The 92,527-nt window shown below is 71.6% G+C and carries 81 protein-coding genes and 1 pseudogene (1 of these 82 running past the window's edge); 32 read left to right on the forward strand and 50 right to left on the reverse strand.

From position 1 onward, the window contains the following. Positions 1-288 carry the 3' portion of a hypothetical protein gene (locus tag ACFVHK_RS15605; RefSeq protein WP_129235081.1) on the forward strand. It extends 240 nt beyond the left edge of the window, so only the last 288 of its 528 coding nucleotides appear in the window; its start codon lies beyond the left edge, outside the window; the stop codon is at positions 286-288. Positions 289-351: 63 nt separating this feature from the next. Here the strand turns inward: ACFVHK_RS15605 and ACFVHK_RS15610 are convergent, their stop codons facing one another. Next, on the reverse strand, positions 352-990 hold the full coding sequence (locus tag ACFVHK_RS15610; RefSeq protein WP_376929626.1) for a GNAT family N-acetyltransferase: 639 nt from the start codon (positions 988-990) through the stop codon (positions 352-354). Beyond that, entirely contained in the window at positions 987-2,831 is a 1,845-nt protein-coding gene (locus ACFVHK_RS15615; RefSeq protein WP_376929627.1) for a helicase HerA-like domain-containing protein, read from the reverse strand. The genes ACFVHK_RS15610 and ACFVHK_RS15615 overlap by 4 nt, the downstream gene beginning before the upstream one ends. A gap of 49 nt (positions 2,832-2,880) precedes the next feature. Between ACFVHK_RS15615 and ACFVHK_RS15620 the strand changes: the two genes are divergently transcribed. Then, positions 2,881-3,732 carry an aminoglycoside phosphotransferase family protein gene (locus ACFVHK_RS15620; protein WP_376929628.1) on the forward strand — a complete coding sequence of 284 codons (852 nt, stop codon included), beginning with the start codon at positions 2,881-2,883 and terminating at the stop codon, positions 3,730-3,732. Between the two features lie 81 nt (positions 3,733-3,813). Here ACFVHK_RS15620 and ACFVHK_RS15625 read toward each other — a convergent pair whose 3' ends face one another. Both ACFVHK_RS15625 and ACFVHK_RS15630 read right to left on the reverse strand, forming a co-directional pair. Further along, positions 3,814-5,124, reverse strand: a complete 1,311-nt coding sequence (locus ACFVHK_RS15625) for a dihydrolipoamide acetyltransferase family protein (RefSeq protein ID WP_376929629.1) — start codon at positions 5,122-5,124, stop codon at positions 3,814-3,816. After that, positions 5,121-7,307, reverse strand: a complete 2,187-nt coding sequence (locus ACFVHK_RS15630) for an alpha-ketoacid dehydrogenase subunit alpha/beta (RefSeq protein WP_376929630.1) — start codon at positions 7,305-7,307, stop codon at positions 5,121-5,123. Before ACFVHK_RS15630 ends, ACFVHK_RS15625 begins: the two co-directional genes overlap by 4 nt. A 169-nt stretch (positions 7,308-7,476) precedes the next feature. Between ACFVHK_RS15630 and ACFVHK_RS15635 the strand changes: the two genes are divergently transcribed. Both ACFVHK_RS15635 and ACFVHK_RS15640 read left to right on the forward strand, forming a co-directional pair. Further along, the gene (locus ACFVHK_RS15635) at positions 7,477-8,001 is read left to right on the forward strand and encodes a VOC family protein (RefSeq protein ID WP_376929631.1); all 525 of its coding nucleotides are present in this window, start codon (positions 7,477-7,479) and stop codon (positions 7,999-8,001) included. Continuing rightward, positions 7,998-8,678, forward strand: a complete 681-nt coding sequence (locus tag ACFVHK_RS15640) for a GntR family transcriptional regulator (RefSeq protein ID WP_129233085.1) — start codon at positions 7,998-8,000, stop codon at positions 8,676-8,678. The genes ACFVHK_RS15635 and ACFVHK_RS15640 overlap by 4 nt, the downstream gene beginning before the upstream one ends. A 17-nt stretch (positions 8,679-8,695) precedes the next feature. Here the strand turns inward: ACFVHK_RS15640 and ACFVHK_RS15645 are convergent, their stop codons facing one another. Beyond that, positions 8,696-9,439, reverse strand: coding sequence for a cupin domain-containing protein (locus tag ACFVHK_RS15645; protein WP_376929632.1), 744 nt, complete (start codon positions 9,437-9,439; stop codon positions 8,696-8,698). Between the two features lie 210 nt (positions 9,440-9,649). On the opposite strand from ACFVHK_RS15645, the gene ACFVHK_RS15650 reads away from it, so the two are divergent. Next, positions 9,650-10,516 carry an NAD(P)-dependent oxidoreductase gene (locus tag ACFVHK_RS15650; RefSeq protein ID WP_129233087.1) on the forward strand — a complete coding sequence of 289 codons (867 nt, stop codon included), beginning with the start codon at positions 9,650-9,652 and terminating at the stop codon, positions 10,514-10,516. 49 nt (positions 10,517-10,565) lie between these two features. Here ACFVHK_RS15650 and ACFVHK_RS15655 read toward each other — a convergent pair whose 3' ends face one another. Then, entirely contained in the window at positions 10,566-11,951 is a 1,386-nt protein-coding gene (locus tag ACFVHK_RS15655) for a M24 family metallopeptidase (RefSeq protein ID WP_129233088.1), read from the reverse strand. Positions 11,952-12,145: 194 nt separating this feature from the next. On the opposite strand from ACFVHK_RS15655, the gene ACFVHK_RS15660 reads away from it, so the two are divergent. Continuing rightward, a complete protein-coding gene (locus ACFVHK_RS15660) occupies positions 12,146-12,838 on the forward strand; it encodes a helix-turn-helix domain-containing protein (RefSeq protein WP_376929633.1) in 693 nt (230 codons plus the stop codon). 2 nt (positions 12,839-12,840) lie between these two features. On the opposite strand, the gene ACFVHK_RS15665 is transcribed toward ACFVHK_RS15660, so the two are convergent. From ACFVHK_RS15665 to ACFVHK_RS15695, 7 genes are all read right to left on the reverse strand, one after another. Next, positions 12,841-15,351: an ATP-binding cassette domain-containing protein gene (locus tag ACFVHK_RS15665; protein WP_376929634.1), complete on the reverse strand. Its 2,511-nt coding sequence runs from the start codon at positions 15,349-15,351 to the stop codon at positions 12,841-12,843. Positions 15,352-15,353: 2 nt separating this feature from the next. Next, positions 15,354-16,538: a substrate-binding domain-containing protein gene (locus ACFVHK_RS15670; RefSeq protein ID WP_242492148.1), complete on the reverse strand. Its 1,185-nt coding sequence runs from the start codon at positions 16,536-16,538 to the stop codon at positions 15,354-15,356. 19 nt (positions 16,539-16,557) lie between these two features. Further along, positions 16,558-17,616, reverse strand: coding sequence for an ABC transporter permease (locus ACFVHK_RS15675; RefSeq protein ID WP_165307197.1), 1,059 nt, complete (start codon positions 17,614-17,616; stop codon positions 16,558-16,560). Further along, complete coding sequence (locus ACFVHK_RS15680) at positions 17,613-19,004, reverse strand: amidohydrolase family protein (protein ID WP_376929635.1); 1,392 nt, start codon at positions 19,002-19,004, stop codon at positions 17,613-17,615. The genes ACFVHK_RS15675 and ACFVHK_RS15680 overlap by 4 nt, the downstream gene beginning before the upstream one ends. 150 nt (positions 19,005-19,154) lie before the next feature. Further along, on the reverse strand, positions 19,155-20,585 hold the full coding sequence (locus ACFVHK_RS15685) for an amidohydrolase family protein (protein WP_376929636.1): 1,431 nt from the start codon (positions 20,583-20,585) through the stop codon (positions 19,155-19,157). 2 nt (positions 20,586-20,587) lie between these two features. Beyond that, positions 20,588-21,643, reverse strand: coding sequence for a zinc-dependent alcohol dehydrogenase (locus ACFVHK_RS15690; RefSeq protein WP_376929637.1), 1,056 nt, complete (start codon positions 21,641-21,643; stop codon positions 20,588-20,590). Continuing rightward, positions 21,643-21,954 carry a Dabb family protein gene (locus ACFVHK_RS15695; protein ID WP_129233096.1) on the reverse strand — a complete coding sequence of 104 codons (312 nt, stop codon included), beginning with the start codon at positions 21,952-21,954 and terminating at the stop codon, positions 21,643-21,645. Before ACFVHK_RS15695 ends, ACFVHK_RS15690 begins: the two co-directional genes overlap by 1 nt. Positions 21,955-22,164: 210 nt before the next feature. On the opposite strand from ACFVHK_RS15695, the gene ACFVHK_RS15700 reads away from it, so the two are divergent. Continuing rightward, positions 22,165-23,196 carry a ketopantoate reductase family protein gene (locus tag ACFVHK_RS15700; protein ID WP_376929638.1) on the forward strand — a complete coding sequence of 344 codons (1,032 nt, stop codon included), beginning with the start codon at positions 22,165-22,167 and terminating at the stop codon, positions 23,194-23,196. Continuing rightward, entirely contained in the window at positions 23,193-24,227 is a 1,035-nt protein-coding gene (locus tag ACFVHK_RS15705) for a ketopantoate reductase family protein (protein ID WP_376929639.1), read from the forward strand. The genes ACFVHK_RS15700 and ACFVHK_RS15705 overlap by 4 nt, the downstream gene beginning before the upstream one ends. A 46-nt stretch (positions 24,228-24,273) precedes the next feature. Here ACFVHK_RS15705 and ACFVHK_RS15710 read toward each other — a convergent pair whose 3' ends face one another. From ACFVHK_RS15710 to ACFVHK_RS15725, 4 genes are all read right to left on the reverse strand, one after another. After that, positions 24,274-25,719, reverse strand: coding sequence for an amidohydrolase family protein (locus tag ACFVHK_RS15710; protein WP_376929640.1), 1,446 nt, complete (start codon positions 25,717-25,719; stop codon positions 24,274-24,276). A 41-nt stretch (positions 25,720-25,760) separates the two neighbouring features. Next, entirely contained in the window at positions 25,761-26,468 is a 708-nt protein-coding gene (locus ACFVHK_RS15715) for an SDR family NAD(P)-dependent oxidoreductase (RefSeq protein WP_129233100.1), read from the reverse strand. After that, a complete protein-coding gene (locus ACFVHK_RS15720; RefSeq protein ID WP_376929641.1) occupies positions 26,465-27,361 on the reverse strand; it encodes a cupin domain-containing protein in 897 nt (298 codons plus the stop codon). The genes ACFVHK_RS15715 and ACFVHK_RS15720 overlap by 4 nt, the downstream gene beginning before the upstream one ends. Positions 27,362-27,504: 143 nt before the next feature. Further along, the gene (locus ACFVHK_RS15725) at positions 27,505-27,930 is read right to left on the reverse strand and encodes a rhodanese-like domain-containing protein (RefSeq protein ID WP_376929642.1); all 426 of its coding nucleotides are present in this window, start codon (positions 27,928-27,930) and stop codon (positions 27,505-27,507) included. A gap of 44 nt (positions 27,931-27,974) precedes the next feature. Between ACFVHK_RS15725 and trxA the strand changes: the two genes are divergently transcribed. Genes trxA through ACFVHK_RS15745 form a run of 4 tightly spaced genes read left to right on the forward strand, consistent with a single transcriptional unit; the run spans position 27,975 to position 30,148 of the window. Then, positions 27,975-28,355, forward strand: coding sequence for a thioredoxin (gene trxA / locus ACFVHK_RS15730; protein ID WP_129235775.1), 381 nt, complete (start codon positions 27,975-27,977; stop codon positions 28,353-28,355). Continuing rightward, positions 28,352-28,627 carry a YgaP family membrane protein gene (locus ACFVHK_RS15735; RefSeq protein ID WP_129235774.1) on the forward strand — a complete coding sequence of 92 codons (276 nt, stop codon included), beginning with the start codon at positions 28,352-28,354 and terminating at the stop codon, positions 28,625-28,627. Before trxA ends, ACFVHK_RS15735 begins: the two co-directional genes overlap by 4 nt. Before the next feature lie 40 nt (positions 28,628-28,667). Then, a complete protein-coding gene (locus ACFVHK_RS15740; RefSeq protein ID WP_376929643.1) occupies positions 28,668-29,546 on the forward strand; it encodes an endonuclease/exonuclease/phosphatase family protein in 879 nt (292 codons plus the stop codon). After that, on the forward strand, positions 29,546-30,148 hold the full coding sequence (locus ACFVHK_RS15745) for a hypothetical protein (RefSeq protein ID WP_376929644.1): 603 nt from the start codon (positions 29,546-29,548) through the stop codon (positions 30,146-30,148). Before ACFVHK_RS15740 ends, ACFVHK_RS15745 begins: the two co-directional genes overlap by 1 nt. Before the next feature lie 49 nt (positions 30,149-30,197). Here the strand turns inward: ACFVHK_RS15745 and menC are convergent, their stop codons facing one another. The 10 genes and pseudogenes from menC to ACFVHK_RS15790 all read right to left on the reverse strand — a co-directional run bounded on the left by menC (position 30,198) and on the right by ACFVHK_RS15790 (position 42,552). After that, entirely contained in the window at positions 30,198-31,481 is a 1,284-nt protein-coding gene (gene menC, locus ACFVHK_RS15750; protein WP_376929645.1) for an o-succinylbenzoate synthase, read from the reverse strand. An 82-nt stretch (positions 31,482-31,563) separates the two neighbouring features. Continuing rightward, positions 31,564-32,823, reverse strand: a complete 1,260-nt coding sequence (locus ACFVHK_RS16990) for a D-arabinono-1,4-lactone oxidase (protein ID WP_449224253.1) — start codon at positions 32,821-32,823, stop codon at positions 31,564-31,566. A 138-nt stretch (positions 32,824-32,961) separates the two neighbouring features. After that, positions 32,962-33,933 (reverse strand): annotated as a pseudogene (locus tag ACFVHK_RS16995) (LacI family DNA-binding transcriptional regulator); the annotation flags it as partial. Positions 33,934-34,009: 76 nt separating this feature from the next. Next, positions 34,010-35,398: a glycoside hydrolase family 5 protein gene (locus tag ACFVHK_RS15760; RefSeq protein WP_376929647.1), complete on the reverse strand. Its 1,389-nt coding sequence runs from the start codon at positions 35,396-35,398 to the stop codon at positions 34,010-34,012. Beyond that, positions 35,395-36,906, reverse strand: coding sequence for an arabinosylfuranosidase ArfA (gene arfA, locus ACFVHK_RS15765; RefSeq protein WP_376929648.1), 1,512 nt, complete (start codon positions 36,904-36,906; stop codon positions 35,395-35,397). Before arfA ends, ACFVHK_RS15760 begins: the two co-directional genes overlap by 4 nt. A gap of 62 nt (positions 36,907-36,968) precedes the next feature. Continuing rightward, complete coding sequence (locus ACFVHK_RS15770) at positions 36,969-37,850, reverse strand: carbohydrate ABC transporter permease (protein ID WP_376929649.1); 882 nt, start codon at positions 37,848-37,850, stop codon at positions 36,969-36,971. Further along, positions 37,847-38,794 carry a carbohydrate ABC transporter permease gene (locus tag ACFVHK_RS15775; RefSeq protein WP_376929650.1) on the reverse strand — a complete coding sequence of 316 codons (948 nt, stop codon included), beginning with the start codon at positions 38,792-38,794 and terminating at the stop codon, positions 37,847-37,849. The genes ACFVHK_RS15770 and ACFVHK_RS15775 overlap by 4 nt, the downstream gene beginning before the upstream one ends. 78 nt (positions 38,795-38,872) lie before the next feature. Further along, on the reverse strand, positions 38,873-40,216 hold the full coding sequence (locus tag ACFVHK_RS15780; RefSeq protein ID WP_376929651.1) for an ABC transporter substrate-binding protein: 1,344 nt from the start codon (positions 40,214-40,216) through the stop codon (positions 38,873-38,875). 296 nt (positions 40,217-40,512) lie between these two features. Then, entirely contained in the window at positions 40,513-41,544 is a 1,032-nt protein-coding gene (locus ACFVHK_RS15785) for a LacI family DNA-binding transcriptional regulator (RefSeq protein ID WP_376929652.1), read from the reverse strand. A gap of 156 nt (positions 41,545-41,700) precedes the next feature. Continuing rightward, entirely contained in the window at positions 41,701-42,552 is an 852-nt protein-coding gene (locus ACFVHK_RS15790) for an SMP-30/gluconolactonase/LRE family protein (RefSeq protein WP_376929653.1), read from the reverse strand. 87 nt (positions 42,553-42,639) lie between these two features. On the opposite strand from ACFVHK_RS15790, the gene ACFVHK_RS15795 reads away from it, so the two are divergent. The 4 genes from ACFVHK_RS15795 (at position 42,640) to ACFVHK_RS15810 (ending at position 48,336) form a co-directional block, all read left to right on the forward strand. Then, entirely contained in the window at positions 42,640-43,857 is a 1,218-nt protein-coding gene (locus ACFVHK_RS15795; RefSeq protein ID WP_376929654.1) for a fumarylacetoacetate hydrolase family protein, read from the forward strand. A 91-nt stretch (positions 43,858-43,948) separates the two neighbouring features. Continuing rightward, a complete protein-coding gene (locus ACFVHK_RS15800) occupies positions 43,949-45,661 on the forward strand; it encodes an IlvD/Edd family dehydratase (RefSeq protein ID WP_376929655.1) in 1,713 nt (570 codons plus the stop codon). 93 nt (positions 45,662-45,754) lie between these two features. Next, positions 45,755-47,065: an endo-1,4-beta-xylanase gene (locus tag ACFVHK_RS15805; RefSeq protein WP_376929656.1), complete on the forward strand. Its 1,311-nt coding sequence runs from the start codon at positions 45,755-45,757 to the stop codon at positions 47,063-47,065. 161 nt (positions 47,066-47,226) lie between these two features. Beyond that, positions 47,227-48,336, forward strand: a complete 1,110-nt coding sequence (locus ACFVHK_RS15810) for a LacI family DNA-binding transcriptional regulator (RefSeq protein ID WP_376929657.1) — start codon at positions 47,227-47,229, stop codon at positions 48,334-48,336. Here the strand turns inward: ACFVHK_RS15810 and ACFVHK_RS15815 are convergent. From ACFVHK_RS15815 to aceB, 10 genes are all read right to left on the reverse strand, one after another. Continuing rightward, positions 48,297-49,118, reverse strand: a complete 822-nt coding sequence (locus ACFVHK_RS15815) for a hypothetical protein (RefSeq protein ID WP_376929658.1) — start codon at positions 49,116-49,118, stop codon at positions 48,297-48,299. The two genes, ACFVHK_RS15810 and ACFVHK_RS15815, sit on opposite strands and share 40 nt — an antisense overlap. A 179-nt stretch (positions 49,119-49,297) precedes the next feature. Then, complete coding sequence (locus ACFVHK_RS15820; protein ID WP_376929659.1) at positions 49,298-50,575, reverse strand: saccharopine dehydrogenase family protein; 1,278 nt, start codon at positions 50,573-50,575, stop codon at positions 49,298-49,300. Between the two features lie 235 nt (positions 50,576-50,810). Continuing rightward, positions 50,811-51,773, reverse strand: a complete 963-nt coding sequence (locus tag ACFVHK_RS15825; protein ID WP_376929660.1) for a hypothetical protein — start codon at positions 51,771-51,773, stop codon at positions 50,811-50,813. A 278-nt stretch (positions 51,774-52,051) separates the two neighbouring features. Then, positions 52,052-52,957, reverse strand: a complete 906-nt coding sequence (gene pucL, locus ACFVHK_RS15830) for a factor-independent urate hydroxylase (protein WP_376929661.1) — start codon at positions 52,955-52,957, stop codon at positions 52,052-52,054. Between the two features lie 2 nt (positions 52,958-52,959). Continuing rightward, positions 52,960-53,322: a hydroxyisourate hydrolase gene (gene uraH / locus ACFVHK_RS15835; protein WP_376929662.1), complete on the reverse strand. Its 363-nt coding sequence runs from the start codon at positions 53,320-53,322 to the stop codon at positions 52,960-52,962. Beyond that, entirely contained in the window at positions 53,319-53,813 is a 495-nt protein-coding gene (gene uraD, locus ACFVHK_RS15840) for a 2-oxo-4-hydroxy-4-carboxy-5-ureidoimidazoline decarboxylase (RefSeq protein ID WP_376929663.1), read from the reverse strand. Before uraD ends, uraH begins: the two co-directional genes overlap by 4 nt. Continuing rightward, positions 53,803-55,212, reverse strand: coding sequence for an allantoinase AllB (gene allB / locus ACFVHK_RS15845; protein ID WP_376929664.1), 1,410 nt, complete (start codon positions 55,210-55,212; stop codon positions 53,803-53,805). Before allB ends, uraD begins: the two co-directional genes overlap by 11 nt. A gap of 8 nt (positions 55,213-55,220) precedes the next feature. Further along, positions 55,221-56,051, reverse strand: coding sequence for a bifunctional allantoicase/(S)-ureidoglycine aminohydrolase (locus tag ACFVHK_RS15850; protein ID WP_376929665.1), 831 nt, complete (start codon positions 56,049-56,051; stop codon positions 55,221-55,223). Beyond that, the gene (locus ACFVHK_RS15855) at positions 56,048-57,340 is read right to left on the reverse strand and encodes a DUF6986 family protein (RefSeq protein WP_376929666.1); all 1,293 of its coding nucleotides are present in this window, start codon (positions 57,338-57,340) and stop codon (positions 56,048-56,050) included. Before ACFVHK_RS15855 ends, ACFVHK_RS15850 begins: the two co-directional genes overlap by 4 nt. 3 nt (positions 57,341-57,343) lie before the next feature. Next, positions 57,344-58,942, reverse strand: coding sequence for a malate synthase A (aceB, locus tag ACFVHK_RS15860; RefSeq protein ID WP_376929667.1), 1,599 nt, complete (start codon positions 58,940-58,942; stop codon positions 57,344-57,346). A 159-nt stretch (positions 58,943-59,101) separates the two neighbouring features. Here aceB and ACFVHK_RS15865 point away from each other — a divergent pair, with 159 nt between their 5' ends. From ACFVHK_RS15865 to xdhC, 3 genes are read left to right on the forward strand one after another with little or no spacing between them, the layout of a single operon-like run. After that, positions 59,102-60,586, forward strand: coding sequence for a xanthine dehydrogenase small subunit (locus ACFVHK_RS15865; protein WP_376929668.1), 1,485 nt, complete (start codon positions 59,102-59,104; stop codon positions 60,584-60,586). After that, complete coding sequence (gene xdhB / locus ACFVHK_RS15870) at positions 60,583-63,051, forward strand: xanthine dehydrogenase molybdopterin binding subunit (protein WP_376929669.1); 2,469 nt, start codon at positions 60,583-60,585, stop codon at positions 63,049-63,051. The genes ACFVHK_RS15865 and xdhB overlap by 4 nt, the downstream gene beginning before the upstream one ends. 13 nt (positions 63,052-63,064) lie before the next feature. Further along, positions 63,065-63,898, forward strand: a complete 834-nt coding sequence (gene xdhC, locus ACFVHK_RS15875; RefSeq protein WP_376929670.1) for a xanthine dehydrogenase accessory protein XdhC — start codon at positions 63,065-63,067, stop codon at positions 63,896-63,898. 188 nt (positions 63,899-64,086) lie between these two features. Here the strand turns inward: xdhC and ACFVHK_RS15880 are convergent, their stop codons facing one another. The 4 genes from ACFVHK_RS15880 to ACFVHK_RS15895 form a co-directional block, all read right to left on the reverse strand. Next, complete coding sequence (locus ACFVHK_RS15880; RefSeq protein WP_376929671.1) at positions 64,087-64,929, reverse strand: phosphatase PAP2 family protein; 843 nt, start codon at positions 64,927-64,929, stop codon at positions 64,087-64,089. 157 nt (positions 64,930-65,086) lie between these two features. Then, the gene (locus tag ACFVHK_RS15885) at positions 65,087-66,358 is read right to left on the reverse strand and encodes a multidrug effflux MFS transporter (protein ID WP_376929672.1); all 1,272 of its coding nucleotides are present in this window, start codon (positions 66,356-66,358) and stop codon (positions 65,087-65,089) included. A gap of 226 nt (positions 66,359-66,584) precedes the next feature. Next, a complete protein-coding gene (locus ACFVHK_RS15890; protein WP_376929673.1) occupies positions 66,585-67,775 on the reverse strand; it encodes an ROK family transcriptional regulator in 1,191 nt (396 codons plus the stop codon). Continuing rightward, entirely contained in the window at positions 67,772-67,963 is a 192-nt protein-coding gene (locus ACFVHK_RS15895) for a hypothetical protein (protein WP_165307508.1), read from the reverse strand. Before ACFVHK_RS15895 ends, ACFVHK_RS15890 begins: the two co-directional genes overlap by 4 nt. Here ACFVHK_RS15895 and ACFVHK_RS15900 point away from each other — a divergent pair. The 6 genes from ACFVHK_RS15900 (at position 67,920) to ACFVHK_RS15925 (ending at position 74,432) form a co-directional block, all read left to right on the forward strand. After that, the gene (locus ACFVHK_RS15900; RefSeq protein WP_376929674.1) at positions 67,920-69,212 is read left to right on the forward strand and encodes an ABC transporter substrate-binding protein; all 1,293 of its coding nucleotides are present in this window, start codon (positions 67,920-67,922) and stop codon (positions 69,210-69,212) included. The two genes, ACFVHK_RS15895 and ACFVHK_RS15900, sit on opposite strands and share 44 nt — an antisense overlap. Positions 69,213-69,219: 7 nt before the next feature. Then, positions 69,220-70,251 carry a carbohydrate ABC transporter permease gene (locus tag ACFVHK_RS15905; protein WP_129234466.1) on the forward strand — a complete coding sequence of 344 codons (1,032 nt, stop codon included), beginning with the start codon at positions 69,220-69,222 and terminating at the stop codon, positions 70,249-70,251. Then, the gene (locus ACFVHK_RS15910) at positions 70,248-71,138 is read left to right on the forward strand and encodes a carbohydrate ABC transporter permease (RefSeq protein WP_376929675.1); all 891 of its coding nucleotides are present in this window, start codon (positions 70,248-70,250) and stop codon (positions 71,136-71,138) included. The genes ACFVHK_RS15905 and ACFVHK_RS15910 overlap by 4 nt, the downstream gene beginning before the upstream one ends. Next, on the forward strand, positions 71,135-73,561 hold the full coding sequence (locus ACFVHK_RS15915; protein ID WP_376929676.1) for a beta-xylosidase/alpha-l-arabinosidase: 2,427 nt from the start codon (positions 71,135-71,137) through the stop codon (positions 73,559-73,561). Before ACFVHK_RS15910 ends, ACFVHK_RS15915 begins: the two co-directional genes overlap by 4 nt. A gap of 74 nt (positions 73,562-73,635) precedes the next feature. Then, positions 73,636-73,950 (forward strand): hypothetical protein, encoded by a 315-nt coding sequence (locus ACFVHK_RS15920; protein ID WP_129234272.1) that lies wholly within the window; start codon positions 73,636-73,638, stop codon positions 73,948-73,950. After that, the gene (locus ACFVHK_RS15925) at positions 73,947-74,432 is read left to right on the forward strand and encodes a hypothetical protein (protein WP_376929677.1); all 486 of its coding nucleotides are present in this window, start codon (positions 73,947-73,949) and stop codon (positions 74,430-74,432) included. Before ACFVHK_RS15920 ends, ACFVHK_RS15925 begins: the two co-directional genes overlap by 4 nt. Before the next feature lie 57 nt (positions 74,433-74,489). Here the strand turns inward: ACFVHK_RS15925 and ACFVHK_RS15930 are convergent, their stop codons facing one another. After that, positions 74,490-74,996 (reverse strand): MarR family winged helix-turn-helix transcriptional regulator, encoded by a 507-nt coding sequence (locus ACFVHK_RS15930; protein ID WP_376929678.1) that lies wholly within the window; start codon positions 74,994-74,996, stop codon positions 74,490-74,492. A gap of 159 nt (positions 74,997-75,155) precedes the next feature. Between ACFVHK_RS15930 and ACFVHK_RS15935 the strand changes: the two genes are divergently transcribed. Both ACFVHK_RS15935 and mdlC read left to right on the forward strand, forming a co-directional pair. Next, the gene (locus ACFVHK_RS15935; protein ID WP_376929692.1) at positions 75,156-76,412 is read left to right on the forward strand and encodes an MFS transporter; all 1,257 of its coding nucleotides are present in this window, start codon (positions 75,156-75,158) and stop codon (positions 76,410-76,412) included. 138 nt (positions 76,413-76,550) lie between these two features. Beyond that, complete coding sequence (gene mdlC / locus ACFVHK_RS15940; RefSeq protein ID WP_376929679.1) at positions 76,551-78,182, forward strand: benzoylformate decarboxylase; 1,632 nt, start codon at positions 76,551-76,553, stop codon at positions 78,180-78,182. On the opposite strand, the gene ACFVHK_RS15945 is transcribed toward mdlC, so the two are convergent. From ACFVHK_RS15945 to ACFVHK_RS15970, 6 genes are all read right to left on the reverse strand, one after another. Beyond that, on the reverse strand, positions 78,154-79,242 hold the full coding sequence (locus tag ACFVHK_RS15945) for a LacI family DNA-binding transcriptional regulator (protein ID WP_376929680.1): 1,089 nt from the start codon (positions 79,240-79,242) through the stop codon (positions 78,154-78,156). The two genes, mdlC and ACFVHK_RS15945, sit on opposite strands and share 29 nt — an antisense overlap. 36 nt (positions 79,243-79,278) lie before the next feature. Next, a complete protein-coding gene (yicI, locus tag ACFVHK_RS15950; RefSeq protein WP_376929681.1) occupies positions 79,279-81,426 on the reverse strand; it encodes an alpha-xylosidase in 2,148 nt (715 codons plus the stop codon). Beyond that, positions 81,426-82,379, reverse strand: coding sequence for a carbohydrate ABC transporter permease (locus tag ACFVHK_RS15955; RefSeq protein ID WP_376929682.1), 954 nt, complete (start codon positions 82,377-82,379; stop codon positions 81,426-81,428). Before ACFVHK_RS15955 ends, yicI begins: the two co-directional genes overlap by 1 nt. Next, positions 82,376-83,380, reverse strand: a complete 1,005-nt coding sequence (locus ACFVHK_RS15960) for a carbohydrate ABC transporter permease (protein WP_376929683.1) — start codon at positions 83,378-83,380, stop codon at positions 82,376-82,378. Before ACFVHK_RS15960 ends, ACFVHK_RS15955 begins: the two co-directional genes overlap by 4 nt. 107 nt (positions 83,381-83,487) lie before the next feature. After that, complete coding sequence (locus ACFVHK_RS15965) at positions 83,488-84,780, reverse strand: ABC transporter substrate-binding protein (RefSeq protein ID WP_376929684.1); 1,293 nt, start codon at positions 84,778-84,780, stop codon at positions 83,488-83,490. A 148-nt stretch (positions 84,781-84,928) separates the two neighbouring features. Next, positions 84,929-85,951: a LacI family DNA-binding transcriptional regulator gene (locus ACFVHK_RS15970; protein WP_376929685.1), complete on the reverse strand. Its 1,023-nt coding sequence runs from the start codon at positions 85,949-85,951 to the stop codon at positions 84,929-84,931. Positions 85,952-86,149: 198 nt separating this feature from the next. Here ACFVHK_RS15970 and xylA point away from each other — a divergent pair, with 198 nt between their 5' ends. The 3 genes from xylA (at position 86,150) to ACFVHK_RS15985 (ending at position 89,313) form a co-directional block, all read left to right on the forward strand. Beyond that, entirely contained in the window at positions 86,150-87,340 is a 1,191-nt protein-coding gene (gene xylA / locus ACFVHK_RS15975) for a xylose isomerase (RefSeq protein WP_129234277.1), read from the forward strand. 192 nt (positions 87,341-87,532) lie between these two features. Continuing rightward, positions 87,533-88,933: a xylulokinase gene (gene xylB / locus ACFVHK_RS15980; RefSeq protein ID WP_376929686.1), complete on the forward strand. Its 1,401-nt coding sequence runs from the start codon at positions 87,533-87,535 to the stop codon at positions 88,931-88,933. Positions 88,934-89,046: 113 nt separating this feature from the next. Further along, on the forward strand, positions 89,047-89,313 hold the full coding sequence (locus ACFVHK_RS15985; protein ID WP_376929687.1) for a hypothetical protein: 267 nt from the start codon (positions 89,047-89,049) through the stop codon (positions 89,311-89,313). A gap of 11 nt (positions 89,314-89,324) precedes the next feature. Here the strand turns inward: ACFVHK_RS15985 and ACFVHK_RS15990 are convergent, their stop codons facing one another. Beyond that, entirely contained in the window at positions 89,325-90,422 is a 1,098-nt protein-coding gene (locus ACFVHK_RS15990; protein WP_376929688.1) for a glycerate kinase, read from the reverse strand. Then, complete coding sequence (locus ACFVHK_RS15995) at positions 90,419-91,141, reverse strand: ThuA domain-containing protein (protein ID WP_376929689.1); 723 nt, start codon at positions 91,139-91,141, stop codon at positions 90,419-90,421. The genes ACFVHK_RS15990 and ACFVHK_RS15995 overlap by 4 nt, the downstream gene beginning before the upstream one ends. Positions 91,142-91,357: 216 nt before the next feature. Here ACFVHK_RS15995 and ACFVHK_RS16000 point away from each other — a divergent pair, with 216 nt between their 5' ends. Both ACFVHK_RS16000 and ACFVHK_RS16005 read left to right on the forward strand, forming a co-directional pair. After that, the gene (locus ACFVHK_RS16000) at positions 91,358-91,933 is read left to right on the forward strand and encodes an ArsR/SmtB family transcription factor (protein WP_376929690.1); all 576 of its coding nucleotides are present in this window, start codon (positions 91,358-91,360) and stop codon (positions 91,931-91,933) included. Beyond that, positions 91,930-92,460 (forward strand): SRPBCC family protein, encoded by a 531-nt coding sequence (locus ACFVHK_RS16005; protein WP_376929691.1) that lies wholly within the window; start codon positions 91,930-91,932, stop codon positions 92,458-92,460. The genes ACFVHK_RS16000 and ACFVHK_RS16005 overlap by 4 nt, the downstream gene beginning before the upstream one ends. Positions 92,461-92,527: the final 67 nt, after the last annotated feature.

The following is a 92,527-nucleotide window of genomic DNA, read 5'->3' on the forward strand; positions in this document are numbered from 1 at the left end:
GGTCGCATCCACAGCGTCGCGCGCCGCGACATGGCCGGCGTCCTCCGCCTCGAGACCTACCAGGGCGACACGCTCGAGACCGTTCGGCAGCTGTTCGTCGTCGACGCCACCGGCGCCTGCCTCTTCCGCATGCGAGGCACGTTCTGGGACGACCGATCGCTCGATGCGATCGCCGAGGTCCTCGACCTCGAGGAGATCGTGCGCACCGAGCCGGTGACGCTGGCCGAGCTCCGGGCGTCCGACCCCTGCCTGCTCTACTGGTTCGAGGGCCGCGGCCTTCGCGCCTGAGCCGCCGATCTCCGAGCCGACGCGACCCGAGCCCGCGCGACCGACGCCGATCCGCTTCGGCCTTCAGCCGGTCGCGATGCCGAAGCGCGGTGCGTCGGGCCGACTGGACGGCAGCTCGTGGAACCCGAGGCGCTCGTAGAACGCCCGTGCACCCACGTTCGCCGCGTCGATCCCGAGGTGGAGCGCGGGCACGCCGCGCTCCGCGAGCGCCGCCCGGAGCGTGTCGACCAGTCGGCGGCCGAGTCCACGGCCCTGCAGCTCGGGCAGCAGGTCGATGTGCAGGTGCGCGGGGTAGGCGTCGAGTTCCGGGATCCGCATGCGCTCGGCGTCACCGCCGTCGGCGACCAGCTGTGCCTCGGTGTACGCGGGTCGATGCGGGCTCGGCGGCGCGTCGACCGGATGCCGCTCACGGAACGCCGGCGCCCAGGCGCGGGCATACCACGCGATGAAGTCCTGCGTGTCGGCGATGCCGAGCACGTAGCCGGCGACCCGGCCGTCGAGCTCGACGACGTACGCGAGGTCGGGCTGGTACTCGACGTAGGGCAGCGCGTAGACCTCGGGCATGAGGGAGTCGTCCGAGTAGAGGCCCGTCGCGTCGCCGCCCGCGGCGGCCGTCCTCAGGCACACCTCGGCGACGGCGGCGCGATCGGCGGCACGATAGCGACGGATGACCGGCTCCCCTCCCGTTCCGGACCGGTTCACTTGCGCTTCGCCATGCCGAAGAGACCCGTCAGCACCTGCGTGATCACCTTCTGCGTGCTCTTCGAGCCGAGCACCTCCTCGAGCGCCGATCGCTGCCCGGTCCGCGAACGCGCCCGCGACGAGGTCTGCTTCATGAGCCGGTCGTACTCGGCCTGCGCCTTCTTCTCGGCCTTCTGGCGGTCGGCCTCGATCTTCGCCTGCATCTTCGCGTACTCGGCATCGGCCTTCGCCTGCGCCTCGGCGGCTTCGGCCGCGTCGGCCGCGGCCGCGGCATCCGCCATGCGCTTGGTCAGGAGTTCGTGCGCCGACTCGCGGTCGATCGCGGTGCCGTACTTCGCGGTGAGGGGGGATGCCGCGACGGCGGCCTCGATCGCGGCATCCTCGCTCGGCGCCATCGACGCCTGCGGGGCGCGCAGGCGCGTCCAGGCGACCGGGCTCGGGGCGCCCTTCTCGTTCATGACGGTGACGATCGCCTCGCCGGTGCCGAGCATCGTGAGCGTCTCCTCGAGGTCGTAGCCCGAGTTCGGGTACGTCGAGACGGTCGCGCGCAACGCCTTCGCATCGTCGGGCGTGAAGGCGCGCAGCTGGTGCTGCACGCGCGATCCGAGTTGGGCGAGCACGTCGCCCGGCACGTCCTTCGGGGTCTGCGTGACGAAGAAGACGCCGACGCCCTTCGAACGGATGAGCCGCACGGTCTGCACGACCTGCGCGAGGAACTCCTTCGAGGCGTCGCGGAAGAGCAGGTGCGCCTCGTCGAAGAAGAACACGAGCTTGGGCCGGTCGAGGTCGCCGACCTCGGGCAGGCCCCCGTAGAGGTCGGCGAGCAGCCACATGAGGAAGGTCGAGTAGAGGGCCGGCTTGTCGGCCACGCCCGGCACCTCGAGGAGGCTGATGACCCCTCGGCCGTCGGCGGCGATGCGCAGGAACTCGGCCGTGTCGATCTCGGGCTCGCCGAAGAACACGTCGGCGCCCTGGTCGGCGAACGTGATGAGCTCCCGCAGGATGACGCCGACCGTCGCCTTCGAGAGCCCGCCGAGCCCGTCGAGCTCGCCCTTGCCCTCGTCGCTCACGAGGTAGGCGAGCACCGCGCGCAGGTCGTCGAGGTCGAGGAGGGCGAGCCCGTTCCGGTTCGCGTAGTGGAAGACGAGCCCAAGGCTCGACTCCTGCGTCTCGTTGAGCCCGAGCACCTTGCCGAGCAGCAGGGGCCCGAAGCCGGAGACGGTCGCGCGGATCGGCACGCCGCGACCGACGCCCCCGAGCGAGAAGAACTCGGTCGGGAAGCCGGCCGCCTCCCACGCCTGCCCGATGCCGTCGGTGCGCTTCAGGAGCTTCTCGCTGCTCGTGCCGGGCGTCGCGACCCCCGAGAGGTCGCCCTTGATGTCGGCCGCGAACACGGCGACGCCGGCCGCCGCGAGCTGCTCCGCGAGGAGCTGGAGGGTGCGGGTCTTCCCGGTCCCGGTCGCGCCGGCGACGAGCCCGTGCCGGTTGGTCATCGCGAGCGGGATGCGAACGGGCACGTCGGGCATCGCCTCGCCGTTCACGAGCGCACCCATCTCGAGCGCCGGGCCCTCGAAGGCGTACCCGGCGCGGATGCGGTCGACCTCGCCGGCGTCGAGCGGGCCCTCGTGCGCGGTCGGGGCGGATGCCGCCGGTGCAGACGGGGTCCCCGCCCCCGACGCGGCCGTCGTGGCATCCGTCGCCGCCTCGGCGGCCGCCCTCGCGAGCGCGGCCGCCTCCTCCGCCTTGCGGATCGCCTCCGCGGCCTGCTCCTGCAGCGCCGCCGCCGCTGCCGCCGCGGCGTCCGCCGCCTCCTGTGCCCGCCTCACCGCGTCGTCCGACATGGGCCCGATCCTAACGGCGCACCTGTCGTCACGCCGGGATACTGGGCTCGTGAGCGATCTGGGTCCCGTCGATCCCGGGAGAGCCGACGAGGCCGCGTGGCTGCGGCGGTGGCGGCTCAGGCCGGACGGCGATGCCGTGACCACGACGACGAGCCGCCTCATCCCCGTCCGCACCGAGGACGGCACCGCGGCGATGCTGAAGATCGCGCACGAACCCGAGGAGGCACGCGGCGCCGCACTCCTCGCGGCACTCGACGGGCGCGGCGCCGTGCCGGTCATCCGGCGCGACCACGACGCCCTGCTCATGGAGCGGGCCACGGGACCCGGCGACCTCGTCGCGATGGTCCGCGCGGGCGAGGACGACGAGGCGACGCGCATCGTCTCCGCGGTCGCCGGCCGCCTGCACGCCGAGACCGACCGCGTGCTCGCCCTTCCCGATCCGCCGGCGCTCGTGCCGCTCGAGACCTGGTTCGACCAGCTCTTCGCCCATGCCGACCGGCTCGGCCCGCTGCACCGCGCGGGCGCCGACCTCGCGCGGCGCCGATTCGACGACGGGCGCGAGCCGACCGTGCTGCACGGCGACCTGCACCACGGCAACGTGCTCGACTTCGGCGAGCGCGGCTGGCTCGCGATCGACCCGAAGGGGCTCATCGGCGATGCCGAGTTCGACGTGTGCAACCTGCTCTGCAACCCGTCGCACGAACGCGCGCTCGTCCCGGGGCGGCTGCCACGTCAGTTCGCGGTCGCGGTCGCGGCGACGGGCTTCGAGGCCCGGCGCCTCCGCGACTGGCTCGTGGCGTGGAGCGCGCTCTCGTCCACCTGGTTCGAGCTCGACGGCCGTCCCGAGCGCGCCGCGACGGCGGAGCGCATCGGGGAGGCGGCCGCGGGACTCGCCGTCTGAGGCGGCCTCCGCCCGCGTGGCGCTCGCGCGGGCGGTCCGGCCGACGGTCAGGTCACCGGCCCGCCCCCGCGACCTCCGGGATCACGCGAGGATCGTCAGTGGGTGCTCGATCCGTGCGACGAACGCGGCGAGCCACTTGGCCGCGACGGCGCCATCGAGGACGCGGTGGTCGGCCGACAGCGTGACGTTCATGAGCGTGCCGACCTCGAGTGCACGGTCGACGACGACGGGCGCCTGTCGGGCCGCTCCGACGGCGAGGATCCCCGCGTGCGGCGGGTTGATGATGGCGCTGAACTCGCGCGTGCCGTACATGCCGAGGTTCGACACCGAGAAGCTGCCGCCCTCGATCTCGTGCTGGCGGAGGCCGCCGGTGCGCGCACGTTCCGCCAGGTCGGCGATGCGGCGGCCGAGCTCCGACACGCTCAGCGACTCGACGCCGCGGACGACCGGCGTGACGAGGCCGTCGTCGATGGCGACCGCGATGGCGATGTCGGCCGTGCGGTGCTGCAGCACGCCCTCGTCCGCCCACGTCCGGTTCGCCTCTGGGACGTCGACGAACGCGCCGGCGACGGCCTTCACGACGAGGTCGTTCACCGACACCTTCAGCGTTCCCGCCGCGTTGAGCTCGCGGCGGAGCTCCAGCAGCCGGTCGACGCGGCACTCGGCGGTGAGGTAGAAGTGCGGAACCTGCGTCTTGCTCTCGACCAGGCGTCGCGCGATCGTTCGGCGCATGCGCGTGTGCGGCACCAGTTCGGCATCGGCGGTCGCCGAGGCGGATGCCGGCGTGGTCGGCGTGGGCGGCGCGGGTGCCGCGGCCCGATCACCGGAGCGGGCGGCCTCAGCGGGGGCCGCCTTGGCCTCGATGAGCGGCTCGACGTCCCTGCGGACGATCCGACCGTCGGGACCGGACCCCGTGACGCCCTCGAGGTCGATGTCGTGCTCGCGCGCCAGCCGCCGCACGAGCGGGCTCATGAACCTCCGAGCCCCGGTCGCACCGCCGCCGTCATCGCTCCCCCGGGCGGCCGGCCCGGGCCGCGACACCCCGTCGTCCGAGTGGTCGAACGCCGGCTCGGCGTCGGCGACCGGTGCCGCCGATTCGGGATCGGCCGGTGCGGCCTGCGGCACGGGCGCGGCATCCGCCACCGTCTCGCCCGGCTCGCCGACGACCGCGATCGGGGCGCCGACGTCGACGAGGTCGCCCTCGGCGACCAGCAGTTCGAGGACGGTCCCCGAGACCTCGGCGGCGTACTCGACGACCGCCTTGTCGGTCTCGATCTCGGCGAGGGGCTGACCCACGTCGATCTGCTCGCCGACCCCGACCGACCAGGACTGGATCGCGGCCTCGGTCGTGTTCGCGAGCACCTCGGGCATGCGGACCGTGGTGGCCATCATGCACCGCCCGCGTTCGCACGGACGGTCTCGAGTGCGGCCGCGACCTCCTCGGTGCGCGCGATCGCCGCGCGCTCGAGCACGCGCGAGATCGACGGAGCCGTCTCGGACCCCGTGACCCTCTGCACTGGCTGGTCGAGCCAGTCGAACAGCCGCCGCTGGATCTCGTCGGCGAGCCAGCCGCCGTACGAAGTGCCCCTGGCGCCCTGCTCGACGATGAGCACCGCGTTGGTCTTCTTCACGGATGCCTCGATCGTCGCCCAGTCGATCGACGCGCGGTCGAGCCAGCGCAGGTCGATCAGCTCGGCGTCGACGCCGGTCTGCTCGATCGCCTCGAGGCTGTGCCGCACCATCGAGAGGTAGCTGATGACGGTGACCTCGCTGCCTTCGCGCCGGACGGCGGCGGTCCCCGGCGGGATCACGTAGTCGAGGTCGCCAGCGATCACGGTGTCCTTCTCGTTGTAGAGGTCGACGTGCTCGATGACGAGCACGGGGTCCTGCAGGGCGAGGGCGGCGTTCATCAGGCCGACGTAGTCCTCGGCCGTGGACGGCGCGACGATGCGCCATCCCGGGCTCGTCGCGAAGATGCCCGCCGGGTCCATGAGGTGCTGGGACCCGTAGCCGGAGCCCATCGCGACCTTGGTGCGGAGCACGAGGGGCACGGGATTGTCGCCGCCGAACATGTGACGGGCCTTGCCGATCTGGTTGAACACCTGGTCTGCGGCGACCCACATGAAGTCGGGGTACATGAACTCCACGACGGGGCGGAAGCGGCCGTCGAGCGCGAGCCCTCCTCCGAGGCCCGCGAACGCGTTCTCGCTGATCGGCGTGCCGAGCACGCGGTCGGGGTAGGCCGTGGCCAGGCCCTTGGTGGCGCCGTTCGTGCCGCCCTTCAGGCGGTGCACGTCCTCGCCGAGGACGACGATCCGCTCGTCGTCGGCCATGCGGCGTTCCATGACCGCGGCCACGGCGTCGACGAACTTCACGGCATCGCGATCGCGATCGTCGCCGGTCGGCTCGAGCGCCCGCAGGTCCTCCAGCTCGCTGCCGTCACCGCGCACGCCCACGTCGACGAACTCGGTGTCGGGCCAGAGCCCGGGGCGGATGCGGCGGCGCCCCGGCTTCTCGGGATCGTCCTCGAGGAGTTCGCCGGTCGCGGCATCCATCGCGGCGACCGCCTGCGCACGCACCGCGTCGACCTGCTCGCGCTCGAGCCGGCCGAGGCGGATCATCTCGCTGGCGACGCGCTCGAGCGGGTCGCGCGCACGCCACTCCTCCTCCTCGTCCTTCGTCCGATAGCCGAACGCACTCCCGGGGTACGGCCCGTTCTGGTGGAAGAAGCGATACACCTCCGCCTCGACGATGGCGGGCCCGCCCCCGGAGCGCATGACCTCGGCGGCCTCCTGCATCGCGAGGTGAACGGCGAGCGGGTCCATGCCGTCGACACGCCAGGACGGGATGCCGAAGCCCTGGCCGCGCACCGACAGCCGGGTGTCGGCGACGGCCTCCTCGATGCGCGTCGAGACGGCGTAGAGGTTGTTCTCGATGAAGAAGCAGACGGGCAGCTTCCACGCCGCCGACAGGTTCATCGACTCGAGGACGGAACCGATCTGCGCGGCGCCGTCGCCGAAGTAGTTGACCGTGAGGTCGGTCGTGCCCGCGTTCCGCTGCGCCCAGGCGTTGCCGGTCGCCATCGGAGCCCCGCCGCCGACGATCGCGTTGGTGCCGAGCGCGCCCGCCTCGAACCACTGCAGGTGCATGGAGCCGCCGCGACCGCGGCAGTAGCCCTGCGCGAGCCCGAGGATCTCGGCGAGCGTCCGCTGCAGCACCTGCTGCACCTCGGGGGTGACGAGCCCATCGAGGTCGAGCCGGCCGCCCGAGACGTGCGTGATCGCCTTCGCGAGGAACTGGTGGTGGCCGCGATGCGACCCGTTCACGGCATCCGTCGATCGCAGCCCCAGGATCGACCCGACCGCGCCGCCCTCCTGGCCGATCGACGAGTGGGCCGGACCGTGCACGAGCCCGTCGGCTGCCAGCTCGAGCACTCGCTCCTCGAAGGCGCGGATCAGGTGCAACTGGCCGAGCATCGTCTCGAGCAGGGCGGGATCCGCCGCCTTCCAGTCGGCTGCGGTGGTCGTGAGCTCGACCCACTCGGGAGCGGGTTCGAGGCGTCGTCGTCTCGGCATGGCTGCGGTCCTCCGTCGGCGGCGACCCAACGCGGCGATGCGATGGGTGGTGTAGTCATCGTAATCCACGCTTGGATCCAATCCAAGCATTCTCGCCAAAGAATGCCGTGCAGGCATCGGCCCTTCGCCGTATGATTGCATCCAGTCACCGGCGACGAGAGGATGCGACATGGCATTGCCCGGCCTCAGGGGAACCGAGCACATCGGGTTCACCGTGCCAGACCTGGACGAGGCGCACCGCTTCTTCGTCGACGTCGTCGGCTGCGAGTACGTCTACACGCTCGGCCCGTTCCAGCGGGATGACGACTGGATGGCCGAGCACCTGAACGTCCACCCCCGCTCAGTGATGCGCGAGCTCCGCTTCTTCCGTTGCGGGCACGGCCCGAACTTCGAGATCTTCCAGTGGGAGCCCGCCGACGGCCAGGCCGGCCAGCCGAGGAACAGCGACATCGGCGGCCACCACCTCGCGTTCTACGTCGACGACCTCGATTCGGCGGTCGCCTACCTGCGCGAGTCGGGCGTGAGGGTGCTGGGCGAGCCGACTGCGAGCCGCAATGCGAGCGAGGGCCAGCGATGGGTCTACTTCCTCGCTCCGTGGGGCATGCAGCTCGAGCTCGTCAGCTTCCCGGACGGCAAGGCGTACGAGGCCCACGCCACCGTCAAGCTCTGGGACCCGCGGAACCCGGTCGCATGAGCGACGGTGCGCTCCAGACCCCCGCGTCGCGCGACGGCAACGCCGCGATCCGCGTGGCCGCCGGCATCCGCGACGCGATCGAGCACGGAGACCTGGCGCCGGGGTCCCGGCTTCGCCAGGAGGAGATCGCCGAGCGGTTCGGCGCGAGCCGGGTGCCGGTGCGCGAGGCGCTGAAGGCGCTCGAGGCGGAGGGACTCGTCACCCTCGTGGCGAACGCGGGCGCCTGGGTCTCCCGTCTGACGCTCAGCGAGTGCGAGGAGGTCTACCAGACCCGGGAGCGGCTCGAACCGCTCCTGCTGCGCTACTCCGCACCTCGCCTGACGCCGTCCGACCTCGATCAGCTGGAGGGACTCGCGACCGAGATGACCGTGCACGACGACGTCGGCGAGTTCCTCCGCCTCGACCGCGCGTTCCACATGCTGAGCTACTCGCGAGCCGACACCCTCATGCTGGGCGACCTCGTCGAGCGGCTCTGGAACGCGACCCAGCCGTATCGGCGCGCCTACACGATGCTCGCCGACGCGGACACGCGCAGGATCATGCACGATGAGCACCACCTCATCGTGGTCGCCCTGCGGGACGGCGACGTCGAGGGCGCCGAACGCACGGTCGCGAGCCACATCCGCCGCACGAGGCGGCTGCTCGCGCGGCATCCGGAGGTCTTCTCGCCCGGGTGACCGGCCGGTAACCCTGGTCAGGGGGCCGCGTCGTGCTTCGCGGAAGGAGCGGGCCGCATGGACTTCATGGCCTGCAGCACGTCGACGGCCGACGCGATCGAGCCGGTGGTCGGGGGCGACTCGTGGCCGAGGTCCGCGAGGGACTGGTACGACGCGTCTCGCCGACCGATCACGAACCAGATGCCGCGCGCGGTCCCGTCGGACCGATTGAGGTAGAGGTGTGGTCGGTTGGAGTCGAAGCAGAACGAGTCTCCGGGCTCGAGGTCGTAGGTCTCGAAGTCGATGCGCAGCGTGAGACGGCCCTCCAGCAGGACCCCGTATTCGAGGCCGGCGTGGCGCATCATCTTGCCCTCGACAGAGCTTGAGGCACCCGGCTGGTAGGTGACGATCAACGGGTCGGCGACCGTGCTCGTCCCCACCGCCATCCGCTCCCACGTCACGCCGTTCTCCATCTCGATCATGGGGCTGTCCTCGCGACGCTGCACCACGTCGTCGCTCAGCCGGTCCCCTGCCGGCGACGGACCGGACCGGTCGGCCGCGGCGCGGGACGCGGAGGAGTCGCGTGCTCCGATGAGGCCATCGAGCGAGATGCCGAGGTAGGTCACGAGTGCGTAGAGCGTGCTGACCGACGGCTGCGTCTTGCCCGTCTCCACCTGGGAGAGCAGGCTCGCCGACACGCCCACCGCCGCGGCCACGTTCCGCAGGCTCAGCTTCTTCGCCTCCCTCGCTCGGCGAAGCTCGGACCCCACGTCCAACTGCATCATCGCGTCCTTTCATGCGGCTCGCGCCAGCCTTCAGTCAGACTGAACAGATCGCCTGCCAAATGATAGCGTCAATCACCGCGTACTTCCCCGATACCGGGCGATTCGGTGGGGCGCGTCGCCCGGTGCATCCCCAAGCGTTAACTGATACTGTACGAATCGCGTCCGTGTACCACGGACGCGGCGCGGCAGACGGACGGGAGAGCGACGATGACGACCCTCGGATTCCTCGGGCTCGGCAACATGGGCACCGCGATCGCGGGCAGGCTGGTCGGTGCCGGCGGCGAGGTCCAGGTGTGGAACCGCAGCCCGGAGGCCGCGGAGTCGCTGGTCGCGCGCGGGGCGATCGCGGCGGAGCATCCCGCCGGTGCCCTCGCTGCGCCGGTGTCGTTCTCGATGCTCGCGAACGACGAGGCGGCGGAATCGGTGCTGACCGCGGAGAACCTCGAAGGCGGACCAGAGGGTCGCATCCACGTGAACATGGCGTCGATCAGCGTCGACGCCGCCGATCGGCTCGAAGCCGTCGCCGCCGCCGCCGGGGTCCGATATGTCGCGTGCCCGGTGCTGGGGCGGCCCGCCGTCGCGGCCGAGGGCCGGCTGAACCTCCTGCTCGCAGGTCCCGACGACGCACTGGACGCGGTCGCGCCGTACCTCGAGCACTGCGGCATCCGGCAGTGGCGCTTCGGCGAGCGGCCGCGACAGGCGAACGCTGTCAAGATCGCCGTCAACTACACGATCCTCCACGCCCTGCAGGCGCTCGCCGAATCGGTGTCCCTCGTCGAGCGCCACGACATCGACTCGAGCTCGTTCGTGGAACTGCTGTCGAACAGCCTCTTCCCCGGTGCGGTCTACACCGGGTACGGATCGATGATCGCCGAACGCCGCTACCGCCCGGCAGGCTTCGCCATGGAACTCGGCCTCAAGGACCTCGGCCTCGCCGAGGAATTGGCGGCGGAACGCCGGCTCGAACTGCCGACGGCGCCGGTCCTGCGCGAGCGCTTCGAGTCGGCCCTGGCCGACCGGGAACTCGCCGAGCTCGACTGGTCGGCGGTCGCCGAGGTCACCCGGCGCGGATGATCGTACGCGCCGGCACGCGCGACGCGACCACCCGCGCACCGGATGTCGCTCAGCGGAAGGCCGTGCGCCCCCATTCCGTGTTCAGGTGCGACTGCGAGTCGCGGAGCGTGCTGAGGTCGGCGCCGACGGCGTAGTAGCGCTTGCCCGCCACGAGCAGCTCCTCGGCCGGGAACTTGGTGATGACCTCGCAGCCGGTCGCCGTGACGACGACCTCCTCCTCGATGCGCGCCGCACCCCAGCCGTCGGACGACGGCCAGTAGGTCTCCAGCGCGAATACCATGCCCTCTTCGAGCACCTCGGGGTGATCGAAGGAGGTGAGCCGCGAGAAGATCGGCTTCTCCCAGATCGAGAGGCCGACACCGTGACCGTACTGCAGGGCGAAGGCGGCCTCCTCGTTCGCGAAGCCGAACTCCTCGGCCTTCGGCCAGACGGCGACGATGTCGGCCGTGGTCGCCCCGGGGCGCACGAGCGCGATCGCGCGGTCCATGTACTCGCGCGCCTTGCGGTACGCGTCACGCTGCGCGATCGAGGCGGAACCGACCGCGAAGGTCCGGTAGTAGCAGGTCCGGTAGCCGTTGAAGCTGTGGAGGATGTCGAAGAAGGCCGGATCGCCGGGGCGGATGAGACGATCGCTGAACACGTGCGGGTGGGGGGAGCACCGCTCGCCGGAGATCGCGTTCACGCCTTCGACATGCTCCGAGCCGAGGTCGTAGAGCGTCTTCGCGACCAGCCCCACCGTCTCATTCTCACGGACACCCGGTCGCAGGAAGTCGTAGAGGTTCTCGTAGGCGGCATCCACCATGGAGGCGGCCTGCGTCAGCAATCGGATCTCATCGCCGGTCTTGATCCGCCGGGCCTCCAGGAACACCTGCTGGCCGTCGACGACCTCGATGCCGGCGCGCTGGAGGGCGAAGAGGATCGGCAGTTCGATGACGTCCACGCCGAGCGGCTGGTCGGCGATCCCGAACTTCTCGAGCTCGCGCTTGATCTTGCGCGCGACCTCGTCGGCGATTCCGGCGTCCGGCGGGAAGGCGCCCCGCAGGGTCGAGATGCCCGCGCGAGCTCCACTCTCCAGGCGCGGGCGGGTGGCCCCTTCGTGCGGTGCGCCGGGATCGGCGTCCATCTCCGCGGTGGTGACGTCGAGCCAGGGGTTGTAGAGCGCATGGTGCTTCGCAGCGGACCCGAAGTCCCACGAGATCGGGTCGCTGTTGCGCGTGAGCAGGGCGAACCTGATCAGCTTGTCGATCGCCCACGTGCCGATGTGGGTCGCGGTCATGTAGCGGATGTTGGCGAAGTCGAACGCGAGCAGAGCTCCGAGCTCGGATCGATCCAGTTGCGCCTTGAGCTTCGCAAGCCGTTCGGCTCGCAGCCGGTCGAAGTCGACGCGCGCCTCCCAGTCGACGGAGTTCATTCCCGTGGTGCCGGTGCTCTTCATCGAAGCCTCTCGTTCCTGGCCCGCTGGCCGTTCAGTACTGGAGATTGCTGTCCAGTCTAGGTAAACAATGGTGCGGTCACCATCACCGCGGCCGCTCCTCGGACGCCGGACTGGTATCCTCGCGACAGCCTCGGGCCGGACCGTCTGGCACGGGATCGAGCCCACGGGCAGTACCGCACCGACGCAGGAGCCAGATGACCTCCGAAGACCTCGGATCGCGCCTTCGCGAGATCCGCACCCGGAAAGGGCTGACCCTCCGAAGCGTGGCGCAGGCCGTCGGCGTTTCGGCGAGCCTGATCTCCCAGGTGGAGACCGGCAAGACCCAGCCGTCGGTGTCGACGCTCTATGCGCTCGTGACGCATCTCGGGGTGTCGTTCGATGAGCTCATGACCGGCGCCGCCGCGACCGGGCCCGCCCGGCACGGCCCCGTCGACGGAGCCGCTCCGCAGCACCCGGTCCAGCGGTCGTCGGAGAACGCCGTGCTCGAGATGGAGAACGGCGTGCGCTGGGAGCGGTTGGCCAGCAGCCCGGCCGGGCCCGCCGAGGCCGTGCTGGTCAGCTACGAGCCCGGCGCATCGAGCTCCCTCGATCGCCGGCTCATGCGGCATGCCGGCTTCGAGTTCGCCTACATCATCGAGGGCGAGATCACCCTCCGGCTCGAGTTCGAGACCTACGTGCTCGGCCCGGGCGACTCGCTGCAATTCGACTCCACCCGACCGCACCTCTACGAGAACCGCGGCACGTCGCCGGCGCGAGGCGTGTGGTTCGTGACGGGCCGACGCGAGCATCGTGACGGTGCCCCCGCCGCTCCGGACGAGCCCGTCCAGCGCCGGGGGGCACGGTTGAGCTCGGCGGTCGACGTGCTCCGCGCGATCGATGAATCCTGAACTCACGAGGACCCCCCGGGCGGCGCCGCGGACCGGGCGCGGTGAGCTCGCGCGATGATCGGGATGAGCGCGGCGAGGATCACGAACACGCCCTGAACCCAGTACTGCCACGAAAGGCTGAGTCCGAGGTAGCTCAGGGAGTTGGTGATCGACTGCAGCAGGAGCCCGGCCGCAGCGACGGCGATCGCGGAGCCCGAGCCGCCGAAGATGCTCGCGCCGGCGATGACGATCGCCGTGACCGAGGTGAGCGTGAGCGCCTGGCCGGTGTTGGGATCGCCGATGCCGGTCCGGGTGTAGAGGATGAGGCCCGCGATCGCGGCGAGCACGCCGGCCGCGACCGCGGCGAGGAAGCGCATCCGAGGCACGACCACGCCCATCCGGTTCGCCTTGACGGGATCCGACCCCGCCGCCCGCAGCCCGCGACCGAGCGTCGTTCGCTGGATGACCCACCAGAGCGTGCCCGCGATGGCGAGGGCTATGACGAGGACGAGCGGCACTCCGCCGATCGTGGTTCCGATCGCGGTCATGATGTCGCCCGTCGCCGAGCCGCCCGGGGCCGGCCTGAGGACTTGCGCAGCGCCGACGATCGCGATCGACGTCACGAGGGTCGCGATCACGGGCGGCAGGCCCAATCGGGTCACGAGGAGGCCGTTGACGGAGCCGACGACCAGTCCGGCGAGCAGGGCGAGCAGCACGCCGAGCGCGAAGTACGCTGGGCCGCCCTGTCCGAAGAACGAGATGACGACCGTCGCCAAGGCGACGACCGAGCCGATGCTGAGGTCGATGCCCCCGGTGATGACCACGAGCAGCTGCGCGAGTCCCACGAGGATGATGACCGCGGCGCCGGCGAGCAGCTGGCCCAGGTTGAGCGGGCTGACGAACGCCGGCGCCACCAAGGTCGTCGCGGCAGCCAGTACGACGGTCAGCCCGACGAGCACCATCGCCTGCGATTCGGCCAGAATCGCATTGCGACGTCGCTTCGGCGTTCCCTCGATGACCTGCGTCGAACGGGTGTGGGTGGTCGAGAGCACCGCGGCTCCCGTGATCGCCCGCTCGGTGACCGCATCGCCGTCGAGCATCGCTTGCAGCTGGCCGCGTGAGAACACCGCCACCCGGTCGCAGAGGCCCTCCAGTTCGACGGCATCCGTCGAGAGCACGACGACCACCACGCCGTCGGCGGCGAGTTCGCGCAGGAACGCGTAGATCTCGACCCTGGCCCCGGCGTCGACACCCTGGGTCGGGTCTTCCACGAGCAGCACGCGCAGGTCGCCGAGTCGCGCCCGCGCGAGGAGCACCTTCTGCTGGCTGCCGCCGGAGAGCGCCGTGACCGGCACCTCGAGGTGAGGGGTCTTCACGGCGAGTCCTTGGATGGCGCTGCGGGTCATGGAGTACTCGCGTCGCCGCTCGACGACGCCCACGGGCATCGCCTCGTGCAGCGAGGGGGCCACGACGTTCTCGCGAATCGACATCTTGCCGAACATCGCCTCGCCCAGCCGGTCGCCCGGCAGGTAGACCACGCCCGCCCGCTTGGCAGCCCGCGGCGAGCGGAGCGAGAGCGGCACTCCCTCGAGGGCGACGATCCCGGAGCTCGAGCCGTGTCCGCCGAGGGACCTGAGGAATTCGCGCTGACCGTTCCCCTCGACGCCCGCGACCCCGAGGATCTCGCCGCGGCGAGCCACGAGCGAGATGTCGTCGAAGCCCTCCCCGCTCAGCGACTCGACGGCGAGGGCGACGGGGGCATCGACCCCGCCGTCGAGCTTCGGGGGGAAGGTGGTCTCGAGGCTGCGCCCGACGATCAGTTCGACGATCGCGTCTTCGCTGTAGTCCGCGACGTCACCTCGACCGACGACCCGGCCGTCGCGGAGCACGGTGAGATCACTCGCGATCTCGATGACTTCAGGGATGCGGTGGGTGATGTAGACGACGGCGACGCCGCGCTCGAGCAGCTCCCCGAGCATCCGGAAGAGCCAGCGCGTCTCCTCCGGCCCGAGCGCCTCGGTCGGCTCGTCCAGGACCAGGACGCTCGGTTCGCTCGCCAGCGCAGCGGCGATCTCGACGAGGTGCGCCTCGCGTAACGAGAGCGCCGACACGAGCGCGCGGGGATCGATCGAGAGCCCGAGCGCGGTGAAGTGCTCGGTGAGCCACGATGCCGCGCTCCGGCGCGGCGGTCGCTTCGACTCCGGCAACAGGAGCATCACGGCGTCGAGCACGGTCAGTGCCGGAGCGAGCGCCGGTGTCTGGTAGACGATGGCGAGCCCGAGCTCCCTGGCCTCGCTCGGGCGCATCCGACCGAACTGCTGGCCTGCGAGGCCGATCGTCCCGGAATCCGGCACGACCGACCCCGCCGCGATGCCGACGAGCGTCGACTTGCCCGCGCCGTTCTCGCCGAGGATCGCGTGGACCCTCCCCGGGGCGACCGAGACGCTCACGTCGTCGAGCGCGCGAACGCCGGGGTAGGTCTTCGTGATTCCCGTGAGTGCGAGGGCGGTACTGAGGTTCGTCGACGTCTTCATGATCAGCCGAACAGCTCCGTGATCTCGTCGGGCGTCAGGAGCGTCGACGGCGTGGCGTCCGGCGGCGCGTCGGGAAGGCAGGCGTCATCGGGGGTCACTGCGCCCTCGCTCAGGCCCGTGGAGTCCTCGTAGATCGCCAGCTCGTAGATCGACGGCTCGCCGTTGCTTCCGCCCTGGAACGCCGCCACGGCCTTGCGCAGCGCCACACGGCCGATCCACGTGCGCGATGAGACCGTCGCGAGCTCGTAGCTCTCGTTGGTCTCCTTGAGTTCCGCGAATCCGCAGCTCAACGAGTTGTCGTCGGTCGAGACCATCGGCGGCAGCGAGAGGCCGGCCGCCTCGTAGGCGCGGATGACGCCCGCAGCGGCGGCTCCGTAGTCGACGATGACCGCATCGATCTCCGGGAACTGCGAGAGCAGTCCCGCCATGGCCTGCTGCGCCTGCGCCGGGTCCCAGTTGGTGACGACGGGCTCCGGCGTCAGCAGCGTGATCTGGGGGTTGTCTGCGAGCACCTCGCTGACGCCCTCGAATTCCTGCGTCGAGACGAGCGCACCTGCCGGTCCGCCCAGGAAGACGACGTTGCCGCCCTCGTCACCGAGCACGTCCACGACCCACTGGGCCCATGACTTGCCGACGAACTGCGGCGACTGGTCGGTGTAGTCGAGGTAGTCGGCGCCTGCCTGGCCCTGGGGGTCGGAGGCGAAGTTCACCACGATCGACCCGGCCTCCGTCGCCTGCCGGATGGCGGGGAGATGTGCTTCCCCGGGTCCGGCGTCCGGGATCACCAGGATGATGTCGGTTCCCTTCGAGGCCAGGCTCGTGATGCCGCTCGTGGTCGCCTCGAGGTCGAAACGACCCGCGACGTACTCCACGCTCGTGATCGCGGGACACTTCGCGGCTTCGCTCTCGATCTCCGCGAGCACGGTCTTGGACCAGCTGTTCGTGCCGATGCCGTCGACGACGCCAAGCGTCATCTCCTCGGCGTCCTCGGGGCAGACGTCCTCGATGGAGATGAACTGGTCGACGGTGCCGACGCTGCCGGCGGCGATGTCGGCCTCGAGGTTGCTGGGGGCGCCGTCCTCGCCGGCGTCGCTTCCACCGGAGTTGGTCGACGAACAGCCTGCCAGGACGAGTGCGGCCACGGCGACGGCCGAGGCCGCCCCGAGGATCCGCCTACGGGGGATCATGTGGTTCACTTGACACTCCTCATCGAGTCGTTGGTGCGGGAGGACGGGACTTGTCCCGTCGCACGAGGCTCCGAAGCCTCGCGGTGTTGCCGCCCAGCTGGAGCTGGACGACGATCCCGACGCCGATGATCAGCGCCTGGACGATGTTCTGCACGGCGGTCGCCTGCGTGAAGGTCTGGACCAGCTGGCTGAGCTGGGCGAGGAAGAGGGCGCCGAGGGCAGTCCCGACGACGCTGCCGCGCCCGCCCGTGAGCGCGGTGCCGCCGAGCACGACCGCGGCGATGCTGGCCAGGAGGTAGTCGTCGCCCGCGGTCAGGGTCGGTGAGCGGAGGAGCCCGGCGAGCAGCACGCCTCCCGCCGCGGCGAGCGCGGTGGCGAGCCAGTAGGCCGCGATGCGATAGCCGCGGGTGGCGACGCCGATGTTGTACGCGCTGCGCGGGTTCTCGCCGACGAGCTCGAACCGGCGTCCCAGCCGCGTGCCTTTCAGGACCAGGTGGGTGACGAGCACGATACCCACGGCGAAGAAGACGAGCACCGGGATGCCCCAGACTCGGCTGAGCGCGAACCCGCTGAGTTCCGGGGTGGTCTGGGCGCCGAATCCGCTGGAGATGGCCTGGACGGCGCCGACCATGAGGGCGTTCACCGCGATGGTGACGACGAGCGGCGGCAGGCCGAAGACGGCGACCACGATGCCGCTGAGCAGGCCGAACAGCGAGGTGCCCACGATCGCGACGACGATGGCCGTCTGGAGCCCCCAGTCCGCTTCCCCGCCGAACTTCGCGACGATCAGGGCTCCGAGCGTGACCGCGCCCGGAATCGACAGGTCGAGGCCACCCTGCTGGATGACGAGGGTCTGGCCGACGGCCACGATGGCGGTCAGCGCCGCGAAGGGCAGCATCGAGACGATCGCGGTCGGCCCGACGCTCCCGGCAGCGATGAGCGGGCTGATGGCGAACAGCGCCACGACCGCGACGAGGGCCCGGGTGCCACTCCACGACCAGACGACACGCGCCAGTGACGGCCGGTCGAGGATCTCCGGTCGCCCGGCGACGCCCGCGCGCTGCTCGGTGGAGGTCATGACAGCTGCGCCGCCAGGTCCGGGTGCCATGAGCCGTCCAGCTTCGCCTCCGGCATCTGCCCGGTGATGTAGTCGCGTGATGCCGCGGCACTGGCACGGAGTGCGTCGAGGTCGACTCCGACGAGCACGCCGTCCTCCTTGACCCGCACTCCCTGCACGAACACGTCGCGCACCAGTCCGGGATGTGCGGAGTAGACGACCGCGCCGATCGGGTTGTTCAGCGGAGTGAGGGCGAGCGAGCGGTCGTCGAGCACGACGATGTCGGCGGCCTTGCCGACCTCGATCGAGCCGGTGCGATCGTCCAGACCCGCGGCATGGGCCCCGTCGATGGTGGCGAAGCGGATGACCTCGGCGACGCTCAGGCCGATGCGCTCGACGACCTCGCCGGTCTCGACGCCCGGTGCGTTGTCGAGCGCTCGCTGCATGCCGATGGCGGTGCGCATGGTTCCGAACATGTCGCCGCCGTTGGAGCTGCAGACGTCGATGGAGAAGGTCGGCCGGATCCCCGCCTGCAGGAGCCGTCCCGTGGCGGGGAATCCATGGCCCATCTGCATCTCGACGTCGGGCGCGACGGATGCCGTGCCGCCGGAGTCGGCGATCATCCGAAGCTCGTCGTCGCCCAGGGTGCAGCAGTGCACGTAGGTGGTGCGGTCGGAGAGCAGCCCGTCGGCCTGGAGCTTCCGGATCGGTCCGGACTTGCCCCAGTAGCCGTCGCCGACGTGGACCGTGACACGCAGGTCGAGGTCCTGGGCGAGGCGGAAGTCGCGGGCGTTGACCTCCGGCGTCGTGAACTGGGGACCGCGGAGCGCGAGCGCCATCGTGACGAGTCCGTCATCGCTGCTGAAGTACTGGTCGCGGACCCGGCCGGCGTCCGCTGCGGGGTGGTCGTTCGGCGACGGCAGAGGCGCTCCCCACTGCTTCGCGCCACCGCCGTGCGCGAAGACGGCCCGCATCCCCGTGTCCATCAGGGCCTGGACGGCCGCATCCGCGTGCGCCGGCGTGGCGAGGTTGTGCGACCAGTCGACGAGGGTCGTGATACCCGAGTCGAGCGCCTCGAGCGCCCCGAGGTAGTTGCCCGTGTAGGTGTCCTCCGGCCGGAAGTACTTGCTCAGGCCGGAGTGCAGGCCTGCGAGGTACTCGGTGAGGGACCAGTCGGAGGCCACGTGCCGCACCACCGACTGCCACGTGTGACGGTGAGTGTCGACGAATCCCGGGTGGACGATGCGGCCGCTGACGTCGACGACGACCGCATCCTCGACGGAGAGGTCGCGCCCGATGGCCTCGATCAGGCCGTCGGCGCCGATGAGGATATCGGTCTCGGTCAGCACCTCGCCGGGTCGAGCGGAGGTGATGACCGTGCCGCCGCGCAGCAGGGTTCTGGTGCTCATGTCGTCGTTGACTCCTCGTTCGGGCGATGGGCGGGTGGGCCGCATCACGTCGTTCCGTGTGCCGTCATGGTAGGAGCGCCACTTCACAGGTGTCAAGTCACACTTACCAGTTGTTTATCTGAGATGAACGAATCGACCCCTCGGCAGCGCCTAGGCCCGCTCCCGATACAGCGGGATGTCGATCGGAGGTTGCGGAATGAATCCGCCGTGACGCGCCATCTCGTCGTAGAGGTGCTCATGCGAGTCGGCCAGCGTGCGGAGCGCCCCCGGGACGTCGACGTGCACGAGCTGCCCACCGCGCTTGACCACGCGGCCGTCCACGAGCACGGTGTCGACGCACCCGGCGTGGGCTTGCGCGATGATGGCGCCGGCGGGATCGAGCCGATTCCAACCTGCCTGGCTGATTCCGCCCATCTCGAGGAGCACGATGTCCGCTCGCTTTCCCGGTGTGAGCGAGCCGACCACGTCGTCCACTCCGGCTGCACGCGCCCCGTTGACCGTCAACCAGCGCAACGCGTCGCGCGTCGTCCACGACATCTCCTGCGGGGCCATCCAGCGCTGATAGCCCGGCTCGTCGGCCCGATACCGGCTCGCTTGGAGGACGAGCCGCGCATGGGAGATCATGTCGCCGCCGTTGCCGCTCACGCAGTCGATGCCGAGGCTCGGTCCGGGCGTATGGGTCGTGACCTCCGCGATGGCGGGATACCCCATCCCCATCTGCATCTCGGTCTCGGCGCAGACCGACACGGTCGTCCCCGTGCCCTCGAGCATGCGCCACTCCTCGTCGGTGTTGAAGGTGCAGTGCACGAGCAGGACGTCGTCGCCCAGCAGCCCGTGCGCATCGAGCACCTCCACGTCCTTGAAGAGCTGGCGCACCATGACCTGGTTCGCGTGCATCGTGATGCGAGCGCCGAGCTCGCGTGCCAGGGCGAACTCGCGCGCCACCTGGGCGGCAGGCGCGATCGCCAGTTCCTGAGGGGCGATGCCGAACCGCAGCAGGCCGTCTGCGGAGAAGTACTCCTGCCTGATGCTCGTCGCGAGGCGGGCGCGCGTCGTGAGATCGGCCGGATCTGCGTCGCCCTCGGAGCCCCCGAGAGACTCGCCCCACGTATTGCTCGTGATGGGTGTCAGTCCGTGGCCGTAGAGACCGCGGATCCCAGCGTCGCGCAGGCCGGAGACCGCCGCGTGAGCGCAGTCGGGATCGAGGATGTTGTGGCAGTAGTCGACGATCGAGGTGATGCCGCAGTTGAGCGCGTCGAGCGCCCCGACGTAGTTGCCGGCGTACATGTCGGCGGCGCGGTACCGCGGAGCCATCTGGAGCCGGATCCCCCTCAGGTAGTCGGGGATGTTGCCGTCGGCGAGGATGCCGCGCAGCGCCGTCTGCCAGGTGTGCCGATGCGTGTCCACCATCCCAGGCATCGCGATCATCGTCGACGCGTCGATCACCTCCGCGTCCGTGACTCCGAGGTCGGCCCCGACCGCGGCGATCACCCCGCCCTCGATGAGGATGTCGCCGCGCGGGAGGTCGCCGATCGTGTCGTCCATGGATACGACTGCGGCTCGAGAGATGAGGGTGCGCATGTTCAGTTCCTCCGGTGGTCGGCCGGACGGGGCGCCTCGGCTCGCGGGTCGATCAGGGTCTTGATGCGGGTCGACGTGCCGGCGCGGAGGGGCTCGAGCCCCTCCGACACGGCATGCTCGAGCGGCAGGGCGAGGGGGGCGACATCGGACCAGTCGTCGCGGGCGGCGAGGAGTCGCACCGCCTCGGGCAGGTCGTCGGCGAACACGTGGGCGTTGGTGCCGATCACCGTGTACTCGCGCACGGTCCACTGCGCGAGCGGCACGGTGACGTCCGCCCGCTGGATCCCGACCGGGACGATCGTCGAACCCGGACGGGCCGCGTCGAGGACCGAGCGGAGTCCGGCTGCGCTCCCGCTCACCTCGAAGAGCACGTCGGGACTCATGCCGAGCTGCTGGAGCCGATCGGCGACGCTCCCGCCGTGCGCGTCGAGCACCTCGTGGGCTCCGAGTCGTCGCGCGAGCGCAAGGCGCTCGGGGTCGAGGTCGACCGCGAGCACGCGCTGGCCGACCGCCGCCGCCGCGACGACGAGGAATGCGCCGATCCCGCCCGTTCCCACGATGACGGCGTGGTCGGACGGGCCGAGTCCGCTCCGTCGCACGGCATGCACGGCGATCGACATGGGCTGGGCGAGGGCGAGGGTGTCCGGGGACAGGCCGGTCCCGCTGACGTCCAGCAGAACGGAGCCGGGCACGACCGCGAACTCGGCGAGCCCTCCGTCCGACTGCAGTCCGGCGGTGCGGTACCGTTCGCACAGGTTCGTTCGCCCGCGGAGGCAGGCGCGGCAGGTCCCGCATGACACGCCGGCGCCGCACACGACCGTCGCGCCGACCGCGAGGCCCTCGACGTCGGGCCCGATCCGCTCGACCGTGCCGGCGAACTCGTGGCCCAGCACCACTGGGGGCGAGGTCAGCACGGGGCCGTGGTCGTACTCGGCGGCGTCACTGCCGCAGACCCCGCAGACCGACACCCGGACCAGCACCTCGCCGGGTCCGGGCTCAGGCACGGGGAGCGTGGCGACCGTGGCGTCCCCGGCGCCCGTGAAGACCAGCGCCCGCATCAGAGGACTCCGCCGGCGGACCCGAACGGAATCTGCACGGCCTGGCGTTCGGCGATCATCCGCCCGAGGAGGCGATCGTAGACGGCGCGATGGCCGGGGGAACCGAGGTAGGCCTCGAGCGCCGCGGCGTCATCGACGACCGCGACGACGCCGAAGTCGGCGCCCGGGCGAAGGCCGAGGCTCGCGCCGCAGTGGTAGGCGCGGAGCATCGGCAGCTCCGCCGCCATCTCCTGCAGCGCGGTGGTCAGCTCCTCCACGTGCGTCTCGCCGACCCCGTCGACCCAGGTGAAGACCGCGAGGTGGATGATCATGCTGCGCCTCGCTCCGGCCGTGCGCTGTCGAACATGGGGCTCCTCTCCATTGAGTTTCAGTGGTACTTTACAACCGCGCTGGTTCGGCAACCAGTACTGATCACGGATCCGCGAGAAATGGCGGATCTTCACCAGATCGCTCCGCGCATGCGTTTCGCGTCAGTGAACGACAGGGCTCGCAGGTGGAGTACTCGGAGAAGGAGCCAAGGAATGACCAGTCCCCGGATCGCCGTGCTCGGCACGGGTGCGCAAGGCGCCGGCATCGGCGCCGACCTCGTCCGCGCAGGGCTCGACGTGACGTTCATCGAGCAATGGCCCGCACATGTCGAGGCCATGCGCGAACGCGGGATCGAGGTCCGACTCCCGCTCGAGACCGTCGTGACCGACGTTCGGGCGCTGCACTTCTGCGAAGTCGCCACCCTGCGGGAGCCGTTCGACATCGTCCTCGTGCTGGTGAAGGCCTACGACACCCGGTGGGCCGTGGAGCTCATCGCCCCCCTGCTCGCCGAGGACGGCCTGGTCGTGGGCGTGCAGAACGGCATGACCATGCCCGCCATCGCGGAGGTCGTCGGTGCACACCGCACGATCGGAGCGGTCATCGAGATGGCCTCGAACATGTTCGAGCCCGGAGTCGTCACCCGGCAGAACGCCCCGCGCGACTCCTGGTTCGCGGTCGGCGGCGCAGAACCGCGCGCGCAGTCCCGAGCGGGCGAGGTCCAGCAGGTCATGCGCCACGCCGGCACCGTCGAGGTCTCCGATGACATCCACTCCTCGAAGTGGATGAAGCTCGTGGCCAATGCCGGCGAACTGGTGCCCTCGGCGATCCTCGACCTGCCGCTCGCCGACGCCGTCCGCGTGCCGGGAGTGCACGACTTCATGAATCGATGCGGCGTCGAGGCTTCCCGTGCGGCCATGGCGGACGGCGGACGGCTGGTGAGCATCTTCGGCCTGGAATCGAGCGAGGTGACTGATGCCGAGGCGTACTCCGCGCGGTTGCTCGGCGAGGTGCTCGACAAGTACTCGCTGCCCGACACCCGCACGACGGTGCTCCAGGACTGGATGAAGGGGCGTCGCTCGGAGTATCGCGAGGTGAACGGGCACGTCGTCGACGTGCTCGATCGCGTCGGCGAGCGCGCTCCGGTCAATGCGCATGTCGTCGACCTCGCCCGCCGCATCGAGCAGGGCGAACTCCAGCGCGGCATCGGTCTGCTCGACCTCATGCTCGAGGGAGTTCCCACGTGAGGGGCCGCGAGCCGCGGATCGCGGTGCTCGGCGCCGGGGCGAACGGCGGCGGCATCGGCGTCGACCTCGTCGGCGCCGGCCTGGACGTCACGTTCGTCGAGCAGTGGCCCGAGCACGTCGATGCGATCCGCCGGGACGGGCTGCGCGTCGAACTGCCCGATCGCACCACGGTGGAGCGGATCCCGGCCCTGCACCTCTGCGAAGTGGCCGAGCGTCGCGACGCGTTCGACCTGGTCCTGATGCTGGTGAAGGCGTACGACGCAGGGTGGGCCGCACGACTCCTGGAACCCCTGCTGGCCGAGGACGGGCTGCTCATCGCCGTCCAGAACGGGATGACCGCCGATCTCGTCGCCGAGGTGGTCGGAGAGGACCGCACGCTCGGGTGCGTGATCGAGGTGTCCGGGGAACTCGTCGCGCCGGGCTTCGTCCGGCGTCACACCCCGGCGGATCGATCCTGGTTCGCACTCGGCGCACTCGGCGACGACGGTCACCCCGCGCTCGACGGAGCGGCCGAGATCCTCGAGCATGCGGGATCCGTCTCGGTGGTCGACGACATCCGCTCGGCCAAGTGGATGAAGCTCGTCAGCAACTGCACCACGCTGGTGTCGACTGCCGCGCTCGGCCTGCCCATGATCGCCGCACTCGAGACGCCGGGGATGCGGGACCTGATGGTCCGAGCCGGCCAGGAGGCGCTCGAGGTCGGCCGGGGCGAGGGCCACGCGGTGCTCCCCATCTTCGGGCTCGCCCCCGCCGATCTCGCCCGTCCGGACACGGTCGTCGAGACCCTGCTCGATACGCTCTACCGCGGCTTCGTCCTGCCGACGACGACCACCACGGTGCTGCACGACTGGCGACGAGGTCGTCGGAGCGAGGCCGAGCAGCTCAACGGACACGTGGTGCGGCTCGGCGCGCGCCACGGCATCCCCACGCCGGCCAACGACGCCCTCATGGCGGTCGCCCGGGGGATCGAACGGGGCGACCTCCGGCCGGAGCCGCGCAACGCCGAGCGCCTGCTCGCGCTGGCCGGCTGACGGCCGAGCCGGGGCCGATCCCGCAGGATCGGCCCCGGCGATCGGCTCAGTCGTCTTCCGTGTACTGGTACGGGTTGGCGATCTGCTCGTCCTCGGGGATCTGGGGATGCATCCACTCGTCCCATGCCTCCTCGCCCATCGTGCTGCGCACGTGGTCCACGGATGCCGCGACCTTGTCGCGCACGGGCGCGAGCGGGAGTCCGATCCGCTCGCCGTCGTACTTCACGACCCGACCGTCGACGACGACGGTGTGCACGTCGGCCGTTCCCGCCTGGTAGACGACGTGGGCGTACGGGTTCAGGATCGGCGTCATCGCGGGCGACTCGTCGTTCTTGATGAGCACCACGTCGGCCTTCTTGCCCACGGTCAGCGATCCGAGCCTGTCGGTCATCCCGAGGGCGGTCGCGCCGCCCATGGTCGCCTGCCAAACGACGTCCTCCGCGCGGAGCCGGTTGACGTTGACGGTCTCGCCCCGGGACTGCAGGTCGAGGTGATCGCGCGACCGGAACGCGCTGAGCGTCGCGCGCATCGCCGAGAAGAAGTCGGCGCTCCACCACACGCTCGTGTCCATCGACAGCGACGCGGGAATGCCGTACTTGCGGATCTCCCACGTCGACGGGTAGCCCTGTCCGGCGCTCTGCTCGCTCTCGGTCGCGACCGAGACCGTGCCGCCGGTCGCGGCGATCTTCTGGTAGCTCTCCGGGCTGAGCGACGAGGCGTGCACGTAGGTGACCTCGTCGGTCATCCAGCCGCCGTCGTACATGTGCGTGATGGCCTGGTCGGTGGTCGCGCCCCAGACGCCCGCGTGGGTCGTGACCCGCAGTCCGAGGTCGCGGGCGGCCTGGAAGGCGGCCGCCTCGGGGAAGTCCTCGCTGTCCGGCACGTCGAAGGCCACCTGGAGGCCGAGCATGTCGTCGGGGGCGTTGAAGTTGTCGGTCACGAACTTCCGGAACTCGGGGCTGTTCGCCCACTCCCACGGGGCGCCGAGGTAGTTGCCGTAGGCCAGCACGAACCGTCCCGGGATCTCACGGAAGGCCTGCAGTGCGGCCTCGCCGTACTCCGGCGTGCGCAGCGCGTGCGACCAGTCCAGCGTCGTGGTGACGCCCTGGTCGATCGACTCGAGCGCGCTCAGCAGGTTGCCCGCGTAGATGTCCTCCGGCCGGAAGACCTCGCCCCAGGTCAGGTAGTAGAAGACGAAGTACTGGCTGAGCGCCCAATCGCCGCCGTAGCCGCGGAGCGCCGTCTGCCACATGTGGCGGTGCGTGTCGATCATGCCGGGCATGACGATGCCGCCCGACGCGTCGATCTCGAGCGTGCCGTCGGGCACCTCGAGCTTCGGGCCCACCCCGGCGATGGTCTCGCCGGAGATCAGCACGTCGGCGTTCTCGAGGACGCCCTGGGAGTCGACGGTGATCACCGTCGCGTTGCGGAAGACGACGGGACGACCGGAGGCGAACTCCTCGGGTCGGGGTCGTGCGGGTGCATCGGTCATGGTTCCTCCTCGTTGAGTGATCCGAAACGGAGCGCCGGTCGTCAGGTGATCCGCCACCCGCGGTCGACGCACAGGTTGACGCCCGAGACGCCCCGGTTCTCGAGCAGGAACATCGTGGCGCCCACGATGTCGGCCATGGTCGCGAGGGCGCCGCCGGGGGTCCGCGACTCGTACCCGGCGAGCACCCCCGCGGGCTTGCCCGCCCAGAACGGGCTGTCGCCGACGATGCCGGGGTGCAGTCCGTTGACGCGCATCGGGGCGAGCTCCAGCGCCAGGCTGTGCACGAGCCCGACCACGCCCCCGTTGATGGTCGACACCGTGGTCGATCCGGGATAGGGGGCGTCCTTCGCACGACCGCCGAAGAGCACGATCCCGGTGTCCACCGTCTCCTCCATCCGGCCGAGGAGGGTGTGGACGGTCTCGGTGTAGCCGACGAGCTTCAGGGTGACGAGGCGGGTCGCCCGCGCGATGTCGTACTCCCGCACGGTGTTCGCGTCACGCTCGATCGCCGCGAGGACGAGGCCGTGCACGGCGCCGATGCCGGAGAGGCTCGCCGCGATCGTCTCGGGCTCGGAGATGTCGACCGCCACACCGGTGGCCCGGTCGCCGATCGAGGCGGCGACGTCACTCGCCCGCGACGGGTCGCGGCCCGTGAGGATCACGCGGTCGCCGCGGGCCACGACCTCCTTGGCGATCTCGAGCCCGATTCCCGAGGTGCCTCCGACGACGACGACGGTCCGTTCGCTCATGACTGCTCCCCCAGCTGCTCGGACAGGTAGTCCCAGTCGCGCACGAACCGGTAGGCGTGCCGAGCGGGCATCTGCGGCGACTGGGTCTCGAGCCAGCGCACCGGCGCACCCGTCGCCCGGAACGAGTGGATGCAGCCGACGCCGGCCCACGCGATGTCACCCGGGCGCATCCGGAACGTCTCGCCGTCGAAGGTCGCGTCGACCTCGCCGTCGAGGATCAGGTAGGCCTCTTCGAGCGGGTGGTCGTGCGGACCCGCCTTCCCGTCGGGCTCGTACTGGACCATGAACATCGTGGAGAGCACCGAGCCGAGGTCGGAGTCGACCATCATCTTCAGCGAGATCCCGCTGTAGACGAGCAGCGCGGTGCGCATGCTCGCCGACTGCGCGAGGAGCTCCTGGGACTGTCGGCCCGGATCCATCTGCTCGGGCGCGATCGCTCCGAACGAGCGGGTTCGCGGGTCGCGCGGATCGACGCGGACGGGCTCGGCGAAGGGGAGGTCGGGGACCCGGTACGTGTCCGAGCCGTTTCGCCGCCTCGGCGGAGGCGCGAAGATGTCGGCCCACTCGGCGTCGCCCTCGCCGACCGCGCGCCAGGCATGCGGGACGCCGACCGGGATCACTCCGTAGTCGCCGGCGACGAGGTGCACCGTGGCCTCGGGCGTCGCGAGGAGGACCTCGCCCTTCAGGAGGTGGAACGACTCCTCGAAGGAGTGCACGTGCGTCGGGACGTGGCCGCCCTCGGCCAGCCGCGAGATCCCGAAGTCCGTGTGCGCGGATCCGTCGTCGTATCCGACCGCGCACCAGCGAGCCAGTCCGTCCGAGCCCGGCGCGAGTTCACCCGGCTCCTCGAAGACGGACTCGTCCGATCGACGGACCACAAAGCGAGCACTCATGGACGCCTCCACCACCTGAACCTCGACGTTCAGTTCTGGTGAACATTCCATCCGTCTGCATGGAACTTGTCAAGGGCGGAGGAGCGTCTCGCGCCGGTGTTCCGCCGAGGTGAGGCACATCGAGTCGACGGCGACGCGCAGCCTCACTGAACGATCGGCAGCCCCGTGGCATCCGCGGCCTGCTGCATCGAACCGGCGTCGGTCACGTCGAGGCCGGCGTCCTCCATGAGCGCGGTGGCCTGGGCAGAGCGGTTGCCCGACTTGCAGTAGACGACGTAGTCGCCCTCTGCGTCGAGTGCCGGGATCTCGGCGGCGAGCTGCCCCGAGGTGAGGTCGAGGTTGACGGCGCCGTCGAGGTGGCCCGCGGCGTACTCGGCGGGGGTGCGGACGTCGACGACGACGGTGTCGGCACCGAGCTCGATGGGCTCGGGCGACGCGCAGCCGCTGAGGGCGAGCGCGGTCGCGCCGGCGATGGCGACCAGGCCGGCGCGCAGGCCGCGAGCGCGGCGGGTGGAGGGGACGGAGCGGGTCGCCGGGGCGCCCGATGAGCGGGTGATCGTGGTCTGCATGGAGTAGATAATACCCCAGGGGTATCTCATGCTAGAATCGGGGCATGGCTTCCGTGAACATCACCCACGACACGATCGAGTCGACCATCAAGGACAACGACATCGTGCTCCTCGACTTCTGGGCGGAATGGTGCGGCCCGTGCCGCATGTTCGCCCCGATCTTCGAGTCGGCGTCGGAGCAGCACGCCGATGTCGTCTTCGGCAAGGTCGACACCGAGGCCGAGCAGGCCCTCGCCGCGGGCTTCCGCATCACGTCGATCCCCACGCTCGTCGTGTTCCGCGAGGGCATCATCGTCTTCGCGCAGCCGGGCGCGCTGAACGGCGCCCAGCTCGAGCAGGTCATCGAGGGCACCAAGGCGCTCGACATGGACGACGTGCGCCGCCAGCTCGCCGAGCAGCAGGCCGCCGCCGCAGCCCAGGCGTGAACCGCGTCGTCCGCGCGCTCACCTCGCGCTCCTGCGCGGTGAGCCGCGGTGAACGGGTGCTCCGCGGCGTCATCGCGGTGTTCCTCGCCGCGTTCGCGGCATCCAACCTCGAGAACCTGTGGTGCGCGATCCCCGCAGGCATCTGCGCGACGTTCCTCGCGATCGGGGCGGTCACCGGATGGTGCCCCACGGACCTGTTCTCCCGCTCCGCCCTCGAGACCGAGCCGAACGTGCTCGGCTACCCCGAGGCGCGCCGTCAGCTGCTGGGCTGAACGACCCGATCGGGTGCGCGCCGGGCGTTACGCTGGGCCCATGATGACGGACGAGCCGCTCATCGGTCCGGTCGAGGCCCCCGACCTGCACGTGATGTCGTTCAACATCCGGCGACGCATGCCGCGGAACCGTCCGGGGAGCCCCGACCGCTGGGCGACCCGGAAGCCGCTCGTGCGCCGCCTCCTCGCCGCCGAGCGGCCGACCGTGCTCGGGGTGCAGGAGGCGCTCGACGAGCAGGTCGAGGTCGTCGCCGACGCGCTCGGCGGGAGCCACCGGTGGGTGGGCACCGGGCGCGATCCCGGCGGGCACGGCGAGGCCTGCCCCGTCTACTACGACGACGCTCGCCTCGAGCTCACGGAGTGGCGGCAGCTCGCGCTCTCCGCAACGCCCGGTGAGCACGGCTCCCGATCCTGGGGCAACCTCACGCGCCGCGTCGTGGTCTCCGCGGAGTTCACCGACCGCGCGACCGGCGGACGCCTGCACGTCTTCAACACCCACCTCGACCACCTCTCGCGCCGATCGCGGCTGCAGTCGGCGCGCATGATCGCCGGCCTCGCCCATGCCGCCCACCTCGACGAGCCCGAGGCCGCGATCGTCGTCACCGGCGACTTCAACGCCGACGAGCGATCGGCCGTGCACCGCCGACTGACCGGCGACGGCGTCCTCCGCGACGCGTGGGACGCCACGGGCGAGCAGCTCACGCCCGAGTGGGGCACGTTCTCGAACTACGGTCCGCGACGACGCGGCGGACGCCGCATCGACCTGATCCTCGTCGGCGGCGCCGCCGAGGTGACGCACGCCGGCATCAACGCGGCGAGGTTCGAGGGGCGCGCGGCATCCGACCACGAACCCGTGCAGGCGGTGCTGCGGCACCGGTCGAACGACGAGGCGGCCGCCGGCCGCGAGGAGGCAGGGTGATGCGGAGCATCTGGGGCGGACTGACCCGACGTGCCGACGGCCCCGGCGAGATCGCGGCCGACATGCTGCGGCTCATCGCACTCGTCTGCATCCCGATCGCGGGCATCGGCTGGGGCCCGCTGGGGCTCGTCAGCCTCGCCTTCGTCGCCGCGTGCATGGTGGTCCCCCGGCTCCTGCACGTCCGGCCGGGACTCGACATCGCCTTCGGCGTCATCGCGCTCGTGTCCGTCTGGAGCAGCGTGACCGACCTCTACGTCAGCGTCCGCTGGTGGGACATCCCGATGCACTTCCTCATGAACGGACTCGCCGCCGTGGTCGCGGTCCTGCTGTTCGCGCGACTCCGACTCATCGCCGACCCGCTCCGACTCCCCCGACCCGTGGTCGCGGCGGTGCTCGTCACCACGGCGTTCGGTCTCGGGCTGGGCGTGATCTGGGAGGTGTTCGAGTGGTTCGGCAAGACCTTCATCGACGACGGCATCTACGTCGACTACCGCGACACGATCGGCGACCTCGTCTGGGGCGGACTCGGCTCGGCGCTCGGCGGGCTCGCGCTGCCGGTGCTCGCGCCCGAGCCGGATCGGGCGGCGGTCCGGAGGGCCTGAGCACGCGGGGCGACCCGCATGGCTCACGCCGGTCGGGACGGCCCCGGCGTCATGCGCCGATGGTCACCGCCGGCCGGGACGCCCAGTCGCGCACCAGGTCGTCGCGCACCGTCACGCCCGTGCCCGCGGCATCCGGCACGCGCATCTGCCCGCGGTGCTCGCCCGCGCCGAGCACGAACGGCTCGGTGAGGTCCTCCGCGAAGTAGCGACCCGACGCCGACGTGTCGCCCGGCAGGACGAAGCCCGGAAGGGCCGCGATCGCGACGTTGGCGGCCCGACCGACGCCCGTCTCGAGCATGCCCCCGCACCACACCGGCACCTCGCGCGCCCGGCACGCGTCGTGCACCCGCAGCGCCTCGAGGAACCCGCCCATGCGACCGGGCTTGATGTTCACGATGCTCGTCGCGCCGCGCTCGATCGCGTCGACCGCGGTCGTGACGTCGAGGATCGACTCGTCGAGGCACACGGGGGTCGCGGCCGCTTCCGCGAGGCGCACGTGCGTCGCGAGGTCCTCCTCGGCGAACGGCTGCTCGATGAGCAGCAGGTCGAACGGGTCGAGGCTCGCGAGCAGGGGGATGTCGTCGGCCGTGTAGGCGGTGTTCGCATCGACCTGGAGCATCGCGTCTCGACCGATGAGCTCCCGCACCGCGGCGACCGGCACGAGGTCCCAGCCGGGCTTGATCTTCAGCTTGATGCGACGGTAGCCCGCCTCGAGGTAGCCGGTCACCTCGTCGAGCAGTTCCTCGAGGGTGGGCGCGATGCCCACCGAGACGCCGCAGTCGACCCAGTCGCGCACCGCGCCGAAGCACTCCCCCATCGAGCGGCCCTGGGCGCGGAGCTCGGCATCGAGGACGGCGGCCTCGAGGGCGCCCTTCGCCATGCGGTGCCCCGCGACGAACGACAGGGCCGGGGCGACGGATGCCGCGAGCGGCACGCTCGCGATCGATGCCGCCGCACCGCCCTCCGCGCCGTTCCCGGAGGCACCGCCCTGCTCGCGATCGTCGACCCAGATGCCGGTCGCGTGCGCGGGGTCCTCGATGAGCACCCCGCTCACGTGCCCGTCGTCGACGACCCTCGGCACGGGCGCACGCAGCAGTGCCGGCGCGAGGTAGTGCTCGATGACGGATGCCGCGCCGTCGACGTACTCGCCCGAGTAGAACGGGTCCCGACCTGCGACGCACTCCCCCCAGCCGTCACCCCGATCGGTGCGCACGTGCACCAGCAGCACCTCGCGAGCCGTCTCGCGGCCGAACGAGGTCTCGAACGGGCGGACGAGCGGCACCTCCAGGCGGTGCAGTTCGATCGCCTCGATGCGTGGCGGGGTGTCGTTCATCGTGCCTCCCGGTCGGATCGCCGCGCCCTCATCCTCTCGCAACGCGTCCACTCGCCGCAGGGTCGATCGTCGGGGTCGCTCCTCAGAGGCCGACGCGTGCGAGGAATCCGTTGCGGAGGCGCCCGCTCGGGTCGAATCGGTCCCGCAGGACGGCGAAGTCGTCGAAGCGCGAGTAGCGACGGCGCAGCTCCTCGGCCGGGAGGGTGAAGAGCTTGCCCCAATGGGGGCGCGCGGTCGACGGCAGGGCGGCCTCGATCGCCGGGAGCAGGGCTTCCACGGCGGGCTGGTCGCGCACCCACGTGAAGTGCAGGGCCACGACGTCGGTGCGGTACGCGGGACTCAGCCACAGTTCGTCGGCGCGCACCGTGCGCACCTCGCACACCTGGAGCAGCGGAGCGATCCGCCCGGCCAGCGACCGCAGCGTCTCGAGCGCGGCGACCGCGTCGCCGCGGGGCACGAGGTACTCCGACTGCAGTTCCTCGCCGGCCGATGGCGTGAAGTCGAGGCGGAAGTGCGGCAGCCGCTCGAACCAGGGTCCGGGCCGCCCGAGCTGCGCGGTGCACGCGTCGGCGGGCATGCCGAGGATCGGATGCCGCGGCACCGTCGCCGGCCGCGCGCCCAGGCGCTCCACGAGAGCGTCACGCCGCGCCGCGCCATCCGCGTCGCCCGGCAGCCGCTGCTTCACCCAGAGCTGGTCGGCCGCCGTGCCGCTCGACCACCGGGTGAAGATGCTGACGCTCGTGCCAACGGAGGTCACGGCGTCGAGATCGGCGAGGATCGCGTCCCACCGCGGCCCCTCGTACACGGTCTGGGCGACCTCGTACGTCGGCTCCACGTCGAGCTCGACCGCCGTGACGACCCCGAGCGCGCCGAGGTGGACGACGGCGCCGTCGAAGTCGGCGTCGCCCCGGGCGAGCGCTCGCGTCTCGCCGGCGGGCGTCAGGAACTCGATCGCGCGGACCGCGCTCGCGAGCGAGCCGATCCGATCGCCGGAGCCGTGGGTGCCGGTCGCGACGGCGCCCGCGACCGAGATGTGCGGCAGCGAGGCGAGGTTCGCGAGCGCCAGCCCCCGCTCCTGGAGGCGAGGCGCGAGGTCGCCGTAGCGCAGCCCGCCGCTGACGCGCACGGCACCCTGCGCACTGCCCGCGTGGACCTCTCCCGGCAGCCGGTCCGTCGCGATGAGCGTGCCGTCGGTGTCCGCCAGGTCGTTGAACGAGTGCCGGGTGCCGAGCACCCGGACCGGCCCGTCGCCGGCGAGCGCGCCACGCAGCTCGTCGATCGACGCAGGGTGCGCGATGCGCGCCGCGCGGTACTCGAGGTTGCCGGCCCAATTGCGTTCCATGGTCCTCCTCGACACGTCGTGGCCCATCCTGTCATCGAACGGCGCACGCACTCCCGTGCCCCGGCGACCGTGGTTCCGCCGGGGCTCGGGCGTCCCGCCGTCGTGTTCGGACCGCGCGGGGGGTGCCGTGGAGTCGCGCAGGACGAGCGTGGCCGCGAGGTCGAGCCGTGTGGGCTCGCCTCCCTCCTGATCCTGGAGCCGGAGCGCCAGGCGTGCCGCGGCGATCCCCAGCTCGCGCAGCGGCTGGTGCACGGTCGTGAGCCGCGGCGACGACGAGCTCGAGACCGGCTGATCGTCGTATCCCACGAGGGAGAGGTCGTCGGGGATGCGCAGACCGGCGACACGTGCCGCGTTCAGGACCCCGAGCGCCTGCATGTCGCTCCCCGCCAGGATCGCGGTGGGCGGATTGCGCGAGCGCAGCAGGTCGAGCGCGGCCCGCTCTCCGGCCCGGGCGTCCAACTCCTCGAACCGGTCCCAGCCGTCGGGGACCGTCAGCCCGGCCAGGTGCATCGCGGACCGGTACCCGTCGAGGCGGGCGTGGGATCCCGCCACCTCCACGGGTCCGCTGATCGCTGCGACGCGGCGATGGCCGAGATCGATCAGGTGACGAGCCGCCGTGACCGCCGCCGACCAGTGCGCGACACCGATCGCGGGGACGGAAGGGTCCGCCGCGTCCGCAGGCTCGACCACCACGACGGGGATGCCGCGCGACCCGAGTGTCTCGCGAACCGCCGCGGCGACGCCGGCGTAGACGATCACGGCCGCGGGCCGGCGCTCCAGCACGGCATCCAGCCAGGAATCGTCGGGAATGCTCCCGCTCCCGACGGTGAGCGTCAGCGAGTGCCCCGACGCGACGGCCGCCTCGCGCACGCCGTCGATCACCTCGAGTGCCAGCGGACCGTGGAGGTCGGGCAGGACGAGCTCCACCGACCTGCTGCGCCGGCCGCTCCCCCGCCGGCGGTATCCGCTGCCGCGGAGGAGTTCCTCGACTCGCGCGCGGGTCGCCGGCGCCACGTCGGGGTGGCCGTTGAGCACCTTCGAGATCGTGGTGAGGGACACCCCTGCCTCCGCGGCCACGGATGCGAGCGTGACCCGCGCGTCACCCGTCATCTGCCGTCCCCGGCTGCCGGAGGGGACGATCGCTCGCGCCCCCGCGTCACGAGCGATCGCCGGGGGCGCACGCGCGTCACCGCCGAGTGGCGGCGCGACCGAGGATCGCGGCGAGCGGTTCGCGTACGCGGACCGAGGCGAAGGAGAAGGCGTCCGCGAGCCGTTCGGCCTCGTCGGGCGAGACGCCCTCGAAGGTCCGGGCGAACTCGTCGACCATCGCCTCCGCGAGCATCACGTGTCGGACATGGCCGTGGATCCATCGCCGCGCCCCCCACGGATACGGGTGGAAGTCGGGGAACTCCGTCCTGAACAGTTCCTCGATCGGCTCGAGGACGTGCCGGACGCCCTCGTCGGTCGATCCCCACGAGTCGACGCCCAGCCGTGCCTTCTTCGCCAGCACGGGCGCGATGCGGCGGACGTACGGCGACTCGGGGTCCGCGTGCACGAGGCCCTGGAGCCCGATGTCCTTGTAGGTCCACAGGGCCCAGCTCGCCCCGTGCCGCTCGTAGATCTCGAGCTGGTCCTCAAGGAGCCGCGAGCGCTGGGCGTCGCGCTCGGGGTCGCCGGTGTACACCGGCCCGAACTCGCCGACCCAGATCGGCGTCCCGGTCTCCCGCATGTAGGCGGTGCGCTCGAGGAAGGTCTCCTCGACCCCGTCCCGATCCACGAAGCGCCCGCGACTGACCCCCGGGTACGGCCCTCCGTCGACGAACCCCGGGAGCGCGTAGTCGTGCGCGGTGTACACGCAGTTCGGCATCGGGTCGCCGAGCTGGTCGAACTGGGTCGAGTACCGGTTGCCGTCCAGGAACAGGATGTGATCGGGATCGACCGCGCGGATCGCACCCTCGAGGCGTTCGTAGAACGGACGGATGGCGGTGCCGTGGGCGTCGGCGGGTTCGTTGACCGGGTTGTACCCGGCGACCCAGGGATTGTCGCGATAGTGCTCCGCGATGTGCTCCCAGAGGTTCACGACCCGGTCCTGGAACTGCCGCTGGCTCCAGAAGTGCGCCCATTGCGTGGGGTTGTCACTGTGCCAGTGCTGGTTCTGTGCGCCGGGAAGGGCATGGAGGTCGAGGATCGTGTAGATCCCGTGCCTGGCGCAGGCGTCGACGACCGAGTCCAGCAGCCGGAAACCCTCCTCCTTGATGACGAAGGGCGCGTCGTCATCCTCGAAGTGCCGGTAGTTGAAGGGCACGCGCACCGAATTCAGGCCGAGGCGCTGCAGGAACGCGGCATCCTCGTCGGTGAAGAACACCGAGAGGAACCGGTCGAAGAATCTCCCGTACCCCTCGTCGCCGAGGACGCGGCGCAGGGCACGCCGCTGCTGCGCCTCGGTGGCGGGGTAGCCGGTGATGAAGTTCTCCATGTTCATCCAGCCGCCCAGTCCGAGGCCGGTGAGCACGACCGGCGTCTCGCCGGACACGATGCGCGTCCCGTCGACGCGCAGGATGGCTCCGGCGCTCATGCGAGCGTGAGCGCCGACCATGAGACGGGCGGCAGCGTCACGGTCACCACCCCCTCGGTCGCCCGGGCCGAATCGTTGTCGTGCAGGCCGACGCGGTCCTGCGCCGAGAGGGTGTTGACCGCATGCATGTCCTCGTCGTGCAGGGTGCGGAACGAGCGAACGGCGACGTCGCCCAGGATGCTCGTGTCGATCTCGAGCGAGACCTCCTCGTCGAGGCTGCGGTTGACCAGGAACACCGCCGTGTCGCCCGTCTCCGCATCGTGCGTCGCGACCGCGTCCACGAGCGGCACGTCGCCGTAGAGCGCCGTCGCGTACGTCGGGCAGTCGAGCCTGAGCTCGAGCGTGACGCCCTTCGCAAGGGCGGACGTCACGGAGAAGGGGAAGAAGGTCGTCTGCCGCCAGGCGGGGCCGTCGGGCTCGGTCATGATCGGCGCGATCACGTTGACCAGCTGTGCGAGCGACGCCGACGTGACCCGGTCGGCATGGCGGATGAGCGAGATCAGCAGGCTGCCGAAGACCACCGCGTCGACCACGGAGTAGTGGTCCTCGAGCAGGCGCGGCGCGACCGGCCAGTCGTGCACGTCCGTGATCCGGTCGACCTCGTTGTACCGCGACTGGTACCAGACGTTCCACTCGTCGAACGAGATGTACATGGTCTTCTCGCTGCCGCGCACCGCCTTGACGTGGTCGGCCGTGGCCGCGACCGAGTCGATGAACCGGTCCATGTCGACGGCCGACGCGAGGAAGCTCCCGTAGTCGCCCTGCTTCGGCTCGTAGTAGGCGTGGCATGAGATGTAGTCGACGTCGTCGTAGGTCTCCTCGAGCACCACGCGCTCCCACTGCCCGAAGGTCGGCATGTGCGCGCTCGAGCTCCCGCAGGCGACGAGTTCCAGGTCGGGGTCGATCTGCCGCATCGCGCGCGCGGTCTTCGACGCCAGTCGCCCGTACTCCTCGGCCGTGCCGTGGCCGAGCTGCCACGGCCCGTCCATCTCGTTGCCGAGGCACCACATCCGGATGTCGTGGGGTTCCGGCGTCCCATTGGCGACACGTCGATCGCTCAGCGCCGTGCCCGAACGGATGTTCGCGTACTCGAGCACGTCGAGCGCCTCCTGGATCCCCCGCGTCCCGAGGTTGACGGCGTACATCAGGTCGCTGTCGACCTTGCGCAGCCAGGAGGCGAACTCGTCGAGGCCGACCTCGTTGGTCTCCGTCGAGTGCCAGGCGAGATCGAGTCGCCGCGGCCGCGCATCGCGCGGCCCGACGCCGTCCTCCCAGCGATAACCGGAGACGAAGTTCCCTCCCGGATACCGGATGGTCGAGACCCCGAGCTCGCGCACCAGCTCGATCACGTCGGTGCGGTGGCCCTCCTCGTCCGCGCTCGGATGACCCGGTTCGTAGATGCCGTCGTACACGCACCGGCCCAGGTGCTCCACGAAGGAGCCGAAGAGCCGGCGACTGACCGGCCCGACGACGAAGTGCGGGTCGATGGTGAGATGTGCTCGTTTCATGTTCCTCATTCGCCTGTCGTGTGATGCGTGTTGCGGAGGGATCGCCTGCGGTCGCCCGTCGGTCACTTGAGGCTTCCGATGGAGAGTCCGCCCTGCCAGTACCTCTGCAACGTGAGGAAGGCGATGATCAGGGGGATCACCGACACCAGCGAGCCGAGGATGATGATGCTCCACAGGCTCTCTCCGCCCGCGGCGCCGTACGTCGATGCCGTCGCCTGCCAGAGTCCGATGCCGACCGTCACCGGGTAGAGGCGGTTGTCCGACAGCATCGCGAGCGGCAGGAAGTAGTTGTTCCACGATGAGACGACCGACAGCAGCAGCACGGTCACGATCGCCGGACGGAGCATCGGAAGCGCCACCTGGAGGAAGACGCGGACCTCTCCGGCACCATCGACGCGAGCGGCGTCGAGGAGCTCGTCGGGCACTGCATCGCGGGCGTAGACGCTCATCAGGTACACCCCGAACGGGTTGAGGAGCGTGGGCAGGATGACCGCCCAGACGGTGTTCGTGATGCCGGCCAGCGAGAAGAGGACGAAGGTCGGGATGACGAGCGCCGTCGCCGGCACCATGACCGCGCCCAGGAGCACTGCGAAGCCGAACCGCCGGCCCGCGAACCGGAACTTGGCGAAGCCGTAGCCGGCGAGCACGGCCAGCGCGGTGGCGCCGATCCCACCGACGATCGCGTACATCGCCGAGTTGAGCAGCCATCGGACGTAGATGCCGCCGCCGTAGGTGAAGAGCTGCGTGAGGTTCCCGAGATAGTCGATGTCCTCCGCGAACCAGAGGGCGCTCCCGCCTCCGAACAATCCGGCGGAGGTCTTCGAGCTGTTCACCACGACCCACCAGAAGGGGACGAGGAAGTAGACCATCAGGACGCCGAGTACGACCTGGAGCGAGATGTAGCGCGACTGCCGGCGCGAGCCGCGAGTGATGCTGACGCTCATGAGAGGAAGCTCCCTCGCTTGCGGGTGGCGAACAGGAAGATGTACACGCAGATGAAGACGACGGCGCCGAGTGCGAACGAGATGGCCGAGCCGTAGTTGTAGTTCGCCAGCGTGAACGCCTGCTGGTACGCGTACATGTTGGGCGTGAAGTCGTCGGGGATCGCCCCGGCCGCGAGTTGCTGGAGGATCTTCGGTTCGTTGAAGAACTGCAGGGTTCCGATGAGGGCGAACACGAGGATCAGGACGAGCGCCGGTGCGACCAACGGGATCTTGATCCGGAGGATCATCTGCCACTGCGAAGCCCCGTCGATGCGAGCCGCCTCGTAGAGGGTGGGGTCGATCCCCTGCAACGCGGCGTAGAGGATGATCATGTAGTAGCCGGCCCACTGCCACGTGACGATGTTGAGCAGACCGTAGAAGATCAGGTTCGAGCTGAGGAGATCCGGTCCGGTGGCTCCGAACGCTTCGAAGAAGTCCGCGATGGGACCGAAGTTCCTGCTGTACAGGAAGCCCCACATCAGCGCGCCGATCACGGCCGGAATCGCGTAGGGCAGGAAGATCATCAGCCTCGAGAACCGCGCGAAGGACGTCGTGACCACGTCGAGGATGAGGGCGATCGCGAGGGAGACCGCCATCTGCAGGGGAATGAGGATGATCGAGAAGCTGATCACGAACCAGACGCCGTCGAGGAAGCTGGGATCGCTGAACGCCTTGAGGTAGTTCCCGAAGAGGACGAAGCGCGTCCCTCCGACGATCGATCTCTGGAAGAGGCTGAGGTACAGGGCGTACAGCAGCGGCGCGATGAGGAACGCCACGAAGACGATCGCGAATGGGGCGATGAAGGCCCACCCGGTGAGGTTGCGGCGGACGTCGCGCTTCGTGCGCGAGCGTCGGGGAGTCGGTGCTGGAGTGTCGGCGGTCTCTTCGATGAGGTCGACGGTCATGGGATTCGCTCCGGATCAGGTGAGGTGACGGACGGAGGCGGGCCGGCCCGCACTGCGGACCGGCCCGCGAGGCTCACCTCACTCGACGGTGTAGCCCTGTTCGGTCGCATAGCCGACGACGTCGTCTTGGAGCGCGTCCGCTGCCTCGGACCCGCTGGCGGAGCCCTCGTTGATGGCGGCGATCTGCTCCGTGAAGGCGGAGTAGTAGTACTGTCCGATCGGCGTGTAGGTCATGCCCGTGTAGGCGTTGGCCGCCGGTACGTACACCTCCTTGTTCGCTTGCTGGCCGTCGAAGAAGGGCACCTCGTAGTCCAGGAACGCAGGGTCCTCCAGCACGTTGACGTTGAGCGGGAAGATGATCTGGTTCCGCCAACCGTCCTCCAGCGACGCGTCGTCCGCGTAGACCCCGAACGCGACCTTGGCCGCGAGCTCCGGGTCGTTCGCCTGCGTGGTCACCGAGAAGGCGGAGCCGCCCCAGTTCACCGAGACCGGGTTGCCCGGATCCCACTGCGGAAGCGGCGCGGTCGCCCACACGCCCGCGTCGGCGCCTTCGCCGACCCCTGCGCCCTGCAGGTAGCCCGGCGCCCAGGCGGCCGAGAGATAGGTCGCGTAGTCGCCGCCGATCACCCCTGAGATGTACTCGGGCGTGAACTGGTCCTGCGTGCCGACCAGGCCCTTCGAGGCGAGCCCGGCCCAGTAGTCGAGCACCTCCTTCGAAGCGTCGTCGTTGAGGTCGATGCCCATGTTCTCGGGCGATGCCGCGTCGTACGTGAAGGGCTGCGCACCGTTCTGGTACTGCAGCGCCATCATCACCGCGGGGACGTTGGCACCGAGGTCGCCGAAGAACGGGCCGCCGGCATCCTTCACCGTCTGCGCCGCCGCCTCGTACTCGGCCCACGTGGTCGGAGGCGTGATGCCGTACTCGTCGAAGATGTCCTTGCGGTAGATCATGGCCATGGGTCCACCGTCGACCGGGGCGCCGAAGACGCCGTCGCCGACGGAGACGTCCTTCCAGGCACCCTCGCTGAAGTTCGCCTCGACGTCCTCATAGCCGAGATCGTTGAGTTCCACGAGCGCGCCCTGTGCCTGGAACGTCGGGATCCGGTCCGCTTCGAGCATGACCACGTCGGGAGCCCCGCTGCCCGCGGAGATCGCCGTCTGGAACTTGTCGTACTCGTCGCCGCCGGCACCCGCGTTCGTCCAGCAGACCTGGACCTCGTCGTTCTGCTCGTTGAAGTTGTCGACGACGAGCTCCATGTTCGGGTACCACGCCCACATCGTCACGATGGGGAGGTCGGCCTTCGGGATGGTGTTGGTGCAATTGGCGTCGTCGTTGGCGTTGTCGTCGCCCGGCGCGCAGGCGGTGAGCGTGCCCGCGAGCACGAGCGTCGCCGTGGCCGCCATGAGTTGCTTGGTCTTCACTGGGGTTCCCTTCGGAAGCGTGGACATCCTTGTCGGTGCATTCCCAAGCGCGGAACGACCCGATCAGCTGCAAATCGGGCGGCGTCAGCCGGGTGTCCGCCGGGATATACAACGTTGTATATACAACGTTGGAGAGAGTATCCGCCTCCCCGGCGGAAGTTGTCAAGGAAATCGTCGGAACTTCCCGGATGCGCCGGGAGCCACAGGTCCGGGCGGCGCCTTCAGGGCGGGCCGGTCGCGGATCGGCGTCGCGTTCCCGATCGATCGGGCGGAGCTGGACGTCGTCGCGACGTCGCTCAGTGCCCCGGAGGCGGGGCCGTCGACTCGCGGACGATGAGATTCGTCGAGAGCTGGATGTGGTGCGAGAGGGGCTGGCGTCCGGCGGCGATCCCGGTCACCGTCTCGACCGCCATCCGACCGATGCCTTCCAGCGGCGCCCGCACCGACGTGAGGGTCGGCGTGACCCACTCCGCCTGCGGCACGTCGTCGAAGCCCGTCACCGACAGATCCGCCGGCACCGTGATCCCCCGCCGCCGCGCTGCGGACATCGCCCCGAACGCGATCGCGTCGCTTCCGCCGACGATCGCGGTGACTTCGACGCCCGAGTCCAGCAGCTCCCCGGCAAGGGTCGCTCCCGAGTCGAACGTGTACGGGCCGTTGCGCTGGAGCGCGGGATCCTCCGCGATGCCGGCCACGGCGAGCGCCGTCGTGTAGCCGTGGAACCGCTCGATCGTCGGCGCCGACCCGCGCGGTCCGCCGATCCAGGCGATGTGCCGGTGGCCGAGGGCGAGGAGGTGCTCCGTCACCGACCGCGCTCCCGCCCAGTCGGTCGAGCCGATGCTCACGATGCTCTCGTCGAAGCCGTCGACGGGATCGATCGACACCAGCGGGATCTTCCGCCGCGCCGCGCCGTCGAGCAGTGAGCGGGCCATCACCGACGTCACGGCGATGATGCCGCCGGCGCCGGGGATCGAGTCCATCCAGGCGCGTATCGCCCGGTCGCTGAGCGCGTGGAAGCCCGTGGGCTCGAGACGCACGACGACATCGGTCGCCCGCTCCGCGGCGGCGGACACGATCCCCTGCAGGACCAGCGTCGCGTACTGGGACCTCAGGCTGTCGAACACGGCGACGAGCGGCGGCGCCGTCTCCGGGGCGGCCCTGCTCCCGGTCCTGACGTAGCGCTGCGCCTTCATCACCTCGAGCACCCGCTCACGCGTGTGCGGCGCGACGTCGCCGCGTCCGTTCAGCACCTTCGACGCGGTCGCCTGCGACACTCCCGCGAGTGCCGCGACCTCACGCAGCGTCGTGCGCTTCCGAGTCGCCGCCATACGGTGGTCGCCCTTCTCGAAACATTTCACGCCCAATCTAGCGGCGCATCACCGCTCACCCGTGCGCAGCAGCGACGTGCCAGGGGCGCGCGGTCCGAGACCCCTGCTGCAACGCTCCGCTCCGGCGGCGAGCAGCCGCGGAACCGGTGAGGCGGGTCATCCGCCGTACCCGTCCAGGGCGGCGCCGGCGACGGGGGCGCTGACGGCGAACAGCGCTCCGGCCGCCGGGTCCGCGGCCGGATCGACGTCCTGCCGCGAGGTCGTGATGAAGAGGGTCCGCCGGTCGTCGCCGCCGAAGGCGCAGGAGGTGACGTTGCCGGCTCCGGGCACGTCGACCACCTCCTCGAGTGCGCCCTGCGGAGAGTACCGGTGCACCGCTCCTCCACCCCAGAGCGCAACCCAGAGGCCGCCCTCGGCGTCGATCGCCATGCCGTCGGGAGCGCCCCCGCCGGAATCGAATCGGACGAGCACCCGCGGATCGAGGAGCCGTCCGTCGGGGTCGGCACGATAGGCGGTGATCGTCGCCGTGCCGGTGTCGTTGTGGAACGCCCGCGCGCCGTCCGCAGACCAGACGAGCCCGTTCGGGATCGTCACGGCCGGCAGCGCCGTGTGGAGTCCGCCGTCCGGATCGAGGCGGTACAGCGCGCCCGCGTCGGCCGCCATGTCGTACGCCATCGAGCCGATGTAGAAGCGGCCGGCTGCGTCGCAGCCGCCCTCGTTCAGCCGCGCCTCGGGACCGTCGAGGACGCGGATCGAGTGCTCGAGCTCCCAGTGATCGTCGAGGAGCAGGATCTCGCGCTCGCCCGCGACGAGGTAGCCGCCGCCGGACCGGTGCCGGATCACCGCCGCCACATCACCGAGGTGGCGCCGGGTGACGGCACCGGTCGGGAGCAGGGTGACGACGTCGCCGGCCAGCATGTCGACGAATCGCAGGAGACTCGCCCTCTCGTCCCAGAACGCGCCCTCGCCGTGGTGGGCGACGCGCTCGGTGATCTGCTCGGCCTGCATCCCGTATCTCCCGCTCCCCTCGGATGTTTCGGGCGAGTATGCCAGTGTTTCGAGCAGGGCGCCCGCCGCGGCCAGGAGGAGGCACACATGACCACGACGGAAACGACGCGATCGATCCCGGGTTTCGTGCCCGTCGACGCCGAGGACGCGATCCTGATCGCCCGCGTCGCCGACCCGGAGCGGGCGGCGCCCGTCGTCGCCCGACTGCGGGGCGACACCCTCATCGACCTGTCGTCCGTCGCGGCGACGGTCTCGGAGCTGCTCGACATCGACGATCTGCCGGCGGCGCTCGCAGGCGTGGATCCCGCGGCGCGCTCGTGGCCGTCTGCCGAGGTGTTCCGCGCGTCACTCGAACGGGATCCGTCCCGACCGAGGCTGCTCGCCCCGATCGACCTGCAGGTCGTCAAGGCGTGCGGCGTCACCTTCGCCGACTCCCTGCTCGAGCGGGTCATCGAGGAACGCGCCGGCGGCGACCGCGACCTGGCGGTCGCGATCCGCGAGCGGGTCGGCGCGTCGCTCGGTTCCGGCCTCCAGCGGGTACGGCCCGGCTCGCCCGAGGCCCTGGCGCTCAAGGAGTCGCTCATCGCGGAAGGCCTCTGGTCGCAGTACCTCGAGGTGGGCATCGGCCCCGATCCCGAGGTGTTCACCAAGGCGCCCGTGCTGTCCTCGGTCGGATTCGGCGCCGAAGTCGGCGTGCGGGCCGAGTCGAGGTGGAACAACCCGGAGCCCGAGCTCGTCCTCGTCATGGACTCGCGTGGCGAACCGGTCGCCGCCACGCTCGGCAACGACGTGAACCTGCGCGACATCGAGGGGCGCAGCGCGCTGCTCCTCGGCACGGCCAAGGACAACAACGCCTCCTGCGCGGTCGGACCGTTCCTGAGGCTGTTCGACGAGCGCTTCGACCTCGATCGCCTGCGCACCGAGACGATCGGCCTGCGGGTCGAGGGCGTTGACGGCTTCGTGCTCGACGGGACGAACGCGCTGGAACGGATCAGCCGCCCGTTCGAGGAACTCGTCGCCGCGGCATCCGGCGACCACCACCAGTACCCCGACGGCTTCGTGCTGTTCACCGGCACGCTGTTCGCGCCGGTGCAGGACCGCGGCGAGGCGGGGCAGGGTTTCACCCACCGCATCGGCGATCGGGTCACCATCTGGAGTCCCGCCCTCGGGGCGCTCGTGAACACCGTCGGGATCAGCGAGCAGCTGGAGCCCTGGACGTTCGGTGTCCGCGCCCTGATGTCCGCACTCGCCGCCGACTCCGTCGCCATGGCGGCCTCCGCAGCCGCCGAAACAGTTTCGGAGTGACGAGGCATAGTTGCGACGCGTTCACGCGGTTGGCTAGCCTGACCACCACATCGGGGCCCGACGGATCCCGCTCGGCTGAGCATTGGATGCGATGAACGAACAGCGCAGTTCGCAGTGGTACGGCGGCGACGACCGCAATGCGTACCTGCACCGGGCATGGATGCGACGGGGAGTCCCCTCCGACGCCTTCGATCGCCCGCAGATCGCGATCGCGAACACCGCGTCGGACCTGACCCCATGCAACTCGCACCTCGACGAGGTCGCCGAGAGCGTCAAGCTGGGCGTCTACGAGGCCGGCGGCATCCCGCTCAACCTGCCCGTCGTCTCGCTCGGCGAGACGCAGGTACGGCCGACCGCCATGCTGTGGCGCAACATGGCGGCGATGGCGATCGAGGAGATGCTGCGCGCCAACCCCATCGACGGGGTCGTGCTGCTGGGCGGCTGCGACAAGACCATCCCGTCCTTGCTCATGGCGGCCGCGTCGGTCGACATCCCGGCCGTCGTCGTCCCCGGAGGTCCGATGCTGAACGGCACCTTCCGCGGCGTGCCCCTCGGCTGCGGCACCGACGTCTGGAAGCTCAGCGAAGAGGTGCGCGCCGGCACCCTGTCCGCGAAGCTGTTCAACCGCTCCGAGTCGTCCATGATCCGCAGCCGTGGCCACTGCAACACGATGGGCACCGCCTCGACGATGGGGCTGCTCGCCGAGGCGCTCGGCGCCACCATGCCGGGCATCGCGGGCACGCCCGCCCCCGACAGCAGGCTGCTCGAGGGCGCGCACGAGACCGGCAGGCTCATCGTGGAGATGATCGCCCAGGGGCGCACCCCCAGCAGGACCATCACGGCGGCATCGTTCCACAACGCGATCGTCACGCTCGCCGCGATCGGCGGCTCGACGAACGCGGTCGTCCACCTGCTCGCCATCGCAGGGCGGCTCGGCATCGAGCTCACCCTCGACGACTTCGACCGGATCGCCGCTGACGTCCCCCTGCTGGTCAACCTGCAGCCCGCGGGTCGCTACCTGATGGAGGACCTCTTCCGCGCGGGCGGCCTGCTCGCCGTGCTCGACCAGGTGCGCGACCTGCTCGACCCCACCGCGATCACCGTGACAGGTCGCCCCCTCGTCGACTACCTCGACGACCAGGAGATCTGGGACGCCGACGTCATCGCGCCGCGGACCGCACCGCTGCTCGACGCCGCCGGGATCGCGGTGCTGCGCGGCAACCTCGCGCCGACCGGTGCGATCATCAAGCCCGCCGCCGCGAGCACCGAGCTGCTCAGGCACCAGGGCCGCGCGGTCGTCTTCGACTCGGTCGAGGACATGCACGCCCGCATCGACGACCCGGACCTGGACGTCGACGCCTCCTCCGTGCTGGTCCTGCGCGGCTGCGGACCCCGGGGCTATCCGGGCATGCCCGAGGTGGCGAACATGCCGCTCCCGCAGAAGCTCCTCCGGCACGGGGTACGCGACATGGTTCGCATCTGCGACGGTCGCATGAGCGGCACGGCATATGGGACGGTCGTGCTGCACGTGACCCCGGAGGCGGCGGCCGGCGGCCCGCTCGGGCTGGTGCAGGACGGCGACGAGATCCTGCTCGACGTCCGCGGCCGGCGCCTCGAGCTGCTGGTCCCGGACGAGGAACTGCAACGTCGCCGAGTGCCCGACGCCACGTCAGACGCATTCGCGGCGCCGGTCCGCGGCTGGGAGAAGCTGTACGTCGACCATGTGCTGCAGGCGGACACGGGCGCCGACCTGGACTTCCTGGTCGGCGCCACCGGCCCCGACGTGGCGCGCGAGTCGCACTGATGCACGCGGCGATCCCGAGCACGTCGGGCAGCCCGCGTCTCACAGCGACTCCCACCGCGTGACCCGCGACATCAGCTCTCCGAGGGAACCACCATGGTCGTCATCAACAGCCTCGCCCGCACCGCGCCGGCCCACCGTCGCGCGCACGCGCGCATCCTCGTGCGCAACGCCGACGGGTCGCCGCTCGCATCGACCGAGGTCGGGGTCGAGCAGGTCCGGCACGCGTTCGGATTCGGCAACATCGGGTTCGACTTCATCCCCCTGGCCAACCGGGAGGTCGTGCCCGACGCGTCCGCCACCCGCGTCGAGACGTTCGGCGGGGCGAGCATCGACCAGCTCGAGTCGCTCGCCGAGCAGTGGCTGGAACTGTTCAACACGGCGACGCTGCCCTTCTACTGGGGACGCTTCGAGCCCGTGCGCGGCCGTCCGGACACTGAGCGCCTGCGCAGGACGGCCCAGTGGTTCCGTGACCGCGACGTCGCGGTCAAGGGTCATCCGCTCGTCTGGCACACGGTCACGGCGCCGTGGCTCCTCGACCTGTCGCTGGACGAGGTCGAAGCGGCCCAACGGCACCGCATCCGGCGCGACGTGACCGAGTTCGCGGGCCTGATCGACACATGGGACGCGATCAACGAGGTCGTCATCATGCCGGTCTTCGACCGCGAGGAGAACGGCATCACCCGGCTCGCATTCGATCGGGGGCGGATCGCGATGGTCCGGATGGCCTTCGAGGAGGCACGGGCCTCCAATCCGAACGCCGTCCTGCTGCTCAACGACTGGGACCTCTCATCGGCGTACGAATGCCTCATCGAGGGCGTGCTCGAGGCGGGAATCACGATCGACGCGCTGGGGCTGCAGACCCACATGCACCAGGGCTACCGTGGCGAGGACGAGATCCTCGCCATCGTCGACAGGTTCGCTCGCTTCGGCCTGCCGATCCACATGACCGAGTCCACGCTGCTCTCCGGGCGGCGGATGCCGCCGCACATCACCGATCTCAACGACTACCGGGTCTCCGAATGGCCGTCGACGCCGGAGGGCGAGGAGCAGCAGGCGAGTGAGATCACGAGGCACTACCGCTCGCTCGTCGGGCATCCGGCGGTGCGATCGATCACCTACTGGGGCCTCACCGACAACGGGTCGTGGCTCGGTGCCCCGGGCGGGCTGGTCCGCGCGGATGGATCGCCCAAGCCGTCGTTCGCAGCGCTGCGCGGCCTGATCAAGGGCGAGTGGTGGCTCCCACCGACCGAGGCGCGCACCGACGAACAGGGCATGGTCGAGGTGTCGGGCTTCCTCGGCGACTACCGCGTCACCGTCGGCGACGAGTCCGGCACGGTGGCGCTGACGGTCGCCGGACCCGCCGACTACACCCTGACCGTGGATCGAGGGGGCAGTCCCGCCTGAGGCGCGTCGGGATCGGCCGTCGGCGTCGCCTCGATCGGCTGCGGGGCGGGCGGCGGCGCCGCCGGTCCCGCTGGGCTGCTGGGCCGCTGGGCCGCTGGGCCGCTGGGCCGCTGGGCCGCTGGGGTACAGTGGCGGCTGAGGTGCGAGGAGGGCTGGGACGCATGGGGGCCACGCTGCATGACGTCGCGCGTGCGGCAGGCGTCTCCATCAAGACCGTCTCCAACGTCGTCCACGACTATCCCCACGTCCGGCGCGAGACGCGTGACCGTGTCCTCGCCGCCATCCGCGAACTGGATTACCGGCCGAACGTGTCGGCCCGGGGGCTCAGATCGGGGAAGACCGGCGTGATCGGCCTCGCCGTGCCGTCCCTTCGGGAGAACTACTTCGCCGAGCTTGCGGATGCGGTCATCCGCGCCGCCGAGCGCCGGGGCCTCAGCGTGCTGATCGAGCAGACGAACGGCGACCGCACCAAGGAGCTGCAATCGCTCAGCGGCGGCCGGCTGCACCTCACCGATGGCCTGCTCTTCAGCCCCGTGAGCCTGGGCCAGGGCGATGCCGACGCGCTCGACGTCCGGATTCCGCTGGTGCTCCTCGGCGAGCGCATCTTCGGGGGCCCCACGGACCACGTGACGATGCACAACACCTCCTCGGCACGTGCCGCCGTCGAGCACCTGCTCGGCCTCGGCCGCACTCGTATCGCGCTGATCGGGGCTCCGAGCGCGGGAGACGCCGACGCGAGTTCGGGGACGCTTCGCCTGGACGGATATCGCCAGGCACTGGCAGCTGCGGGCATCCCTGAGGTGCCGGAGCTGATCCGCGTCGCGGAGCCGTGGAACCGGGAGACCGGGGCGAGGGCTGTCCGACGGATGCTCGAGGAGGGCGTCTCGTTCGACGCGGTGTTCGCGCTCAACGACACCCTCGGCCTCGGCGTGCTCCGGGCACTGGGCGAGGCGGGCATCCGCGTCCCGGACGATGTCGCGGTCATCGGCTTCGACGACATCGACGAGTCGCGATTCTCGGTGCCCTCGATGTCGAGCGTCGATCCCGGCCGGGATGAGATCGCCGAGTACGCGGTCGAACTGCTCGTCGAGCGCATCGCCGAGAAGGGGGAACGGCGTCAGCCGCGGCAGGTCAAGCCGGACTTCCGGATCGTCGCGCGCGAGTCGACGGGTGCGGTCGAGACGCCGGGTGCCGTCGAGGCGCCGGGTGCCGTCGAGGCGCGGGCAGCCGATCAGGCCGCGCGATCCGGGTCGTCGGTCGTGAACACGTAGTCGCCGTTCGCGTCGAGTTCGGGGCGGAGGCGAGCATCGTCGAGCGCGGCGAACGCCTCGCGCGACGCGTCGCGCAGCGCGCGTGCGGCCACGGGGTCGGCCGCGCGGACCGCCTCGAAGTCCGACACGAGCGTCAGGCCGCCCTCGGCGTGCCAGGCCGGTTGCGGCATCCGCTCGAGGGCCCTCGCCACGCGTGACGACGCGAGGCGCCAGCGCACCTCGAACCGATCGCTCCGGTCGCCCCCGGAGATCGCGTCGCGGAGCTCCCCGTAGAAGTCCGGGCGGTACGCCGCGACCTCGGCGCCGAGGCGCACCAGGTTCATGCGCGCGTTGCGGCGGATCAGGGGGTCGTAGGTCCAACGCACCTCGTCGATGCCGTGGTCGAGGCAGATCGCGCGCTGCCGCAGCTTCAGCGCGACGCCGATCCCCCGCCCCCGCGCCGCAGGGTCGACGGCGTTCATGTGCGAGTGCACATGCAGGCCGCCGTCCCAGCCGAGGAAGCCCAGCGCCGCGCCGAGCGGCGGGACGGCGGTGGGATCAGGTCCCTCGGCGGCATCCGCACCGGTCGGCGACGGAACCGCGACGAGCACCGTGTTGCCGGCATGCGCGATCGCCTTCAGCGATGCCAGGTCGACCGTTCGGCCGACTCCCCAGGTCGCGTCGAAGCGCGCGAGCGCGCCGGCGAGTTCGTCGGGCCGCGCCTCGCGCGTGACGACGCCGGCACGCCGGTCCTCCTCGTCGGCGAGCGCGTGCGCGCGGGCGAGGGTCGCGGCATCCGTCATGGTTCGGACCCTACCGCGTGCGCGAGCCGCTCGGCCGGCGCTCCGTGCCGCGCTGTTCGAGGGCCGTTTCCGCGGTCGAGGCCGGGTTCGATCGGCACTCCACCGCAGAAGCGGGCCTCGAGCGGATGGCGCGGGGCCGCGCGGGCCGCGCGCCCCGCCCGAGGCGAGGCAGGGGCGCGTCAGCGGGCCAGGCGATCCTCCATGCCCCAGGGCTGCCCGTAGCCGCCCTCGGCCTCGGCGCGGGCCATCAGGTCGAGGAACGGCGCCGCGTCGAACGCCTCCGGGCCGAGGACGCCGCGGCCCGACCAGACACCGGTGGCGAGCAGCTCGAGCGCGATCACCGGGTTGAGCGCGGTCTGCCAGACGACGCACTGCGCCTCGTACTCTCGCATCGTCCACTCGTTGTCGCTCACGTGGTAGAGGTACACCTCGCGCGGCTCGCCGTCGGCCCCACGGCCGGTCACCCAGAGGCCGGCGCAGGTCTTGCCGGTCATCCGCGGGCCGATCGTCGCGGGGTCGGGCAGGGCCGCGGCCACGACATCGCGCGGAGCGACCTCGACCGGTCCGTTCGCGCTGCGCACGCGGATCGGCGTCGTCGAGTCGAGCCCGAGCAGGTGCAGCGTCTTCAGCACGGTGATGAACTCGTCGCCGAGGCCGTACTTGAACGTCACGCGCTTCGCGTCGACCCAGCGCGGCATGAGGAGCACCTCCTCGTGCTCGACGTTCACGCACTCGACCGGGCCGATGCCCTCGGGGAACTCGAACACCTCGGGCTCGCTGAACGGGGGCGTCGTGTACCAGCCCCGGTCCCGCTCCCACACGACGGGCGGGTTCAGGCATTCCTCGATCGTGGTCCAGATGGAGAACGAGGGCGCGAAGATCTCGTTGCCCGCCTCGTCGCGCACCACGAGGTTCGCGCCGTCGCGCGTGCCGAGCTCGTCGATCTCGCTGAAGAGGTGGTCGGCCGCGTAGCGCGCGAAGACGTCGGAGAGCCCGGGCTCGACGCCCATGCCGACGAGCGCGAGGCGCCCCGCCGTCTCCCAGTCGTCGGCCTGCGCGAACTGGTCGTCGCCGAGCTTCACGCCGGACTCGGCGTACGGGTCGGTCGGGTGCGGTTCGGACAGGCTCATGGCCATGTCGAGGTAGTCGGCGCCGGCGGCGAGCGCGCCGCGGAAGATCGGCGGCACGAACTTGGGCTCGACGGCGTTCATCACGTGGGTGGCGCCGTGCTCGCGGGCGACGGATGCCACGACCTCGGGGTCGCTCGCATCCACCTGCGCGGTGGCGAACCGTGCCGCGACGTCGTCGCCGTGCTTCGCGGCGATCCAGTCGACCGTGCGGCGGGCCCGGGATTCGTCGTAGTCGCTCACGACGAGGAGCTCGAAGAAGTCGCGGCGAGCGGCGATCTTGGCGATGGCATCGCCCACGCCCCCCGCGCCGATGAGGAGGATTCGCATGCTGGGTACGCTAGCCGCGATCCGCTCAATTGTCCAGATGGATAATTGAGCGGACGTCCGTCGTCGCGCCGGCGGAGGCCGATGCCTTCGGGAGGAACTCCCGATTCCGGTGCGGCGTGTCGAGTCGTCGCAACGGCGTGTCCCGTCGTTCTTCCTCCCGAACGAGACCGGCGCGCACCGATGACGACGGCGAGACGCGGGCACGATGCCGGATGTGGGGCACGGGCCGCCGACGTCAGCCGAACGCCGGGGGCAGGCCGCGCGAGGCGCGGACCAGCGCGGCATCCGCCACTGCGCGTGCGACGGCCGCGATCACCGTCGGCCAGTCCTCGAGCACGTGCCGGGCACTCGGCCGGACCACGGGAACGCCGAACGCCTGACCGACCAGGGTCCGATCCCGGTCCCGATGGAACTCCTCCGGACCCGAGTGATGGGCGCGTCCGTCGATCTCGAAGAGCACCACGCCATCGATCAGCCCGTCGAACCGGCCGAGGTTCGCGAAGCGCACCTGCGGCACCACCGAATGGCCCGCATCGACGAGCCTTCGGACGAAGAGGCTCTCCACTCCCGACTCGAGCCTCCCCGTGTACTCGTCGACGAGCACGCGCGTCGTCGCGACGCCCGCCAGGACGGCCTCGACCCCGAGACGGGTCAGCACGCGCTCGTGCAGGACCGAGTCGATGGCCGCTCGTGCATGCTCCCCGGGGAGGCATCGCACCGCGCGCGCCAGCGCGGCCTCCGGCGAGACGATCCAGTCGAACGCCCGCTCCGGAGCCGGGTCGGGCGCCCAGTGCACGCGCGGCGCGCCCGCCACGGCGACTCGGACTCCGTCTGCTCGCCGGCGGTGGTGGGTGGCGAGCGGATGCCACGCCATCGACGCACCACCCCGGTCGGACCACGACGCGGGATGGACGTGCCCCGCGGACGGCGATGCATGCAGGTGCAGCACGTCATCCTCGCCGGCCCAGACCCCGAGCCGTCGCAGGGCCGAGACGCAGCCGATCGCCGCGCCGGTCGCGACCGCCGCAAGCTGCTCGCGGTCGGCCGACGGAGCGGCGATCCAATCACGTCGGGGCCGGATCACGGCTCCACATGCGACCGCGCGCGAGATCTGCCTTCGGTCGACGCCTCGGGCGATCAGGGTGCCGGCTCGGGCGACGTGGCCGAGCCGTGAGAGCTCGTCGAACAGTCGGGGCATGCGGTGAGACTCGCGAATCCGAGGCGCGAGCCCGGGCTGGTCGGCCGGATCCGGGGAGGAACGGCCCGACGGATGGCTTCGGGAGGAGCAGTTGCGCACAGTCGTGCTCGCACGGGAGGAGGAATCGATCGGCCTGCGGCGTGTCGCCCTGCGACACGCCGACCGGTGGCCGGAAGTTCCTCCCGACGGCGGGGAGGGGGGACGGCAGAGGTGGCGGGTGGGAGGCGACGGCGGGGCGTCGGCGGGCGTCGGCGCGTGGCGGGCGCCGGCGGCGCCGGTCAGCAGAAGCCGGCGATTCCGTCCCAGGCCGCGCGCGGGCTCTCCGCACCCTCCCGGACGACGGCGGCCTCGATGAGCCCGTAGGGCCGGTCGGCGGCGTGGAACACCTCGTTCGGGTTGTCGAGTCCGAAGGGCGAGAGATCGACCGCGAAGTGGTGGTTGTTCGGCATCGAGAAGCGGATCTCGGCGACGTCGTCGTGCGCCTCGAGCACCCGCCGCCCCATGGCGAACAGCGTGGCCTGCAGCCCGGGCGAATACCCCTCGGCGAAGGCCTCGAGCAGCAGCGTCCGCACGCTCTCGTACCGTGCGTCGAAGTCGGCGGCGGCGTCGGCGCGCGCGTAGCGCCAGCGTGCCGAGACATCCGTCGCCAGGATGCGGTCGTGGGTCTCGGCGAGGGTCGTGTACCGGTCGTGCGGGTAGGCCTCGAAGCCGGAGCCGGTGGACTTCATGACCGTGAGATCGCGGAGCCCGGCGATGACGTGCCGTTCGGCGCCGTCCGCGACGACGACGGCGGTGCGCACCTCGTGACCCGACCGCACGAACGCGTGGTCGTGCGGGGCGCCGCCGACCATGATGCGCTGCCAGGCGAAGCGCTCGGCCGCCCAGCGGCCGCCGGTGACCCATTCGAACGACGAGACGAAGTGATCGGCGAGTCGCAGGAGGAACGCCTCGGGCGAGCCGATGCCGTCGCGCGCGAACGCGAAGATCGTGTTCTTCTGGGTGTCGGTCGGCACGACGTGCGCGTTGTCGCCCACGAGGTGGGCGGCGGCGAAGTCGCCGCGCAGCTGCGAGGTCACGTTCAGGTCGTCGATCTCATGACGAGCGCTCTCGCGCGCGACCTTGACGACGCGGACCTCGGCCTTGCCGTACTGGTTCGCGCCGAGCACGATGGCGGATTCGGACATGGTCAGCTCCCTCGGTAGGTGGAGTAGGCGAACGGGCTGAGGAGGAGCGGGGCGTGCACGTGCCTTCCGTCGTCGGCGACGTGGAACGTCAGCACCACCTCGGGGTAGAACGTCTCGACGCCGCGCGCGGCGAAGTAGGCCGCGGTGTCGAAGCGCAGCCGGTAGTCGCCGGCCGCCAACGCCTCAGGGCCGATCCGCGAGACCCGACCGTCGGCGTCGGTGGCCGCGGCGTCGAGCCGGCGCCATCCGTCGCCCTCGTGCGCGGAGAGCTCGACGGCGACGCCCTCAGCAGGCCGGCCCGAGGTGGAATCGAGCACATGGGTCGTGATGCGCGACCGCTGCGGTGCGGCGCCCTGGTTGCTCATGCGAGGAGTCCCTTCAGTCGGAGGACGGCGATCTGGCGGAGCTGGTCGGCGACGACGGGCTCCTCCTGGTCGGGCGTGTGCGCGAGGCGTGCGGTGAGCGCGTCGAGGATCTCGCGCGACGAGCGACCGGCGGCGCGGATCAGGAAGACCCGGCCGAACTTCTGCTCGTACGCCCGATTGCCCTCGGCGAGCGCGGCCGCGACCGCGGCGTCGGTCGGATCGACCCCGGCCTGCTCGGCCCGCGACATCGCGGCCTCGGCACCGGGGCCCGCGGGTCGCTCGCCGATGCGCGGGTGGTGCGCGAGCGCCCCCTCGACCTCGGCCGGCCGGAGCGGCGATGCGGCGACCTCGGCGCGCGCGACGAGTGCCTCGACCGAGGCGTACGGCCGGCCGTCCGCGAGCTCCGCGCACCACCGGTCGACGTCGAGGCAGGAGCGCAGGAGCCCGATCGCCTCCTCGCGCCCGGCCGAGTTGAACTCGTCAAACGACATCGCCGGGTCCTCCCTCCGATCGTGCCGCGCGCAGCAACCGGCCGCGGGCGACCGAGCCGTCGACCTCCCGGCCGGCGAGGTAGGTCGCGCGCACCGCGCCGACGAGCTCGCGTCCGTCGTACGCGGTGATCGGATGCCGGTGCTGCAGCGCCGCGGCATCCACCGTGAACGCCTCGTCGGGCGCGAGGATCGCGAGGTCGGCGTCGGCGCCCTCCGCGATCGCACCCTTGCCGGCGAGCCCGACCAGTCGCGCGGGCGCGCCGGACATCCACTCCACGACGCGCTCGAGGCGGATGCCGCGGCGGCGTGCCTCGGTCCAGACCACGGCCAGTCCGAGCTGGAGCGACGCGATCCCGCCCCACGCCACGGCGAAGTCGCCCTCGCCCGCGAACTTGACGGCCGCGGGTGCCGGCGAGTGGTCGGAGACGACCGTGTCGATGACGCCCGCCTCGAGCGCGCCCCACAGGGCGTCGCGGTTCGCGGCCCCGCGGATCGGCGGGCAGCACTTGAACGCCGCGGCGCCCGCGGGCACCTCCTCGGCGGTGAGCGCGAGGTAGTGCGGGCAGGTCTCGACGGTGAGCCGCACGCCGTCGGCGCGGGCGCGGGCGATGGCGTCGAGCGATGCGGCCGAGCTGAGGTGCAGGATGTGGGCGCGCGCGCCCGTGCGCCGGGCGGCCTCGATCACGGCCGTGATCGCCGTCGCCTCCGCGGCATCCGGCCTGGAGGCGAGGAAGTCGGCGTAGTCGCGGCTGTGCGGGTGCGGGGCCGCGTCGATCACCGCGGCGTCCTCGGCGTGCACGATGACGAGCGAGTCGGGGTGCGCGCCCGCGAGGACGGCCATCGCCCGCTCCATCGCCTCAGCCGTGACGGGCGGGAACTCGGGCACGCCCGAGTCGATGAGGAAGCACTTGAAGCCGAACACGCCCGCTTCGGCGAGCGGGACCAGCTCGGCCTCGTTGCCCGGCACGATCCCGCCCCAGAACCCGACGTCGACGAACACGCGTCCGGTCGCCCTCGCGCGCTTCACGGCGAGCGCCGCGACCGTGGTCGTCGACGGGATGCTGTTGAGCGGCATGTCGACGATCGTCGTGACGCCGCCGGCCGCGGCGGCACGGGTCGCCGTCTCGAACCCCTCCCAATCGGTGCGGCCGGGTTCGTTGACGTGGACGTGCGTGTCGACGAGCCCCGGGATGAGCACCTCGTCGTCGGTGAGCCGCACGCGGTGCGCCGCGCGGAACGCGGCACCCGGGGCGGCCACGCGTGCGATGCGCCCGTCGCGCACCGCGACCTCGGCGGGTGCGAACGCCCCGTCGACGAGCACCCGGTCGCCCGCGAGCACGAGGTCGAAGACGACGGATGCCTCGGCGGCACCGTTCGGCGGGTGGTCGGCCTGCGCCATCCGCGCCGTCACTCCCCCGCACCCGGCCCGGTCAGGCGCACCTGCCGGTTGACGTCCTTGTACAGCAGGTAGCGGAACGGCCCGGGCCCGCCCGCATAACAGGCCTGCGGGCAGAAGGCCCGCAGCCACATGAAGTCGCCCGCCTCGACCTCGACCCAGTCGCCGTTCAGGCGGTAGACGCCCTTGCCCTCGAGCACGAAGAGCCCGTGCTCCATGACGTGGGTCTCGGCGAACGGGATCGTGCCGCCGGGGGCGAACGTGACGATGTTCACGTGCATGTCGTGCGCGAGGTCGTCGGGGTCGACGAAGCGGCTGGTCGCCCAGGCGGAGTCGGTGCCGGGCATCGGCTGCGGCTCGACCTCGGCGTCGCTCGTGACGAACGACGCGGGCGCCGCGATGCCCGAGACGGGTTCGTACGCCTTGCGGATCCAGTGGAAGGAGGTCGCCTCGTCGCCCTCGTTGGCGATCGACCAGCGCTCGCCCGCGGCAACGTAGGCGTATCCTCCCGGCCCGAGCGCGTGCCGGGTGCCGTCGAGGTCGAGCGCCAGCTCCCCCGAGGTGACGAACAGCACCGCCTCCACGCCGGGCTCGGCCTCGGGCCGGTCGGATCCGCCGCCCGGGGCGATCTCGACGATGAGCTGGGAGAACGTGGTGGCGAACCCGGCGATCGGCCGGGCGATGATCCACGATCGCGTGCCCGTGAACCCGGGCAGGTTGCTCGTCACGATGTCGCGGAGCACGCCCTTCGGGATCACCGTGTAGGCCTCGGTCACGATCGCGCGGTCGGTGAGCAGCTCGGTCTGCGCGGGCAGCCCGCCCGGCGGGGTGTAGTAGCTCATGGGTTCTCCTCGTCCGTGGCCGGGCGTCCCGGACCGCTCGTCGTCCTCCTCGGGCTCGCGTGCGCCGCGAGCGACGGCGCGTCGAGCCCGGTGGCGGCCTCGACCTCGTCCGGCGTGATCGCCCCGCACTGCACGCCTCGGAGGACGAAGCCCGCGAGCGCGCGCACCGTCGCCGGCTCGTCGAGCACGGCGCCCGCGGTGCGGTCGTGCACGTGCCGGAGCCGCGCGGACGCCTCGGCCCAGCCGTCGCGGTAGTACGCGTAGGTCGCGATGAATCGCGTGGGCAGCTGCGCCGGATGCAGGTCCCATCCCTGCGGGAACCCGCGCTCGAGCGAACGCCGCACCAGCCGCGCGTGGAGCCGCCACGCCTCGTCGGCCCGGTCGCCGATCGGCAGCACGTTCGACGAGCCGTCGGAGAGCCGGACGCCCGTGCCGGCGACCGCCAACTGCATGACCTGCTTCGCGTGGTCGGCTGCCGGATGCTCGAGCGACTGGTGCGGCGCGGCGATGCCGAGCGCGGCGGTGTAGTCGTAGGTGCCGAAGTGCAGGCCGGCGGCACGGCCGCGGGCCGCGTGCGGGATGCGGGCGACCGGGGCGACGCCCTCCGGGCCGAGGACGAGCTGCGGGGTCTCCACCTGCACCTCGAACCGGAGTCGCCCGTCGGGCAAGCCGTGGGCGCGTTCGAGGGCGGCCGCGACATCCGCCATCGCCTCGACCTGCTCGACCGTCGAGACCTTCGGGAGGGTGAGGGCGAGCCCGTCGGGCAGGCCCCCGCGGTCGACGAGGGCCGTCACGAACAGGTCGAGCGTGCGGATGCCGCGGGCCCGCGTCGCCGCCTCGAACGACTTGAACCGGATGCCGACGAACGGCGTCGCCGTACCCGCGTCGATCGCGGCCGCGACGTGCTCGGCGGCGCGCACGACGTCGGCGTCCTCGACGTCGTCGCCGCGATCGCCGTAGCCGTCCTCGAAGTCGATGCGGAGGTCCTCGACGGGCTCGCGCTCGAGCTTGTGCTCGACGCGCGGGGCCACCACGGCCGAGATGTCCGGCGGGATGCCGACGGCGCGTGCGAGCGCCTCGACGCCGCCGGCCGATGCCGCGGCCGCGAGCGCCGCGCTCCCCCACACCGCGGGCAGATCCGGCGTGATCGCGTCGCCGGGCACGTAGACCGTGTGCACGGGCTGCCGCGACCCGTCGTCGCCCGGGTAGGCCGTCGCGAGCAGGCGGTCCGTCTCGGCGAGGCGGGCGTCGATCGAGGGCGACAGGGCGGAGGGCAGCGCGGTCCGCACGGGTCAGGCCAGCAGCTCGTAGGCGGGCAGCGTGAGGAAGTCGACGTAGTCGTCGGCGAGGACGAGGTCGGCGACGAGGCGCGCGGCGGGTTCGTAGTACCGCGCGAACCGGTCGCGCGGCACGTCGGCGGCGAGCGCCGCCACCTCCTCGTCGAGCACCTCGCGCACGAGTTCGGGCGTCATGGTCCGGCCCGTGTCGGCGAGGACCACGCCGTGCTGCAGCTGCTGCCACACCTGCGACCGCGAGATCTCGGCCGTCGCGGCGTCCTCCATCAGGCTGTGCAGGGCGACCGCGCCGCTGCCGGCCAGCCACGCCGCGGTGTACGCCACGCCGACCGACAGGTTCGTGCGGAGGCCCGCCTCGGTCACCGCGCCGCCGGTCGCGGCGACGTCGAGGAGCTCGGCGGCCGAGACCTCGACCTCCGGCCGCTGGCGGTCGAGCTGGTTGGGCCGGTCGCCGAGCACGTCGTCGAAGACCTCGCGGCAGACCGGCACGAGGTCGGGATGCGCGACCCAGGAGCCGTCGAATCCGTCCGCCGCCTCGCGGGTCTTGTCGGCCCGGACCTTCTCGAACGCGACCGCGGTGGCCTCGGGGTCGGCGCGGTTCGGCACGAACGCCGCCATGCCGCCCATGGCGACCGCGCCGCGGCGGTGACAGGTCTTCACGAGCAGTTCGGTGTAGGCGCGCATGAACGGCGCCGTCATCGACACCGACGCGCGGTCGGGCACGATGAACTCGGGGCCCGCGTCGCGGAACACCTTGATGATGCTGAAGAGGTAGTCCCATCGCCCGGCGTTGAGGCCCGACGCGTGGTCGCGGAGCTCGTACAGGATCTCGTCCATCTCGAACGCGGCCGGGATCGTCTCGATGAGCACCGTCGCGCGGATGCTTCCGGCCGGCAGCGCCATCCGCTCCTCGGAGAACGCGAACACGTCGTTCCAGAGTCGCGCCTCGAGGTGGCTCTCGAGCTTCGGCAGGTAGTAGTACGGGCCGGCACCGTGCTCGATGAGCGCGTTCGCGGTGTGCGCGAAGTGCAGCCCGAAGTCGACGAGCGACCCGGACGCCCGCTCGCCGTCGACGAGGACGTGCTTCTCCGGGAGGTGCCAGCCGCGCGGGCGCGTGACCACGGTCGGCCGCCGGACGTCGTCGCGGAGCGCGTACTCCCGGCCGTCCGGCGAGGTCCACGCCAGTGTGCCGCGTGCGGCGTCCCGCAGGTTCCGCACGCTTCCGACGACGTTCGCCCAGGTGGGGCTCGAGGCGTCCTCCAGGTCGGCGAGCCAGACCCTGGCACCCGAGTTGAGCGCGTTGATGGCCATCTTGGCCGGCGACGCGGGGCCCGTGATCTCGACGCGGCGGTCGGCGAGCGCCTCGGGCGGCGGCGGCACCCGCCACTCCGACTCGCGCACCTCGCGGGTCTCGGCGAGGAAGTCCAGCGGCTCACCGCGCGCGATCCGCGCCCGGCGCTCGGCGCGCGCGACGAGCAGGTCACGTCGTCGCGCGTCGAACCGGTGGTGCAGTTCCTCGACGAACGCGAGCGCCTCCTCGGTGAGGACGTCATCGTCGTCCGCGACGCCGTCGACTCGGGCGATCTCGATGCTCATGCGGCTGCCGCTCCCTTCCGCTTCGCTGCGGGGTGGTGATCCGGGCCTCGTCCTCATCTTCGCGCACAAGCGCGCGGGCCGGAACCGGCGTGCGCGCATGAGCGGGACGGGAGTGCGCCCACGCGCGCGGCGTAGACTCCGGAAAAGGGGGAGCCAGGCATGGATATCGTCGTCACCGTCAACGGCAGGCCGCGGGACGCCACGGGCATCGCGGCCCACACCACCGCGCTCGACTGGCTCAGGTCGATCGGCCTGACCGGCGCGAAGGAGGGCTGCGCCGAGGGCGAGTGCGGCGCGTGCGCCGTGCTGCTCGCCACGCCGGGCGAGGACGGCGGGACCGCCTGGACGGCGGTGAACGCGTGCCTCATGCCGGCCGCGGCGCTCGACGGCCAGGAGGTCGTGACCGCCGAGGGGCTCGGCACGCCGGAGCGGATGCATCCGGTGCAGTCGGCGCTCGCCGAGGCGGGCGGCTCGCAGTGCGGGTACTGCACGCCCGGCTTCGCCTGCAGCATGGCGGCCGAGTTCTACCGCGTGCGCAACGGCGCGGATGCCCCGGGCGCGACGGCGTCCGCCACGGAGGCACGCCCCGTCCCCACCGCGTCGGTCGCGCCCGACCACGCCGACTTCGACCTGCACGCACTGAGCGGCAACCTCTGCCGGTGCACGGGGTATCGCCCCATCCGCGACGCCGCGCTGGGGCTGGACGTCTCGCCCGGGGCCGACGATCCGCTGGCGGAACGCCGCATGCATCCGGCACCCGCCGCCCGTGCGACCCGGCTCGCGGGCGAGGGCGGGCGCTTCGTACGACCCGAGACCCTCGACGAGGCGCTGGCACTCCTGCACGTCGAGCCCGAGGCCGTCGCGATCGCAGGGTGCACCGACTGGGGCGTCGAGGCGAACCTGCGCGGGCGACGCGCCCCGCTCGCAGTCGCGATCGACCGGCTCGACGAACTGCGCACCTTCGAGGAGCACGACGCGGGCATCGACCTCGGAGCCGCGCTCACCCTCACCGAGGTCGAGCGACGGCTCGCCGGGCGCGTGTCCCTGCTCGCGGCGCTGTTCCCGCAGTTCGCGTCGCCGCTCATCCGCAACCGGGCCACGCTCGGCGGCAACCTCGGCACCGCCTCGCCCATCGGCGACGCGCCGCCGGCGCTGCTCGCGCTCGAGGCGCGGCTCGTGCTCGCCTCGCCCGACGGCGAGCGCGAGGTCGACCTCGCCGACTACTTCACCGGGTACCGCGAGACCGTCCGCCGGCCGGGCGAGCTGATCCGCACCGTCCGGATCCCCCAGCCGACGGCCGACCTCACCGCGTTCCACAAGGTCGCCAAGCGCCGCTACGACGACATCTCGAGCGTCGCCGTGGCGTTCGCGATCGACCTCGACGAGGACCGCGGCACGGTCGCGTCGGCGCGCATCGGCCTCGGCGGCGTCGCCGCGACGCCGATCCGGGCACGCGCGACCGAGGCCGCGCTCGTCGGACGCGAGTGGTCCGCCGACACCGTGCGGGAGGCGGCATCCGTGCTCGCCGGCGAAGGCACCCCCATGTCCGACCACCGCGCGAGCGCCGAGTACCGGTCCGCGATGCTCGCGCAGTCGCTGCTGCGCCTGCATCGACGGACCGCACGCGAGGGGGTGCCCGCATGAGCGAGCTCTCGGACCGCCCCGCCCGCGCCGTCGCCGGCACGCCCGTCGCCCACGAGAGCGCCCGGCTGCACGCCACCGGCACCGCCGTCTACACCGACGACCTCGCCGCCACCCGCCGCGACGTGCTCACCGCGTGGCCGGTGACCTCGTCGCACGCGCACGCGCGCGTGCGGCTCGACGTCGCACCCGCCCTCGAGGTGCCGGGCGTCGTGCACGTGCTCACCGCCGAGGACGTGCCCGGCGTCAACGACGCGGGTGCGAAGGGCGACGAGCCGCTGTTCCCCGACGAGGCGCAGTACCACGGGCACGCGCTCGCGTGGGTGCTCGGCGAGACCGCCGAGGCCGCGCGCCTCGGGGCCGCCGCGGTCGTGGTCGACGCCGAGGAACTGCCCTCGATCGTGACCGTCGAGGAGGCGATCGCGGCCGGGTCGTTCCAGGGCATCGCGCCGACCGTGCGGCGCGGCGACGCGGCATCCGCCCTCGCCTCGGCGCCGCACGTCTTCGAGGGCGTCAGCGTCGTCGGCGGGCAGGAGCACTTCTACCTCGAGACGCACGCGTCGTTCGCGCACGTCGACTCCGAGGGGCAGGTGTTCGTCGAGTCGAGCACGCAGCACCCGTCGGAGACGCAGGAGATCGTCGCGCACGTGCTCGGCGTGCCGAACCACCGCGTCACCGTGCAGTCGCTGCGCCTCGGCGGCGGCTTCGGCGGCAAGGAGATGCAGCCGCACGGGCTCGCCGCCGTCGCGGCGCTCGGCGCCGTGCGCACCGGGCGCCCCGTGCGACTCCGGCTCACGCGCGCGCAGGACATGACGATGACCGGCAAGCGGCACCCGTTCCACGCCACCTGGCGCGCGGGCTTCGACGACGACGGCCGCATCCTCGCGCTCGAGGCGACCCTGACGTCGAACGGCGGCTGGAGCCTCGACCTCTCCGATCCCGTGCTCGGGCGCGCGCTGTGCCACGTCGACAACGCCTACTGGATCCCGGACATCACGGTGCACGGCCGCATCGCACGCACGAACGTGACCTCGCAGACCGCGTTCCGCGGGTTCGGCGGCCCGCAGGGCATGTTCGTCATCGAGGACGTCCTCGGGCGCGTCGCGCCGCAGCTCGGCATCGACCCGGCCGTGCTGCGCGAGCGGAACCTCTACCGCCCCGGCCAGACGACCCCGTATGGCATGGAGGTGCGCCACGCCGAGCGGATCGGCGAGGCGTGGTCCCGGGTGCTCGACGAGTCCGAGTTCGCCCGCCGGCGCGAGGAGATCGCGGCCGCGAACGATGCCGACCCCGACGTCAAGCGCGGACTCGCGATCACCCCGGTGAAGTTCGGCATCTCGTTCACGTTCACCGCCTACAACCAGGCCGGCGCGCTCGTGCACGTCTACCGCGACGGCTCGGTGCTCGTGAACCACGGCGGCACCGAACTCGGCCAGGGCCTGCACACCAAGATGCTCCAGGTCGCGGCGACCGCGCTCGGAGTGCCGCTCGCGCAGGTGCGCCTCGCCCCCACGCGCACCGACAAGGTGCCGAACACGTCGGCGACCGCGGCATCCTCGGGTGCCGACCTCAACGGCGCGGCCGTGAAGGACGCCTGCGACCAGATCATCGCCCGGCTCCGGCCCGTCGCGGCGAACGTCCTCGGCGTCGACGAGGCCGATGTGCGGTTCGAGGACGGCCGCGTGCACGGCGGCGACCCCGCGGCATCCGTGCTCTTCGGCGAGCTCGCGGCGACCGCCTACGCCGAGCGCGTGCAGCTCTTCGCCGCCGGCTTCTACCGGACCGAGGGCCTCGGCTGGGACCCGGCGACGATGACCGGCACCCCGTTCAAGTACTTCGCCTGCGGCGTGGCCGCGAGCGAGGTCGAGGTCGACGGCTTCACGGGCGCGACCCGGCTGCGCCGCGTCGACATCGTCCACGACGTCGGCGACTCGCTCTCGCCGCTCATCGACCTCGGGCAGGTCGAGGGCGCCTTCATGCAGGGCGTCGGATGGCTCACGCTCGAGGAGCTGCGCTGGGACGAGACCGACGGACCCGGGCGCGGGCGCCTGCTCACGCCGTCGGCGAGCACCTACAAGCTGCCGAGCTTCTCGGAGCTGCCCGACGAGCTCAACGTGCACTTCCTCGAGCGCGCGCACGAGGACGGCGCGATCTACGGCTCGAAGGCGGTCGGCGAGCCGCCGTTCATGCTCGCCTTCAGCGTGCGCGAGGCGATCCGCGAGGCCGTCGCGGCGTTCGGGCCGGCCGGGCACTCGGTCGAGCTCACGGCGCCGTCGACGCCGGAGGCGGTGTTCTGGGCGATCGAGGCGGCGCGGCAGGCGAGCCGGAGCGTCGCGACGGATGGCGCGCGGTCGACGGATGCCGCGCGGTCGACGGATGGCGGCCGCGAGGCCGGTGCGGTCGACGCCGGCGCGACGGATGCCGCGTCCCGGGCCGCGCGCCCCGGGCGCGTCACCGCCGAGCGCTGACGGACGGCCGCCGATGGACTGGGTCGACGCCGTGCAGCGCCATCGGGCGTCACGGACGCCGGCCGTGCTCGTGACGCTCGCGATGGTGCGCGGTCACGCGCCGCGCAACGGCGGGGCGAAGATGGTGGTCGCCCCAGACGAGGTCACCGGGACCGTCGGCGGCGGCAACCTCGAGCAGACGGCGCTGGCCCGCGCGCGCGAGCTGCTCGCGGCGGGCACGGCGGAGCCCGAACTGCTCACCCTGACGCTGAGCGACCGGGCCGCCGTCGACTACGGCGTGCAGTGCTGCGGAGGAGAGGTCACGATGCTGCTCGAACCCCTGCCGGTCGTCCCGGTCGTCGCCGTCTTCGGCCTCGGGCACGTCGGGCTCGAGCTGGCGCGGATCCTCGCGCGGCATCCGCTGGAACTCGACCTCGTGGACTCGCGCGAGGCCATGCTCTCGCCCGACCGCCTGGGGGACCTCGGCGCCTCGGGCCCGTTCGCCGACGCGGTCGCCACGATCCGCGTGCACCACCTGCCGGTGCCGGAGGCGGCGCTGGCCGACCTGCCGACGGGCGCGCACGTGCTGGTCATGACGCACGATCACGCGGAGGACCTCGCGATCTGCGACGCCGCACTCCGCACGCCCGGCCTCGATTCGATCGGGCTCATCGGCTCGCGCTCGAAGTGGGCGCGCTTCCGCGCCCGGCTCGCGTCGGCGGGCCACGACGACGACGCGCTCGCCCGTGTCGAGACGCCGATCGGCATCGACGGCATCCGCTCGAAGGAGCCCGCCGCGATCGCGGTGAGCGTCGCCGCAGAGCTGCTGCAGCGCATCGAGCAGGCCGCCGCGGAGCGAGCGCACTGAGGCCTTCACCCTCGTCTTCGCCTTCGCCTTCGCCTTCGCCTTCGCCTTCGGGAGGAACTTCTCGATCCTCGTCGGCGTGCCGCCGTGCGACACGCCGACGGCCGCCGGGAAGTTCCTCCCGACCGCCGGGACGCACGACCGCGCTCCGCGACCCGCCGATTCCCGATGCGGGCGCACGGGCCCGCGCGCTAGGCGCGCGGCACCGCCGGCGGCGTGACGTGCGACGCCGCGAAGGCGCCGTTGCGCTCGGCGATCTCCGCGGCCCGCGTGAGGCGCTCGCGCTCCATCCGCTGGGCGAAGACGGTCCAGACGAGCAGCGCGGCACCGGCCCCGACCATGGCGCCGCCGATGGTGTCGGTGATCCAGTGCGCGCCGAGGTAGGTGCGGCTGATCGCCATCAGCACCGTGTAGACGACGCCCCAGAACCACACCCACCCGCGGGGCACGATGATGCCGATCGTGACCGCGATCGTCGCGGCGTTCGCGACGTGGCCGGACGGGAAGGAGCCGAAGTCCGAGAGCACGATGATGTCCTCCGGGCGGGACCGGCCGAACAGGTTCTTCAGCAGCTGCACGATGAGCGCACTCGCGGCGGACGCCGTGACGAAGTACAGCGCCGCCCACGGTCGCCGGACCACGAGCAGGATGACCGCGATGGTGATCGGGACGACGAACACGCCGATCACTCCGCCGCCGAGGGCGTTCATGCCGTAGGCGAAGAGGTCGCCGATCGGCCCGCGGAGCGTGAAGATGTCCTCCGCCCACTCCTCGTCGATCTCGAACAGGCCGCGGAGCGCGATGACGATGCCGAGGACCAGCGCGATGACGAGCGCCGCGATCCCCGCCGCGAACGGCACGAACCGGCCGACGTGCTCGGTGCGCTTCGCACGAGCCGCCGGATGGAGGCTCTCTCCGGTCGCGTCGACCGGGCCCCGTTCGGTGACCTCCGCCGAGGTCCTGCCGTCGCGACCGCCGTCGTCGTCGGCGGAGGTGCTCCCCGCTGCGGGCTGGGCGCTGTCCGGATCGCTCATGTCGACACGCTAGTCGCGTGGGAGCGAGCCCGCGGTGCACCGGCGCCGCGTGCCTCGGACCCCGCGCAGGTCGGCGCCCCGGGCCGGGCCGTGCCCGGGGTCGCGCGGCGAGCGGATGCCGCAGCCGATGCGGCACGCGGCATCCGCCCATGCGCGATCAGTCGCTGAGCGCGGGGACCGTCTTCGGGCGGACGAGCAGCCAGACCGAGGCGATCGCGACCACCGCGGCACCGAGCATGAACGCCGCCATCGGCACCGCGCTGTCGACGCCGAACAGGCCGATGAGCGGCGAGATCGCGCCGGCCAGGCCGAAGTTCAGCGCGCCGAGCAGCGACGCGGCCGTACCGGCCTCGGCGCCGTGGTGCGCGAGGGCGAGCACCTGCACGGAGGGGAAGCTGAACCCGCATGCGGTGATGTAGATCCACAGCGGGATCGCGGTGCCCCAGAAGCCCGCGCCCGACGAGTCGAGCACGATGATCGCGATCGCCATCGCGGCGTGCACGATGGTCGCGCCCGCGAGCACGTACTGCGGCGGGATCGGCCCGCGGATGAGCCTCGACGCCGTCTGCACGCCGATGATGACGCCGACGGAGTTCACGGCGAAGATCAGGCCGAACTCCTGCGGGCTGAACGCGTACACCTGCTGGAACAGGAACGACGAGGTCGTCAGGTACGCGAACAGGCCCGTGAACGTCATGCCGCCGATGATCGCGGCGCCGAGGTAGACGCGGTCGCGGAAGAGCGCGCGGTAGCGCTCGCGCATCGACGAGTGGCCCGCCACGTGGCGGCGCGACTCGGGCAGCGTCTCGACGATCAGGAACGCGACCGAGACGACGACGACGACGCCGTAGCCGGCCAGCACCCAGAAGACGCCCCGCCAGTCCATGAAGGCGAGCAGCTGCGAGCCGATGACCGGCGCGATCACGGGTGCGAGCCCGTTGACGAGTGCGAGGCGCGAGAGCATGCGCACGAGCGGCTTGCCGCCGAACAGGTCGCGGACCATCGCCATCGCGACCACGCCGCCCGCGGCGGCGCCGAAGCCCTGCATGAGGCGGAAGAACGCGAGCCAGGCGATGTCGGGCGCGAGCGCGGCCGCGATCGACGCGGCGATGTGCAGGGCGGTCGCGAGGATGAGGGGCAGCCGGCGTCCGACCTTGTCGCTCCACGGGCCGACGACGAGCTGGCCGAGGCCGAAGCCGATCATCGTGCCGGTCAGCGTGATCTGCACGGCGGCGGCGCCGACGCCGAACTCGGACTCGAGCGCGGGGAACGCGGGGAGGTAGAGGTCGACCGTGAACGGGCCGAGCGCGGTGAGCGCGCCGAGCACCAGCACGTAGACGAGGCGCTGGCGGCGGCTGAGGAGGTCGCCGGGGTGGCGGGCGGCGGTGTAGTCGTCCGGTCGGACGATGGGGATGGAGGCGGTGGACATGGCGGTTCCCGAGGCGTGCTGGAGTGCGGACGTGCGGAGGCGGCTGTGCTGGCGCGCACCGTCGGGCGCCGGGCGAACAGGAACGGCGCCCCGTGGGGCGCCGCCGGGAGCGATCTCGGCCATCGCGGCCTCGAATCGATTCGACTGAGCTTCGAGTGTAGCGCCCCGACCCCCCGTGGACGCAAGCCGAGGCCATTCGGCGGCGGCTCCCGGCGCCCTCGGCCCGTCAGCCGGCGACCGACAGCGGGTCCGCCAGGAGCCTCGCGAACGCGAGTTCGGCGGCGCCGATCATGAGGCGATCCTCGCCGAGTGCGGCGACCACGACGTCGACGTCCTCCATCGCCGCGGGCATGGCCTGCGCGGCGACCGCGGCCCGCAGTGCGGCCGGATCCAGTTCCGCGAGCGTCGCGAGGAACCCGCCGAGGATCACGAGCGACGGGTTCAGCACGTTCACGGCGTTCGCGAGGGCGGTCGCGAGGATGCGGCGCTGCCGATCGAGCTCTGCGGCGATCGCCGGGTCGCCGGCGTCGACGGCCGAGCGGATGGCGCCGGCCAGGGTCGGCTCGTCCGCCGTCCTCAGCCCCAGGGCCTCGAGGAGCCTCGCGCGACCGACCTCGTCCTCGAGGACGCCGCCGCCCGCGCGACGGTCCCCGGGCGAGGCGATCCCGGGCCGATTCTGGCCGAACTCGCCCGCGTAGCCGCTCCGGCCCTCGACGGCACGGCCGTGCACGACGAGGCCGCCGCCGATGCCGCTCGCGCCGCCGTTCAGGTAGACCAGGTCGTCGACGCCGCGTCCTGCTCCGAAGAGGTGCTCGGCGAGCGCTCCGAGGCTCGCATCGTTGCCGACGGAGGCGGGCAGGCCCGTGGCCTCCTCGACGAACTCGCGCACGGGCGCCTCGTGCCATTCGAGGTGCGGCGCGAACCGGACGAGCCCGTCGGAGGTGCGCACGAGGCCGGGGACCGCGAGGCCGACGCCGGCGAATCGGGCGTGGGCGAGGTCGCCGTCGCGCCAGCGCCGGATCGCGTCGGCGACGAGCAGCGCGGTGCGCTCGGGCGTCACGAGCTCATCGACCTCGATGCGCTCGCGGGCGTCGATCCGACCGCCGAGACCGACGGCCGCGAGGGTCACGGCGTCGACCTCGGGGTTCACGGCGACCGCGACGACACCGGGGTCCGCTGCGACGACGGGCGACGGGCGCCCGACGCGATTGGTGGGGTCGGGAGCGCGTTCCTCGACGAGCCCGAGTTCGACGAGCTCGCCGGCGAGGGAGGCGACGGTCGAACGGTTCAGCCCCGTGAGCGCGGTGATGCGGGCCCGGGACAGCGGTCCCTCGAGGTGCGCGAGTCCGAGGATCCTCGCCAGGTTGCGTCGATGCACCCCGTCGAAACTCCCGGTACTGCCGTTTCGGTCGGTCACGCGCACCACTCTAGGTTCGCGAGCGAGCGAACGGGGCCACCCTCGCCAGATTTGTTGCGCTTGACCGCATATCGGCTGAGGCGTATATTCATCACGTCCACATCACTTTCGACGTTGACGTCGAAATTTTCGAGAGGTTCAATGATGAACAGACGCAGCATCGGCAGGATCGCGGTGATCGGAACCACCGCACTCCTCGCAGCCGGCGCCCTCGCGGGGTGCAGTGCGGGAGACTCGCAGGACGGCGGAGACGTCGAACTGACGCTCTGGCACAACGCCTCGACGGGTCCGGGCAAGGAGTTCTGGGAGCAGACCGTCGCCGACTTCGAGGCCGACAACCCCGGGGTCACCGTCGACATCCAGGCGATCCAGAACGAGGACCTCGACGGCAAGCTCCAGACGGCCCTCAACGCGGGCGACGCGCCGGACGTCTTCCTCCAGCGCGGCGGCGGCAAGATGGCCGCCATGGTCGAGGCCGGCCAGCTCAAGGACCTCACCGACGGCATCACCGGGGCGGCCGCGGAGGAGATCCCGGACGCCGCCTACTCGGCGAACACCCTCGACGGCAAGGTCTACGCGATGCCGATCGCGGTGCTGCCCGGCGGACTGTTCTACAGCCAGGACCTCTTCGACGAGGCCGGCATCACCGAGAACCCGACCACGGTCGACGAGTTGGACGACGCCGTCGCGAAGCTGAAGGAGACGGGAGTCGCGCCGATCGCGCTCGGCGCGAAGGACGCCTGGCCGGCTGCCCACTGGTACTACTGGTTCGCCCTCCGCGAGTGCAGCCCGGACACGCTCGCCAAGGCCGCCGACGAGCGCGACTTCAGCGACGAGTGCTGGATCCGCGCGGGTGAGGACCTGCAGGACTTCGCCGACACCGAGCCCTTCAACCAGGGGTTCCTCACCACGTCGGCCCAGCAGGGCGCCGGCAGCTCCGCCGGTCTCCTGGCGAACCACGAGGCCGCGATGGAACTCATGGGCGCCTGGAACCCGGGCGTGATCGCCTCGCTCACGCCCGACCAGCAGCCGCTCCCCGACCTCGCCTGGTTCCCGTTCCCCGAGGTCGACGGCGGCGACGGCGAGCCCGGCTCGATGATGGGCGGCGTCGACGGCTACTCGTGCTCGGTGGATGCCCCCGACGCGTGCGTGGACTTCCTCAACTACATCGGCACCGCCGACGTGCAGCAGGCCTACTACGAGGCCTTCAACGCGCCGCCCGTGAACACGGTCGCCCAGGAGGCGGTCACCGAGCCCTACCTGCAGCAGATCCTCGAGGCGTACAACGCGGCGCCCTACGCGTCGCAGTGGCTCGACACGGTCTACGGGCAGAACGTCGGCAACGCGCTGAACGTCGCGGTCGTCGACATGCTCGCGGGAAGCGGCTCGCCCGAGCAGATCATCGAGGCCGTCGACGCGGCCGCCGCCAAGGAGTGATCAGGCGATGACCGCTCGCGTGGACTCTGCGACGGAGATCGACGTGCCGACAGGGCCCGCGCACCGCGACGGGGGCGTCGCCCAGGCGACGCCCCCGTCCCCCCGGCGCCGTCGCGGCAACGGGTGGGGCGCCAGGCTCGAGATCGCCCTGCTGGTCGGACCGGCACTCATCGTCTTCCTCGGCCTGGTGATCTTCCCGGTCGTCATGGCCGCCTACTACGGCTTCTTCAGCTGGAAGGGGTTCGGACCGCCCACCGACTTCATCGGGTTCCGGAACTACCTCACCATCGTCCAGGATCCGGCCTTCCAGGAGGCGGTGCTGCACAACGGCACGATCGTGGTGCTGTCGCTGCTCCTGCAGGGGCCCGCGGCGTTCCTGCTCGCGCTGCTCCTGAATCGCCGGATGCGCGGCCAGTCGATCATCCGCGTCCTCATCTTCGTCCCGTACGTCATCGCCGAGGTCGTGGTCGGCACCGGCTGGAGCCTCATGCTCCAGACCAACGGCGCGGTCAACGACCAGCTCGAGAAGATGGGCCTCGGCTTCCTCGCCCAGGACTGGCTGAGCAATCCCGATCTCGCCATCTGGACGCTCATGGGCATCATCACCTGGAAGTACATCGGCTTCGCCGTCATCCTCTTCCTGGCCGGCCTGCAGGGCATCCCGGACGAGCTCAACGAGGCCGCCGCGATCGACGGTGCGACGTTCTGGCAGATCCAGCGCCACATCACGCTGCCGCTGATGGGCCCGACGCTCCGGATCTGGGCGTTCCTGTCGATCATCGGATCACTCCAGCTGTTCGACCTCGTGTACATCATCTGGGGCCAGTACGTCGCCTCGACCGCCGGCACCTCCACCATGGCGACGTACATGGTCGCCGAGGGCAGGAACGCCGGCAACTTCGGATACGGCAACGCCGTGGCCGTCGTCCTGTTCGTCATCTCACTCGTGGTGGCACTCGTCTACCAGCGATTCGTCCTCCGACGCGACACCGAAGGCGCGATCACCGGAGACCAGAAGAAGGGCCGGTTCCAGCGATGACCGCCTACCCCGAGACCGCGGCCGCGGTGCTTCCGCTCCGTCGACGCGGCCGTCCATCGAAGTCGCCCCGTCTGCGGGCCGCGAGCCCGATCGTGTACCTCGTCGCACTGGTCGTCATCGGACTGATGCTCGCGCCGATCGCCTACATCATCATCGGCGGCTTCCGCACGAACTCGCAGATCACGGTGGACCCGTCGGGGCTGCCCGACCCGTGGGTCTTCGCGAACTACCTGGACGTGCTGACCGGCGAGGTGTTCTGGCGTCAGGTGCTGAACTCCGCCATCGTGGGCTTCGCGACCACGCTCGGCGTCATCGTGCTCGGCCTGATGGCGAGCTTCGTCCTGGCGCGCTACAACTTCGCCGGACGCGGGGCGCTGTACGCCCTCTTCGCCGCCGGCCTGATGTTCCCGCTCACCGTGGCGATCACCCCCCTGTACATCGTGGTGCGCTCGCTCGGCCTCATGAACTCGCTCGGCGGGGTGATCCTGCCGCAGATCGCGTTCGCGCTTCCGGTGACGATCATCATCCTGGTGCCCTTCCTGCGTGCGATCCCCGAGGAGATCCAGGAAGCGGCCGCGATCGACGGCTGCAGCCGACTCGGCTTCTTCTGGCGGATGGTGCTGCCGCTCTCGGTGCCCGGCGTCGTGACCGTCGGCATCCTGGCGTTCGTCGGAAGCTGGAACAGCTACCTGCTTCCGCTGTTCATCCTCAACGACCAGACGGCCTTCACGTTGCCGCTCGGCGTGCAGGCGTTCTCCTCGGAGTACTCCGTCGACACGGCGAAGGTCCTCGCGTTCACGTCGCTGTCGATGATCCCCGCGCTCATCTTCTTCAGCGTGTTCGAGCGCCGGATCGTCGGCGGCCTCACCGGGGCGGTGAAGGGATGACCGCGCTCGACGGCTCGACGCCCATCGGCGGGGCGACGCAGGTGGCGGATGCCGCGTGGCGCGACGCCGCCCGCCCCATCGACGAGCGCGTGGCCGCGCTGATGGCCGAGATGACGCTCGACGAGAAGCTCGCGCAGCTCTACGGCGTGTGGGTCGGCGCGGCCGACGACGGCGGCGGCGACGTCGCCCCGCACCAGCACGACCTGAACGACGACGTCGACCTCGACGCGCTGCTCCCATCGGGCCTCGGCCAGGTGACGCGTCCGTTCGGCACGGCGCCCGTCGACGCGGCGGTCGGCGCGCTCTCGCTCGCGCGCATGCAGCGGCGCATCGTCGGTGCGAACCGCCTCGGCATCCCCTCGATCGCGCACGACGAGTGCCTCGCGGGCTTCGCCGCGTGGGGTGCGACCGCCTACCCCGTTCCGCTGTCGTGGGGCGCGTCATTCGACCCGGCGCTGGTCGAGCGGATGGCTCGGCGCATCGGCGCCGACATGCGCTCGGTCGGGGTGCACCAGGGCCTCGCGCCCGTGCTCGACGTCGTCCGCGATGCGCGCTGGGGCCGCGTCGAGGAGACCATCGGCGAAGACCCCTACCTCGTCGCGACGGTGGGCACCGCGTACGTGCGCGGGCTCGAGACATCCGGCCTCGTGGCGACCCTGAAGCACTTCGTCGGCTACTCGGCCTCGAAGGCCGGGCGCAACCTCGCTCCCGTCTCGATCGGACCGCGCGAGCTCGGCGACGTGCTCCTGCCGCCGTTCGAGATGGCGGTGCGCGAGGGCGGGGCGCGCAGCGTCATGAACTCGTACTCCGACCTCGACGGCGTGCCGTCGGCCGCGGACCGGCGGCTGCTCACGGAACTGCTGCGCGAGACGTGGGGCTTCGACGGCACGGTCGTCGCGGACTACTTCGCGGTGGCGTTCCTGAAGCTGCTGCACGGCGTCGCCGACACCTGGGCGGATGCCGCAGCCGCGGCACTCGAGGCGGGGCTCGACGTCGAACTCCCGACCGTGAAGGCGTTCGGCGAGCCGCTGCGCGCGGCCGTGGAGGCCGGCGCGGTGGACGTCGGGCTCATCGACACGGCGCTGCGGCGCGTGCTGCGGCAGAAGGCCCAGCTCGGACTGCTCGACGCCGACTGGACGCCCGTGCCGGCCGCGCTCGCCGGACTCGGCCTCGCCGACGCCGACCTCGCGGACGCCGACGCGTCGCACGCCGGGCGGCTGCGCGGCCGCATCGACCTCGACCCGCCCGGCAACCGCGCGCTCGCGCGCGAGCTCGCCGAGCGCGCCGTGGTGCTGGTGCGCAACGACGGCACGCTGCCGCTCGAGGCGCCGCCGGTGATCGCGGTGATCGGCCCGAACGCCGACGACCCGTACGCGATGCTCGGCTGCTACTCGTTCCCGACGCACGTGGTGACCCAGCATCCGGGCGTCGCGATCGGCATCCGGATCCCGACGCTGCTCGACGCGCTCCGCGCCGAGTTCCCCGGCAGCGAGGTCCGGCACGCGGTCGGCACGAGCGTGGACGGCGGGGAGACCGACGGCATCGCCGAGGCGGTCGAGCTGGCGTCGACCGCCGACGTCGTCGTGCTCGCGCTCGGCGACCGCGCGGGGCTCTTCGGACGCGGCACGAGCGGCGAGGGCTGCGATGCCGAGTCGCTCGCGCTCCCGGGAGCGCAGCAGGCGCTCGTCGACGCGGTGCTCGACTCCGGCACGCCGGCGGTGCTGACGATGCTCGCCGGGCGCCCGTACGCGCTGGGGCGTGCCGCGTCGGAGGCGGCGGGCATCGTGCAGGCGTTCTTCGCGGGCGAGGAGGGCGCCGGCGCGATCGCCGGCGTGCTGAGCGGCCGCGTGAACCCGAGCGGGCGCCTGCCGGTGTCGATCCCGGCGTCGCCGGGGGCGCAGCCGACGACCTACCTCGCGCCGCCGCTCGCGCGCGCCAGCGATGTCTCGAACATCGATCCGACGGCGGCGTTCCCGTTCGGTCACGGACTGGGCTACGCCGCGTTCGACTGGTCGTCGTTCGCGGGCGACGAGGCGTCGATCGCGACGGACGGTGCGACCACCGTGCGACTGCGGGTGCGCAACTCCGGCGAGCGTCGGGGCGCCGAGGTCGTGCAGCTCTACCTGCACGACCCGGTCGCATCGGTCGTGCGGCCCGTGCAGCGTCTCGTGGGCTTCGCGCGCGTCGACCTGCCGCCGGGCGCCGCCGCCGAGGTGCGGTTCACGGTGCCCGCCGACCTCGCGTCGTTCACGTCGCGCGCCGGCGAGCGGATCGTCGAGCCGGGCGAGCTCGTGCTCTCGGTGGGACGGTCGAGCAGCGACCTGGTGCACGCGCACGCCGTGCGGCTGGATGGTCCCACCCGTGTGGTCGACCATCGACGGGCGCTGCATCCGACGGTCGCGATCGAACGGGTGGGCGTCTGACGGGGTGACCGGCGGGGTCGCGCACGCGAGCGCGGTAGCGTGATGGAACACGCGACGGCGCGACGAGGAGAGCGATGAGCACGGATTCCATGCCGAGAACGGTGATCTGGTGGGGTGTCGTGATCGCCCTGGCCGGCGGTGCACTCATCGCGGCCGCGCCGTACGCGCTGACAGCGTGGTGGGGCATGAACACGGCCGAATGGAGCGCTGCGACCGTCGTCTTCGAGGTCGTCCTCGCAATCGCACGGACGACGCTCGCGCCCCTCGGCGCCGCGCTCATCGCCGCCGGCCTGGTCATGCACTACGTCGACCGTCGTCTTCGCGGCGACCGGATCGCCGACCGTCCGCACCGCTGGCGATTCCCCAGCGCGGAGGAGGCCGAGCGGTGACGCGCTCTCCGGGCGCGACGACCGGCTGCCGTGTCGTCCTGCGCGGATCGTTCGCGCTCCCGCTGGCGCGACACGATGCGTTCCGGCTCTTCACGGCCCGGGGCGAGGAGCTCCGGGTTCCGGGCTGGACGCCGCGGTTCTTCGTCGACGACGCCGACGACCTCGAGGTCGGCACGGTGTGGCAGACGCGGGACGACGACGGCCGCCCGACGACGTGGGTCGTGCTCGACTGCGAGCCCGGCCGCGCGGCACGGTACGCGCGGGTCGCCGAGGCGTGGACGGCGGGCACCGTGACGGTCGAACTCGTCGACGCCGCCGAGGGCTGCGTCGTGCAGGTCGCCTACGACCTCACCGCGATGACGACGGATGCCGCGGCCGACCTGGCGCGGTTCGCCGACGGGTACGACGCCTACCTCGAGGAGTGGCGCACGACGATCCTCGACCACCTCGCGTCCGGCGGCGCGATGCCGGGTCCCGTCTGACGCGAACTCGGCCGACGGGCCCGGGGTGGGGACTCGCTCGCGAGGCGCGACGCTGACTCAGGCCTCGATGTCGTCGAGTCGCGCGATGACGACCTCGAGCAGGCGCGCGAGCTCGCCGCGCTCGGTGTCGCCGAGGTCCTGCAGCACGTCGGACTCGACGACGTCGGAGCTGCGGATCGCGAGGCTGAACAGCTCCCACCCGCCGTCGGTCAGCTTCACGAGGATGCGCGTGCGGTTCTCGGCATCGGGCGTCCGCTGGACGAGGCCGCGATCGACGAGCTTGTCGAGCCGATGCGTCATCGACGAGGGTGCGACGTTGGTGAGGTCGGCGAGCTGGCTCGGCGTGAGCGCGCCGCCGTCCTTCGCGAGCGTGGCGACGACCGCCCACTCCCCCGCCGTGACGTCGAGGTCGGCGAGCTGCCTGGCGTACCACTGGTCGAGCTTCTTCGAGAGGCTCTGCACGGCCGTGATCACGCGCTGCACCGACTCCTCGCCGCCCGCGGCCACGTAGGCCGCGACGGCCCTGCGGTGCTGCTCGGCCGCACTCGGCCCGCGTCTCGCCATGCGGGAATTCTCGCACACGTCTTTCGGTTGCTAAGATTTCGACATCGAAGTATTCGACGCCGAAGCCACGAGGGCGACGGCGTCGCCGCGGCGTGCGGCCGCGGCATCCGTCATCGACCTCGCGGTCGACCACGTGAAAGGGGTGCGCCCGTGCGCGCGATGCTGCTCGTTCTCGCTTCGAGCATCGGTTCTCTGGGATGGGGCGGGATCCTGCCCTACCAGTACGCCTATGCCGCGGAGACGAGGGACTGGGGCGCGCTCGTCGCGGCCGGCGCCGCATCGCTGTTCTCGGTCGGCGCGCTCGTCGCCGCGCCGCTCGCAGGTCGACTGAGCGACCGGTTCCCGGCCGTCCGGGTCGCCGTCGTCGCCCAGATGATCGGTGCCGCGGCGGCGGCGTCGCTCATCATCGCCGACGAGCCCGGCGCATTCCTCGCGGGCATGCTCGTGTTCGGGATGGGCCTCTCGGCGGCCGCGCCCGCGAAGCAGGTGCTCGCGCTGCAGTGGTCCTCGAGCGACGACCGACGGAAGGTGTTCGCCTACAAGTTCACGGGCGAGGCGCTCGGCATGGCCGCGGGTGCATTCATCGCCGGGCTGCTCGTCGACCTCGACCGGCACGACGGCCTGGACGTCGGCTTCCTCATGGCCGCCGCCGGGTTCGCCGTGTCGTCCGCCATCATCGCGATCGCCGGTCGCGGCGCCCCGGAGCCGGTCGACTTCGCGAGCGACCCGACCGGCTCGATCACGGCCGTCGAGGCGCGCTCGCGCGGCATCCTGCGCATCATCTTCGCCACCCCGGCGCTGCGCTGGACCGCGATCGTGACGATCACCCTGGCCCTCGGCTTCTACGCGCAGTTCGAGTCGGGGCTGCCCGCGTACGGAATCACCGTGCTCGGCGTCGACCCGACCGTCATCGGCACCGCCGCGGCCGTCAACTGCCTCGTGATCGTCGCGATCCAGGTGGTCATGGTCCGGCTCACGGCCAAGCGCAGCGCGCCCGTGCTGCTCATGGGCGTCGGTGCGATCTGGGTGATCGCCTGGCTCGGGCTGTCGGCGGCGCAGCTCGCGCCCGGCCTCGCCGCGGCGATCTTCGTCACGACCTACGGCATCTTCGCCGTCGGCGAGACGATCTACAGCCCCGTGCTGAACCCGCTCACGGCCTCGCTCGCCCCGAAGGGCATGGTCGGGCAGACGCTCGGCACCATGGCGGCACTGCAGACCGCGTTCACGGCGGCCGGCCCGCTCGTCGCGGGGGTCCTGCTCGGCGCCGGCCTCGTCGACGGGTTCCTGTGGATGCACCTCGGCGTGAGCGTGCTCGCGGTGTTCGCGGCCTGGCGCGTGCACCGCGCGCTCATCGTGTCGCGGCGCGAGTCGGAGCCGCCGCTCACGCGGCCGATCCCGGTCGCGGGCGGCGCCTGAGCGCGACGGGCCGCGGCTGCGACGCGCGGCGCCTCGGGCCTTCGGTCCGTTGCGGCATCCGTGCCGCTCTGGCAGGGTGTGCGCCGAGACGACCCCGGGAAGCCGAGACGCCCCGGGATGCCGAGGGGGCGAGGCGACGTGGTCACCGTACGAGAAGCGACGTTCCAGCTGTTCCGCGACCTGGGCCTGACGACGGTGTTCGGAAATCCGGGCTCCACGGAGGAGACCTTCCTGAAGGACTTCCCGTCGGACTTCACCTACGTGCAGACGCTCGCCGAGGCGGCCGCCGTCGGCGCGGCGGACGGGTTCGCGCAGGCCACGCGGGCGCCGACGCTCGTCAACGTGCACACGTCGGCGGGCCTGTCGAACGGGATGTCGAACATCCTGACCGCGTTCATGAACCGCACGCCGCTCATCGTGACGGCGGGCAACCAGACGCGCGACATGCTGCTGATGGAGCCGTGGCTGACCAACATCGAGCCGTCGGTGCTGCCGAAGCCGTGGGTGAAGTGGAGCTACGAGCCGGTGCGGGCCGGTGACGTCCCGGCCGCCTTCATGCGCGCGTACGCGATCGCGACCCAGCCGCCGCAGGGCCCGGTCTTCCTCTCGATCCCGCTGGACGACTGGGATCGGGAGGCCGACGGCCACGCGGTCGTCCGCCGCGTCGCGAACCGGATCGCGCCCGATCCGGCGCGCATCGCGGAGTTCGCGGTGCGCCTGTCGTCGGCGGAGCATCCGGCCCTCATCCTCGGCGCCTCGGTCGCCCGCGAGCAGGGATGGGACCAGGCCGTCACGCTCGCCGAACGGCTGAACGCCACGGTCTGGGCGGCACCGGCCTCGGAGCGGGCGCCGTTCCCCGAGCACCACCCGCTGTACGCGGGCGGACTGCCGTTCGCGATCGGCCCGCTCGCCGAGAAGCTCGCCGGGCACGACGTCGCGATCGTGATCGGCGCCCCCGTCTTCCGCTACTACCCGTACGTCGCGGGGCCGTACCTGCCCGACGGCCTCCAGCTCCTGCACGTCTCGGACGACCCTGCGGAGACCGCCAAGGCGCCGGTCGGCGACAGCCTGATCGGCGACCCGCTGCTCACGATGCAGGCCCTGACCGAGATCATCGAGGCCCGCCCGGCGCCCATGCGCACGGTCGAGATGCTGCCGCACCGGATGGCGCCGACCGCGGTCTCCGCGGACGCCGAGCAGGAGGCGCCCGAGGGCGTCCTCACCCCGCTGCAGCTGTTCCGCATCCTCAGGGATGCGACTCCGCCCGACACCGTGCTCGTCGAGGAGTCCCCGTCGAACCTCGCCGAGCTCCACGCCGCGTGGCCCGTCGAGGTCCCGGACACGTTCTTCACGTTCGCCTCGGGCAGCCTCGGGTGGAACCTGCCGGCCTCCGTGGGCATCGCGCTCGCGGAGCGCAGGACGGGTCGCAACCGCCCGGTGCTCGCCGTGATGGGCGACGGCTCGCTGCAGTACTCCATCCAGGCGCTCTGGACCGCGGCGCAGCACGACGCGAACCTGATCGTCGTCGTGCCTCGCAACGGCGAGTACGCGATCCTCAAGTCGTTCGCGGAGCTCGAGGAGACCCCCGGCGTGCCGGGCCTCGAGATCCCGGGGCTCGACATCGTCTCGCTGGCGAAGGGCTACGGATGCCGCGGCGTCGAGGCCGGCACGGACGACGAGGTGCGCTCGGCGCTCGCGCACGCGCTCGAGCACGGGGGCACGTCGGTCATCGTCGTGCCGGTCACGCCGACGGTGCCCTCGCTGCTCTAGCCCGAGGCTGCGACGACCGCGAGGCAGCCTCGGCCGGGGCCGCCGTGCTGTCCCGCACCACGAGGCTCGTCGCGAGGTCCATCCGCGGCGTCGGCGCACCCGGGCCGTGCGGGTCCTCGGCGAGGCGGATGGCGAGTCGCGCCGCCTCCTCGCCCATGCGGCGCAGCGGCTGGTGGACGGTCGTGAGCTTCGGCGTGAGCCAGCGGGCGAGCGGGATGTCGTCGTAGCCGACGACCGAGAGGTCCTCGGGCACGCGGATGCCGCGCTCGCGCGCGGCCTCGAGCACGCCGAGCGCCTGCATGTCGCTGCCGGCGAAGATCGCCGTGGGACGGTCCTCGCGATCGAGGAGCTCGCGAGCCCGGTCGCGGCCGCCGGACACGTGGAAGTCGCCGAAGCGGATCCACTCCTCGTCGACCGGGAGTCCGGCCGAGTTCATGGCGGACCGGTAGCCGTCGATGCGCGCGAGCGAGCACATCATATCGGCCGGCCCGGTGATCGCGGCGATCCGCCGGTGGCCGAGCTCGATGAGGTGGCGCGTCGCGGCGAGGCCGCCGGACCAGTTCGCCGAGCCGACCGACGGCACGTCGGGCGACGGGTCGCCGGCCGGGTCGACGATGACGAACGGGATGGCGCGCGAATGGAGCTGCTCGTGGTACTCGGGTGCCAGGTCGCTGAAGACGAGCACGACGCCGACCGGCCGCCGGCGCATCACGCCCTCGACCCAGTCGGGGTCGGGCGAGTGGCGGGTGCCGCTCACGGTCAGCACGACGCTCAGCCCGTGCTCCTTCGCCACCGACTCGACGCCGTCGATGACCTCCATCGACCAGATCGGGTCGAGCTCGTGGAAGACGAGCTCGATGAGCTCGGCGCGCGCCTCGGAGCGCCCGCCTCCGCGGCGCCGGTACCCGCGCTCGGCGAGCACGTGCTCGACCCGCGCGCGGGTCGTGGCCGAGACATCCGAGCGGCCGTTCAGCACCTTGGAGATCGTCGCGAGCGAGACGCCCGCCTCCGCGGCGATGTCGGCGAGCGTGACGCGCTCGGGCGCGGCATCCGTTGTCATGTTTCGAAGCCTAGCCACGAAACTTCCGAAATGCACTCAGCCGCGCACGATGCCGGGCGCTCCGTCCTCGTCGATCACCGGGATCGCCGCCCCGCCCCTGATCCACAGCGGGACCGTGTCGAAGCCGTGCCGCTCGCGGCGCCATCCGCCGCCCTCGACGACCTCGCGCGTGAACCAGTTCGTCCAGGCCCCCTCGGGCAGGTAGTACTCGACCTCGCCCGACGCCGAGAACACCGGCGCGACGAGCAGGTCGGGTCCGAGCAGGTACTGCCGGTCGAGGTGGGCGACCGCGGGGTCGCCGGGGAAGGCGAGCTGCATCGGCCGCATGATCGGGATGCCGGCGGCGTGCGCCTGCTCCCCCGCCGCGACGAGGTACGGCCGCAGCGACGCCTTGAGCTTCGCGAACGTGCGCGCGACCTCGACGGCCGACTGGCCCGGCGCCTCGTCGCCCGTGTCGAACGCCCACGGCACGCGGTAGCTCGTCGACCCGTGCAGGCGCGAGTGGCTCGAGAGCAGCCCGAACGCGAGCCAGCGCTTGAACACCGCGGCATCGGGGCTGCCCTCGAAGCCGCCGATGTCGTGGCTCCAATAGCCGAAGCCCGTCATCGCGAGCGAGAGGCCGCCGCGCAGGCTCTCGGCCATCGAGGTGAAGGTCGAGGAGTTGTCGCCGCCCCAGTGCACGGGCATCGACTGGCCGCCCGCGGTCGCCGAGCGCGCGAACAGGACGGCCTCCCCTGCGCCCCGTTCGGCCTCGAGCACCTCGAACACCGCGCGGTTGTAGAGGTCGGTGTACCGGTGGTGCATCGCCTCGGGGTCACTGCCGTCGTGCCAGACGACGTCGATGGGGATCCGCTCGCCGAAGTCGGTCTTGATCGCATCGACGCCCTGCGCGACGAGGCCGCGCAGGTGCTCCTGGAACCAGCGCGTCGCCTCCGGGTTCGTGAAGTCGACGAGCGCCATGCCCGCCTGCCACAGGTCCCACTGCCAGACCGAACCGTCCGCCCGTCGCACCAAGTAGCCGTGCTCCAGGCCCTCGCGGAACAGCTGCGATCGCTGTGCGATGTACGGGTTCAACCACGCGCTCACCCGCAGGCCCCGCTCGTGCAGCCGCGCGAGCATGCCCTCGGGATCGGGGAAGACCGCGGGGTCCCACTGGAAGTCGGTCCAGTGGAACTCGCGCATCCAGAAGCAGTCGAAGTGGAAGACCTCGAGCGGGATGTCGCGTTCGGCCATGCCGTCGATGAACGAGTTCACGGTCGCCTCGTCGTAGTCGGTCGTGAAGCTCGTCGAGAGCCACAGCCCGTAGGACCAGTCGGGCACGCGGGCGGGCCGCCCCGTGAGGCGCGTGTAGCGGTCGAGCACCTCGGCGGGTGTCGGCCCGGCGATCACGAGGTACTCCAGGCACTCCCCGGCGACCGAGAACTGCACCTGCTCGACGGCCTCCGAGCCGACCTCGAACGACACGTGCCCGGCGTGGTTGACGAGCACGCCGTAGCCGCGGTTCGTCAGGTAGAACGGCACGTTCTTGTAGGCCTGCTCGCTCGACGTGCCACCGTCGGCGTTCCAGATGTCGACCGTCTGGCCGTTCTTCACGAGTGGGCCGAACCGCTCGCCGAGCCCGTAGACGAGCTCCCCGACGCCCAGCGAGAGCTGGGTGTGCAGGTATGCGGATGCCTCGGCGAGCCCCGTGGTCGAGATGCCGGTCACTCCCGCGGGCTCGGCCGCGACCGGGGCGCCGGCCGCGAGCCTCAGGTAGCCCACCGACTTGTGCCCGCTCGTCGTCATCGCCGCGCCGGAGGCGTCCTCGAACGTCAGCTCCCACGGGGCGCCTCGGCGGACGCGCGCACGAAGCGAGCCCGCGTCGACCAGGCCGCCCTCGTCGTCGACCGAGATCGAGGCGCGGAACGCGGCATCCTCCGCCAGGTCGAACCCGACGTCGCGCGGAGTCCCGCAGTGGTGCTCCACGCGCACTCGGATCACGCCCTCGGCGACGCTCGCGAGCGAGACCGTGAGCATCGGCCGGTTCAGCGTGTCGCCGCGCGCGGCGATCACCCGCGTCGGCGCCCAGACGACCAGCTCGTCGCGCCCGTCGGCGCCCCGCTCGATCGCGAGGTCGCGCGCCTCCTGCGCGTAGAGCGCCTCGACGCCGGGGCGGACGTGCCAGAACCCGTCGGTGAACTTCATTACTTGACCGCCCCTGCCGTGATGCCCCTGGTGAGGGTGCGCTGGAAGATGAGGAAGAACACGAGCGTCGGGATGAGGCCCAGGAGGGCCGACGCGCTCGTGGTGGTGACGTCCATCAGCCGGTCGCCCTGCAGGACCGTGATCGCCACGGGCACCGTCTGGGTCGCATTCGACACGAGGAACGTCAGCGGGATCAGGAACTCGTTCCAGGTCCAGATGAAGAAGAAGATGAGCAGCACCGACAGCGTCGGACGCGAGATCGGGTAGACCACGCGCCAGAGGATCTGCCAGCGCGAGGCGCCGTCGAGCGACGCGGCCTCGAGCAGTTCCCTCGGGAAGGTCCCGTACACCGATGCGAGCAGGTAGGTGCCGAACGCCGACTGGATGACCGTGAAGATGATGATCACGGCCCACTGGCTGTCGTAGAGCCCGGCCTCCTTGAACATGAAGTACAGCGGGTAGAGCAGCACCTCCTGCGGCAGCATGTTCGCCAGCAGGATGAGCACCACGATCCAGAGCCGGCCCTTCACGCGCCCGATGCCCAGCGCGAAGGCGTTGAACATCGAGATGAGCACGGCGAACACCGCGACGAGGCCCGAGATGAAGACGCTGTTCCACAGCTTCTCGGGGAAGTTCACGCGCTCCCAGAACGCGACGAGGCCGTCGACGTAGAACTCGGTCGGCAGCGCGAGCGGACCCGAGGTGTTGTAGTCGGCAGGCGACTTGAACGAGTTGACCAGGATCAGCAGGAACGGCACGGCGATGAAGAAGCCGAGCACGATCGCGACGACGAGCACGAGCCAGTCGCCGGGGGTGCGCTTGGCGGGGCCGCGTCGCCGCGGGCGGGCGCTGCCGCGCGGCTGCCGAGCGGCGGGAGCGGGGGCGGGTGCGGCATCGGCCGGCAGTTCGACGTCGCGGTGCTCGGGGTCGAGCTCCTCGATGATGGCGCTCATCGCTCGGCCTCCTTCTTCTCCATGCGGTGCTGGGCGAGGATGAACAGCACGCTGACCGCGGCGATCACGATCGTGAGCGCGGTCGCGATGGTCGCGCCGTAGCCGACCTGCTGCGACTGGAAGAACTCGCTGTACGCGTAGTACGCGGGCACGATCGTCGACGTGCCCGGCCCGCCGCCCGTGAGGGCGTAGACGGGGCCGAACACCTTCAGCGCCGCGATCGTGCAGGTCAGCGTGACGACGAAGATCTCGGGGCGGATCATGCCGAGCGTGATCGCCCGGAACCGCTGGAACCAGTTCGCGCCGTCGAGTTCGGCGGCTTCGTAGAGCTCCGGGTCGACGCGCTGGAGCGCCGCCATGAAGATGACGATCGGATAGCCGAGCTGGACCCAGACCATGATGACCATGAGGCTCGGCAGCGCCGTGTCGGGGCTGCCCAGCCAGTTGCGGGTGAGGTCGCCGAGGCCGACGGCCTCGAGCACCTGGTTGAGGGCGCCGTTCTGGGGGCGCAGGATCCACCCGATCACGATGGCCGCGATGACCGCGGGGAGGATCTGCGGCAGGTAGTACGTCGCACGGAGGAAGCTCGCGAACCTGCCGCCGAACTTGCGGCCGATGAGGTCGAACAGCATCGCCGCGAGCAGCAGGCCGAGCAGCGTCGGTGCGATGACCATCGCGAGGATCATGGCGATCGAGTTGCCGAAGCTGGTCCAGAAGACGCGATCGCCCATGAGCTCGACCCAGTTCTCGAGGCCGATCCACTCGGGCGGGCGGATGCCGCGGTACTCCGTGAACGTGAGGTAGACGTTCCAGACGAGCGGGACGACCACGATGACGGCGAGGAGCGCGAGGCCCGGCACGAGGTAGAGCCAGTAGGTGCCGCGGCGGGCGCCGGGGATCAGGCCGTCCTCCGGCCCGGCGGGGCGGCGCGACCTGCGGCGGCCGCCCGCGGCATCCGTCGCCTCGATGGTCGTCGCGGCCCTGGTGTCGAGGGCTGACATGGGTGGTTCCTTCCGGTGGTCCGGCGGGCCGCGCTGCGGCCCTGCTGGGGCGTGGCCCCGAGGGGCGGATGCCGCGGCGCACGCACTCGCCGCGGCATCCGAGCCGGTCAGCCGACGATGTCGTCGACGCCCGACTGGTACTGCTCGCCGAGCTGCTGCTGCACCTCGGACGGCGACTTCGTGCCGTTCACGAGCTCCTGCAGTCCGGCGTTCAGCTCGTCGTAGAAGGTCGGCGTGGGCCAGTCGGGGTAGAACGAGATGCCGTCCATGTCGTTCAGCGCGTTGAAGTTCGCGATGAGCTCCTGCGACTTCCCGTCGGTGATGTCGGCCGGGTCGGCCGCGACGGGCACGCCGCCGTTGTTGCCGAGCAGCGCCTGGATCTCGGGGCGCATCGTGATGTCGATGAACTCGTAGGCGAGCTCCTTGTTCTTCGCCCGCTCGGGCACGACCCACATGTTGCCCGCGGAACCCGGCGACAGCTCGGCCTCCGGGAAGAGGAACGTGCCCCACTCGAAGTCGGTGATCTCGTTCACGAAGCGGCCGTACCACCAGCTGCCCGAGTAGAAGATCGGGGCGTCGCCGCTGATGAAGCTCACGCCGGCGTCCTCGGCCTTCAGGCCCGAGGCATCCGTCGAGATATAGCCCGCGTCGACCCAGTCCTTCACGGTCTCGGTCGCGTAGGAGATCTCCTCACCCGACCAGTCGACCGGGTTCTCGTAGAGCTGGTAGTCGTCGACGAACTGCCGGTCTGCCTCGCTCAGCGCGAGCTGGTACCAGAGCTGGCCGAGCGGGTACTCGGCGGCGGACTCGGCGAGCGGCGTCGTGCCCTGGTCGGCGAACGCCTCGAGGACGTCCTCGAACTCGGCGAGCGTGGTCGGCACCTCGACGCCGGCCTCGGCGAACGCGTCCTTGTTGTAGTAGACCTGCACGAACTCGCCGTAGTTGGGCACGCCGTACCAGCTGCCCGAGCCCATGATGCCGTCCTCGTCGTACTTGGCGGTGGTCTGCAGCGCGGGTGCGAGCCGGTCGCCCCAGCCGTACTCGTCGACGACGTCGTCGAGCGGCGTGAGCAGGCCCTCGCTCGAGAGCAGGCCCGCGGTCGCGTTGCCCTTGTTGTACTCGAGGAGGTCGGGCGCCTCGTCGGAGTTCAGGACCTGGCTGGCCGTCGAGCGGATCTGCTCGAAGCTCTTCTCCTCGAACTCGACCGTCGCGCCGGTCTCCTCCTCGAAGACCTCGATCGCCTCCGCCCAGGCGATGCCCATGGCCGAGTCCGCGCCCTCGTAGTGCCAGAGGCGGAGGACGTCTTCGTCGCCGCCGGCGTCGCCGCCGGAGCAACCGCTGAGGGCGAGGGCCGCGACGGCGACCGAGGCCGCGACGGCGAGGGTTCTGGTGTGCTTCATTGCTACCTCCTGGTGTGTGTGTGGTGCGGTTCCCGGCGGGTCGGGGAGGGTGCCGGGGATGTTCCGGTGGTGGTCTCGGGTCGGGTCGGGCGATTGTCGAAGCGCTTCGATCGATGACGAACGGATGCCGCGTGGCCGCGGTGGCCCGTCAGTCCGACGCGCCTCCGGGCGGCGCGGTCGAGCCGTGCGCCCGGTACTCGGGGGCGATCAGGTGGACGGCCGCCGGGACCTCGCCGCCGTCGACCATGCGCATCGCGAGCTCGACCGCGAGCTCGCACGACGCGCTCGGCACGAGCGGGACGGAATCGATCGGCGGGTGGAACGAGGACGTCTCGAAGGTCGCCCCGACGGAGACGACCGAGACGTCCTGGGGCACGCGACGGCCGAGCGCGGCGAGCTCGTCGAGCGCGACCGCGTGACTCGTGTCATCGCAGTGCAGCACGAGCGCCGTGGCGCCGCCCTCGACCAGGTCGCGGACGGCCGCACGGACCGGCGCACGCCTCGGTCCGTCGGCCTCGGGCAGCACGGTCGTGCAGGCCACGCCCCGCTCGGCGGCGCGAGCCTCGAGCCCGCGCCGGACGCGCGGCGGGAAGTTCGACTTCTCGTACGCGGCCGGCGGGTGGCCGACGAACCCGATCGAACGGTGGCCGAGGTCGGCCACCCGGTCGACCGCGAGCGCGGCGGCCGCCTCGAAGTCGAGGTCGACGCAGACGAGGCCCTCGTGGTCGTCGGGCACGCCGATGAACACGGAGGGCAGCGCGATGCGTCGAGCCAGGTCGACGCGCTCGTCGTCGGGCGCCACGTCGAGCACGAGCACGCCGTCGGCCAGGCCGCTCGACGCGACGCGTCGCATGCCGGCCGACGCCTCCTCCTCGGTGAGGAGCAGGATGTCGTACTCGTACCTGCGCGCGGCGATGGACGTCGCGAGCACGAACGCCATGTGCGCGGGCGCGTGGGTGTCGGCCCGGAACGGCTCGGTGAGCGCGAAGATCTGCGTCCGGCGGCCGGCGAGCATGCGCGCGCCGGCGTTCGGCCGGTAGTCGAGCTCGCGGGCCGCCTCCTCGATGCGCCGCCGGGTGTCGGGCGAGATCGAGCGCTTGCCGCTCAGCGCGTACGACACGGTGCTGATGGACACGCCGGCGGCCTCGGCCACCTCGTGGATCTTCGCCATGCCGACTCCATCGTCTCGAAGCGTTTCGACTGATTGCGATGGGACTCTACGCAGGTGTCGAAGCGCTTCGCAAGTGTTTTGTGGAATTCGAGAACAAATGGCTTCCCCGCGGGCCGCCGCGGACTTGCCGTCAACGCGACATCCGGTTATGTTTATCTTGCCAACAAATCATCGATGACGCTGAAAGGCGGATCACCCATGGCCACCGCGCCCACCCGCGACGACAAGTTCTCCTTCGGCCTCTGGACCGTGGGCTACAACGGCACCGACCCGTTCGGCGGCCCCACCCGCAACGCCCTCGACGTCGTGCACGTCGTCGAGCAGCTCGCCGAGCTCGGCGCCTACGGCCTCACCTTCCACGACGACGACCTGTTCGCGTTCGGCTCCTCCGACGCCGACCGCGCCAAGCAGATCGACCGGCTGAAGGACGCGCTCGCCGACACCGGCCTGATCGTCCCGATGGTCACCACGAACCTCTTCTCGGCGCCCGTCTTCAAGGACGGCGGGTTCACCTCGAACGACCGCCAGGTGCGCCGCTTCGCGCTCCGCAAGGTCTTCCGCCAGCTCGACCTCGGCGCCGAGCTCGGCGCCAAGACCTTCGTGATGTGGGGCGGCCGCGAGGGGGCCGAGTACGACTCGGCGAAGGACATCCGCGCCGCCCTCGAGCGGTACCGCGAGGCCGTGAACCTGCTCGGCGACTACGTGACCGACAAGGGCTACGACATCCGCTTCGCGATCGAGCCGAAGCCGAACGAGCCCCGCGGCGACATCCTGCTCCCGACCCTCGGCCACGCGATCGCGTTCATCGACTCGCTCGAGCGCCCCGAGCTCGTCGGCCTCAACCCCGAGGTCGGGCACGAGCAGATGGCGGGCCTCAACTTCGCCGCGGGCATCGCGCAGGCGCTCTACCACGGCAAGCTCTTCCACATCGACCTCAACGGCCAGCGCGGCATCAAGTACGACCAGGACCTCGTCTTCGGCCACGGCGACCTGCACAACGCGTTCGCGCTGGTCGACCTGCTCGAGAACGGCGGCCCCGGAGGCGTGCCCGCCTACGACGGCCCGCGTCACTTCGACTACAAGCCGTCGCGCACCGAGGACGAGAAGGGCGTGTGGGAGTCCGCCGCCGCGAACATGCGGACCTACCTGCTGCTCAAGGAGCGCGCCGCGGCCTTCCGCGCCGACCCCGAGGTGCAGGAGGCGCTCGCCGCCGCCAAGGTCGACGAGCTCGCCACGCCCACGCTGAACCCCGGCGAGACCTACGACGACTTCCTCGCCGACCGCTCGGCCTACGAGGACTTCGACGCGAACGCCTACCTCGGCGGCAAGGGCTTCGGCTTCGTGCGCCTGCAGCAGCTCGCCACCGAGCACCTGCTCGGCGCGCGCTGACCGATCCTTCCCGCCCCGCCGCGCCTCCCGGCTCGGCGGTCGCCCGAGCGGGCAGGATGACGGAGTTCTCCGCCGACACGCCGGCCGGGGCGGCCGACATGCCGCCGGGTGGCAGTGGACTCCGTCATCGTGAACGCGAACCCGCGCGCTCAGACCGCGGAGCAGACCGACAGAACCAGTCAGGAGGACACCATGACGCTCGTCGCCGGAGTCGACTCGTCGACGCAGTCGTGCAAGGTCGTGATCCGGGATGCCGCGACCGGGGCGCTCGTGCGCTCCGGTCGCGCAGCGCACCCGGACGGCACCGAGGTCGACCCCGCCGCGTGGTGGGGCGCGCTGCTCACGGCGTTCGCCGATGCCGGCGGGTTCGAGGGCGTCGCGGCGATCTCGATCGCGGGCCAGCAGCACGGCATGGTCGTGCTCGACGCGGAGGGCCGCGTCATCCGCCCCGCCCTGCTCTGGAACGACACCCGCTCGGCGCAGGCCGCGCGGGACCTGATCGACGAGGTCGGTGCGCCGGCCTACGCCGAGCGCACGGGCGTCGTGCCCGTGGCCTCGTTCACCGCGACGAAGCTGCGCTGGCTGCGCGACGCCGAACCCGAGAACGCGGCGCGCGTCGCCGCCGTGGCGCTCCCCCACGACTGGCTCACCTGGCGGCTGCGCGGCTTCGGGCCGGAGGGGGAATCGCCGCTCGGACCGGTGCTCGACGAGCTCACGACCGATCGGTCGGATGCGAGCGGCACCGCGTACTGGGGCGCCGGCGGCTACGACCGCGAGCTTCTGGTGCGGGCGCTCGGGCACGACGCGATCCTGCCGCGCGTGCTCGGTCCCGGTGAGGCGGCCGGGCGGACGCCCGACGGCATCCTCGTGGGCCCCGGCGCCGGCGACAACGCCGGCGCCGCGCTCGGGCTGGACGCGGCATCCGGCGACGTGGTGGTCTCGATCGGCACGAGCGGCACGGTGTTCGCCGTCACGGACGCCCCGGTGGCCGACACGTCGGGCACCGTCGCCGGCTTCGCCGACGCCACCGGGCGCTTCCTCCCGCTCATCGCGACCCTGAACGCCGCGCGCGTCCTCGACGCGACCGCCGGGCTCCTCGGCGTCGACCACGCCGAGCTCGGCCGACTCGCGCTCCAGGCCGAGCCCGGGGCGTCCGGCGCCGTGCTCGTGCCGTACTTCGAGGGCGAGCGCACGCCGAACCTCCCGGATGCGACCGCCTCGTTCGCCGGGCTGACGCTCGCGAACACGACCCGCCCGTCGATCGCGCGCGCCGCGGTCGAGGGCCTGCTCTGCGGGCTCGCCGACGGGCTCGACGCGGTGCGCCGACAGGGCGTCGACGCGCAGCGGATCCTGCTCATCGGCGGTGCCGCGCAGAACCCCGCCGTGCGGGTCGCCGCCACGCAGGTGTTCGACGCCCCGGTCGTCGTGCCGGCCCTCGGCGAGTACGTCGCGGACGGCGCGGCGCGGCAGGCGGCCTGGGTGCTGACCGGCCGGCGACCGGCGTGGCCGATCGAGGCGGGCGCCCCGCTGCCGGTCGACACTCGTCCGGAGATCCGACAGCGCTACGCGGCGCAGGCGCAGGCGTCGACCTGACGATCGGCGGACGCGGGCGGGTCCGGGCGGAGTCCGAGGCTCGGCGCGTAGCATGGCAGGAGGACGTCGTCGTCCGACGACGCCCCTCCGACCGAGCAGGAGGATCGATGATGATGTCCGAACCCGATGAGGCCCGCGCGACCGATCCCGACGACGTCGAGGGCACGTACACCGAGGTCGAGGGCGAGGCACCGCGGAAGCGGACCGTCGAGGGCGAGTACACGCGCAGGAACGGCGTCGAGGAGGACGAATCCGTCGTCGGCGACTACACCTCCACCGACGAGCACCCCGACGTCCACGCGGCGTCCGAGGAGCACGGCGACTACACGCGCTCCGAGGAGGGCCACCCGAAGCCGCACCCCGGCATGCACAAGGGCTGAGCGCCGCCCGGTCAGCCGAACGATCGAGCGAGTTCCGCTCCCGCCGCTTCGAGCCAGCGCAGCGGGTCTGCGATGGCGCCCGCTCCCCCGCCTGCGAGGTCGGCCAGCGACGCGGATGCCGCGAAGCCCGACGAATCGGCGTCGATCGCGCCTGCCACGAGCGCGATGGGCACGCCCGCGGCCGCTGCTCGCGCGGCGACCTCGCTCGGCACCTTGCCCGCGGCGGACTGGCCGTCGAAGCGCCCCTCGCCGGTGATCACGAGCGTCGCGCCCTCCAACGCGTCGCCGAGCCCGATGGCGTCGGCGACCGCCGCCGACCCGCCGGCCATGTGCGCACCCCAGACGAGCAGCCCGAAGCCGGTCCCGCCTGCGGCGCCGGCGCCGGCCGCGTCGGCGAACGCCGACCTGTCGGGCATCGCGCGGACGAGCCGGCCGAGGTTGCGCTCGAGCGGCTCGACCTGTTCCGGCGCCGCGCCCTTCTGCGGACCGAAGATCGCGGCCGCGCCGAACGGACCGAGCAGCGGATTCGTGACGTCGCTGAGGATCGCGGCACCGCGCGGAGGCCGCTCCCGGAGGCCCGACAGGTCGACCCGGGCGATCGAGCCGAGTCCGCGATTGCCCGCGGGGACCGGCCACCCCTCGCCGTCGAGGAATCGTCCGCCGAGCGCCGCGAGGGCGCCGGCGCCGCCGTCGGTGGACGAGCTGCCGCCGATCGCGAGGAGCACCCTCGTCGCGCCGCCGTCGAGCGCCGCGGCGATCGCCTGCCCGAATCCGATCGTGTGCGCGTCGAACGGGCGGAGCGGGTCGAGCAGGGTGACCCCGCTCGTGAGCGCGAGCTCGACGAGGGCGCTGCCGTCGGGCAGTCGGAGCCACGCGGCATCCACCGGTCGGTCGTCGGGACCCTGCACCGTGACGGGCACGCGCTCGGAACCCGCGACCGCGGCCGCGAACGCGTCGAGCGTGCCCTCGCCACCATCGGCCATGGGCTTCAGTACGAGCTCGTCGTCGGGCGCGACCGAGCGCCACCCGCGTGCGAGCGCGTCGGCGGCCTCGGCGGCGGTCGCGGTGCCCTTGAACGAGTCGGGCGCGACGACGATCCGGCGGCTCACCGGGCGCCCGCCGCAGGGAGTCGCCCTGCCGCCGTCGGCGCGGGCACGCGGCGCAGCCAGTCGAGCGCGTTCGCGATCAGCGCCCGGTGGCTCGCCGAGTCGTACGAACGACTGTCGTGGCCGAGCGCGTCGTACACCAGGCGCGACGGACCGATCTCGCGGGCCCACACCAGCGGATGACGGATGCCGTCCTGCTCGTGCTCCGCGATCGGCTCGATGACGTCGTGCAGCAGCAGCGAGCTGTAGCGCTCGTCCTCGAGCGTGAAGTCGTCGAGGCCCTCGCGGATGGCGTGGTTGCCGACGAGGTGCACGTGCGCCTCGCCGAACGGCGGATGCCACGACACGTCCCACTCCCATCGCCCGCCGATCGCACGGTCGAACGCGTCGACGTCGCGCAGGCTCGACGCGGCCGCATGGACGGCGAGGATGCCGATGCCGCGCTCGAGCGCCGACGCCAGCGGGCCGCCGTCGACCGCGGGCCACTCGGCATCGGCCGGCAGCGGCTCGCCGTCGGTGCTGGAGCGATCCGGATCACCGGCGTTCACGACGAGCAGCGTCACGTCGTCCTCGAGCGAGCCGAGGGCGGCATCGACGTCCTCCCTGATCTCGACGTCGAAGCCCGCCTCGGCGACGAGCTCGGCCAGGCGCGCGCTCGTCTCGGCGAAGGGATGCCACGGGTCGGCGTACCGCCCGGCACCGCTCAGGATGATGGCGCGCATCGGAACCTCCTCGTTCGGCTGCATCGTACGGCCGTCAGCCGATGACCACCATGGCCCGGTCGAACGCGTCGAGCCGGACGCGTTCGATCCGCTCTCCCGTGACGGCGTCGGTCCCCGCGGACTCGACCTCGACGACCGGGCCGCCCGGGTCGACGAGCGTGAGGAGCTCGACGCGACCCCTTGACAGTTTTTCCTGTCAAGGCGTACCGTGACTGCATGCATGACGTCCGGGTGCTCGCAGACGGCGCCTCCGTGGAGGTCGCACTCGACCCGATCCGCGCGTCCATCCTCGACGTGCTGAGCGAGCCCGGGTCGGCCGCCACGGTCGCCGCGGAGATCGGGTCGACCCGGCAGAAGGTCAACTACCACCTGAAGGCGCTCGAGGCCCACGGCCTCGTCGAGCCGGTCGAGACACGGGCCTGGGGCGGCATCAGCGAGCGCTTCGTGCGTCGCACCGCACGGCACCTCGTCGTCTCGCCGAACGTGCTGCAGCGCACCGCGGTCGACCCGGAGGCGATCGGCGACCGGCTCTCCGCCGCGTACCTGATCGCGGTGAACGCGCGGACCGTGTCGGAGGTCGGCGCGATCGCCGGCGACCCTGCGACCGAGACGCGCGTGCCCACGCTGACCGTCGACGCCGTAATCGGGTTCGCCTCGCCGCAGGACCGCGCGGCCTTCGCCGCCGAGCTCCAGTCGGCGATCGCCGCCCTCGCCGCGAAGTACCACCACGACGACGGCCGTCCGCACCGCCTCACCGTCTCGTCGTACCCCCGACCGAAGGAGTCGTCATGAACACGCCCGACCGACCGGACCGCGTCGAGCACCGGATGGAACGCACGTACGACCTCGCCGCCACTCCCGAAGAGGTCTGGGAGGCGATCGCGACCGCCGACGGGATCTCGTCGTGGATGGTGCCGACCCGCCTCGAGCCCCGCGTCGGCGGGGAGGTGTCGTTCGACCTCGGCGGCCTCACCACGACCGGAGTGGTCACCGAGTACACCCCGAATGAACGGTTCGCGTACGAGGAGCCGTGGCCGGTCGGCGACCGACCCGAAGACCTGGCGCCGGAGATGGCCGAGTGGTTCGAGACGATCGGCGTGCCGCTGGCGGAGGTCTACGAGGGCCTGGAGCGGGTCACCCCGATCGCCACCGAGTTCCTCATCGAAGCCGTCTCCGGCGGCACCTGCGTGGTGCGCGTCGTCACGAGCGCGTACGGCAGTGGAGCGGACTGGGAGAACGAGTTCTTCGACCAGATGGCGCTCGACCTCGTTCCGATCCTCGACAACCTCGCCACTCGCTTCCCGGTCGCGGCGCGGTGACGGATCGAGGACGCGCGACATCCGCCTCGGTGCCCGGTCGGCGGCTCGGAACCCCCGGGTTCCGAGC

The organism is Agromyces binzhouensis, from assembly GCF_042672355.1.
GTDB lineage: Bacteria > Actinomycetota > Actinomycetes > Actinomycetales > Microbacteriaceae > Agromyces > Agromyces binzhouensis.

What these genes read in the sequence shown, in the direction of transcription:
- ACFVHK_RS15790 (WP_376929653.1), bottom strand. Translation starts at nt 42,552, where the DNA reads ATGCAGGCCGAGCAGATCACCGAGCGCGTCGCCCACCACGGCGAGGGC.
- ACFVHK_RS15945 (WP_376929680.1), bottom strand. Translation starts at nt 79,242, where the DNA reads ATGACAACGGATGCCGCGCCCGAGCGCGTCACGCTCGCCGACATCGCC.
- ACFVHK_RS15805 (WP_376929656.1), top strand. Translation starts at nt 45,755, where the DNA reads ATGGTCGTCATCAACAGCCTCGCCCGCACCGCGCCGGCCCACCGTCGC.
- ACFVHK_RS15745 (WP_376929644.1), top strand. Translation starts at nt 29,546, where the DNA reads ATGCGGAGCATCTGGGGCGGACTGACCCGACGTGCCGACGGCCCCGGC.
- ACFVHK_RS15630 (WP_376929630.1), bottom strand. Translation starts at nt 7,307, where the DNA reads ATGCCGAGACGACGACGCCTCGAACCCGCTCCCGAGTGGGTCGAGCTC.
- ACFVHK_RS15955 (WP_376929682.1), bottom strand. Translation starts at nt 82,379, where the DNA reads ATGAGCGCCATCATCGAGGAGCTCGACCCCGAGCACCGCGACGTCGAA.
- ACFVHK_RS15760 (WP_376929647.1), bottom strand. Translation starts at nt 35,398, where the DNA reads ATGAGCGCCGGAGCCATCCTGCGCGTCGACGGGACGCGCATCGTGTCC.
- pucL (WP_376929661.1), bottom strand. Translation starts at nt 52,957, where the DNA reads ATGTCCGAATCCGCCATCGTGCTCGGCGCGAACCAGTACGGCAAGGCC.
- allB (WP_376929664.1), bottom strand. Translation starts at nt 55,212, where the DNA reads ATGGCGCAGGCCGACCACCCGCCGAACGGTGCCGCCGAGGCATCCGTC.
- uraD (WP_376929663.1), bottom strand. Translation starts at nt 53,813, where the DNA reads ATGTCGTTTGACGAGTTCAACTCGGCCGGGCGCGAGGAGGCGATCGGG.
- ACFVHK_RS15715 (WP_129233100.1), bottom strand. Translation starts at nt 26,468, where the DNA reads ATGAGCGAACGGACCGTCGTCGTCGTCGGAGGCACCTCGGGAATCGGG.
- ACFVHK_RS15720 (WP_376929641.1), bottom strand. Translation starts at nt 27,361, where the DNA reads ATGAGTGCTCGCTTTGTGGTCCGTCGATCGGACGAGTCCGTCTTCGAG.
- ACFVHK_RS15795 (WP_376929654.1), top strand. Translation starts at nt 42,640, where the DNA reads ATGACCACGACGGAAACGACGCGATCGATCCCGGGTTTCGTGCCCGTC.
- ACFVHK_RS15685 (WP_376929636.1), bottom strand. Translation starts at nt 20,585, where the DNA reads ATGCGCACCCTCATCTCTCGAGCCGCAGTCGTATCCATGGACGACACG.
- ACFVHK_RS15645 (WP_376929632.1), bottom strand. Translation starts at nt 9,439, where the DNA reads ATGCAGTTGGACGTGGGGTCCGAGCTTCGCCGAGCGAGGGAGGCGAAG.
- ACFVHK_RS15680 (WP_376929635.1), bottom strand. Translation starts at nt 19,004, where the DNA reads ATGAGCACCAGAACCCTGCTGCGCGGCGGCACGGTCATCACCTCCGCT.
- ACFVHK_RS15880 (WP_376929671.1), bottom strand. Translation starts at nt 64,929, where the DNA reads ATGAGCGATCCGGACAGCGCCCAGCCCGCAGCGGGGAGCACCTCCGCC.
- ACFVHK_RS15960 (WP_376929683.1), bottom strand. Translation starts at nt 83,380, where the DNA reads ATGTCAGCCCTCGACACCAGGGCCGCGACGACCATCGAGGCGACGGAT.
- uraH (WP_376929662.1), bottom strand. Translation starts at nt 53,322, where the DNA reads ATGAGCAACCAGGGCGCCGCACCGCAGCGGTCGCGCATCACGACCCAT.
- ACFVHK_RS15710 (WP_376929640.1), bottom strand. Translation starts at nt 25,719, where the DNA reads ATGACCGATGCACCCGCACGACCCCGACCCGAGGAGTTCGCCTCCGGT.
- ACFVHK_RS15775 (WP_376929650.1), bottom strand. Translation starts at nt 38,794, where the DNA reads ATGACCGTCGACCTCATCGAAGAGACCGCCGACACTCCAGCACCGACT.
- ACFVHK_RS16990 (WP_449224253.1), bottom strand. Translation starts at nt 32,823, where the DNA reads ATGGAACGCAATTGGGCCGGCAACCTCGAGTACCGCGCGGCGCGCATC.
- xdhB (WP_376929669.1), top strand. Translation starts at nt 60,583, where the DNA reads ATGAGCGAGCTCTCGGACCGCCCCGCCCGCGCCGTCGCCGGCACGCCC.
- ACFVHK_RS15785 (WP_376929652.1), bottom strand. Translation starts at nt 41,544, where the DNA reads ATGGCGGCGACTCGGAAGCGCACGACGCTGCGTGAGGTCGCGGCACTC.
- aceB (WP_376929667.1), bottom strand. Translation starts at nt 58,942, where the DNA reads ATGAGCATCGAGATCGCCCGAGTCGACGGCGTCGCGGACGACGATGAC.
- ACFVHK_RS15625 (WP_376929629.1), bottom strand. Translation starts at nt 5,124, where the DNA reads ATGATGGCCACCACGGTCCGCATGCCCGAGGTGCTCGCGAACACGACC.
- ACFVHK_RS15985 (WP_376929687.1), top strand. Translation starts at nt 89,047, where the DNA reads ATGTCCGAACCCGATGAGGCCCGCGCGACCGATCCCGACGACGTCGAG.
- arfA (WP_376929648.1), bottom strand. Translation starts at nt 36,906, where the DNA reads ATGAAACGAGCACATCTCACCATCGACCCGCACTTCGTCGTCGGGCCG.
- xylB (WP_376929686.1), top strand. Translation starts at nt 87,533, where the DNA reads ATGACGCTCGTCGCCGGAGTCGACTCGTCGACGCAGTCGTGCAAGGTC.
- ACFVHK_RS15900 (WP_376929674.1), top strand. Translation starts at nt 67,920, where the DNA reads ATGAACAGACGCAGCATCGGCAGGATCGCGGTGATCGGAACCACCGCA.
- ACFVHK_RS16000 (WP_376929690.1), top strand. Translation starts at nt 91,358, where the DNA reads ATGCATGACGTCCGGGTGCTCGCAGACGGCGCCTCCGTGGAGGTCGCA.
- ACFVHK_RS15615 (WP_376929627.1), bottom strand. Translation starts at nt 2,831, where the DNA reads ATGTCGGACGACGCGGTGAGGCGGGCACAGGAGGCGGCGGACGCCGCG.
- ACFVHK_RS15905 (WP_129234466.1), top strand. Translation starts at nt 69,220, where the DNA reads ATGACCGCTCGCGTGGACTCTGCGACGGAGATCGACGTGCCGACAGGG.
- ACFVHK_RS15810 (WP_376929657.1), top strand. Translation starts at nt 47,227, where the DNA reads ATGGGGGCCACGCTGCATGACGTCGCGCGTGCGGCAGGCGTCTCCATC.
- ACFVHK_RS16005 (WP_376929691.1), top strand. Translation starts at nt 91,930, where the DNA reads ATGAACACGCCCGACCGACCGGACCGCGTCGAGCACCGGATGGAACGC.
- ACFVHK_RS15865 (WP_376929668.1), top strand. Translation starts at nt 59,102, where the DNA reads ATGGATATCGTCGTCACCGTCAACGGCAGGCCGCGGGACGCCACGGGC.
- ACFVHK_RS15885 (WP_376929672.1), bottom strand. Translation starts at nt 66,358, where the DNA reads ATGTCCACCGCCTCCATCCCCATCGTCCGACCGGACGACTACACCGCC.
- ACFVHK_RS15820 (WP_376929659.1), bottom strand. Translation starts at nt 50,575, where the DNA reads ATGCGAATCCTCCTCATCGGCGCGGGGGGCGTGGGCGATGCCATCGCC.
- xylA (WP_129234277.1), top strand. Translation starts at nt 86,150, where the DNA reads ATGGCCACCGCGCCCACCCGCGACGACAAGTTCTCCTTCGGCCTCTGG.
- ACFVHK_RS15970 (WP_376929685.1), bottom strand. Translation starts at nt 85,951, where the DNA reads ATGGCGAAGATCCACGAGGTGGCCGAGGCCGCCGGCGTGTCCATCAGC.
- ACFVHK_RS15935 (WP_376929692.1), top strand. Translation starts at nt 75,156, where the DNA reads ATGCTGCTCGTTCTCGCTTCGAGCATCGGTTCTCTGGGATGGGGCGGG.
- ACFVHK_RS15700 (WP_376929638.1), top strand. Translation starts at nt 22,165, where the DNA reads ATGACCAGTCCCCGGATCGCCGTGCTCGGCACGGGTGCGCAAGGCGCC.
- ACFVHK_RS15815 (WP_376929658.1), bottom strand. Translation starts at nt 49,118, where the DNA reads ATGACGGATGCCGCGACCCTCGCCCGCGCGCACGCGCTCGCCGACGAG.
- ACFVHK_RS15670 (WP_242492148.1), bottom strand. Translation starts at nt 16,538, where the DNA reads ATGATCCCCCGTAGGCGGATCCTCGGGGCGGCCTCGGCCGTCGCCGTG.
- ACFVHK_RS15635 (WP_376929631.1), top strand. Translation starts at nt 7,477, where the DNA reads ATGGCATTGCCCGGCCTCAGGGGAACCGAGCACATCGGGTTCACCGTG.
- ACFVHK_RS15650 (WP_129233087.1), top strand. Translation starts at nt 9,650, where the DNA reads ATGACGACCCTCGGATTCCTCGGGCTCGGCAACATGGGCACCGCGATC.
- ACFVHK_RS15640 (WP_129233085.1), top strand. Translation starts at nt 7,998, where the DNA reads ATGAGCGACGGTGCGCTCCAGACCCCCGCGTCGCGCGACGGCAACGCC.
- ACFVHK_RS15665 (WP_376929634.1), bottom strand. Translation starts at nt 15,351, where the DNA reads ATGAAGACGTCGACGAACCTCAGTACCGCCCTCGCACTCACGGGAATC.
- ACFVHK_RS15690 (WP_376929637.1), bottom strand. Translation starts at nt 21,643, where the DNA reads ATGCGGGCGCTGGTCTTCACGGGCGCCGGGGACGCCACGGTCGCCACG.
- ACFVHK_RS15800 (WP_376929655.1), top strand. Translation starts at nt 43,949, where the DNA reads ATGAACGAACAGCGCAGTTCGCAGTGGTACGGCGGCGACGACCGCAAT.
- ACFVHK_RS15695 (WP_129233096.1), bottom strand. Translation starts at nt 21,954, where the DNA reads ATGATCATCCACCTCGCGGTCTTCACCTGGGTCGACGGGGTCGGCGAG.
- trxA (WP_129235775.1), top strand. Translation starts at nt 27,975, where the DNA reads ATGGCTTCCGTGAACATCACCCACGACACGATCGAGTCGACCATCAAG.
- ACFVHK_RS15930 (WP_376929678.1), bottom strand. Translation starts at nt 74,996, where the DNA reads ATGGCGAGACGCGGGCCGAGTGCGGCCGAGCAGCACCGCAGGGCCGTC.
- ACFVHK_RS15770 (WP_376929649.1), bottom strand. Translation starts at nt 37,850, where the DNA reads ATGAGCGTCAGCATCACTCGCGGCTCGCGCCGGCAGTCGCGCTACATC.
- yicI (WP_376929681.1), bottom strand. Translation starts at nt 81,426, where the DNA reads ATGAAGTTCACCGACGGGTTCTGGCACGTCCGCCCCGGCGTCGAGGCG.
- menC (WP_376929645.1), bottom strand. Translation starts at nt 31,481, where the DNA reads ATGAACGACACCCCGCCACGCATCGAGGCGATCGAACTGCACCGCCTG.
- ACFVHK_RS15965 (WP_376929684.1), bottom strand. Translation starts at nt 84,780, where the DNA reads ATGAAGCACACCAGAACCCTCGCCGTCGCGGCCTCGGTCGCCGTCGCG.
- ACFVHK_RS15660 (WP_376929633.1), top strand. Translation starts at nt 12,146, where the DNA reads ATGACCTCCGAAGACCTCGGATCGCGCCTTCGCGAGATCCGCACCCGG.
- ACFVHK_RS15910 (WP_376929675.1), top strand. Translation starts at nt 70,248, where the DNA reads ATGACCGCCTACCCCGAGACCGCGGCCGCGGTGCTTCCGCTCCGTCGA.
- ACFVHK_RS15740 (WP_376929643.1), top strand. Translation starts at nt 28,668, where the DNA reads ATGATGACGGACGAGCCGCTCATCGGTCCGGTCGAGGCCCCCGACCTG.
- ACFVHK_RS15655 (WP_129233088.1), bottom strand. Translation starts at nt 11,951, where the DNA reads ATGAAGAGCACCGGCACCACGGGAATGAACTCCGTCGACTGGGAGGCG.
- ACFVHK_RS15915 (WP_376929676.1), top strand. Translation starts at nt 71,135, where the DNA reads ATGACCGCGCTCGACGGCTCGACGCCCATCGGCGGGGCGACGCAGGTG.
- ACFVHK_RS15920 (WP_129234272.1), top strand. Translation starts at nt 73,636, where the DNA reads ATGAGCACGGATTCCATGCCGAGAACGGTGATCTGGTGGGGTGTCGTG.
- ACFVHK_RS15725 (WP_376929642.1), bottom strand. Translation starts at nt 27,930, where the DNA reads ATGCAGACCACGATCACCCGCTCATCGGGCGCCCCGGCGACCCGCTCC.
- ACFVHK_RS15675 (WP_165307197.1), bottom strand. Translation starts at nt 17,616, where the DNA reads ATGACCTCCACCGAGCAGCGCGCGGGCGTCGCCGGGCGACCGGAGATC.
- xdhC (WP_376929670.1), top strand. Translation starts at nt 63,065, where the DNA reads ATGGACTGGGTCGACGCCGTGCAGCGCCATCGGGCGTCACGGACGCCG.
- ACFVHK_RS15850 (WP_376929665.1), bottom strand. Translation starts at nt 56,051, where the DNA reads ATGAGCTACTACACCCCGCCGGGCGGGCTGCCCGCGCAGACCGAGCTG.
- ACFVHK_RS15825 (WP_376929660.1), bottom strand. Translation starts at nt 51,773, where the DNA reads ATGCCCCGACTGTTCGACGAGCTCTCACGGCTCGGCCACGTCGCCCGA.
- ACFVHK_RS15995 (WP_376929689.1), bottom strand. Translation starts at nt 91,141, where the DNA reads ATGCGCGCCATCATCCTGAGCGGTGCCGGGCGGTACGCCGACCCGTGG.